The sequence below is a fragment of the Aquabacterium commune genome (genome assembly GCF_004362855.1).
Classification (GTDB): Bacteria; Pseudomonadota; Gammaproteobacteria; order Burkholderiales; family Burkholderiaceae_C; genus Aquabacterium; species Aquabacterium commune.
On the sequence record NZ_SNXW01000001.1, the window covers coordinates 235064 to 350406 of the forward strand.

The 115343-nt window shown below is 66.8% G+C and carries 93 protein-coding genes and 7 tRNA genes (2 of these 100 running past the window's edge); 43 read left to right on the forward strand and 57 right to left on the reverse strand.

From position 1 onward, the window contains the following. Both EV672_RS01085 and EV672_RS01090 read left to right on the forward strand, forming a co-directional pair. Window positions 1–570, forward strand: the 3' portion of a protein-coding gene (locus tag EV672_RS01085; RefSeq protein ID WP_133605740.1) for an AAA family ATPase. It extends 1380 nt beyond the left edge of the window; 570 of the gene's 1950 nt are visible here — the last part of the coding sequence; its start codon lies beyond the left edge, outside the window; its stop codon occupies window positions 568–570. A 175-nt stretch (window positions 571–745) separates the two neighbouring features. Continuing rightward, complete coding sequence (locus EV672_RS01090; protein ID WP_243738449.1) at window positions 746–1174, forward strand: VRR-NUC domain-containing protein; 429 nt, start codon at window positions 746–748, stop codon at window positions 1172–1174. Window positions 1175–1784: 610 nt separating this feature from the next. Here EV672_RS01090 and EV672_RS01095 read toward each other — a convergent pair. The 5 genes from EV672_RS01095 to EV672_RS01115 form a co-directional block, all read right to left on the reverse strand. Further along, window positions 1785–1860: transfer RNA gene (locus tag EV672_RS01095), tRNA-Thr, on the reverse strand. Between the two features lie 72 nt (window positions 1861–1932). Continuing rightward, entirely contained in the window at window positions 1933–2937 is a 1005-nt protein-coding gene (locus EV672_RS01100; protein WP_133605741.1) for a class 1 fructose-bisphosphatase, read from the reverse strand. 34 nt (window positions 2938–2971) lie between these two features. After that, window positions 2972–5644: an aminopeptidase N gene (gene pepN, locus EV672_RS01105; protein ID WP_133605742.1), complete on the reverse strand. Its 2673-nt coding sequence runs from the start codon at window positions 5642–5644 to the stop codon at window positions 2972–2974. 41 nt (window positions 5645–5685) lie between these two features. After that, window positions 5686–6790 (reverse strand): peptide chain release factor 2 gene (gene prfB / locus EV672_RS01110; RefSeq protein WP_133605743.1). Its coding sequence is split into 2 segments (ribosomal slippage): window positions 5686–6708 and window positions 6710–6790, totalling 1104 coding nucleotides; the frame shifts between segments, so codons are not numbered across the junction. A 125-nt stretch (window positions 6791–6915) separates the two neighbouring features. Further along, window positions 6916–7860, reverse strand: coding sequence for an alpha/beta fold hydrolase (locus tag EV672_RS01115; RefSeq protein ID WP_243738450.1), 945 nt, complete (start codon window positions 7858–7860; stop codon window positions 6916–6918). 154 nt (window positions 7861–8014) lie between these two features. On the opposite strand from EV672_RS01115, the gene EV672_RS01120 reads away from it, so the two are divergent. The 5 genes from EV672_RS01120 (at window position 8015) to EV672_RS01140 (ending at window position 13678) form a co-directional block, all read left to right on the forward strand. Then, window positions 8015–11230, forward strand: a complete 3216-nt coding sequence (locus EV672_RS01120) for a sensor domain-containing protein (protein WP_133605744.1) — start codon at window positions 8015–8017, stop codon at window positions 11228–11230. A 102-nt stretch (window positions 11231–11332) separates the two neighbouring features. Beyond that, window positions 11333–12205 (forward strand): acyl-CoA thioesterase, encoded by an 873-nt coding sequence (locus EV672_RS01125; protein WP_133605745.1) that lies wholly within the window; start codon window positions 11333–11335, stop codon window positions 12203–12205. Next, a complete protein-coding gene (locus EV672_RS01130) occupies window positions 12198–12812 on the forward strand; it encodes a chromate transporter (RefSeq protein ID WP_133605746.1) in 615 nt (204 codons plus the stop codon). Before EV672_RS01125 ends, EV672_RS01130 begins: the two co-directional genes overlap by 8 nt. Next, window positions 12809–13357: a chromate transporter gene (locus tag EV672_RS01135; protein WP_133605747.1), complete on the forward strand. Its 549-nt coding sequence runs from the start codon at window positions 12809–12811 to the stop codon at window positions 13355–13357. Before EV672_RS01130 ends, EV672_RS01135 begins: the two co-directional genes overlap by 4 nt. 15 nt (window positions 13358–13372) lie before the next feature. Then, window positions 13373–13678 carry a GNAT family N-acetyltransferase gene (locus EV672_RS01140; protein WP_133605748.1) on the forward strand — a complete coding sequence of 102 codons (306 nt, stop codon included), beginning with the start codon at window positions 13373–13375 and terminating at the stop codon, window positions 13676–13678. 54 nt (window positions 13679–13732) lie between these two features. Here the strand turns inward: EV672_RS01140 and EV672_RS01145 are convergent, their stop codons facing one another. The 5 genes from EV672_RS01145 to EV672_RS01165 form a co-directional block, all read right to left on the reverse strand. After that, window positions 13733–15388, reverse strand: a complete 1656-nt coding sequence (locus EV672_RS01145; protein WP_133605749.1) for an exosortase C-terminal domain/associated protein EpsI — start codon at window positions 15386–15388, stop codon at window positions 13733–13735. 68 nt (window positions 15389–15456) lie between these two features. After that, window positions 15457–16350 carry an EpsD family peptidyl-prolyl cis-trans isomerase gene (locus tag EV672_RS01150; RefSeq protein WP_166643402.1) on the reverse strand — a complete coding sequence of 298 codons (894 nt, stop codon included), beginning with the start codon at window positions 16348–16350 and terminating at the stop codon, window positions 15457–15459. A 134-nt stretch (window positions 16351–16484) separates the two neighbouring features. Continuing rightward, a complete protein-coding gene (locus EV672_RS01155; protein ID WP_133605751.1) occupies window positions 16485–17036 on the reverse strand; it encodes an FxDxF family PEP-CTERM protein in 552 nt (183 codons plus the stop codon). Between the two features lie 66 nt (window positions 17037–17102). Further along, window positions 17103–18428 carry a 3-deoxy-D-manno-octulosonic acid transferase gene (locus EV672_RS01160; protein ID WP_133605752.1) on the reverse strand — a complete coding sequence of 442 codons (1326 nt, stop codon included), beginning with the start codon at window positions 18426–18428 and terminating at the stop codon, window positions 17103–17105. Between the two features lie 73 nt (window positions 18429–18501). Beyond that, on the reverse strand, window positions 18502–19890 hold the full coding sequence (locus EV672_RS01165) for a phosphomannomutase/phosphoglucomutase (RefSeq protein ID WP_166643403.1): 1389 nt from the start codon (window positions 19888–19890) through the stop codon (window positions 18502–18504). Between the two features lie 132 nt (window positions 19891–20022). Between EV672_RS01165 and EV672_RS01170 the strand changes: the two genes are divergently transcribed. Next, window positions 20023–20982 carry a DMT family transporter gene (locus EV672_RS01170; protein ID WP_166643404.1) on the forward strand — a complete coding sequence of 320 codons (960 nt, stop codon included), beginning with the start codon at window positions 20023–20025 and terminating at the stop codon, window positions 20980–20982. A gap of 13 nt (window positions 20983–20995) precedes the next feature. After that, window positions 20996–21505 carry a MaoC family dehydratase gene (locus tag EV672_RS01175; RefSeq protein WP_133605755.1) on the forward strand — a complete coding sequence of 170 codons (510 nt, stop codon included), beginning with the start codon at window positions 20996–20998 and terminating at the stop codon, window positions 21503–21505. 48 nt (window positions 21506–21553) lie between these two features. On the opposite strand, the gene EV672_RS01180 is transcribed toward EV672_RS01175, so the two are convergent. The 23 genes from EV672_RS01180 to leuC form a co-directional block, all read right to left on the reverse strand. Next, window positions 21554–21630: transfer RNA gene (locus tag EV672_RS01180), tRNA-Asp, on the reverse strand. 50 nt (window positions 21631–21680) lie between these two features. Continuing rightward, window positions 21681–21756 (reverse strand) — tRNA-Glu (locus tag EV672_RS01185). A 101-nt stretch (window positions 21757–21857) separates the two neighbouring features. Next, a tRNA-Ala gene (locus EV672_RS01190) sits at window positions 21858–21933 on the reverse strand. Between the two features lie 102 nt (window positions 21934–22035). Continuing rightward, window positions 22036–22112 (reverse strand) — tRNA-Asp (locus EV672_RS01195). Between the two features lie 50 nt (window positions 22113–22162). Further along, window positions 22163–22238 (reverse strand) — tRNA-Glu (locus EV672_RS01200). A gap of 74 nt (window positions 22239–22312) precedes the next feature. Further along, window positions 22313–22388: transfer RNA gene (locus EV672_RS01205), tRNA-Ala, on the reverse strand. Between the two features lie 131 nt (window positions 22389–22519). After that, complete coding sequence (gene gltX / locus EV672_RS01210; protein ID WP_133605756.1) at window positions 22520–23992, reverse strand: glutamate--tRNA ligase; 1473 nt, start codon at window positions 23990–23992, stop codon at window positions 22520–22522. Between the two features lie 18 nt (window positions 23993–24010). Then, entirely contained in the window at window positions 24011–25294 is a 1284-nt protein-coding gene (locus EV672_RS01215) for an O-succinylhomoserine sulfhydrylase (RefSeq protein ID WP_133605757.1), read from the reverse strand. Between the two features lie 39 nt (window positions 25295–25333). Beyond that, window positions 25334–26860 carry an amidophosphoribosyltransferase gene (gene purF, locus EV672_RS01220; protein WP_133605758.1) on the reverse strand — a complete coding sequence of 509 codons (1527 nt, stop codon included), beginning with the start codon at window positions 26858–26860 and terminating at the stop codon, window positions 25334–25336. 81 nt (window positions 26861–26941) lie between these two features. Further along, window positions 26942–27553, reverse strand: a complete 612-nt coding sequence (locus tag EV672_RS01225; protein WP_133605759.1) for a CvpA family protein — start codon at window positions 27551–27553, stop codon at window positions 26942–26944. A 41-nt stretch (window positions 27554–27594) separates the two neighbouring features. Then, window positions 27595–28383, reverse strand: a complete 789-nt coding sequence (locus tag EV672_RS01230) for an SPOR domain-containing protein (protein WP_133605760.1) — start codon at window positions 28381–28383, stop codon at window positions 27595–27597. A gap of 83 nt (window positions 28384–28466) precedes the next feature. Continuing rightward, complete coding sequence (folC, locus tag EV672_RS01235; protein ID WP_133605761.1) at window positions 28467–29846, reverse strand: bifunctional tetrahydrofolate synthase/dihydrofolate synthase; 1380 nt, start codon at window positions 29844–29846, stop codon at window positions 28467–28469. Window positions 29847–29967: 121 nt separating this feature from the next. Further along, window positions 29968–30843, reverse strand: coding sequence for an acetyl-CoA carboxylase, carboxyltransferase subunit beta (accD, locus tag EV672_RS01240; RefSeq protein WP_133605762.1), 876 nt, complete (start codon window positions 30841–30843; stop codon window positions 29968–29970). A gap of 5 nt (window positions 30844–30848) precedes the next feature. After that, window positions 30849–31679, reverse strand: coding sequence for a tryptophan synthase subunit alpha (trpA, locus tag EV672_RS01245; protein WP_133605763.1), 831 nt, complete (start codon window positions 31677–31679; stop codon window positions 30849–30851). After that, window positions 31679–32923: a tryptophan synthase subunit beta gene (gene trpB, locus EV672_RS01250; RefSeq protein WP_133605764.1), complete on the reverse strand. Its 1245-nt coding sequence runs from the start codon at window positions 32921–32923 to the stop codon at window positions 31679–31681. Before trpB ends, trpA begins: the two co-directional genes overlap by 1 nt. Before the next feature lie 29 nt (window positions 32924–32952). Beyond that, entirely contained in the window at window positions 32953–33639 is a 687-nt protein-coding gene (locus EV672_RS01255) for a phosphoribosylanthranilate isomerase (protein WP_133605765.1), read from the reverse strand. 139 nt (window positions 33640–33778) lie between these two features. Beyond that, window positions 33779–34585 (reverse strand): tRNA pseudouridine(38-40) synthase TruA, encoded by an 807-nt coding sequence (truA, locus tag EV672_RS01260; protein WP_243738496.1) that lies wholly within the window; start codon window positions 34583–34585, stop codon window positions 33779–33781. 78 nt (window positions 34586–34663) lie between these two features. Then, the gene (locus EV672_RS01265) at window positions 34664–37393 is read right to left on the reverse strand and encodes a motility hub landmark protein FimV (RefSeq protein WP_133605767.1); all 2730 of its coding nucleotides are present in this window, start codon (window positions 37391–37393) and stop codon (window positions 34664–34666) included. A 423-nt stretch (window positions 37394–37816) separates the two neighbouring features. Further along, complete coding sequence (asd, locus tag EV672_RS01270; protein ID WP_133605768.1) at window positions 37817–38950, reverse strand: aspartate-semialdehyde dehydrogenase; 1134 nt, start codon at window positions 38948–38950, stop codon at window positions 37817–37819. Window positions 38951–38990: 40 nt separating this feature from the next. Further along, window positions 38991–40070: a 3-isopropylmalate dehydrogenase gene (gene leuB / locus EV672_RS01275; RefSeq protein WP_133606417.1), complete on the reverse strand. Its 1080-nt coding sequence runs from the start codon at window positions 40068–40070 to the stop codon at window positions 38991–38993. A 31-nt stretch (window positions 40071–40101) separates the two neighbouring features. Beyond that, window positions 40102–40749, reverse strand: coding sequence for a 3-isopropylmalate dehydratase small subunit (gene leuD / locus EV672_RS01280; RefSeq protein WP_133605769.1), 648 nt, complete (start codon window positions 40747–40749; stop codon window positions 40102–40104). Between the two features lie 7 nt (window positions 40750–40756). Next, window positions 40757–40885 carry an entericidin A/B family lipoprotein gene (locus EV672_RS01285; RefSeq protein WP_133605770.1) on the reverse strand — a complete coding sequence of 43 codons (129 nt, stop codon included), beginning with the start codon at window positions 40883–40885 and terminating at the stop codon, window positions 40757–40759. A 26-nt stretch (window positions 40886–40911) separates the two neighbouring features. Further along, window positions 40912–42321: a 3-isopropylmalate dehydratase large subunit gene (gene leuC / locus EV672_RS01290; protein WP_133605771.1), complete on the reverse strand. Its 1410-nt coding sequence runs from the start codon at window positions 42319–42321 to the stop codon at window positions 40912–40914. A 277-nt stretch (window positions 42322–42598) separates the two neighbouring features. Between leuC and EV672_RS01295 the strand changes: the two genes are divergently transcribed. From EV672_RS01295 to EV672_RS01310, 4 genes are read left to right on the forward strand one after another with little or no spacing between them, the layout of a single operon-like run. Next, the gene (locus EV672_RS01295; RefSeq protein ID WP_133605772.1) at window positions 42599–42778 is read left to right on the forward strand and encodes a hypothetical protein; all 180 of its coding nucleotides are present in this window, start codon (window positions 42599–42601) and stop codon (window positions 42776–42778) included. A gap of 8 nt (window positions 42779–42786) precedes the next feature. Next, window positions 42787–43554, forward strand: a complete 768-nt coding sequence (locus tag EV672_RS01300; RefSeq protein ID WP_133605773.1) for a hypothetical protein — start codon at window positions 42787–42789, stop codon at window positions 43552–43554. Between the two features lie 24 nt (window positions 43555–43578). Then, on the forward strand, window positions 43579–44460 hold the full coding sequence (locus tag EV672_RS01305) for a DUF6502 family protein (protein WP_243738451.1): 882 nt from the start codon (window positions 43579–43581) through the stop codon (window positions 44458–44460). Next, complete coding sequence (locus tag EV672_RS01310; protein ID WP_133605774.1) at window positions 44457–45710, forward strand: DUF5666 domain-containing protein; 1254 nt, start codon at window positions 44457–44459, stop codon at window positions 45708–45710. Before EV672_RS01305 ends, EV672_RS01310 begins: the two co-directional genes overlap by 4 nt. An 87-nt stretch (window positions 45711–45797) precedes the next feature. Here the strand turns inward: EV672_RS01310 and gltA are convergent, their stop codons facing one another. The 7 genes from gltA to EV672_RS01345 all read right to left on the reverse strand — a co-directional run bounded on the left by gltA (window position 45798) and on the right by EV672_RS01345 (window position 51884). Continuing rightward, the gene (gene gltA / locus EV672_RS01315; RefSeq protein ID WP_133605775.1) at window positions 45798–47108 is read right to left on the reverse strand and encodes a citrate synthase; all 1311 of its coding nucleotides are present in this window, start codon (window positions 47106–47108) and stop codon (window positions 45798–45800) included. A 163-nt stretch (window positions 47109–47271) separates the two neighbouring features. After that, the gene (locus EV672_RS01320; protein WP_133605776.1) at window positions 47272–47565 is read right to left on the reverse strand and encodes a succinate dehydrogenase assembly factor 2; all 294 of its coding nucleotides are present in this window, start codon (window positions 47563–47565) and stop codon (window positions 47272–47274) included. Between the two features lie 58 nt (window positions 47566–47623). Continuing rightward, on the reverse strand, window positions 47624–48325 hold the full coding sequence (locus EV672_RS01325) for a succinate dehydrogenase iron-sulfur subunit (protein ID WP_133605777.1): 702 nt from the start codon (window positions 48323–48325) through the stop codon (window positions 47624–47626). 29 nt (window positions 48326–48354) lie between these two features. Beyond that, entirely contained in the window at window positions 48355–50127 is a 1773-nt protein-coding gene (gene sdhA, locus EV672_RS01330) for a succinate dehydrogenase flavoprotein subunit (protein WP_133605778.1), read from the reverse strand. Window positions 50128–50130: 3 nt separating this feature from the next. Further along, the gene (gene sdhD, locus EV672_RS01335) at window positions 50131–50493 is read right to left on the reverse strand and encodes a succinate dehydrogenase, hydrophobic membrane anchor protein (protein WP_133605779.1); all 363 of its coding nucleotides are present in this window, start codon (window positions 50491–50493) and stop codon (window positions 50131–50133) included. A 34-nt stretch (window positions 50494–50527) separates the two neighbouring features. Then, window positions 50528–50947 carry a succinate dehydrogenase, cytochrome b556 subunit gene (sdhC, locus tag EV672_RS01340; protein WP_133605780.1) on the reverse strand — a complete coding sequence of 140 codons (420 nt, stop codon included), beginning with the start codon at window positions 50945–50947 and terminating at the stop codon, window positions 50528–50530. 148 nt (window positions 50948–51095) lie between these two features. Beyond that, the gene (locus EV672_RS01345) at window positions 51096–51884 is read right to left on the reverse strand and encodes a GntR family transcriptional regulator (RefSeq protein WP_133605781.1); all 789 of its coding nucleotides are present in this window, start codon (window positions 51882–51884) and stop codon (window positions 51096–51098) included. 287 nt (window positions 51885–52171) lie between these two features. Between EV672_RS01345 and EV672_RS01350 the strand changes: the two genes are divergently transcribed. Together EV672_RS01350 and EV672_RS01355 are read left to right on the forward strand one after the other, a co-directional pair. After that, on the forward strand, window positions 52172–53158 hold the full coding sequence (locus tag EV672_RS01350) for a malate dehydrogenase (RefSeq protein ID WP_133605782.1): 987 nt from the start codon (window positions 52172–52174) through the stop codon (window positions 53156–53158). A gap of 105 nt (window positions 53159–53263) precedes the next feature. Then, window positions 53264–54277 carry an HpcH/HpaI aldolase/citrate lyase family protein gene (locus tag EV672_RS01355; RefSeq protein WP_133605783.1) on the forward strand — a complete coding sequence of 338 codons (1014 nt, stop codon included), beginning with the start codon at window positions 53264–53266 and terminating at the stop codon, window positions 54275–54277. A 22-nt stretch (window positions 54278–54299) separates the two neighbouring features. Here EV672_RS01355 and EV672_RS01360 read toward each other — a convergent pair whose 3' ends face one another. Continuing rightward, the gene (locus EV672_RS01360; protein ID WP_133606421.1) at window positions 54300–56189 is read right to left on the reverse strand and encodes a B12-binding domain-containing radical SAM protein; all 1890 of its coding nucleotides are present in this window, start codon (window positions 56187–56189) and stop codon (window positions 54300–54302) included. 368 nt (window positions 56190–56557) lie between these two features. Here EV672_RS01360 and EV672_RS01365 point away from each other — a divergent pair, with 368 nt between their 5' ends. Then, window positions 56558–57244 carry a PEP-CTERM sorting domain-containing protein gene (locus EV672_RS01365; protein WP_133605784.1) on the forward strand — a complete coding sequence of 229 codons (687 nt, stop codon included), beginning with the start codon at window positions 56558–56560 and terminating at the stop codon, window positions 57242–57244. A 15-nt stretch (window positions 57245–57259) separates the two neighbouring features. Here the strand turns inward: EV672_RS01365 and prpR are convergent, their stop codons facing one another. Together prpR and EV672_RS01375 are read right to left on the reverse strand one after the other, a co-directional pair. Further along, window positions 57260–59266 (reverse strand): propionate catabolism operon regulatory protein PrpR, encoded by a 2007-nt coding sequence (gene prpR / locus EV672_RS01370; RefSeq protein WP_243738452.1) that lies wholly within the window; start codon window positions 59264–59266, stop codon window positions 57260–57262. 104 nt (window positions 59267–59370) lie between these two features. After that, window positions 59371–60894, reverse strand: coding sequence for a hypothetical protein (locus EV672_RS01375; protein WP_133605785.1), 1524 nt, complete (start codon window positions 60892–60894; stop codon window positions 59371–59373). Window positions 60895–61539: 645 nt separating this feature from the next. Here EV672_RS01375 and prpB point away from each other — a divergent pair. From prpB to EV672_RS01410, 7 genes are all read left to right on the forward strand, one after another. Next, window positions 61540–62424, forward strand: coding sequence for a methylisocitrate lyase (gene prpB / locus EV672_RS01380; protein WP_133605786.1), 885 nt, complete (start codon window positions 61540–61542; stop codon window positions 62422–62424). A gap of 33 nt (window positions 62425–62457) precedes the next feature. Beyond that, window positions 62458–63633, forward strand: coding sequence for a bifunctional 2-methylcitrate synthase/citrate synthase (gene prpC, locus EV672_RS01385; protein WP_133605787.1), 1176 nt, complete (start codon window positions 62458–62460; stop codon window positions 63631–63633). Next, window positions 63633–66251: a Fe/S-dependent 2-methylisocitrate dehydratase AcnD gene (gene acnD / locus EV672_RS01390; protein WP_133605788.1), complete on the forward strand. Its 2619-nt coding sequence runs from the start codon at window positions 63633–63635 to the stop codon at window positions 66249–66251. The genes prpC and acnD overlap by 1 nt, the downstream gene beginning before the upstream one ends. Before the next feature lie 18 nt (window positions 66252–66269). Further along, complete coding sequence (gene prpF, locus EV672_RS01395; protein ID WP_133605789.1) at window positions 66270–67481, forward strand: 2-methylaconitate cis-trans isomerase PrpF; 1212 nt, start codon at window positions 66270–66272, stop codon at window positions 67479–67481. A 58-nt stretch (window positions 67482–67539) separates the two neighbouring features. Beyond that, the gene (locus tag EV672_RS01400) at window positions 67540–68154 is read left to right on the forward strand and encodes a hypothetical protein (RefSeq protein WP_133605790.1); all 615 of its coding nucleotides are present in this window, start codon (window positions 67540–67542) and stop codon (window positions 68152–68154) included. Window positions 68155–68399: 245 nt separating this feature from the next. Beyond that, a complete protein-coding gene (gene acnB / locus EV672_RS01405) occupies window positions 68400–71012 on the forward strand; it encodes a bifunctional aconitate hydratase 2/2-methylisocitrate dehydratase (RefSeq protein WP_133605791.1) in 2613 nt (870 codons plus the stop codon). A 200-nt stretch (window positions 71013–71212) separates the two neighbouring features. Continuing rightward, window positions 71213–73591 (forward strand): penicillin-binding protein 1A, encoded by a 2379-nt coding sequence (locus EV672_RS01410; protein WP_243738453.1) that lies wholly within the window; start codon window positions 71213–71215, stop codon window positions 73589–73591. Window positions 73592–73600: 9 nt separating this feature from the next. Here EV672_RS01410 and EV672_RS01415 read toward each other — a convergent pair whose 3' ends face one another. From EV672_RS01415 to EV672_RS01425, 3 genes are all read right to left on the reverse strand, one after another. Continuing rightward, complete coding sequence (locus EV672_RS01415; protein WP_133605792.1) at window positions 73601–74173, reverse strand: M48 metallopeptidase family protein; 573 nt, start codon at window positions 74171–74173, stop codon at window positions 73601–73603. Continuing rightward, on the reverse strand, window positions 74151–75626 hold the full coding sequence (sbcB, locus tag EV672_RS01420; RefSeq protein ID WP_133605793.1) for an exodeoxyribonuclease I: 1476 nt from the start codon (window positions 75624–75626) through the stop codon (window positions 74151–74153). Before sbcB ends, EV672_RS01415 begins: the two co-directional genes overlap by 23 nt. 138 nt (window positions 75627–75764) lie before the next feature. Then, window positions 75765–76886 (reverse strand): beta-ketoacyl-ACP synthase III, encoded by a 1122-nt coding sequence (locus EV672_RS01425; RefSeq protein ID WP_133605794.1) that lies wholly within the window; start codon window positions 76884–76886, stop codon window positions 75765–75767. A 137-nt stretch (window positions 76887–77023) separates the two neighbouring features. Between EV672_RS01425 and EV672_RS01430 the strand changes: the two genes are divergently transcribed. Next, entirely contained in the window at window positions 77024–80500 is a 3477-nt protein-coding gene (locus tag EV672_RS01430) for a PAS domain-containing hybrid sensor histidine kinase/response regulator family protein (RefSeq protein WP_166643406.1), read from the forward strand. An 18-nt stretch (window positions 80501–80518) separates the two neighbouring features. On the opposite strand, the gene EV672_RS01435 is transcribed toward EV672_RS01430, so the two are convergent. Both EV672_RS01435 and EV672_RS01440 read right to left on the reverse strand, forming a co-directional pair. Next, window positions 80519–81196: an RluA family pseudouridine synthase gene (locus EV672_RS01435; RefSeq protein ID WP_243738454.1), complete on the reverse strand. Its 678-nt coding sequence runs from the start codon at window positions 81194–81196 to the stop codon at window positions 80519–80521. Window positions 81197–81199: 3 nt separating this feature from the next. Next, window positions 81200–82276, reverse strand: coding sequence for a bile acid:sodium symporter family protein (locus EV672_RS01440; RefSeq protein ID WP_279536163.1), 1077 nt, complete (start codon window positions 82274–82276; stop codon window positions 81200–81202). A gap of 128 nt (window positions 82277–82404) precedes the next feature. Between EV672_RS01440 and acnA the strand changes: the two genes are divergently transcribed. Continuing rightward, complete coding sequence (acnA, locus tag EV672_RS01445; RefSeq protein ID WP_133605796.1) at window positions 82405–85146, forward strand: aconitate hydratase AcnA; 2742 nt, start codon at window positions 82405–82407, stop codon at window positions 85144–85146. A 118-nt stretch (window positions 85147–85264) separates the two neighbouring features. Beyond that, complete coding sequence (locus EV672_RS01450; protein WP_166643407.1) at window positions 85265–86170, forward strand: esterase/lipase family protein; 906 nt, start codon at window positions 85265–85267, stop codon at window positions 86168–86170. Between the two features lie 18 nt (window positions 86171–86188). Here EV672_RS01450 and EV672_RS01455 read toward each other — a convergent pair whose 3' ends face one another. Genes EV672_RS01455 through exaC form a run of 3 tightly spaced genes read right to left on the reverse strand, consistent with a single transcriptional unit; the run spans window position 86189 to window position 88512 of the window. Next, window positions 86189–86554: an ArsC family reductase gene (locus tag EV672_RS01455; RefSeq protein WP_133605798.1), complete on the reverse strand. Its 366-nt coding sequence runs from the start codon at window positions 86552–86554 to the stop codon at window positions 86189–86191. An 18-nt stretch (window positions 86555–86572) separates the two neighbouring features. Further along, window positions 86573–86971, reverse strand: coding sequence for a DUF779 domain-containing protein (locus EV672_RS01460; RefSeq protein ID WP_133605799.1), 399 nt, complete (start codon window positions 86969–86971; stop codon window positions 86573–86575). Between the two features lie 20 nt (window positions 86972–86991). Continuing rightward, entirely contained in the window at window positions 86992–88512 is a 1521-nt protein-coding gene (gene exaC / locus EV672_RS01465; RefSeq protein ID WP_133605800.1) for an acetaldehyde dehydrogenase ExaC, read from the reverse strand. Window positions 88513–88886: 374 nt separating this feature from the next. Between exaC and EV672_RS01470 the strand changes: the two genes are divergently transcribed. The 3 genes from EV672_RS01470 to gph all read left to right on the forward strand — a co-directional run bounded on the left by EV672_RS01470 (window position 88887) and on the right by gph (window position 92465). Beyond that, on the forward strand, window positions 88887–90920 hold the full coding sequence (locus EV672_RS01470; protein WP_133605801.1) for a sigma-54-dependent Fis family transcriptional regulator: 2034 nt from the start codon (window positions 88887–88889) through the stop codon (window positions 90918–90920). 118 nt (window positions 90921–91038) lie between these two features. Beyond that, the gene (gene ubiG / locus EV672_RS01475; protein ID WP_133605802.1) at window positions 91039–91746 is read left to right on the forward strand and encodes a bifunctional 2-polyprenyl-6-hydroxyphenol methylase/3-demethylubiquinol 3-O-methyltransferase UbiG; all 708 of its coding nucleotides are present in this window, start codon (window positions 91039–91041) and stop codon (window positions 91744–91746) included. Continuing rightward, window positions 91722–92465 (forward strand): phosphoglycolate phosphatase, encoded by a 744-nt coding sequence (gph, locus tag EV672_RS01480; RefSeq protein WP_243738455.1) that lies wholly within the window; start codon window positions 91722–91724, stop codon window positions 92463–92465. The genes ubiG and gph overlap by 25 nt, the downstream gene beginning before the upstream one ends. 40 nt (window positions 92466–92505) lie before the next feature. Here gph and EV672_RS01485 read toward each other — a convergent pair whose 3' ends face one another. From EV672_RS01485 to EV672_RS01500, 4 genes are all read right to left on the reverse strand, one after another. Next, the gene (locus EV672_RS01485; RefSeq protein ID WP_243738456.1) at window positions 92506–93969 is read right to left on the reverse strand and encodes a mannose-1-phosphate guanylyltransferase/mannose-6-phosphate isomerase; all 1464 of its coding nucleotides are present in this window, start codon (window positions 93967–93969) and stop codon (window positions 92506–92508) included. Window positions 93970–93974: 5 nt separating this feature from the next. Further along, complete coding sequence (gene galE / locus EV672_RS01490; protein WP_133605803.1) at window positions 93975–95006, reverse strand: UDP-glucose 4-epimerase GalE; 1032 nt, start codon at window positions 95004–95006, stop codon at window positions 93975–93977. A 32-nt stretch (window positions 95007–95038) separates the two neighbouring features. Next, on the reverse strand, window positions 95039–96337 hold the full coding sequence (locus tag EV672_RS01495; RefSeq protein WP_133605804.1) for a porin family protein: 1299 nt from the start codon (window positions 96335–96337) through the stop codon (window positions 95039–95041). Between the two features lie 70 nt (window positions 96338–96407). Beyond that, on the reverse strand, window positions 96408–97802 hold the full coding sequence (locus tag EV672_RS01500) for an undecaprenyl-phosphate glucose phosphotransferase (RefSeq protein ID WP_133605805.1): 1395 nt from the start codon (window positions 97800–97802) through the stop codon (window positions 96408–96410). Between the two features lie 232 nt (window positions 97803–98034). Here EV672_RS01500 and EV672_RS01505 point away from each other — a divergent pair, with 232 nt between their 5' ends. The 14 genes from EV672_RS01505 (at window position 98035) to clsB (ending at window position 114286) form a co-directional block, all read left to right on the forward strand. Continuing rightward, on the forward strand, window positions 98035–98583 hold the full coding sequence (locus tag EV672_RS01505) for a hypothetical protein (protein ID WP_133605806.1): 549 nt from the start codon (window positions 98035–98037) through the stop codon (window positions 98581–98583). Between the two features lie 16 nt (window positions 98584–98599). Next, entirely contained in the window at window positions 98600–100174 is a 1575-nt protein-coding gene (gene ubiB / locus EV672_RS01510; protein ID WP_133605807.1) for a ubiquinone biosynthesis regulatory protein kinase UbiB, read from the forward strand. Between the two features lie 79 nt (window positions 100175–100253). Continuing rightward, window positions 100254–101711 (forward strand): high affinity choline transporter 1, encoded by a 1458-nt coding sequence (locus EV672_RS01515; protein ID WP_133605808.1) that lies wholly within the window; start codon window positions 100254–100256, stop codon window positions 101709–101711. 53 nt (window positions 101712–101764) lie between these two features. Beyond that, a complete protein-coding gene (locus tag EV672_RS01520) occupies window positions 101765–102139 on the forward strand; it encodes an FmdB family zinc ribbon protein (protein WP_133605809.1) in 375 nt (124 codons plus the stop codon). Between the two features lie 141 nt (window positions 102140–102280). Next, window positions 102281–102904 (forward strand): DUF502 domain-containing protein, encoded by a 624-nt coding sequence (locus tag EV672_RS01525; protein ID WP_133605810.1) that lies wholly within the window; start codon window positions 102281–102283, stop codon window positions 102902–102904. Window positions 102905–103012: 108 nt separating this feature from the next. Beyond that, window positions 103013–104818 (forward strand): aspartate--tRNA ligase, encoded by a 1806-nt coding sequence (gene aspS / locus EV672_RS01530; protein ID WP_133605811.1) that lies wholly within the window; start codon window positions 103013–103015, stop codon window positions 104816–104818. A gap of 218 nt (window positions 104819–105036) precedes the next feature. Continuing rightward, window positions 105037–105387 carry a hypothetical protein gene (locus EV672_RS01535; RefSeq protein WP_133605812.1) on the forward strand — a complete coding sequence of 117 codons (351 nt, stop codon included), beginning with the start codon at window positions 105037–105039 and terminating at the stop codon, window positions 105385–105387. A gap of 119 nt (window positions 105388–105506) precedes the next feature. Further along, a complete protein-coding gene (locus EV672_RS01540) occupies window positions 105507–106856 on the forward strand; it encodes a TolC family protein (RefSeq protein ID WP_133605813.1) in 1350 nt (449 codons plus the stop codon). 13 nt (window positions 106857–106869) lie between these two features. Beyond that, complete coding sequence (locus EV672_RS01545) at window positions 106870–108099, forward strand: efflux RND transporter periplasmic adaptor subunit (protein WP_133605814.1); 1230 nt, start codon at window positions 106870–106872, stop codon at window positions 108097–108099. A 4-nt stretch (window positions 108100–108103) separates the two neighbouring features. Further along, entirely contained in the window at window positions 108104–111193 is a 3090-nt protein-coding gene (locus tag EV672_RS01550) for an efflux RND transporter permease subunit (RefSeq protein WP_133605815.1), read from the forward strand. 21 nt (window positions 111194–111214) lie between these two features. Beyond that, on the forward strand, window positions 111215–111541 hold the full coding sequence (locus EV672_RS01555; protein WP_133605816.1) for a P-II family nitrogen regulator: 327 nt from the start codon (window positions 111215–111217) through the stop codon (window positions 111539–111541). Window positions 111542–111607: 66 nt separating this feature from the next. Then, complete coding sequence (gene nudB / locus EV672_RS01560) at window positions 111608–112093, forward strand: dihydroneopterin triphosphate diphosphatase (protein ID WP_133605817.1); 486 nt, start codon at window positions 111608–111610, stop codon at window positions 112091–112093. Window positions 112094–112113: 20 nt separating this feature from the next. Further along, the gene (locus tag EV672_RS01565; protein ID WP_133606435.1) at window positions 112114–112923 is read left to right on the forward strand and encodes an endonuclease/exonuclease/phosphatase family protein; all 810 of its coding nucleotides are present in this window, start codon (window positions 112114–112116) and stop codon (window positions 112921–112923) included. 1 nt (window position 112924) lies between these two features. After that, complete coding sequence (clsB, locus tag EV672_RS01570; RefSeq protein ID WP_133605818.1) at window positions 112925–114286, forward strand: cardiolipin synthase ClsB; 1362 nt, start codon at window positions 112925–112927, stop codon at window positions 114284–114286. Between the two features lie 320 nt (window positions 114287–114606). On the opposite strand, the gene EV672_RS01575 is transcribed toward clsB, so the two are convergent. Together EV672_RS01575 and EV672_RS01580 are read right to left on the reverse strand one after the other, a co-directional pair. Beyond that, the gene (locus EV672_RS01575) at window positions 114607–115215 is read right to left on the reverse strand and encodes a histidine phosphatase family protein (RefSeq protein ID WP_243738457.1); all 609 of its coding nucleotides are present in this window, start codon (window positions 115213–115215) and stop codon (window positions 114607–114609) included. 5 nt (window positions 115216–115220) lie between these two features. Next, a protein-coding gene (locus tag EV672_RS01580; protein WP_166643408.1) for an adenosylcobinamide-GDP ribazoletransferase crosses the window boundary here: on the reverse strand, window positions 115221–115343 show its final stretch. 771 nt of this gene lie beyond the right edge of the window; the window shows 123 of its 894 coding nt (coding positions 772–894); the start codon falls outside the window, past its right edge; its stop codon occupies window positions 115221–115223.

Consider the following 115343-nt stretch of genomic DNA (forward strand, 5'->3'; position numbering starts at 1 on the left):
CTCGTCATTGACGCCTGCAAGGCCCTGCAAGCCGCAGCCGGCGGGCTGGTCCTGCTGGTGCACCACACAGGCAAAGACCTGACCCGTGGGCTTCGTGGTCATTCATCCCTACACGCGGCACTGGATGCCGCCATCGAAGTGACCAGGGGCGACGCTGGCCGCGCCTGGAAGGTGGCCAAGTCCAAGGAGGGCGAGGACGAAGCCGCGCACCCCTTCCGCCTGGAGGTGGAAACCATCGGGGCCGATGACGAGGGCGACGCCATCACGTCATGCGTGGTGGTGCCTGATGAGACCGTGCAAGAGGTCAAGGCCGCCAAGCTGCCAGCCGGTGGCAATCAGCGCCTCATCCTTGACGCACTGCGCCCACTGTTCAAGGCGTCGCACGACTTCGGCAAAGGTGGGGGGCCTTCGGTGCGCCCATGCCTGGAGCTGGAGGCGGTGCTGCCCAAGCTACGCGACAGCCTGGCCGTGGAGCCCGACCGCAAGACCGAGCGCACCAGGCAGGCGATTACCGGGCTTGTCTCACGCGGGGTTTTGGGGCTTGGCGAGGGGTGGATATGGCTGACCTGAACCACCCCGCCGGGCTCCCCGAATTCCCCCGGCCCCCTATAGGGGCCTTCGGGGATTTTCGGGGTACTGGGAACACCCGGAAAACCCCGAACCACCCCGAAACGGGGATTTTCGGGGCAACGCCTCATCGCATGGCTTGCGCTTCTTGTGGTGCTGCCGCCCCGATGGACCCGGCATGGCAGGCCCTGTGCCCATCCTGCTGGTGGGCGCTGGTCAACAGGTGGAGGGCTTGAGCATGGAAGCCTTACCCGACCTGTTCGGCCTGGAGCCCATCAAACCACGGCACCACACGAAGCCCGAAGCCGCAGCACTGGCCGAGGTACTGCGAGCCCTGAGCACCCATCAATCTGTCGCCTGGGTGCGACGCATGAACAGCGGCGCCGCAAAGGTGGGGAACCGCTTCATTCGGTTTGGCTGGCCTGGATGCCCCGACCTGCTGGGGCAGATGAAAGACGGCCGCCTGCTGGGCGTAGAGGTCAAGCGCGCCAAAGGTGGCCGCGTGAGCGACGAGCAGCGCCACTTTCTGGCGCTCATCAAACAGGCCGGCGGTGTGGCATTCGTGGCCCGCAACTGCCAGGACGTGTTCAAGGAGCTGGGGCGATGAGCTGCGAGACCTGCACACAGCGGCTGGACATCACGCTGTGGGGCCTGTGGCTTCACACAGTGTGCAAGGCCGGTCTGTCCATAGGGCCAGGGTGCCCATCCTTCCGCCCTCAGCCCAAGGGCAACAACCAGCCGGCCACATCACCCAACGACATCACCAGCCCGAAGCACTACAGCATGAGCACACCAGGTTCCCAGGCATTCGCCCACATCGTCCAAGCGCTGGCCGGCACCGCGGGCAACAAGGATGCGCGTCAACCGCAGCAGATGGCACGGGGCCGGGCGCACCCCACCCCACCCCGCCCGGGGCAGGGGGGGCTTCAATCTCTGGAAACGCCCGCCCCCTTGACCAGCCGGTTTCTCACGCGCGGATTAAATCCGCCCCTTGAACTGGAAATCAAACGCCGAGAACCTGATGCCCGGGGAAGCTGGGCCGTTTGAATGGCAGGGAATCAGCAAATCAGCGTGAAGGCCCGAGGTCAGCGGCTGGAAGACGAGGCCCCGAGCGGCATTGGCAGAGACCGAGCAAAACAGTCTTACATCCGCCCTTACATCGAGCCCAGAAACAACAAAGCCCCAGACACTGTCTGAGGCTAAGTTGTTGATTTCATTGGTGCCGGAGAAAGGAATCGAACCCTCGACCTTCTCATTACGAATGAGCTGCTCTACCGACTGAGCTACACCGGCACGCGTGGTGTGATCTGCTCAACGCAGATCACACCACAGCCAAAAATTATAACGGGTTTTTTGCCACCGTTTTCACTTCGCTTCACGGTGGTAAGCCGTGACGCGCTCCACCTCGTTCTTCGAGCCCAGCACCACGCTGACGCGTTCGTGCAACTGGCCCGGTTGGATCTCCATGATGCGCTGCAAGCCGTTGGTCGAGGCACCACCCGCCTGCTCCACCAGGAAGCTCATGGGGTTGGCTTCGTACATCAGGCGCAGCTTGCCGGGCTTGTTGGGCTCGCGCTTGTCCCAGGGGTACATGAAAATGCCGCCGCGGGTCAGGATGCGGTGCACGTCGGCCACCATCGAGGCGATCCAGCGCATGTTGAAGTCCTTGCCGCGCGCACCGTCCTTGCCCTGCAGGCACTCGTCGATGTAGCGTTTCACGGGGGCATCCCAGTGGCGCATGTTCGACATGTTGATGGCGAACTCCTTGGTGTCTTCCGGGATCTTCACCTGATCGGCGGTCATCACCCACGAGCCCTGCTCGCGGTCCAGCGTGAACATCACCACGCCGCGGCCCACGGTCAGCACCAGCGTGGTTTGCGGGCCATACACGCAGTAGCCGGCGCAAACCTGGTCGGTGCCCGCCTGCAGGAAGCTGTCGTTCGTGACGTCGCCGCCCTTGTGCTTGAGCACCGAGAAGATGGTGCCGATGCTGACGTTGACGTCGATGTTGCTGGAGCCGTCCAGGGGGTCGAATAGCAGCAGGTATTCGCCCTGTGGGTAGTGCAGCGGCACGGCGTGCATGTCGTCCATTTCTTCGGAGGCCATGCCGGCCAGGTGACCGCCCCATTCGTTGGCCTCGATCAGCACCTCGTTGGCGATGATGTCGAGCTTCTTCTGGACTTCGCCCTGCACGTTCTCGCTGCCGGCGGTGCCCAGCACGTCACCGAGGGCGCCCTTGTTGACGCTGATGGCGATGGACTTGCAGGCACGCGCGACGACTTCGATGAGCAGGCGCAGTTGAGCAGGGATCTGCGCTTCGCCGCGCTGCTGCTCGATCAGGTACTGCGTGAGGCTGATGCGTTTGGACATGGTGGTGGTCTCGGGGTCTGAAAACGGGGAAGGCTCAATCCTGCAACGCGCGTGTGACGATCTCGCGGACATCGTCCGACAGCTCGGTGCGCGCCGCCACGCGGCTGAGGGCCTCGCGGGCTGCCGTGCGGTAGGGCTCGGCCAGGCGGCGCCAGTGGTCCATGGCGCGGGCCAGGCGGGCGGCCAGCTGCGGGTTGATGCCGTCGATCTCGATGACGCGGTCGGCCCAGAACACGTAGCCGGCGGCATCGGTGCGGTGGAAGGCGGCCGGGTTGCTCTGGCACAGCGCCATCAGCAGGCTGCGGGCCCGGTTGGGCGTGCGCAGGGTGAAGTCGGGGTGCAGCATCAGGGCCTTGGCACGGGCAAAGACCTTGCCGTCCTTTTCAGGCGCCAAGGCCTGCAGGCTGAACCACTTGTCGATGACCAGGGCTTCGCCACGGAACTGCTGGTGGAAGTGAGCGAGGGCCTGCTCGGCCTGCTCGGCATGCGCGTTCACCAGGGCGGACAGCGCGCCCAGGCGGTCGGTCATGTTGTTGGCGTCCTGGAAGCGCTGCAGGGCCTTGCCCGTCCAGACGGGGTTGTGGCGCACGCTGCCATCCAGCACCAGCATGCCCAGGGCCAGGTTGGCCAGGGCGCGGCGGCCGGTGCTCACCGGGTCGGGGGAGTAGCCGCCCAGCTCGTGGTGTTGCTCGTAGGCCCAGGCCCAATCCTCGTGCAGGGCGTGGGCAAACTGCAGGCGCATGCCTTCGCGGGCCGCGTGGATGCGTTGCGGGTCCACCAGGTCGAGCTGTTCGGCCACGTAGGCCTCGCTCGGCAGGGTCAACACCAGTTCTTTGAAGGCGGCGTCCAGCTCGGGGTGGCGCAGCACGCCGCGCAGGGCTTCGACGAAGCGGGCGTCCAGCTCGACGTGGCCGCTGCCCGCCACCGCGGCCAGCAAACGGCGCAGCGACAGCTTCTGGGCGGCTTCCCAGCGGTTGAAGGGGTCCTGGTCGTGGCTGAGCAGGGTGAACAGGGCGTCGTCGCTGAGTTCGGCCTCCAGCACCACGGGCGCAGAGAAGCCGCGCAGCAGCGAAGGCACGGGCTCGACCGGCACGTGCACGAAGGTGAAGGCCTGTTCGGGCTCGGACAGCACCAGCACGGTGTTGTGGCCCACCGACGCCAACTGTCCTTCGAAATGCAGGTTCAATTGCCGGCCATCCGGCGCCACCAAGCCCATGGCCACGGGGATCACGACAGGGGCCTTCACCGGCTGCCCGGGCGTGGCCACGCAGCTCTGCGACAAGGTCAGGGTGTAGATCTGGTTGGCGGCGTCATACACGCCATCGACCTTCACGCGGGGCGTGCCCGCCTGGGCGTACCAGCGCTTGAACGCGTCCAGGCGCTTGGCCAGCTCGCTGTCAGGGTTGGCATCGGCGATGGCCTGGGCGAAATCGTCGCAGGTCACGGCCTGGCCGTCGTGGCGTTCGAAGTACAGGGCCATGCCCTGGGCAAAGCCCTCATCGCCCACCAGGGTGTGCATCATGCGCACGACCTCGGCACCCTTCTCATAGACGGTGGCGGTGTAGAAATTGTCGATGGCCAGGTAGCTGTCGGGGCGCACAGGGTGGGCCATGGGGCCCGCGTCTTCGGGGAACTGCAGCTGGCGCAGGGTGCGCACGTCCTCGATGCGCTTGACGGCACGGGCGCTGGGGCTGCCGGCCATGTCCTGGCTGAACTGCTGGTCGCGGAAAACGGTCAGGCCTTCCTTGAGCGACAGCTGGAACCAGTCGCGGCAGGTGACGCGGTTGCCGGTCCAGTTGTGGAAGTACTCGTGGGCGACCACGCTTTCGACGTTGCCGAAATCCACGTCGGTGGCGGTGGCCGGGTTGGCCAGCACGAACTTGGTGTTGAAAATGTTCAACCCCTTGTTCTCCATGGCGCCCATGTTGAAGTCGCTCACGGCCACGACCATGAAGCGCTCCAGGTCCAGGCTCAGGCCGAAGCGGGCCTCGTCCCAGGCAATGGACGCGATCAGCGAGTTCATCGCGTGCTCGGTCTTGTCGAGGTCACCGGCGCGCACGTAGATCTGCAGCAGGTGGTCGCGGCCCGCGCGGGTGCGGATGCGCTGTTCGCGGCGCACCAGGTCGGCGGCCACCAGCGCAAACAGGTAGCAGGGCTTGGGATGCGGGTCTTCCCAGACGGCAAAGTGCTTGCCGCCGTCCAGCTTGCCCTCTTCCACCAGGTTGCCGTTGGACAGCAGCACAGGGTACTTGCGCTGGTCGGCTTTCAGGGTCACCTTGTAGGTGGCCATGACGTCGGGGCGGTCCAGGAAATAGGTGATGCGGCGAAAGCCCAGGGCCTCGCACTGCGTGAAGAAGCCACCGCTGCTGGTGTAAAGGCCCGACAGCTGCGTGTTCTTCTCGGGCGCGCAGGTGCTGCGGATTTCCAGATTGAAAGGCTGCTGCGGCAGGTTCTCCAGCACGAGCTGGCCGCCTTCGGTGCGGAAGGACACCGGCTCGCCATCGACCAGCACGCGCGTGAGGTTGATGTCTTCGCCGTCCAGGCGCAGGGGCGCGCCGGGCAGGGCCGGGTTGGGGGCCACGGTCATCTTGTTGATGACCAGGGTCTTGGCCGGGTCCAGATCGAAGGTCAGATCGACCGTCTTGATCCAGAACGCCGGCGCCGCATAGTCTTCGCGGCGAATCAGCGGAGCGCTGCCTTCACGCATGGGGTGTCCCTTTTGAGGTGAATCCGTGTGGCTGACGGGTGTCAGATGCCTTGCTTGAGGCTGGCTTCGATGAACTGGTCGAGGTCGCCGTCGAGCACCTTCTGGGTGGCCGAGACTTCGACGTTGGTGCGCAGGTCCTTGATGCGGCTGTTGTCCAGCACGTAAGAGCGGATCTGGTGGCCCCAGCCCACGTCGGTCTTGCTGTCTTCGAGCTTTTGCTGCTCTTCCTGGCGCTTGCGCAGTTCGTGGTCATAGAGGCGCGAGCGCAGTCGCTTCCAGGCCACGTCGCGGTTGCTGTGCTGCGAGCGGCCATCCTGGCACTGCACCACGATGCCCGTGGGGATGTGGGTCAGACGCACGGCCGAGTCGGTCTTGTTGATGTGCTGACCGCCCGCACCGGAGGCGCGGAAGGTGTCGGTGCGCACGTCGGACGGGTTGATGTCGATCTCGATGGAATCGTCGATCTCCGGGTACACGAACACCGAGGCGAAGGAGGTGTGGCGGCCGCCGGACGAGTCGAACGGCGATTTGCGCACCAGGCGGTGCACGCCGGTCTCGGTGCGCAGCAGGCCAAAGGCGTATTCACCTTCGACCTTGATGGTGGCGCTCTTGATGCCGGCGGTGTCGCCTTCGGTGATGTCTTCCACCGTTGCCGTGAAGCCCTTGCGCTCGGCGTAGCGCACGTACTGGCGCAGCAGCATGTTGGCCCAATCGCAGGCCTCGGTGCCGCCGGCGCCGGCCTGGATGTCCACGAAGGCGGGCAGCGGGTCGGCCGGCTTGTTGAACATGCGGCGGAATTCGAGGTCGCCCACGCGGGCGGCCTGCGTGGCCACATCGGCGGCAATGGCCTGGATGCCATCGAAGTCACCATCGGCCTTGGACATCTCGAACAGCTCGGCGTTGTCGGCCAGGCCCGTTTGCAGCTCGGTGATGGTCAGGACGACGTTTTCCAGCGCCTTCTTCTCTTTGCCCAGTTCCTGGGCGCGCTTGGGGTCGTTCCAGACGGCGGGGTCTTCGAGCTCGGCGTTGACTTCGCTCAGGCGGCGGGATTTTTCATCCCAGTCAAAGATACCTCCGGAGCTCAACGGTGCGCTGAGTCAGGTCAGAGATCTGTGCGCCGAGGGCGTTGATGTGTTCGATGTCCATGGGGTGCCTGCGAAAGTGTCGGGGTCGGTGTGTGAAGGGGCCGCGGTCATGCCACGGCCCGAATGGCGTCATTTTCTCATGAGGCCGGGGCGCTGCGTGACATGCAAGCCAGCGGCCAGGGGCGATCAGGTGGTGAGGAAGCCCGCCAGGTGGGCCGCCAGCGCCTCGGGTTGGTCATGGTGCAGCATGTGGGCGGCCTGGTCGATGGTTTCGAGGCGGAAATCCGGCACCAGGGCCACGCGCTGCAGGAACTCCTCGCGGCTGAATTTGCCGTCAAAGAACATGAAATACAGCGTTTGGGCGCCTTCGACGAACAAGACGGGGCAAGCGATGCGAGACAGGAAGGCGTTGACCTCCTCGACGCGGTAGAGGAAGGGCTGCGGGCGCTTGTGCGCCGGGTCGGCGTTGATGACCCAGCGGCCGTTTTCCTCGCGCGCCCAATGCTGGGCCAGCCATTGCGCGAACTCGGCGCGCAGCAGCGGGTTGGTGGTCTGCAGGCGCTTGGCGACGGCGTCCAGGCTGTCGTAATCCTTCAGGCGCACGGGCTTGTGGATTTCGTCGAGCCACTTGATGTAGCGCTGCGGCGCATCGCCCGGCTGGGTGGCCGGCATGCCGAAGCCTTCGAGGTTGACGAGCTTGCGGATGCGCTCGGAGCGCACGCCCGCGTAGAGCATGACGACGTTGCCGCCCATGCTGTGACCGAGCAGGTCCACCGGGCGACCCGGCGAGAGCTGATCGAGGATGGCGTCGAGGTCACCCAGGTAGTCGGCAAAAAAGTAGCTGTCGGTGGCGGGTGGCGTTTCGGTTTGGCCGAAGCCGCGCCAGTCCAGCGCAACGATGGGGCGCTCGGCCCAGCCGGGCTGCGCGCGCAAGGCGTCCACCATGAACTGGAAGGACGCGGCCGTGTCCATCCAGCCGTGCACCATCAGCAGCAGCGGCTGGGCGTCGGTGGCCCGGGCGAGGTCGCCCCACACCAGAAAGTGGTAGCGCAGGCCGCGCACGCTGTGGTGCTCGGAGCGGGCTGGGAAAACAGGGGCGTACATCGGCGCGGGAGAGGCAGTCTGTGACATGGGGCGGCCGTCAAAATCTCTGGATGTGGAAGCTGCGGGACAACCCGCCCACCCAAAAGGGTGGTTGCGAACGAGTCGTTTGGCATCATCGCCGATCTGACGGCGTTTTCACCTAAGCTGTCGGATTGGCGTCGAGCCACGCAGTCAACGTGACATGAGCGCAGTGCCCCACCCTCCCCCGCCAAGCCAGACCCCTGCGACCCACACTGCGACGGTCGCGGCTTTGCCGATGCCGGCCCTGGGGCGCTTCGGGCCTTTGGCGCTGTCGGTGGGCGCACTGGCGGCCATCAGCATGGGCCTGATCGCCTGGTCGCACCTGGGCTGGAACCGCTTGCAGCAGCAGGCCCACGCCTTCGACACCCACCTGTCGGCCGCTCGCTTCGAAGCACGGCAGGCGCAGTGGCTGCTGGGCACGGCCCCCGCGGCCGCCGGCCAGCCAGCCCCGTTGGTCACCCCTTTGATGCACGCGCACAACGCCCTGGCGGCATTGCAACCGCATGCGCCCGAGGCCGTGAAAGCGCCCTTGTCGCTGCTGCAGACCCAGGTGGTCGCGGCCTTGCGCCAGGCTGAAGCAGCCCCCCAGGACGCCGCCAGCATGGGCGAGGCCATCGCGGCGATGGACCAGGCCCTGAACGCCACCAGCGCCCAGTGGGAGCACACGCTGGAGCGCGCCACCCGCGACCAGCACCACCTCGACCGCCTCAACGTGGCGCTGGTCGGCTGCGTCACCCTGATGCTGCTGGTGCTGATGGGCCGCGCCCACCGGCAGCGCGAACTGGCCATCGACAAGGTCAAGGCCCGCGAAGCCCAGTTGAGCGCCTTCGCAGAAGCCCTGCCCGACCTGGCCTTCCGCATGGACGCAGAAGGGCGCTACCTCGACATCTACGGCAACAACCTGCCCCTGCTGGGCCGGCCGGCGCACGAGCTCATTGGCCGCCGCCTCGGTGACCTCTTTCCGCCGGACATGGCCCAGCGCTTCCTGGGCGTCCTGCGGCAAACGCTGGGCACGCGCAGCACCCAGACCATCACCTTCAACGTCACCATCAACCAGTCGCTGCGGCACTTCGACAGCCGCTGTGCGCCCGTGGGTGACACCGACCAGGTCGTCTGGATGATCTGGGACATCACCGGGCGCCGCCAGACCGAGCGCCGCCTGCGCCGCAAGACGCGGATGTACGACTTCCTCAGCCACGTCAACCAGGCCATCGTGCGCTCGGACGATCAGGGCACTCTGATGGCCCGCGTGTGCCGCGTGGCCGTGCAGCACGGCCAGTTCCGCAAGGCCTGGGTGGCGCTGTTCGACCCCGACACCGCCGGTGCGCTGAACTGTGTGGCCGAGGCCGGCGACGCGCGCCCGCTGCGCGACAGCCTGAGCTTTTCGCTGAACGTCATGTCACAGGCTGACAACGCCCTGGACGCGGCCCTGCGCCAAGGCCACACCTTCCGCACCCGCGACCTGCAATCCCTCAAGCCACAGGGCCCCGCACCCATGTGGCTGGACGAGGCCGTGGCCGCAGGCACGCCCGGCTGCGTGATCGTGCCGCTGCGGCGCGAGCAAGCCCTCATCGGCCACCTGATGCTGCTGGGCCGCCGCGTGGACGACACCGATGCCGACGAACTGGGCCTCTTCGAAGACCTCTCCAGCGACCTGTCGTTTGCCGTCACCAACCTGCACCGCGAGGCCCTGCGCGACCGGGCCGAGGAGCGCATCCGCCTGCACGCGGCCGCCCTCGAAAGCACCCGCGACGGCATGATGGTGCTCGACAGCGACAGGGTGCTGGTGTCCATCAACCCGGCCTTCACGGCCCTGACCGGCTACGACGAGCACGAAGTCATCGGCCGCTCACCCGAGTTCCTGCTGACCGACGCCCCGGACGAGTTCATCGCCCAGTTGCGCGAGCACCTGCTGAGCTACGGCAGCTGGCAGGGTGAGGTCTGGTTCCGCCACCGCAATGGCGACCCGTTCATGACCAAGCTGTCGGTGGCGGCCGTGCACAGCACCCAGGGCGAACCCAGCCACTTCGTGGGCGTGTTCACCGACATCACCCAGCTCAAGCAGACCGAAGAGCGCCTGGCCCGCATGGCCCACTACGACCCGCTGACCGAGCTGCCCAACCGCGTGCTCATCCGCCAGCGCCTGGCCCACGCCATCAACCTGGCGCAGCGCCACCACACCCTGGTCGGCGTCGTCTTCATCGACCTGGACAACTTCAAGACCGTCAACGACGGCCTGCTCAAGCAAGTCGCCCAGCGCCTGCGCCAGCGCGTGCGCCAGGAAGACACCCTGGGCCGCCTGGCCGGTGACGAGTTCGTGCTCGTGCTCGAACACCTGCGCCACCCGCAGCAGGCCGCGCACGTGGCCACGGCCATCCTGGAGACGCTCAACCAGCCCTTCACGCTGGACGGCGGCCAGCAGGTCTATGTGCGCGCCTCCATCGGCATCAGCATGTACCCCGACGACGGCCAGGACGAGTCCGAGCTCGTGCGCAATGCCGACGCGGCCATGTACGAGTCCAAACGGCGCGGGCGCAACAACTTCAGCTTCTACACCCAGGCCTTCACCACCGAAGCCACCCTGCGCCTGCAGATGGAAACCCTGCTGCGCCGCGCCGTCGAGCACAGCGAGTTCACCCTGCACTACCAGCCCATGGTGCGCCTGTCGGACCGCAAGGTGATCGCCCTCGAAGCGCTGGTGCGCCTGAACACGGCGGGGCAACACACGGCGGGCACGCTGGGCGGCTCGGTCACGCTCAGCCCCAACCAGTTCATCCCCGTGATGGAAGACACCGGCATGATCACCTCGCTGAGCGAGTGGGTCATCGAAGAGGCCTGCCGCCAAGGCCGCGCCTGGCTGGACGCCGGCCTGGATTTCGGCCGCGTGGCCATCAACCTGTCACCCAGCGAGATCCGCCGCGGCGGCGTGGTCGAGCGGCTGGCGGAAATCCTCGTGCGCACCGGCCTGCCGCCGCAGCACCTGGAAATCGAGATCACCGAAGGCGGCCTGATGGAGTCCGGCATGGGCGCCGAGCAGTTCCTGCAGCACCTCCACCAGCTCGGCGTCTTCCTGACCATCGACGACTTCGGCACCGGCTACTCCTCGCTGGCCTACCTCAAGCGCTTCCCCGTGCAACAGCTGAAAATCGACCGCAGCTTCGTGCAGGACCTGCCCAGCAACGACAACGACGGCCAGCTCGTCAGCACCATGATCTCGATGGCGCACGGCCTGCGCCTGCACGTCGTGGCCGAGGGCGTGGAAATGCCCGACCAGGAGGCCTTCCTGAGCAGCCTGGGCTGCGACGTGGCCCAGGGCTACCTGTACAGCCGGCCCGTGCCCGCCGCCCAGATTTCCCAGATGCTGACGCGCCACTGAGCCGGCCCTGCCCACAGCGGGGTCAAAACGACGTCAACGCGCAGCGCACACAAAAAAGCACGATCGTTCGATAATGCCTCACCCTCACACGACGTGCCTGCCATGAACCTGTTCGCCCCCACCTCCGCCGAGGCCGCTGGCCCGACCGCCACCCTGGCCGAGCTGCTGTCCCGCCGCGAACGCACCGACGCTGGCTCGCTGCACCGCGTGCGTTTCGACGTCAGCCCGGATTGGCAACAAGGCCGCACAACCTTCGGCGGGGTGCTGTCCGCCCTCGCCGTGCAGGCCATGCGCGACGTCTGCGGCAGCGACTGGCCCTTGCGCGCCCTGCAGACCAACTTCGTCGGCCCCGTCAGCCCGGGCCGTTTCGACATCGAGGTCGTGCTGCTGCGCCAGGGCAAGAACATCCGCCAGGTGCAAGCCCGCGTGCTGCAAGCCGATGAAGCCGGCGTCGAACAGGTCGGTGGCGTGCTGCTGGGCGTGTTCGGCGCGGCGCGCACCTCCACCCTGCCTCACCTGCGTCCGGACCACCACCCCGTGGCCAAAGACCCCGACAGCGCCTTCCTGTGGCCCTTCGTGCCGGGCATCACGCCGGCCTTCACGCAGCACCTGGAATTCCGCCAGGCCGAAGGCGGCATGCCGTTCACCGGCTCGGACGAATGGCACAGCCGCACCCACGTGCGCCTGCGCGCGCCCGGGGGCATCGACAACGAGCTGCAATCGGTGCTGCTGGCCGACGCCGGCCCGACTCCCGCCCTGGCCCAGCTCAACGGCTTCGCACCGGCCTCGTCGGTGTCCTGGGCGCTGGAGCTGCGCCCGGTCGAGCTGGGCACAGGCTCAGACACTGGCTTTTGGCGCATGGACAAAGACGCCCTGGCCACCGGCGACGGCTACGTCAACGAAAAGACCACACTGTGGACGCCCGACGGCCAGCTCGCCGCCTTGGGCTACCAGGTCGTGGCCGTGTATGGCTGACACGCCAGCACTGGCCCGCCCGGCCTCGTTGCGCGAGCTGTTCATCGCTTTCACTGTGCTGGCCTTGCAGGGCTTTGGCGGCGTGATCGCCGTGGCGCAGCGCGAGCTGTGCGAGCGCCGCCGCTGGCTGGACGCGCGCGAGTTCGTGGACATGCTCGCCTCGGCCCAAGTGCTGCCCGGCCCCAACGTCTGCAACCTGTCGCTGATGATCGGTGACCGTTTCTTCGGTTGGCGCGGTGCCCTCACCGCCCTGGCCGGCATGATCCTGGCGCCCATGGCCTTGATGCTGCTGCTCGCCTGGGGCCTGGGCGAGGCCAGCAGCCTGCCCCAGGCGCAAGGGCTGATCCGGGGCGCGCTGGGCGGCATCGCAGCGGTGGCGGCGGGCCAGATCATCGGCACGGTGCTCAAGCTGTCGGCACCGCTGCGTGAGCACGAACTGGGCTGGCCCGCCTGCTTGGGCCTGGCCGCACTGGCACTGGCCCTGGTCGTTCAATGGCACTGGCCGCTGGTGCAGGTGCTGCTGAGCCTGGGCGGTGCCGCCTGCCTGGTGAGCTACGCCCTGCTCAAACGACAGGCCGCGCGGCGAGCGCAAGAGACGCAGGCATGAGCGTGCCGGTCTGGTCCTGGTCGCCCGAGGTCTGGTGGACGCTGTTCGGGCATTTCCTTGCCTTGTCGCTGATGTCGATCGGCGGGGCCATCACCCTTGTGCCCGACATGCACCGCCGCCTGGTGCAAGACAGCGCCTTGCTCAGCGACGCCGACTTCACCGGCGCCATCGCCCTGGCCCAGGCCGCTCCCGGCCCCAACGTGCTCTTCGTGGCCCTGATGGGCTGGTACGCGGGCGGCCTGGGTGGCGCGGTGGTGAGCATGGTGGGCATCATGCTGCCCTCGACGACGCTGGCGCTGGCCGTCTCGCGCTGGGTTTCGGTGCGGCGCCACTGGCTCGGCGTGCGCGCCTTCCAGGCGGGCATGACGCCCGTCACCGTGGGTCTGCTGCTGGCCACGGGCTGGCACCTCATGCCGCCGCTGGACGGCCAACCACGGGCCTGGGGCCTGGCGGTGGCCGTGGCCTTGCTGGTCTGGCGCACGCGCATCCGCTTGATCTGGCTGGTGCTGGCCGGTGCGGTGCTGGGCGCGCTCGGGGTGGTCTGAGGCACACTGAAAGCCATGAGCCGCACTGCCACACCTGCCCAAGCCACGCCCTTGGCCATCCAGCACCACGCTGGCACCGGGCGCTTCGAAGCCATGGTCGAAGGCCTGCGCTGCGAGCTCGACTACCAGCTCGACGAACGCCTCATGCGCATCACCCATACCGGCGTGCCACGGGCCCTCGAAGGCAGGGGCATTGCCGCTGCGCTGGTCGCCCACGCCCTCGCATGGGCGCGTGCGCAAGGCCACCAGGTCCAGCCGCTGTGCAGCTATGTGCAGGTGTACATGCGGCGCCACCCCGAGTGGCAGGACCTGCTGGCCTGACGCTGGCGCTTGGGCTCAGCCGCTGGGCTCAGCCGCTGGGCTCAATCGCCAAGGTCAGCGCCCTGCTGCGTCTTCTGGTAGTGCCCCCAGCACGCGCAAACGCTGGGAAGGCGACAAGGCTGCAGCCAGATCGCGTGCGAAAACCTCCTGCCAGCGCCAGCCCGCATCGGCGTTGGCATTGATGGTGGAGAGGCGCACCAGCAGGCCATCGGCCAGGCCGCGGCGGCTCAGCCCCGCGATGAGCTGGCGCCACTTGAGGCTGGCCTCGTCACGCACAGGCTCATCACCAAACAAGCGCCAGTAAGTGATGGGCTCAGGGCGCTCTGGCAAAGCCGCCACCAGACGCACCACAGGCAGGCTGGATGAGGCTGTGGCACCGGTCAATGCCAAGCTGCCCGGCGTGACATCGCTGACCCGAAAGCCCCCGGCCCGGTAGCAAACCTCGGGGCGGTGCATCTGCAAACCCACCGATTGCTGGCGCCCATAGGCCACCGACAGCATCACCCGCTGGCCGCTGGGGTGCACATAAGTGCGTTCCAGCACCTGGTCGTACATCTGGAAGCGCCGCGCTGCTTCGAACGCAGGCCTCACCATGCCAGAAGCCACCGGGTCCAATCGCCAGGCACTGCGCGGCGCGCTGGCTGGTCCGTCGTCCTGGGTCGGTATCTCCAGCGGGAACAACGATTCCAGAGGCACCTGCGCACGCGCCTCGGCCTCAGTCGAGATGCCAGGTCGCAAGCACCAGCCGGCCCATGCGGCCACACCGAGGCAGGCAGCCAGGACCAGACCGCGCCTGGCCGAGGACACGCCCGTCGGCGTTGGCGTTGGCTTTGGCGTTGGCATCGGCGCAACCGCCGTCCCATGCCGGTCGGCCGAAGCACCGGCAGACACACGCCGATCAGGCCAGATCAGACCGAGCACAGCGTCTGCAATCGCCATCAACACCAGTGCGACCGCGAACAGTGCCAGACCGGCAAAATTGTGGACAAAGCCCTGACCTGCCGCGTCGCCGAAATGGTGGGTCACCACCACCAGGATCATCACCCGCACCACATTGGCCAGGAAAGACACCGGCACGGCCAGCACCGCGAGCAAGCCGTTGCGCCACCACGAGGTGTGCTGCGCGAGGTGGCTGTAGAGCAGGCCCATGGCCTCCAGGATGAACATGGAGTGCAGCCCGGCACAGGCCTCGGCCACCAGCAGTTGGTACTGCCCCACCGTGATGACGACGCCACTGCGCCCCACCGGATACCCCACGCCGGACAGCACGGTGGTTGCCACCATGGACACCGCCTCCTTGAGCGGCGCCGTCAGCGCCAGCACCAGCGAGAACGGCAGGGGCATGGCGAACAGGCAGAACAGCCAAGCGAACCAGGTGCGGCGCAAGCCCTGCCAGCCGCGAGCCGACCACATCACCAGCAAGGCCGACAACCACAAAGACAGCAACTCGATGCGGATGAACTCCTGCGAGCGCCCCAGCACATAGCCCAGCAAGCACAGCACCCAGGTCAGCCAGAAAATGGCGCCCAGGCGGACGGGCCGCCCTTCCGACGTGGCGTCTCGCTGGCGCCAGACCAACCAGCCCGCCACGCCCAGCAACAGCAACTCATGACCTTGACTGTAGGCGGTCCAGGTGCCGAACAACCAGTCCCACAGGCTGGGGATGGCCAGGGTCAACCAGGCCAGGGGCAAGAGCAAAGACAGTGACACAGGCAGAACTCCGTGTGTTCAGCGCGGCCCAGGCACCGCGCCAGGCACCGCGCCAGGTACAGGCACGCTCAGTGACTGGCCGACGGCTCAGGCGCGCTGGCGACGTCCGCGGCCGAAGCGGCAGAGGCGACTGCCGCAGCCTGAGCCATGAACCGGGTGATCTTGGCCTGCTCGCGCAAACGGGTCATGCCGTCGCGCACGGCTTCCTGCCGGCGTTGTCCAGCCAGCACCGCCTGGATGGCCGGCGTGGCCTGGCCCAGCAGCACTGGCGCGTCTTCCGTCTTGATCACCGTCAGCATGTAAACGCTGTCAGGTCTGCGCAAGGCGATGGAATGGCCAGGCTTGAGCTTGGCCAGACGGGGCAGCAACTCCAGCGGCAGCCCCTCGGCCCACTGCGCAAAGCGCCGGCTCTTGCGCGGCACCGTCTGTTGCGCAAGCCAAGCCTGCAGTTCTTCCACGCTGCCAGTTGATTCAACCTTGCGCAACCAGGCATCCACATCGCCGGCGGGAACCTGGGCCACGGTCTCCTCCAGCAAGTACTGGCGGCGCTGCGAGAACAACTCCGGGTGCTCGTCGTAGTAGCGCTCCACCGCACTGGTGTCTGGGAGGGATGCCTTTTCGGCCAGTTGATCCTGGTAGGCGCGCGCCAGCACCTCCCGACGGGCCAAGGCCAGGGCCTGCAAAGTCCTGGGACTGCTGTCCAGCCCAGCCTGCACAGCGGCCTGGGCGGCCAACTCCTGCTCGATCAGGCTGTCGAGCGCACGGGCCGAAGCCTGCTCACCAAACCTGGCCCCCAGCGCGGGCTGCAATTGCAGCAAGGCCTCCACCTGGTGGACCGAGACCTCCCCTTCGTTGACCTGGGCGGCCACCTGGGACTCACCTGCCGCAGGCGCTGCGTCCTTCTTGCTGCAACCGCCCAGCAAAGCCACCACAGCCACGAAACACACCCAAGTTTTGTCCAAACCCAACTCCTGTCATGGGGCTTGACCCGCCCGTGAAACCCAAAAAAAACGGACCCGAAGGTCCGTGATGGCACAAACGGGCATGACCCGCTTGTGGATGGCCCGACAGGCCACCGGCAGTGGCAACAGCCTGATCAGGCGGCCTTGCGGCTGCGGCGCAGCAGCAAGCCAACGCCAGCCAAGCCCATGGCGGTCAGTGCCAGGTCAGCGGGCTCGGGTGCCGGCGAAGCCACCGAAGCGGTCGTGCGGATGGTACCAGCGTAAGAAGCCGACCGATTGTCGCCAAGCGTCACAAAACCCGTCACTGCCAACTTGTAGCTGCCAGCGCTCAGGTTGGAGAAGCTGAAAGTGTTGGTGGTGCCGTTGAAGGGGATGCCGAGGTCCACACCGTAGTAGGAGCCGAAGCTGGTGTTGCCCAGGATCAACGAGGTCAGGACCACGTCCTTGTCAAAGGACAGCAAGGCGTTCAGCAGAGAGCCATCGGTCGTCGTGCCAGAGACCGTGCCGCTGCCACCGATGCTGAACGTGTAGTAGTCGGTGAAGCCCGGCGTGGACGCGTAAAACGTGTTGCCGAAGGTCTTGTCCGCTGCGCTCAGCGTGCCAAGGTTGGCCTCGAGTGCGGATGCCCCAAAGCATGCCAGGGACAGGACTGCACCGATAGAACCAACTCGAATCACGTTTTTCATGACAACCTCACTGCGTTTCCAATGTCTGAACGATACACAAATCAGTTGCAGATTGTTACCCCCCGATCACGGGGCATACACAAAACGGAGTATGTCAACCGACATGCGCTTCGACGCCCCCTGGTGCTGGCGTGCAAACGCCCTGGCTGCTGACTGCGCGGATGAAGCCCCTTCTGCCAGCCAAACCTGTGACGCATGCACAGCCTCCGGCCAGTCAGCCACTCGTCGCGATGCCCCTGCCGCCAAGCTCAGTTCTGCTGCTTCCGAGAAATTGTACGTCGAAGGCCCCAGGATCAGCGGGCATCCACAGGCCGCAGCTTCGATCAGGTTTTGCCCGCCCAGCGGCGCGAAGCTGCCGCCCAGCCAGGCCACGGTGGCCGCAGCGTAGTACGCCGGCATCTCGCCCATGCTGTCGCCCAACCACACGTCGGCACCCAGGGCGACCGCATCGGGCTGATGGTCAGGCCAGCTGCTGCGCCGCGACAGGCTCAGACCGCGCTGCGCCACGAGCGCCGCCACCTCGTCAAAGCGCTGCGGGTGACGCGGCACAATCAGCAAGCGGGGCCTGGGGATCGGAGATGCCTTCGGCGCGGCCAACCAGGCTTCGAGCAAACCGGCCTCCTCGCCCTCCCGCGTGCTGGCGGCCAGGCACAGGGGACGGGCATCGGCGCCCCGCCAGCGCCGCCCCAGCGTCAGCAGCTCGGGTGACGGCGTCATGTCGAACTTGAGGTTGCCACACACCTGCACCGGGTCCGCACCCATGGACCGCAGGCGGTCCGCGTCACATTGCGTTTGCGCCAGGGTCAGGCTCAGGGCCTGGGCCGCGGGGCGCAACAAGGCCGCGAAGCGTTGTCCTTGCCGCAGGCTTTTGGCACTCAGCCGCGCATTGGCCAGCACCATGGGCACCTGGGCCAGGCGGGCTTCGTGCAGCAAATTGGGCCAGACCTCGGTTTCCATCAGCACGCCCACGCTGGGCTGGAAATGGCGCAAGAAACGCCGCACGGCCCCCGGCGTGTCGCAAGGCAACCAGCTTTGTGCATCGCCCGGCTGCAGCAGCGCGCGACCGGCTTCGCGGCCCGTGGCGGTGGTGTGGGTCAGCAGCAGGCGCAGCCCTGGCCGCTGCGCGCGCAAAGCGGCGATCAGCGGCGCGGCGGCGCGGGCCTCGCCCAGCGACACCGCATGCACCCAGACCCGGCCGCCGTGTGGATGTCGGCTGCCCTCCAGGCCCGCGCTTCCTCGGTAAAAGCCCAGGCGCTCAGGCCAGTGTGCGCGGTAATCGGGCTCTTCGCGGCCACGCGACCACACCCGCCACAGGTAGAGGGGCGTGCCCAGTCGCAAGACGAGGGTGTAGGCCTGGCGCGCGAGCCAGGCCTTGACAGGAGAATCGGCCAAAGGGGGGTGATGCGGTTTCAAGCCCGCGATCGTAGCCTAGGCCGGACCTGCCAGTCGCGCGAACCGCGAACGCTCAGTGCGCCGAGGCGCCCACGTGCGCGTCCGGCTTGACCGCCAGGATGGCGGCCATGAAGTGCGCGCGGATGCGCTCCAGCGCTTCGGGCGTCTGGCCCTCGAAACGCAGCACCAGCACCGGCGTGGTGTTGGAGGCACGCACCAGGCCGAAGCCATCGGGGTAGTCGGCACGCAGGCCGTCGATGGTCGTCATCTCGGCGCCCTCGAAGGTGGCCGTCTGGCGCAGCTTGTCGATGACGGCGTGGTGCTCGCCCTCGGCGCAGGGCACGTTCAGCTCGGGCGTGCTGTGGCTGGTGGGCAGGGCGTTGAGCACGGCGCTGGGGTCGGCCACCTTGGACAGGATCTCCAGCAGGCGGGCCGCCGTGTAAGTGGCGTCGTCGAAGCCATACCAACGCTCGCCGAAGAAGATGTGACCGCTCATCTCACCGGCGAACGGCGAGGCCATCTCCTTGAGCTTGGCCTTCACCAGCGAGTGGCCGGTTTTGTACATCACCGGCACGCCGCCGGCTTCGCGGATGGCCACGGCCAGGCGTTGGCTGCACTTGACGTCGAAAATGATGGGGGCACCCGGCACGCGCGAGAGCACGTCCTTGGCGAACAGCATGATCTGGCGGTCCGGGAAGATGTTGTGGCCTTCCTTGGTGACCACGCCCAGGCGGTCGCCGTCGCCATCGAAGGCCAGGCCCAGGTCGGCGCCTTGCGCCTTCACGGCCGCGATCAGGTCGGCCAGGTTCTCGGGCTTGGACGGGTCGGGGTGGTGGTTGGGGAAGTCGCCATCGACCTCGGAGAACAACTCCGTGACCTCGCAGCCCAGCGCGCGCAGGATGCCCGGGGCCGAGGCGCCAGGGATGCCGTTGCCCGAATCCACCACGATCTTCAGCGGGCGGGCCAGCTTGCAGTCGCCGATGATGCGCTGGGTGTACTCGGCCAGCACGTTCAGTTCGGTCAGGCCACCGTTGCCGCTGGTGTAATCCTCGGCCTCGATGCGCTGGCGCAGGCCCTGGATGTCGTCGCCGTGAATGGCGCGACCGGCCAGCACCATCTTGAAGCCGTTGTAGTCCTTGGGGTTGTGGCTGCCCGTGACCTGGATGCCGCTGTGGCAGCCGACATCGCCGCGGGTGGCGGCCACGTAGTACAGCATGGGCGTGGTGACGGCGCCCAGGTCGATCACGTCGATGCCTGTGGCGCGCAGGCCGCGGATCAGGGCTGCGCTCAACGAAGGCCCGGAGATGCGGCCGTCGCGGCCGATGGCCACGGCCTTCTCGCCCAGCTTCAGCGCTTCGGTGCCGAAGGCCCGGCCCAGGTGCTCGGCCACGGCTTCGTTCAAGGTCTGCCCGACGATGCCCCGGATGTCGTAGGCCTTGAAGATGGAAGCGGTGACTTGCATGGTGGTCCTTTGCTGGATGGAGTGTTGTTCGCAGATTGTAGAGACGCCCAGATGACAGTTCGTGCCGCCCATGCCCCTCGGTCTGCGGGTGTGGATGCGGATGTGGGCGCCGCCAGCTATGATCGTTTTCACATGAATCCCAAAGACTTGCTGGCCATGATCGCGCTGGCCGCCATCTGGGGGGCGTCCTTCCTCTTCCTGCGGGTGGCGTCCCCGGCCCTGGGCCCCTTGGCGGTGGCCGCCGGTCGCGTGGGCCTGGCCGCGGCCTTGCTGCTCCCGCTGGCCTGGCAGGCCGGGCAAGGGCGCGCCATGCGCCTGGCCATGTGGCCGTTGGCGGCATCCTCGCTCTTGTCTTGCGTGCTGCCCTTCCTGGCACTGAGCCGCGCCGCGCAGACACTGCCCGCCGGGCTGATGTCCATCCTGAACGCCGCCACACCCATGTGGGGCGCGCTGGTGGGTTGGGCCTGGGCTGGCGAGAAACTGGGCCGCGCGCGCATGCTGGGCCTGCTGGTCGGCATGGTCGGCGTGACCTTGCTGAGCGCCGATGCGTCGTCCCTCATGCCCAAGGGGCAGTGGCACGAGACCTTGCTGGCTTGCGCCCTGCTGATGGCCGGCACGCTGATGTACGCCATGTCGGTGCACTTCAACCAGCGCTTCCTGCCTGGCATGAGCCCCATGGCCATCAGCGCCGGCACCATGGGCTGGGGCGGTGCCTGCTTGCTGGCACCCGCCTTGTGGACAGGGCCGATGCCGATGGCGCATGCCGGCCTCGGTCAAGGCGCAGTCCCAGCGCTGTGGGCCGATGTGCCTCTGGCCGCCTGGGTCTCGCTGGCTGGGCTCGGCGTTCTGTGCACCGCCCTGGCTTATGTGATGTTCTTCCGACTGATCCAGCGCATCGGGCCCAGCCGCGCGCTGACCGTCACTTTCCTCATCCCCGTGTTCGGCATGCTGTGGGGCGCCCTGTGGCTGGGCGAAGTCATCACGCCCACCATGCTGGTCAGCACGGGCATCATCGCCTGGGGCACCTGGCTCTCCAATCGCCGGCCTGCCTTGCCGGCCGCCCCCGCTTTGTCCGCCACCACCCACACCTGACCGCGGAGCTCCCATGCCATCCGAACCCCCAAACGCCGCCAAACCCGATGTCCGCTGGCATTGGGAAGATTTCCACGAGGGCCTGAGCCTGACCTTCGGCCCCAAACGCGTCGAGCGCGATGAGGTCATCCGCTTCGCCACCGATTTCGACCCCCAACCCTTCCACCTGAGCGAGGAGGCGGGCAAGGCCTCGCTGTTCGGCGGGCTGGCGGCCAGCGGCTGGCACACGGCCGGCATGGTGATGCGGCTGATGTGCGACGGCTTCCTGCTGGACTCCAGCAGCCTGGGCTCGCCGGGGCTGGACAGCCTGAAGTGGCTCAAACCGGTGATGGTGGGCGACGAGATCCGCGCGCGAATGACCATCCTGGGCACACGCCCGATGAAGAGCAAAGCGCACGTGGGCCTGGTGCAGTCGCGCTGGGAAGCCATCAACCAGCGCGACGAGGTCGTGATGGTGATCGAGAGCTGGGCGATGTTCGGCCGGCGCGAGGCGGCCACGGAAAGCCACGCTGCGGGGCTGTGAGGGCCAGCAAAAAAGCCCCGATGGCGGACCATCGGGGCTTTGCATTTTTGGCGGAGTGGACGGGACTCGAACCCGCGACCCCCGGCGTGACAGGCCGGTATTCTAACCAACTGAACTACCACTCCACGTGGCTGACGACTTTCACTGCTTTCGCAGCACAAGCGCCGTCAAAACTTGGCGTCCCCTAGGGGATTCGAACCCCTGTAATCACCGTGAAAGGGTGGTGTCCTAGGCCTCTAGACGAAGGGGACTTCGTGCTTCTGAACTTCAAACTTCTCAATTGCTTGAAACGTCGCCGTGCCTGCCTGCGCCCTGACAACCGCCACACGTTGCGGACATCCGCAAGGTGTTTTGGTGGAGGTAAGCGGGATCGAACCGCTGACCTCTTGCATGCCATGCAAGCGCTCTCCCAGCTGAGCTATACCCCCATCGTGTTCGCACATGCGCCTCACGAGGCGGGCGCCAGACTGGCACCGAAACCGTTTCAACGATGCCGCTGTGTCACCAGCAACATCTTCTTCCAAAGAACTTGGCGGAGTGGACGGGACTCGAACCCGCGACCCCCGGCGTGACAGGCCGGTATTCTAACCAACTGAACTACCACTCCGCGTGGCTGACGTCTGTGGCTGCTTGCGCAACCCAAGTGCCGTCAAAACTTGGCGTCCCCTAGGGGATTCGAACCCCTGTAATCACCGTGAAAGGGTGGTGTCCTAGGCCTCTAGACGAAGGGGACTCAATCCTTCATGCATCTTGTTCGACGCTTCACTTGGCCCAACCGCAACCGGTTCACCGCGCAACCTGGGTTGCTGGTGGAGGTAAGCGGGATCGAACCGCTGACCTCTTGCATGCCATGCAAGCGCTCTCCCAGCTGAGCTATACCCCCGTCAAACTGGCTTGCAGCTTTCACTGCCAACGTAGCTTTTCGGTTTGCCCGGCTGCTTTGTTCTCAAACAAAGCGTCGTTCAAGCGAGACCAAGAGTATATACCGGTTTTTGCGTGTCTGACAAGCAGATGTCAGGCGCGGCGCAAACGTTGCACAACGACATCACGCTCGAACAGGGCCAGGGCCGCGTCCACCGACGGTGTTTGCGAACGACCGCACACCAGCAGGCGCACCGGGATGGCCAGTTGCGGCATCTTCAAGCCATGCTCACCCAGCGTGTCTTTGAGGGCCTGGGCGATGCCGGCCTTGTCCCAGGTGGCGGTCGTCAGGCGCTCGGCCAGGGCGGCCACGGCGGGCTTGACGGCCTCGGTGAGCTGCGCAGCCAGTTCCTCGGCCGGCGGGGTGACATCGGCCACGTACATGGCCAGCCAATCGGCCAGCTCCACGGTGGTGGCGCAGCGGTCTTTGTAAAGCGCGCACAGGGCGATCAGCCTGGCATCGCCCTCCCCTGCCTGCAGCAAGGCGGGCAAGGTCACGCCACGGCGGGCGAACTGCTCGCGCACCAGGCCGGCCAGCAAGGCGTCATCGGCCGTCTTCATGTGTTGCTGGGCCACCCAGCGCAGCTTGGCCTCGTCGAACTGGCTGGCGCTCCTGCCCAGGTGGTCGAGGTTGAACCATTCGATGAACTGGGCGCGCGAGAAGATCTCGTCGTCGCCGTGACTCCAGCCCAGGCGGGCCAGGTAGTTGACGATGGCGTCGGCCAGGTAGCCTTCGTCGCGGTACTGCGTGACGGCCTTGGCGCCATGGCGCTTGGACATCTTGGAGACGTGCTTCTCGCCGTGCTCGTCCACCGTTTCGGTCATCACGGTGGGCAGGTGGGCGTAAACCGGCGGCTCCTGGCCCAGGGCGCGCAGGATGTTGATCTGGCGCGGGGTGTTGTTGACGTGGTCGTCGCCGCGGATGACGTGGGTGATGCCCATGTCCATGTCGTCCACCACGACGCAGAAGTTGTAGGTGGGCGTGCCGACGAAGCTGTCGCTGTCGGCCGCGGCCGGGCGGGCGATGACCAGGTCGTCGAGTTCGTCGTTGCTGATCTCGATGCGGCCCTTGACCTTGTCTTCCCACACGACGCTGCCGCCTTGCGGGTTCTTGAAACGCAGCACGGGCTTGACGCCAGCGGGCACGGGCGGCAGGGTCTTGCCCGCCTCGGGGCGCCAGGTGCCGTCGTAGCGGGGCTTTTCCTTCGCTGCCATCTGGCGCTCGCGCAGGGCGTCGAGTTCGGCCGAGCTCATGTAGCAGGGGTAGATCAGGCCCTTGTCCAGCATCTCCTGCACGACCTGCTTGTAGCGGTCCATGCGCTGCATCTGGTAGAACGGGCCTTCGTCGTGGTTCAGGCCCAGCCACTGCATGCCGTCCAGGATGACGTCAACCGCGGCCTGCGAGGAGCGTTCCTCGTCGGTGTCTTCGATGCGCAGGATGAACACGCCCTGGTTGGCGCGCGCAAAGGCCCAGGGATAAAGGGCCGAGCGGATGTTGCCCAGGTGGATGAAGCCGGTGGGCGACGGGGCGAAACGCGTGCGGACAGGGGTGCGGACGGACGTCATGGGTTCTTCAGGCGATCTTCAAGCGTTCAGGGTGTCGAGGCCGCGGGCCAGGTCGGCCGTGAGGTCGTCGATGTGCTCCAGGCCCACGGCCACGCGGACCATGCCCTGCGTGATGCCGGCGGCCAGGCGCTGGTCTTCGGTGAGGCGCCCGTGCGAGGTGCTCGACGGGTGCGTGATGAGGGTTTTGGTGTCACCGAGGTTGGAGGTGATGGAGCACAAGCGGGTGTGGTCGATCACATGGAAGGCGCCCTGGCGCAGGCGCATCGCGTCTTCGCTCAGGGTGGCCGGCCCGGGCACGGTGACAGGGCCTTGCGCAGGCTTCGTGGTGAAGGACACCACCGCGCCGCCGCAACCGTTTTGCTGCTTCATGGCCAAGGCGTGCTGCGGGTGGCTGGGCAGGCCGGGATAGAAGACCTGGTCCACCTGCGGCTGCGACTCCAGCCATTGCGCCAGCTTGAGCGCGTTGGCGCTTTGCGCGGCCATGCGGATGGACAGCGTCTCCAGGCCCTTGAGCACGACCCAGGCGTTGAAGGGCGACAAGGCCATGCCCGCACCGCGCAGCGTGGCCATCAGCGGGCCGTTGACGATCGCGTCCGGGCCGCAGACGGCACCGGCCAGCACACGGCCCTGCCCATCGAGGTACTTGGTGCCGGAGTGGATGATGAGGTCGGCGCCCATCTCCACGGGCTTTTGCAAGGCCGGTGTGCAGAAGCAGTTGTCCACGGCCAGCAAGGCGCCACCGGCGTGGGCGATCTCGGCCAGCGCGGCGATGTCACAGACCTCGGTCAAGGGGTTGCTGGGCGTTTCGGCGAACAGCAGCTTGGTGTTGGGCTGCATGGCGTCGCGCCACTGCTGCACATCGGTCTGCGACACGAAGGTGGTCTGCACGCCGAACTTGCCGAACTGGTTGGCCAGCAGCGAGATGGTCGAGCCGAACACGCTGTGCGAGCACACGACGTGGTCGCCCGACTTCAGCAGGCCCATCACCATCAGCAGGATGGCGCTCATGCCACTGGCGGTGGCAATCGCCGCCTCGGTGCCTTCGAGCGCCGCCAGCCGACGCTCGAACATCATCGTGGTCGGGTTGGTGAAGCGCGAATAAACGAAGGCTTCTTCTTCGTTGGCAAAGCGGGCGGCGGCCGTGGCGGCATCGGGGTGGTTGAAGCTGCTGGTCAGGAACAGCGCTTCGGAGTTCTCACCCCACTGCGTGGCGGGCAGGCCCTCGCGCACGGCCAGCGTCTCGATGCGGGCATCGGGCGGCAGGTCCTTGCGCGGCAGTTTTTTCTTGTCGGTGTCGGCCATGGCGGCCCTCCTGTCGGATCGAGAAACAGGCTTGGGGGCTCAGTCCGGCTTGTTCTGCAAGGCCAGGCGCGAGTTGGAAGCGGCTTCCTCGTCGGTCTGGGTCAGGCGCTGCGACTCGATGGCGGCGAAGTCGGCCGCGCTCACATCGCCCGTGATATAGACGCCGTCAAAGCACGAGGCCTCGAAGCCCTGGATGGCCGGATTGAGCTTGCGCACCACCTGCTTCATGGCGTCCACGTCCTGGTAGATCAGGGCATCGCAGCCAATGATCTTGCGGATGTCGTCGAGCGTGCGGCCGTGGGCGACCAGCTCGGCCTTGGTGGGCATGTCGATGCCATACACGTTGGGGAAACGCACCGGCGGCGCGGCGGAGGCCAGATAGACCTTGTTGGCACCCGCCTCGCGGGCCATCTGCACGATTTCCTTGGACGTGGTGCCGCGCACGATGGAGTCATCGACCAGCAGCACGTTGCGGCCCTTGAACTCCAGGCCGATGGCGTTGAGCTTCTGGCGCACGGACTTCTTGCGGGCACTCTGGCCCGGCATGATGAAGGTGCGACCGACGTAGCGGTTCTTCACGAAGCCTTCGCGGTACGGCTTGCCCAGGCGCTGCGCCAGCTGCATGGCCGAGGGGCGGCTGGACTCGGGGATGGGGATGACGACGTCGATCTCCGAGGGCGGCATGGTCGAGATGACGCGCTGGGCCAGGGTCTCGCCCATTTCCAGGCGGGCCTGATAGACCGACACGCCGTCCATGACCGAGTCCGGGCGGGCCAAATAGACATACTCGAACATGCAGGGGTTGAGCACCGGGTGATCGGCGCACTGCTCGGCATGGACCACGCCATCGAGGTCGATGAACAGGGCTTCGCCCGGAGCCACGTCGCGCACGAAGCGGTGGCTGGTGCCTTCCAGCGCCACCGACTCGCTGGCCACGATGACTTCGCGGCCCTCGGGCAGGTCGGCCTCGCCATAGCACAGGGGGCGGATGCCGAAGGGGTCGCGGAAAGCGACCAGGCCGTAGCCGGCGATCAGGCAGATCACGGCGTACGAGCCCTTGATGCGCTTGTGCACGGCGCGCACAGCCTTGAAGACGGCTGCGGGCGTCAACGGCAGCTCGCGACCGGCCAGCTCCAGCTCGTGGGCGACGACGTTGATCAGCACCTCGGTGTCGCTGTCGGTGTTGAGGTGGCGGCGGTCGATGTCGAACAGCTCTTTGCGCAGGTCGTGCGCATTGGTCAGGTTGCCGTTGTGCACCAGCACCAGGCCAAACGGCGCGTTCACGTAGAAGGGTTGGGCCTCTTCTTCGTTGAAGGCATTGCCGGCCGTCGGGTAACGCACCTGGCCCAGGCCCACATTGCCGGGCAAGGCGCGCATGTCACGGGTGCGGAACACGTCCTTGACCATGCCGCGGGCCTTGTGCATGAAGAACTTGCGGCCATGGTCGTCAGGACCTGCCGTGACGATGCCTGCCGCGTCCTGACCCCGGTGCTGCAGCAGCAGCAACGCGTCATAGATCAGCTGGTTGACGGGCGTCTTGGAAATCACCCCCACGATGCCGCACATGGTTCACCTCTCCGCGGACGGCGGTCCGCTCTCAAACATCAAAGAAAAAATCTGGCCGCACAGGGCTTGTCACGTGATGGCTCAAAAGGCCACAGGCTGGGGCTCTGGCCGGGGCCCAGGCAGGAATTGGAGCACCTGAACGGGCAGGATGGGACGAAGCCCCTCCAACAGCACCTGACTCCAGCCCATGCTGCGTGAAGAGCGCCACAACTCGGTCTGCGCCAGCGGCGTCATCTGAACCAGCGTGGCCACCACCAGGGCCACCAGCACACCACGCATCAGGCCAAACACGGCCCCGAGCATGCGGTCGGTGCCGCCCAGGCCCGAGGCCTTGAGGATTTGCGCCAGCCCCCAGGACAGCACGGCCCAGCCCAGCCAGGTCACCACGAACACCACGACCATGCCGGCCAGCACGTTCATGCGCGAGCCGGGCTCGCCCACGGGCAGGCGCAAGCCGGTGTCAGGGCCCAGGAACTGCGCGGCGAAATACGCCACGGCCCAGCCCAGCAGGGCCAGCAATTCGGTCAGCAGGCCGCGCCAGGCGCCCACCAGCACGGACACACCCAGGCCGACCGCCACGACAAGGTCGATCAAGGTCCAGGAAGCGGGCAAGGCTGGCAGCGCTTGCGAAGCAGCCTGCGCCACCTGTGCCACCTGTGCAGCCTGGTTGAGGGCGTCCACCGTGGGGGTCATCGGGGCGTCATCCGGGTGTCATGCCAGGCATCACCGCGCGCTCACAGCGTGAGCACGGCGCCAGGCAGGCCGGCTTTGCGCAGGGATGCCGCCGCCTTGTCGGCCTCGGCCTTGTCGGCATAGGGGCCCAGGCGCACGCGGATGCGCTTGCCCTGGGGGGTGTCCACCTGCTGTGCATAGGTTTTCAGGCCCAGGCGCTCGGCCTTCATGCGCGCCTCGTGGGCCGAGTTGGCGTCCGCGAAGGCGCCGAACTGCACCACGTAACGGGTGCCGGCTTTGTCCTTGTCGGACTTGTCTTTGTCGGATTTCTTATCAGTGGGCTTGTCTTTGGCCTTGTCGGCCGTGTTCGCTGCGGGCTTGTCAGCCGCCTTGGGTGTGGCCTTGGAAGCCGCCGCCACCGCAGGCTTGCTGGCCGCTGGCTTGGTCACGGGCACGGATGCCACCGCAGCCGCACGGGGCGACGCGTCGGTCACGAACTCTTCGCGATCGGCCTCGGGCTGTGCCCCCCGGGCTGCCGGAGCGACCGGCGCGGTGACCGCCGCGATCGTCGCACCCGGTGTCGGGCCGCTGGCAGCGGACTGCGGCGTCTGCTGGGCCTGTTGCGCTTGTGGGGCCTGCACGATCTGGATCTCACCCGACATGGGGCGCGGCTTGGTCTCGAACAACCAGGGGAAGCCCACGACGCCCGCGCCCACGAGCACCACCATGCCGATCAACCTGCGGCGCGCACGCACCCGCATCACCTCGACGTCCGACGACGACAGGGGCACGGCATCGGGCGTCACAGGAGACCCACGGCGGAAGCGCTCAAAGAAGGAAGGCAAAGGCATGCAGAGGTGTCAGGCGGGAAGCGGTCTGGCGAACGAGGCAAGGAACAGGGCAAAGAACGGGGCTGTGGGCAAAGCGGTGTGCGTCAGGGCGCCGGGAGCGCGGCCTCAGCCGCGGCCAGGTGCGGCGCGTTCAGCCTGGGCAGGCCTGCGTGCAGCACGCCACCCACCGTGAAGAACGACCCGAAAACCACGATTCTATCCGTCGGGTCGGCGCCAGCCAGGGCCGCGTGGAGGGCTGTCAGCGGGTCGGCATGGCGGTGAACCGTCGCCTTGGGCGCCGTCGCCGAAGGGTGCGCAGCGGTGTCTGCCTCGATGGCATCCTGCAACTGCTGGGCCGAGGCCGCACGCGGCGTGGGCAGGTCGCAGCAATGCCAGGTGTCCACCAGCGGGCGCAGCTTGTGCACCATGCCGGCCAGGTCCTTGTCGGCCATGGCGCCCCACACGGCATGGGTGCGCGGGAAAAAGCCCATCTGGTCGAGGTTGACGGCCAGCGTCGCCGCGGCATGCGGGTTGTGGGCCACGTCCAGGATCAGCGTGGGCTGCCCGGGGATGATCTGGAAGCGGCCCGGCAACTCCACCGTGGCCAGGCCGGTGCGCACCGCCTGGGCCGACACCGGCAGGCGGTTGCGCGTGGCCTCCAGCGCGGCCAGCACGCCCGAGGCGTTGAGCAGCTGGTTGGCACCGCGCAAGGCCGGATAGGCCATGCTGTTGAAACGCTTGTGGCGCCCCCCCCAGGACCACTGCTGCCGGTCGCCTGCGTAGTTGTGGTCACGCCCGAACAGCCACAGGTCGGCGCCGATGCTTTCGGCGTGTTGCTCCAGGCTGGCCGGCGGTTGCGGGTCCGAAACCACCGCAGGGCGCCCGGCGCGCATGATCCCGGCCTTCTCGAAGCCGATGGCCTCGCGGTCCGGGCCCAGGTAATCCATGTGGTCCAGGTCGATGCTGGTGACGATGGCGCAATCGGCATCGATGACGTTGATGGCGTCCAGGCGACCACCCAGGCCCACCTCCAGGATGACCGCGTCCAGCCCGGCGCAGGCCAGGGTGCGCATGATGGCCAGGGTCGTGAACTCGAAATAGGTCAGCGGGATGTCACCGCGCGCGGCCTCGATGGCCTCGAAGTGCGGCAACAGTTCGGCCGCCGTGATCAGTTGCCCACCGACGCGGCAGCGCTCTTCGAAATGCACCAGGTGGGGCGAGCCATACACCCCGGCCTTGAAGCCCGAGGCGAGCAAGATGCCCTCCAGCATGGCGCAGGTCGAGCCCTTGCCATTGGTCCCCGCCACGGTGAAAACCACCGGTGCGCCATCCACGGGCTCCTGGCCCAGGGGCGTGCCCAGCGTCACGCCGGTGCGCTGCCAGACCTGCCCGACACGGTCCAGGCCCATGTCGATGCCCACCGGGTGCAATCGCTCGCAATGGGCCAACCAGTCATCCAGGGTGCGTGGGGTCGAGGCAGTCATGGGCTTCAGTTGAGGGCGCAGGCGCGCACATGCAAGGCGGGAAACAGGACAGGAAGCAAAACGGGCTGCTCAGCGCAGCCCGCTCAGGAGGGGTGCAATCACGCAGATTGCGCGGGGTCGATCAGGCCGACACGGCGTCTGCCGGCTGGCGCAACATCACGGCCAGCTGACGGGCGATGGCGCGGCGCAGCTCGCGGCGGTCCATGATCATGTCCACGGCACCCTTTTGCAGCAGGAACTCGGAGCGCTGGAAACCCTCGGGCAGCACTTCGCGCACGGTGTTCTCGATCACGCGGGGGCCCGCGAAGCCGATCAGGGCCTTGGGTTCGGCGATCACCACGTCGCCCATGAAGGCGAACGAAGCCGACACACCGCCCATGGTCGGGTCGGTCAGCACACTGATGTAGGGCAGCTTGGCTTTGGCCAGCAGCGTCAGCGCCGCGTTGGTCTTGGCCATCTGCATCAGGCTCAGCAGGCCTTCCTGCATGCGGGCGCCACCGGTCGCGGTGAAGGAGATGAAAGGCGTCTTCTGCGCCACGGCGGTTTCCACGCCACGCACGAAACGCTCACCCACCACCGAACCCATGGAGCCGCCCATGAAGTCGAACTCGAAGCACGCGGCCACCACCGGGATGCTGTGCACCGAGCCGCCCATGACGATCAGGGCATCGGTCTCGCCGGTGGCTTCCATGGCCTGCTTGAGGCGCTCGGTGTACTTGCGGCTGTCCTTGAACTTCAGGGCATCGACCGGCAGCACTTCCTGGCCCAGCTCGTAACGGCCCTCGGCATCGAGGAAAGCGTCCAGGCGGGCGCGCGCACCGATGCGGTGGTGGTGACCGCACTTGGGGCAGACGTTGACGTTGGCCTCCAGGTCGTTCTTGTAGAGCACCGTCTCGCACGACGGGCACTTGACCCACAGACCTTCCGGCACCGAGCGGCGCTCAGACGGGTCGGTCGGCTGGATCTTCGGGGGCAGCAGTTTCTCAAGCCAAGACATCTCGGTCATCCTTTCAGGGAATCCAGTGCAGCGCGGATTTCGGCGATGAAGCCGCGGGCCGCTGCCACCACGGTTTCAGGAGATTGGGTTTCGAGCAGCTGGACCAGCCGCGAACCGATGACGACGGCATCCGACACCGCGGCCACGGCCTTGGCGGTTTCGGCATCGCGGATGCCAAAGCCCACGCCCACGGGCACGCTGACGTGCGCCTTGATGCGCGGCACCATGTCGGCCACGGCGGCGGTGTCCAGGTGGCCCGCGCCCGTCACGCCCTTGAGCGAGACGTAGTAAACGTAGCCCGCAGCGATGCGGCCCACCTCGGCCATGCGCTGTTCCGAAGACGTGGGCGCCAGCAGGAAAATGGGGGCCAGGCCCACCGACTTCAAGCGCGCCGCGAACTCTTCGCACTCCTCGGGCGGGTAGTCCACCACGAGCACGCCATCGACGCCGGCGGCTTTGGCATCGCGCACAAAGCTGCCCGGGCCGTGGCGCAGGTCGTGGTTCTCGATGGGGTTGGCGTAGCCCATCAGCACGATGGGCGTGGTGGCGTTTTTCGCGCGGAAGGCACGGACGTCGTCCAGCACGTGGTTGAGCGAGATGCCCTTGACCAGCGCACGCTCGGCGGCCTTCTGGATGACCGGGCCATCGGCCATCGGGTCAGAGAAAGGCACGCCCAGCTCGATCACGTCGGCGCCGGCTTCGGCCATGGCCAGCATGATGTCCACGGTCTTCTCGGGGAAGGGGTCGCCGCAGGTGATGAAGGGGATCAGGGCCTTGCCGCCTTGCGCCTTGAGCGCGGCGAAGGTCTGGTCCAGGCGGGTCGGTGCGTGGCTCATCACAGGCCTCCCTTCACCGATTGGCCGCGGCAGGACGGGCGGCAGTAGAACTCGGCGCCGGTCAGGTCGGCCACGGTGCCGATGTCCTTGTCGCCACGGCCCGACAGGTTCACCAGGATGTGCTGATCGGGGCGCATGGTGGTGGCCAGCTTCATGGCGTAAGCCGCGGCATGGCTGGACTCCAGCGCAGGGATGATGCCCTCGGTGCGGCACAGGCGGTGGAAGGCTTCGAGCGCTTCCTTGTCGGTGATGCCGACGTACTCGGCCCGGCCGATGTCCTTGAGGTAGGCATGCTCGGGGCCGACACCTGGGTAGTCCAGGCCGGCCGAAATCGAGTGCGTCTCGGTGATCTGACCGTTCTCGTCTTGCAGCAGGTAGGTGCGGTTGCCGTGCAGCACGCCGGGCACGCCCATCTGCAGCGACATCGAGTGCTTGCCGCTGGCCGCGCCCTCGCCTGCCGCCTCCACGCCGATCAGGCGCGTGCCTTCGTGCGGGATGTAGGGGTAGAAGATGCCCATGGCGTTGGAGCCCCCGCCCACGCAAGCCACCACCGCATCTGGCTGGCGACCGATGGCCACCGGCATCTGCTGCAGGCACTCCTCACCGATGACGGCCTGGAAGTCGCGGACCATGGCGGGGTACGGGTGCGGGCCCGCCACCGTGCCGATGATGTAGAAGGTGTTCTCGACGTTGGTGACCCAGTCGCGCATCGCTTCGTTGAGCGCGTCTTTCAGCGTCTTGCTGCCGCTTTCGACGGGCACGACCTTGGCGCCCAGCAGGTGTATGCGGTAAACGTTGGGCGACTGGCGCTTGACGTCTTCCGCGCCCATGTACACCACGCATTCCATGCCGTAGCGGGCGCAGATGGTGGCCGTGGCCACGCCGTGCTGACCGGCACCGGTTTCAGCGATCACGCGGGGCTTGCCCATGCGCTTGGCCAAAAGAGCCTGGCCAATGGTGTTGTTGATCTTGTGCGCGCCGGTGTGGTTGAGGTCTTCGCGCTTGAAGTGGATCTGGGCACCGCCCAACTCGCGGCTCAGGCGGTCGGCGTGGTAGATCGGGCTGGGGCGGCCGACGAAGTTGGCCAGTTCGCGGCGGAACTCGGCCTTGAAGTCGTCGTCGTGGCGGTAGTGCTCGTAAACGTCCTTGAGTTGGCTGAGTGCCAGGATCAGCGTCTCGGAGACGAAGGTGCCGCCGTAGGGGCCAAAGTGGCCGCGGGCATCGGGTTGGTCGTATGTGAACATGTCAATGCTTATTGTTTGCGCGTGCCGGCTCAAGCGGCAGGCGTCAGGAGGGGTTGGGCCAGAGAAGACACCTCGGCATCGGCGAGCCGCACGGCCCGGCAAAACGCGCGCAGCAGTGCGGCGTCCTTGAGGCCTTTGCCCGCTTCCACGCCCGAGCTGACGTCCACGGCCCAGGGCCGCACGCGCCGGACGCCTTCGCCCACGTTGCCGGCATGGAGGCCGCCCGACAGCACCAGTGGCAGGGGCAGCTGCCCCGGCTGGGGCAGGAGGGCCCAGTCGAACACCTGGCCACCGCCGCCGTAGCCTTCCACATGGGCATCGACCAGCAAGGCCTGCGCGCCGGCGAACTGCCGCGCGAAGTCTGCCAGGTCCAGCCCAGGGGCCATGCGCGCCGCGCGCAGGTAGGGGCGAGACGCCGCCGCGCACTCGGCCGCGGTCTCGTCGCCATGGAACTGCAGCAAGGCGTCGGGGACAGCGTCCAAAGCGCGCTGGCGCAGGTCGGCGTCCGCGTTCACCAGCAGCACGACCGGGGTGACGAAGGGGGGCAGCCTGCGCGCGAGCACGCCAGCGCGTTCGGCGCTGACATGGCGGGGGCTTTTGTCGTACAGCACGAAACCGATGGCATCGGCGCCGGCTTCGACCGCGGCATCCACGTCCGCCTCTCGGGTGAGGCCGCAGACCTTGATGCGCGTTCGGTGAACAAACTCAGAAGACATCCAGTGGCCGGGAGGTCCAGCATCCCGTGGCGGTGTCGATGGTGAGATTGTCTCAAAAAACCGGGGCTTTTCCCGGGGGTGGCCCAGGGCATCACAGGGTCATCTGCCACGATGCGGAAAAACCCCCGCTGGCGGGCACTCAAGTCGGCAACCAGTCCATGCCGGGCACGTGCTCGGGCAAGGCGTGCTCGGGGTCGTAACGCGGGCCCATGAAGTACAGGCCGTCCGGTGAAAACGTCGGGGCGGCCACCTTGCGGTCGCGGGCCTCGCGCACCTCACGCACCCAGTCGGGCGGCTGCACGCCCGTGCCGACCATGATCAGGCAACCCATGATGTTGCGGATCATGTGGTGCAGGAAGGCCTGGCCCTCGAAATCGAAGCGCCAGTAGGCGGTCGGTGCGTCGGCTGGGCCGCAACGGCGGATGCGGATCTCGCGCAGGTGCTTGACCGGCGTGGGCGACTGGCACATGGACGAGCGGAAAGAGCTGAAGTCGTGCTCTCCGACCAGGTGGGCGGCCGCGGCCTGCATGGCCGGCAGGTCGAGCGGTCGGAACATCCAGCCCACCCGTCCCGACTCCATGGCCGGGCGCACGGCCGATTCCAGCAGCACATAGGTGTAGCGCCGCCCGCGCGCGCTGTTGCGGGCATGGAAGTGCGGCGGCACCTCGGCGGCCCACTGCACGGCGATGTCGGACGGCAGGAAGGTGTTGGTGCCGCGCACCCAGGAAAACGGCGCGCGGTCGATGTCGGTGTCGAGGTGCACGACCTGGTTGATGCCATGCACCCCGGCGTCGGTGCGACCGGCGCACATCACCTTCAGCGGGCGCACGGCAAAAGCCGCCAGCGCGGCTTCCAGCGCGTCTTGCACCGTGCCGCCGCCAGGCTGGCTTTGCCAGCCCTTGTAGGCGCTGCCGACGTAGGAAACACCGAGGGCGATCCGTCGGATCGCCCTCGTGGGTGCACCTTGCGGCGCCTCGGGGAGGGCCGCGCCCTCCCCTGGTTCACTGCCCATGGCCATGCGTCATCAGGACAAGCTGTCGAGCATGTTCTGCGCCTTGCCGCGCAGGCCACCGTCTGTGGCGTTGTCGATGACTTCCTGCAGCAGCTCGCGGGCGCCGTCGGCATCACCGATCTGGCGGAACTCCTCGGCCAGCTCCAGCTTGCGCGCCATCGGGTCGCTGGACAGATCGGACAGGCCTTGCTGGCTGTCCATCGGCTCTGCGGCAGGCGGCGAACCGGCACCCAGGTCCAGGCTGATGTCGCTCAGGTCAAAGGCCGGCGCCTGGGCGGGCTCTGCCGGGGGCAACACGCTTTCCAAATCGAAGTCCAGGCCATTCGATGCGGGTTCGGGCGAGGCAGCGAGCTCGGGCATGTCCAGGCCCTGATCGAGCCCCTGGTCCAGGCTTTCCAGCGAAGGCAGGTCCATCGGCTCAGGCGCGCCAGACGTGAAAGCCGCAGGCGCGGTGGCCTGGGCCAGCGGCAGGTCTTCGCCGAACTCGGGCAGGCTCAACGAAGGCAGATCGCCCGCCTCGGTCGTGGGCGACACGGAGTCGGTCACGGCGTCCAGGGACGAAGGCGCAGAGATGTCCAGGTCCAGGTCCAGGGCCGACGAGGCCGCGGCAGGTGCCAGCTCGGACACCGGCGGCGCGATGGAATCCAGCGCGCTGGGTGCGGGCATCACCGAGTGCGGGATGGTGCTGGCGCCCAGCATGTCTGACGGCGACTCGACGCTCAGGGGCGTCGAAGACGGCTGACCGCCAGGCTGGTAAAGCGGGTTTTCAGGATCGATGCTCAGGCCGAGCTCCTGGGCCTTGGCCCAGTCTTCGCCCTGACCTTGGGTCAGGCCGTGCAGCTGCGCGGCCAACTGCTCGTAGCCCTTGGTGTCACGGCGCTTGGCATAGACCTCCAACAGCTTGCTGCGGATGGCCAGGCGGTCCGGCGTGCTGCGCAGAGCTTCCTTGAGGATTTCCTCGGCCTGCAAATCGCGGCCATAAGCCAGATAGACATCGGCCTCGGCGACCGGGTCCACGTCACCGATGGCATCGAGCTGGCTGAGCGAGTAGCTCATGGACGAGGGGCCGCCGGTGGCATCGCGGGTGTCAACGCGCTGACCACCGCTGGCACCGAAGAAGGAATCCGGCTGCAGGCGGCTTTCCAGGAAGGAGGTTTCGCCCGTGTCAGAGCGACGGCGCGAGCGCAGGAACATCGCCACACCGGCCAGCAAGGCCACGCCAGCGCCACCGGCGGCCAGCAGCATGGGGTTGAGCGACTCCAGGAAACCAGGCTCTTCGGCCTGCGGCTCGGGCGGCGGGGCCACCGGCGCGGTCACGGCAGGCGCGGGACGTGAAGGCTCGACCGCTGGCGCAGAGGCCTGGTCGGCGACGGCCGTGGCCGCACCTTCGGACGAGCTCGATGCCGCGCTGGCCATGGCTTCGGCCAGCACCGCAGAAGCGGGGGCCGATGGCGCCAGCGGGGCGGGGGCGGGGACAGGTGCCGGTGAGGGCACTGGCGCGGGGGGCGGTGCCACTGGCGCCGGAGCAGGTGCAGGCACGGGTGCCGCGGCCTTCGCAGGCGCCGACGCCGGGCTGGTCGCCGACTTCTCTTTCAGCTTGCGCAGCTCGTCGAGGTTCTTCGACAGCTCGGCCACGCGGGCGCTGCTGTCTTCCTTGGCGCGGGCCTTGGCCACGCGGTCTTCGACACCCGAGGCCGAGCCGGAGCTGATGCCACCCTTGCTCAGGGTGAGCTTGTCGGGTGTGGGCACTGCCGCTTGCTTGCGGTCCTGGACCTCGGCTTCGACCTTGCCCTTGGCTTGGCGCTCAGGCTGCTCGTTCGGCGCGGCCACCACGGTGCCGGCGAGGCGCTGGCGGTAGGCCGAGAAATCGGCGCTTTGCGCCACGATGACCTGGCGCGCCTCGGGCTGGCTGACCTTTTGTGCCTCCTCGGCCGAGGGCACGTTCAACACGGCACCCGCCTTCAGGCGGTTCATGTTGTTGCCCTGGAAGGCTTGCGGGTTGTTGCGGTAGAGGCCCACCAGCATCTGGTCGAGCGACACACCGGCGGCGGCATTGCGCTGCGCGATGAGCGACAGCGAATCGCCCGACTTCACGCGCACGCTGCGGCCGTCGGCATCACCCGAAGGGGCCGTCGAGGAAGGGGCAGGCGCAGGTGCCGGTGCAGCGGCAAGCGAAGGCTCGACCGACGACGCGGCAGCGGCCGATTTCACAGGCGCTTTCGGAGCACGCGACTTGGTCGCCGTGGTGCCAGGCGACGCGGCTTCGGCCACCACAGGCGCACGGGAGGCAGACTTGGCAGCACCCTTGGCAGCATCGGCCTGGGCGTCCATCACCGGCGCGGTCGGGGCGGGCGCAGCCTGGGCGGCCTGGCGCACAGACGGGGGATCGAACAACAGGGTGTACTCGCGCACCAGTCGTCCCGAAGACCAGTTCAGGTCCAGGATGACATCGACAAAGGGCTCTTGCACCGAGCGGTCGCTGGCGATGCGCAGGTAGGGCCGGCCGTCGGCGCGGCGCTGCAGCGTGATCTGGGTGGACGACAGCACGCCGTTGAAATCCACGCCCGCGGCGCGGTAGGTTTCAGGGGTGGCGACCTTGACCTGCAGCGTGGCGCTTTCTTCTGGCGTCAGGCTGGAGACGTCGATTTCGGCGCGCAGGGCCTCGCCCAGCGCGGATTGCACGTTCAATTTGCCCAGGCCCAATGCCCAGCCCGAAACCGGCAGGGCCGACAAGGCAGACATGGCGGCGGCAATGGCCACCCGATTCAGGACAAATCGCCCTGCGGACAACGAATGATCTTTCAAGGCGTCTCCCAGCTCATCATGGGTCGGTGTATGGGCTCAAAGCAGGCTGTGCGTGGGCGCCGATGCCCACGGCCATCTCTGCAGGTGATGTGCATAAAACACAATAGCATCAGGCAGATAGGGTGACAAGCTCATGCAATGGCTGATCTCGGGAGAGCCCAGGACGAAAACCCGCCCCAGGCATCCGGTATTGCGCAATTGTCGCCCGCTGGCAACATGGCTTTTTGCGGATATTGTTTCCAGACGTTGCAAAACGCCCCGGAATTGGCCCGATGTGGGCCACCAATTCACGGCATCCCGCCGGAATTGGTGGCACTGATTGGCCCAGGTTGCGCTTCCCGCACCGCGGGAGCGGAGGGATCAGCGGTCCAGCAGGATGCGCAGCATGCGGCGCAGGGGCTCGGCCGCGCCCCACAGGAGCTGGTCACCCACGGTGAAGGCGCCGACGTACTCGGGGCCCATGGCGAGCTTGCGGATGCGGCCCACGGGGATGGTCAGCGTGCCGGTCGTGGCCACGGGCGTCAGGTCACGGATGGTGGCCTCGCGGGTGTTGGGCACGACCTTCACCCACTCGTTGTCGGCGGCGATCATGGCCTCGATGTCGGCCAGGGGCACGTCCTTCTTGAGCTTGAAAGTCAGGGCCTGGGAGTGGCAGCGCATGGCACCGATGCGCACGCAGAAACCGTCCACCGGCACGGCGGGCGAACCAAAGCCGTCGCCTTGACCCAGGATCTTGTTCGTCTCGGCCATGCCCTTCCACTCTTCCTTGGATTGGCCATTGCCGAGGTCCTTGTCGATCCAGGGGATCAGCGAGCCACCCAGGGGCACGCCGAAGCTGGCGGTCTCGACCTCGGTCAGCGAGCGCTGCTTGGCGATGATCTTGCGGTCGATTTCCAGGATGGCGCTCTTGGGGTCGTCCAGCAGCGAACGCACTTCGGCATTCAGCGTGCCGAACTGGGTCAGCAATTCGCGCATGTGCTGGGCACCACCGCCGGAGGCCGCCTGGTAGGTCTGGGTGGACATCCACTCGACCAGTCCCGCCTTGTACAGCGCACCCACGCCGATCAGCATGCAGCTGACCGTGCAGTTGCCGCCCACCCAGTCCTTGCCACCGTTGGCCAGGCTGTTCTTGATCACCGGCATGTTGACCGGGTCCAGCACGATGACGGCGTTGTCCTTCATGCGCAGCGTGGAGGCGGCGTCGATCCAGTGGCCGCTCCAGCCCGTTTCGCGCAGCTTGCCATAGACCTCGGTGGTGTAGTCACCTCCCTGGGCCGTGACGATGATGTCGCAGCGCTTGAGCTCGTCGATGTCGTAGGCGCTCTTGAGGGCCTTTTCGTTCTTGGCCATCGAGGGTGCGGCACCGCCGGCGTTCGAGGTCGAGAAGAACAGCGGTTCAAAGTGGTCGAAGTCACCCTCGGCCTGCATGCGGTCCATCAGCACCGAGCCGACCATGCCGCGCCAGCCCACCAAACCAACCAGAGTCGTAGCCATGATGTGTTCCTTCAGTCAACGTGTTGGATGCGCGGGGCGATCAGCCCTGTGCCTGGAGCGCCGCCACGACGGCCTCGCCCATCTCGGTGGTGCCCACCTTCTTCGTGCCTTCGCTGAAGATGTCCGGCGTGCGCAGGCCCTGCTCCAGCACGGACTGCACGGCGCGCTCGATGCGGCTGGCGGCTTCTTCCTGGTTCAGGCTGAAGCGCAGCATCATCGCGGCGCTCAGGATGGTGGCCAGCGGGTTGGCCACGCCCTTGCCTGCGATGTCCGGTGCCGAGCCGTGGCTGGGCTCGTACAGGCCCTGGCCCTTGGCGTTCAACGAGGCCGAGGGCAGCATGCCGATGGAGCCGGTCAGCATGGCCGCAGCGTCGGACAGGATGTCACCGAACATGTTGCCGGTGAACAGCACGTCGAATTTCTTGGGCGCCTTGATCAGCTGCATCGCGGCGTTGTCCACGTACATGTGGTCCAGCTCGATGTCGGGGTACTGGGCGTGCACCTCGGTGACGACGTCCTTCCAGAACTGGAAAGTTTCCAGCACGTTGGCCTTGTCCACGCTGGTGACGCGCTTGCCGCGCTTGCGGGCCGCCTGGAACGCCACGTGGGCGATGCGCTCGATCTCGGGGCGCGAGTAGCGCATCGTGTCGAAGGCCTCGGGCGAGCCCTTGAACTCGCCATCCGGGGCCTCACGGCGGCCGCGCGGCTGACCGAAGTAGATGTCACCGGTCAGTTCGCGGATGATGAGGATGTCCAGGCCCGCCACCAGCTCGGGCTTGAGGCTCGAAGCGTGGGTCAGCTGCGGGTAGCAGATGGCCGGGCGGAAGTTGGCGAACAGGCCCATGTGCTTGCGCAGGCCCAGGATGGCTTGCTCGGGGCGCAGCGGGCGGTCGAGCTTGTCGTACTTCCAATCACCGACCGCGCCGAACAGCACGGCGTCAGAGGCCATGGCCAGGTTCAGCGTGGCTTCGGGCAGCGGGTGGCCGTGGGCGTCGAAGGCGGCACCGCCGACCTTGGCTTCGTCCAGCTGGAAAGGCAGGTCCAGGACCTTCAGCACCTTGACCGCTTCGTGGACGATCTCGGAGCCAATGCCGTCACCCGGCAACACAGCAATCTTCATGACCATGGTGGTTCTCAGTTCTTCTTGAAAATCAAACGATGCGGTTGTTCAGCCAGGGCTTCTGGGCCAGGCGCTCGGCTTCATAGGCCTTGATCTTCTCTGCATGGCGCAGGGTCAGGCCGATGTCGTCGAAACCGTTGAGCAGACAGTACTTGCGGAAGGGCTGGACGTCGAAGGGCAGCTCTTCGCCGTCGCCCTTGACGACCACCTGGCGCTCCAGGTCGATGGTCAGCGCGTAGCCGGGGAAGGCCGCGACTTCGTTGAACAGCTTGTCCACCTGGGCCTCGCTCAGGACGATGGGCAACACGCCGTTCTTGAAGCAGTTGTTGAAGAAGATGTCAGCGAAGCTGGGCGCGATGATGGCGCGAAAGCCGTACTGCTCGAGCGCCCAGGGTGCGTGCTCGCGGCTGGAGCCGCAACCGAAGTTCTGGCGCGCGATCAGCACCGATGCGCCCTGGTAGCGCGGCTGGTTCAGCACGAAGTCCGGGTTGGGCTTGCGCGAGGCCGGGTCCTGGCCGGGCTCGCCCGCGTCCAGGTAGCGCCATTCGTCGAACAGGTTGGGGCCGAAGCCCGTGCGCTTGATCGACTTCAGGTACTGCTTGGGGATGATGGCGTCGGTGTCGACGTTCTCACGGTCCATGGGCGCCACGAGGCCCTTGTGAATGCGGAAGGCTTGCATGGTGGGGTTACTTCTTCGCGGCGTTGGAGATGGCCTCGCCGGCCTTCTCAAGGTCCTGGCCCACGCCGTGCACGGTGTTGCAGCCGGCCAGAGAGAAAGCAGCGATCAGGGACAGCAGGGTGGTCAGACGGTTCATGGTCGAAAGCTCCGGATCTGAAGGGTTCAAGCCAGGCGGCGCACGTCAACGAAGTGGCCCTGCATGGCGGCCGCGGCGGCCATGGCAGGGCTGACCAGGTGGGTGCGGCCACCCGCGCCCTGACGGCCTTCGAAGTTGCGGTTGCTGGTGGAAGCGCAGCGCTCGCCGGGCTCCAGGCGGTCGGCGTTCATGGCCAGGCACATGGAGCAACCGGGCTCGCGCCACTCGAAACCTGCGGCCTTGAAGACCTGGTCCAGGCCTTCGCGCTCGGCCTGCTCTTTCACCAAGCCAGAGCCCGGCACAATCAGGGCCAGCTTGATGTTGGCGGCCACGCGGCCACCGATCTTGCGCACCACGGCAGCGGCTTCGCGCATGTCTTCGATGCGGCTGTTGGTGCACGAACCGATGAAGACCTTGTCCACGCGGATGTCGTTGAGGGCCTTGTTGGGCTCCAGTGCCATGTAGGTCAACGCGCGCTCCATGGCCGAACGCTTGACAACATCCTTTTCCTTGTCAGGATCAGGCACGCGATCTTCGATGGACAGCACCATCTCGGGCGAGGTGCCCCAGGTGACTTGCGGCGCGATCTGTGTGGCGTCCAGCTCGACCACGGTGTCGAACGTCGCGTCGGCATCGGAGTGCAGCGTGCGCCAGTAGGCAATCGCCTGTTCCAGTTCGACGCCGGTCGGGCTGAAGGGGCGGTTCTGCACGTAGGCGATGGTCGTGTCATCGACGGCCACCAGGCCCGCACGGGCACCGGCTTCGATGGCCATGTTGCACACGGTCATGCGGCCTTCCATGCTCAAGGCACGGATGGCGCTGCCTGCGAACTCGATGGTGTAGCCCGTGCCGCCAGCTGTGCCGATGCGACCGATGATGGCCAGCACGATGTCCTTGGCGCTCACGCCCTTGGCCACGGCGCCTTCCACCTTGACGAGCATGTTCTTGGCCTTCTTGGCCAACAGCGTCTGCGTGGCCAGCACGTGCTCGACCTCGGAGGTGCCGATGCCGTGGGCCAGCGCGCCGAAGGCACCGTGCGTGGAGGTGTGGCTGTCGCCGCAGACCACGGTCATGCCAGGCAGCGTGGCGCCTTGCTCAGGGCCGATCACATGGACGATGCCCTGGCGCTTGTCGCCCATCTTGAACTGGGTGATGCCGACGCGGTCGCAGTTCTGGTCCAGCGTGTCCACCTGCAGCTTGGAGATGGGGTCGGTGATGCCTTGCGAGCGGTCGGTCGTGGGCACGTTGTGGTCGCTCACCGCCAGGTTGGCCGACAGGCGCCACACCTTGCGGCCGGCAATGTCCAGCCCCTCGAACGCCTGCGGGCTGGTGACTTCGTGCACCAGGTGGCGGTCGATGTAGAGGGTGGCGGTGCCATCTTCCTCGGTGTGGACGACGTGCTCGTCCCAGATCTTGTCGTAGAGGGTGCGTCCCATGGTGCTCGTTCAAGAGGGGGCTGAAATGACCCAATGAGGGCAAAGATGAGATTTTACGGCAGCCGATCGGCGCATGCCGCATCAGGGCTGAGGTGCGGCCCGCCATGGTGCGCGCGCCAGCTGGGCCTCTTCCATAAAAAATCAAATCCATAAAACACGTTTTGTTACTTTTATTGTCTTTACGAGTGCATTTTGCACACGTACATTGGGTGTGTCCCGCCGGGATGCCAGCACAGCGGACACGCCGTCTGGCCCATCAACAGACAAGGAACACACCATGAACAAGATCGCACGCACCGCCTTCGCCGCCACCTTGGCCCTCGGCCTGATCGGCCTCGCCCAAGCCCGCGCCGAGCGCCCTGAGAAGGCAGAAAAGCCCGAGAAGGTGGAGAAAGTTGAAAAGATTGAGAAGGTTGAAAAAGTGGGCGCCGTGGCCTCGTCGCGCCTGACCGCCTGATCCGCATCATGACAATGGCCATGCGCAGCTTGTGGACCCGGCTCCTGCCTGGGTGCTGGCTGTGCCTGGCCGGCTTGGCCTCTGCCGAGGTCGTGCCAGACCTGCCCCCACCCGACAACATCGACCTGCAACTGGCCTTCGAAAACGCCACCGGGCGTTATGGTGAGGCCAAGTCCTCCGGCATCCGCCAGACCACCTTGAGCACCCGCTACCGCAAGGGCAACTGGCTGCTGGGCCTGGACGCGCCCTGGTTGCAAATCCAAGACCGGGCGCCAGATGCCGACCACCCGCGCGCAGAAGGCGTCGGTGACGTGGTGCTCAGGCTGACACGCACGCTGCGCGACCTCGACACCCGAGGCCCCGGCATCGACATCACCACGAAGGTCAAAACACGCACCGGGAACGCCGGGCTGGGCCTGGGCAGCGGCGCCACAGACGTGTCCCTGCAAATCGACGGCACCCAGCTGCTGAGCCGCAGCACCTTGCTGTTTGGCCACATCGGCAAGCGTGAAACCGGCGACCTGCCCGGGCGCAAACCTTTCAAAGACCCCTGGTACGCCGAAGCGGGCTTCCAGACGCGCTGGGCGAACCAGCACGACGCCGGGGTGTACCACAGCGTCCGCGGTCGCATCGGCGCCCTGGGCCCCTTGCGGGAGTGGACGGCGTTTGCCGGCACCCGGGTGGACGCCATGCGGTTCCAGGTTTACCTCTCTCACGGCGTGAGCCGTGCCAGCGCAGATTGGGCAGCTGGCATGATCGGCCGCTACCGTTTTTGACCTGCACGCCAAGCTGCACCTCTGATGACCGACGCGCCCTCCCCTCTGCCCAGCGACGATGCCCCCGACCGGGCGCCGGGCCTGACCGCTGCCGTGCGCGACATCGTCGCGCCCTTGGCGCAGTTGGCGATCGCCAAAGGCATGCGCTACCCCGAGCTCGACGAGCTGCTGAAAGGGGCCTTGGTCGAGGCGGCACGCCAGGCCCACGCCGACGTGCCCTTGAGCCGAGTGGTCAGCCGCATCAGCACCGCCACCGGCATCAACCGCCGGGAGGTCACCCGCCTGACTCACCAAGCGTCCACCGAGAGCAGCAAACCGCGCTCCGTCGTCAATGAGCTGTACGCGCGCTGGTCCACCGACCCCGGCTACCTCCAACACGGTCAACCCATGCGACTGCCCCGCCTGGGCGCAGACCCCAGCTTCGAAGGCCTCGCCACCTCGGTGAACAAGGACGTGCGCCCCCGCAGCCTGCTCGATGAGCTCTGCCGCCTGGGCATGGCCAAGGTGCACGAGGACGACACGGTCGAGTTGCTGCAAGACAAATTTGTGCCCAGCCAGGACGAGCGCCAGATGTTCGCTTTCCTGGGGGCCAACGTGGGCGACCACCTGCAAGCCGCAGTGCACAACGTGATGGGCCACGGCGTGCGCACGCTGGAGCAGGCCTTGTTCACCGATGCGCTCTCGGCCAGCTCGGTCGAAGTCATCCGACCGAAGGTCAGCGCGCAGTGGCAATCCGTGGTGCGCAGCCTGGCGCCCGAGGTGCAATCCCTCATGGACCACGACAAGGCCCAGCAGCATCCGCAGGACCACCGACTGCGTATCGGCATGTACATGTACGCGGCGCCCCTGGCCCGCACACCCGAAGCGGACGAAGCATCCGCCCCCCCGAAAAAGGAGACCCCATGACGTCCAAACCTCCACGCGCGGCCCCCGCTGTCTCAGGCCTGAAACAGCGCTTCACAGCCTGTGCGCTGGGCTGCCTGCTGGCCCTGTCGGCCTGCGGAGGCGGAGGTGGCGGGAGCCCCTCCGCATCGAACGGGGTGGGCGTGGGAGGCACCGGCTCGGCGGCTGGGCCGGTGACGGGGTTTGGCTCCATCATCGTCAACGACATCCGCTTCGATGACAGCACCGCCCTAATCTTCGATGACGACGACACCAGCAAGAATCGCAGCGACATCAAGCTGGGCATGCTGGTCGACGTGCGATCGGGCGTGTTCACCGACGATGCGACAACGGGCTTGCGCAACGCCACCGCCACCCAGATCATTTACGGCAGCAGCCTGAAGGGCGTGGTGACGGCCAAGGGCGCCTCCAGCATCACGGTGCTGGGTCAGGTTGTCAACGTCACCAGCACGACGGTGTTCGACGGCTTCGCTTCTGGCCTCGCCAGCGTGACGACCAGCAGCCCGAACAACCTGGTGGAAGTTCATGCCTTGTTCAACCCGAGCACCAGCCAATTCACGGCCACGCGCATCGAACGCAAGAGCGCACCTTTGAGTGAATGCAAGCTGACCGGGCTGGTGAACGCGCTGAGCACCAACGCACAAACCTTCTTCATCAATGGTTTCTCGGTGGCCTATGCCGGCGCCACCCGCGTCAGTGGCTTGGCGGAGGGACAGCGTGTCAAGGTGAGGCTGGCCTTCAATGCGGGCAACTGCACCAACAATGCCACACGCATCGACGGTGCCCAAACTGCCTTCGCAGACAACAGCAGCGCGGAAGTCGAAGGCTTCGTCAGCAACTTCATCAGCAGCGCTGGCGCCATCACCTTCAAGGTGAACGGCGTGCCCGTCAGCGCCACCACGGTGGCCACGGGCGTCGCTGATGGCATCCGGGTGGAGGCCGAGGGCGTGGTGCGCAACGGCGTGCTCGTGGCATCCAAGGTGGAACGCAAGGACTTGCCCAGCACCGACAGCGTGAGGCTGTTTGGTTCACCCAGTGGCCATGCCCCCTCGACAGCCACCACCGGGACATTCATCGTCCAGGGGCAGACGGTGTACTACGACACCGCGACGACCCGGTTCGACAACTTCTCGGACAGCAACACCTTCAACAACCCATCGGCATCTCTGGAAGTGCGCGGTGCGCCGGACAACTCGGGCACCGTGAGCCCGGGCACCGTGATCATCGCGTCTGAAATCAAGCTCAAGAACTGAAGCACCCTGCCCCATGAAAAAACCCCGCCAAGGCGGGGTTTTTTTGCGCCTCCGCCGAAGCGGTGACCGTCAGGCCGAGGCCTCGGCTCAACGCTGGGCGATGGGCTTGACGTCGCGCTTCTCGGCGCCAACGAACAGCTGACGCGGACGGCCGATCTTGTACTCGGGGTCGCCGATCATTTCGTCCAGCTGGGCGATCCAGCCCACCGTGCGGGCCAGCGCGAAGATCGCGGTGAACAGCTGCACGGGGATGCCGATGGCGCGCTGGACGATGCCGGAGTAGAAGTCCACGTTCGGGTACAGCTTGCGCGACACGAAGTAGTCGTCTTCCAGGGCGATCTTTTCCAGGGCCATGGCCAGCTTGAACAGCGGGTCGTTCTGCAGGCCCAGCTCGTTCAGCACCTCGTGGCAGGTCTCACGCATCAGCTTGGCGCGCGGGTCGTAGTTCTTGTACACGCGGTGACCGAAGCCCATCAGCTTGACGCCGGAGTTCTTGTCCTTGACCTGGGCGATGAAGTCGCCGATCTTCTCGACGCCACCGTTCTTCTGGATGTCTTCCAGCATGGTCAGGGCGGCTTCGTTGGCGCCACCGTGCGCCGGGCCCCACAGGCAGGCCACGCCAGCAGCGATGGCCGCGAACGGGTTCGTGCCCGATGAACCGCACAGGCGCACGGTCGAGGTCGAAGCGTTCTGCTCGTGGTCAGCGTGCAGGATGAAGATGCGGTCCATGGCGCGCACCAGCACGTCGTTGACCTTGTAGTCTTCGCACGGCGTGGCGAACATCATGCGCATGAAGTTCTCGGTGTACGACAGGTCGTTCTTCGGATAGATGAACGGCTGGCCGATCGAGTACTTGTAAGCCATGGCCACGAGCGTGGGCATCTTGGCGATCAGGCGGATCGCGGCAATCTTGCGGTGCTCGGGGTTGTTGATGTCGGTGCTGTCGTGATAGAAGGCCGACAGGGCGCCGACCAAGCCGGTCATGACGGCCATCGGGTGGGCGTCACGGCGGAAGCCACGCAGGAAGAACTGCATCTGCTCGTTGACCATCGTGTGGTTGGTCACGCGGGTGACGAACTCCGACTTTTCGGTCGCGTTCGGCAGTTCGCCGTTCAGCAGCAGGTAGCAGGTTTCCAGGAAGTCGCAGTTGGTGGCCAGCTGTTCGATGGGGTAGCCGCGGTACAGCAGCTCGCCCTTGTCACCGTCGATGTAGGTGATCTTGGAATTGCACGAAGCCGTCGACAGGAAGCCGGGGTCGTAAGTGAATTTGCCGGTCTGGCCGTACAGCTTGCGGATGTCGATCACGTCAGGGCCGACAGAGCCCTTGTAAATCGGCAATTCCATGCTGGGGCTGCCGTCAGAAAACGACAGGGTGGCTTTCACGTCGGACGGTGTCATGAGCACTCCTAGGGGTCGGTCTTGTGTGGGAAAAAAGTGTTTGATGCAGGGCCCCGGCCGGTCACCGGAGTCGCTGAAAACGCGACATTATCGGGTCAAGAACTTGCCCCGAGCGTCTGCGACAACCGCCCAATCGTGTGGATGTGGACGACGTCGCCCACAGTCACGCCTGGGACACCCTCATCAACAACAGCACCCGCCTGACTTCGGCGTTGTCCAGATCACCTTCGGGCTCCTTGCGGGCCAGCAGGAGATCCAGCAGGTCATTGTCAGACAGGTCCATGAGTTCAAGCAAGCCCTGTACCAGCGCGTTGGTCAACTGCCCGCCGTGCTGCTCGAAAAAACGGTCAATGAAGATGTCGTTCTCGAGCAAGCCACGGCGGCACCGCCAGCGCAAGCGCCTCAGCACGTCCTCGTCGGGCGTCTGGTCGGCTTCGGGCTGGGCGATGGCGGTCATGGCAAGGGGCAATGGTTGACGTTCGGTACAGGTCAGCAAGGGACAGCGGTGAAGCGCGTCAAACGGCGCGACGCACCATCAGTTCCTTGATCTTGCCAATGGCCTTCGTGGGGTTCAGGCCCTTCGGGCACACGTCCACGCAGTTCATGATGGTGTGGCAGCGGAACAGGCGGTACGGGTCTTCCAGGTTGTCCAGGCGGCCAGCGGTGTCCTGATCGCGGCTGTCAGCGATGAAGCGGTAGGCCTGCAGCAAGCCGGCGGGGCCGACGAACTTGTCGGGGTTCCACCAGAAGCTGGGGCAGCTGGTCGAGCAGCTGGCGCACAGGATGCACTCGTACAGGCCGTCGAGCTCTTCGCGCTCTTCCGGGCTCTGCAGCCGCTCCTTGTCGGGCGGCGGCGTGTCGTTGACCAGGTAAGGCTTGATCGAGTTGTACTGCTTGAAGAACTGCGTCATGTCCACGATCAGGTCGCGGACCACGGGCAGACCGGGCAGCGGCTTGAGGGTGATCACGCCAGGCAGCGTCAGCATGTTGGTCAGGCAGGCCAGACCGTTCTTGCCGTTGATGTTCATGGCGTCCGAACCGCACACGCCTTCGCGGCAGGAGCGACGGAAGGACAGGGTCGGGTCAACCGCCTTGAGCTTGATCAGGGCGTCCAGCAGCATGCGCTCGTGACCGTCGAGTTCGATCTCGATGGTCTGCATGTAAGGCTTGGCGTCCTTGTCCGGATCGTAGCGGTAGATGTTGAAAGTGCGCTTCATGGTGCGTTCCTAATTCGTTTGACCGTCGATCAGAAGGTGCGGACCTTCGGGGGAACCGATTCCACCGTCAGCGGCGTCAGGTTCACCGGCTTGTAGTCCAGGCGGTTGCCTTCGGAGTACCACAGCGAGTGCTTCATCCAGTTGGCGTCGTCGCGGTTCGGGAAGTCGTCGTGGGCGTGGGCGCCACGGCTTTCCGGACGGGCGGCAGCGGCCACCATCGTGGCCTGAGCGGCCTCGATCAGGTTGTCCACTTCCAGCGCTTCGATGCGGGCGGTGTTGAAGACCTTGGAGTTGTCCTTCAGACCAATCGACTTGACGCGCTCACGCACAGCAGCGATGCGCTGAACGCCTTCGTCCATGGACTTCTGGGTGCGGAACACGCCGGCATGCTTCTGCATGGTGGCACGGATCTCGTTGGCCACGTCTTGCGAGTACTCACCGCTCTTGGCCGAATCCAGACGGGCCAGGCGCGACAGGGTGTAGTCGGCGGCGTCCTTGGGCAGGGGCTTGTGGTTCTTCGTCTTGAGGTTGGTCTCGACGATGTGGTTGCCTGCGGCACGGCCGAACACCACCAGGTCCAGCAACGAGTTGGTGCCCAGGCGGTTGGCGCCGTGCACCGACACGCAGGAGCACTCACCCACGGCGTAGAGGCCGTTGACGATGTCGTTGTGCTTGCCGTTGTTCGGCACGACCACCTGGCCATAGACGTTCGTCGGGATGCCACCCATCTGGTAGTGGATGGTCGGCACCACGGGGATCGGCTCCTTGGTGATGTCAACGTTGGCGAAGTTGTGGCCAATCTCGAACACCGAAGGCAGGCGCTTCATGATGGTCTCGGCGCCCAAGTGGGTCATGTCCAGCAGGACGTAGTCCTTGTTGGGACCGCAGCCACGGCCTTCCTTGATTTCCTGGTCCATCGAGCGGGACACGAAGTCACGCGGGGCCAGGTCTTTCAGGGTCGGGGCATAACGCTCCATGAAGCGCTCGCCGTTGCTGTTGCGCAGGATCGCGCCTTCGCCACGGCAACCTTCGGTCAGCAGCACGCCCGCGCCGGCCACGCCGGTGGGGTGGAACTGCCAGAACTCCATGTCTTCCAGGGGGATGCCAGCGCGCGCTGCCATGCCCAAGCCATCACCGGTGTTGATGAAGGCGTTGGTGGAAGCCTGGTAGATGCGGCCGGCGCCACCGGTGGCGAACAGCACGGTCTTGGCGTGCAGCACGTGCACGTCGCCGGTTTCCATTTCCAGGGCGGTCACGCCCACGGCATCGCCATCGGCGTCACGGATCACATCGAGGGCCATCCACTCCACGAAGAACTGGGTGCGGGCCTTGACGTTTTGCTGGTACAGCGTGTGCAGCAGGGCGTGGCCGGTGCGGTCAGCCGCGGCGCAAGCGCGTTGCACGGGCTTTTCACCGTAGTTGGCGGTGTGGCCGCCGAAGGGACGCTGGTAAATGGTGCCGTCGGCGTTGCGGTCAAACGGCATGCCGAAGTGCTCGAGTTCGTACACGACCTTCGGTGCTTCGCGGCACATGAACTCGATGGCGTCCTGGTCGCCCAGCCAGTCGGAGCCCTTGACGGTGTCGAAAAAATGGTAGTGCCAGTTGTCCTCGCTCATGTTGCCCAGCGAAGCACCGATGCCGCCCTGGGCAGCGACCGTGTGCGAACGGGTCGGGAACACCTTGGACAGCACGGCCACGTTCAGGCCAGCCAGAGACAGTTGCAGCGACGCGCGCATGCCGGAGCCGCCGGCCCCGACGATCACGACGTCAAACTTGCGGGTAGGAAGAGAGGTAGCGGTCATTTTTTACAGTCTCCAGAGCACTTGGATGGCCCAGCCGGCACAGCCCACCAGCCACACGAGGGTGAACACCTGCAGCGACAGGCGGATGCCCACCGGCTTGATGTAGTCCATCCAGATGTCGCGCGCGCCAACCCAGGCGTGGTACAGCAGCGAAACGATGACAACAAAGGTCAGCGTTTTCATCCACTGCTGAGAGAAGATGCCCGACCAGCTGTAGTAGTCGAGGCTGCTGGCCGTCAGCACCTGCACCAGCAGGACGATGGTGAACAAGGCCATCAGGACGGCGGTGATGCGCTGGGCCAGCCAGTCGCGCAGACCATAGTGCGCGCCGGTGACGATGCGCTTGGTTCCGTAGTTTTGAGACATGGTTGTTTTCCTGGAACGGGGATGCAACGGGGGATCAGAACAGGCCGAACAGCTTGGCGCCCAGCACCACGGTCAGGCCGATGCTCAGCGCCAGCGTCACGATGGCGGTGGAGTGGCCCTGTTCTTTGCTGACGGTGTGGGTGGCGTCCATGATCAGGTGGCGCACGCCTGCGATGAAGTGGTGCAGGTAAGCCCAGATCAGGCCGAGGGCGAGCAGCTTGAAGAACCAGCCGAAGTCACCGCGGAAGACCGAGGTGAACTCATCGAACGAGACTTCGGACGAGACGCTGGTGTCGAACATCCAGATGATGAAAGGCATCAGCAGGAACATCACCACGCCGCTGATGCGGTGCAGGATCGACACGATGCCGGCCGGAGGCAGGCGGTACGAGACGATGTCCGTGACGTGGATGTTCCGATAGACGGGACGTGGGGTTTTCGCGTTATCAGCCATGTTGGTGAGGGCTCCTGCCGAGCGTCAAAAATCTGTCGAAAGAATCAGGGGATTTTAGGGCAATCCCCATGCCCTGGGTGTCGCCTGTCCTGTGGTCATCTGCGAGACAGGTCACAGCGCAGGCGAGAACACGTTCTCGGAAAATCCGTTAACTCAATTCATTGCGGTAGTAATGGCGGTCTGTGCGGTACAAACCGCGTCGCAACTCCACGGGCTGGTCGCCGTAGGTGAAGGCCAGTCGCTCCACGCTCAACAGGGGCGCGCCGGGCTCCACTTGCAGCAAATGCGCCACAGAGGGCTGCGCAGACACGGCGCGCAGCTGCTCTTCGGCGCGGATCATGCGCACGCCGAATTCGGTTTCGAACAGGCCGTACATGGGGCCGCGGTATTCGCTCAGGCGCTCGGCGGTCAGCCCCTTGAAGAGGTGGGCCGGCAACCAGATGTCGTCCAGCACCACGGGCTGGCCGGAAAAATGCAGCACGCGCCGGACTTCGACCACCTGCTCGCCCACGGGCAGTTGCAGCGAGGCTGCCACGTCGGGCGGTGCGACCAGGCGACGGCAGTCGAGGAATTCGCGGCGTGCGGCACCGGGGGTGTTGTCGGGCACGTCGGGGGCCAAACGCAGGAAGCGGTACTGGACCTGCTCTTCCGCGTGGGTGGCCACGAAGGTGCCCTTGCCCTGGCGGCGCACCAGCAGGTTCTCGGCAGCGAGTTCGTCCACGGCCTTGCGCACCGTGCCCTGGCTGACCTTGAAGCGTGCGGCCAGGTCGATTTCAGAGGGGATGGCCTCGCCCGGACGCCACTCGCCGCCCTGCAGGCTGCGCAGGATCAGCGTCTTGATCTGCTGGTAGAGGGGGCTGAACGACGGGGCCAACATGGCCGCGGTGGCTGCGCCCGTGACGCCGGCATGGAGCGGCGCGCCGCTGGAGGGCGGCATCTCTGGCGGCATGCCAGGCACAGCAGGGAGGGACGGAGGGGTCACCACGGCGTTTCAGTGAAAGGGGGCGATCGGGTGGATCGGCAGCGGCCCGAACCGTGCCAGGGTGGGGCTCGGCCGAACGGACGCCATTGCACCACAAGTGCGCAGCAAAGTCCACGCAAGGGCTGGAAGATGTCTTATATAAGACATAAGAGCGTTGACGTCACGGGCCTTTGTCCATAGACTGCCGCGCGACGCTACACTTGCGGTCTTACCCTTACCCCCTTCTCATTTTCGGAGTTGCCATGAGCAAAGCACCCGTTCGCGTCGCCGTCACCGGCGCCGCTGGCCAAATCGGTTACGCCCTCCTGTTCCGCATCGCCTCGGGCGAAATGCTGGGCAAGGACCAGCCTGTCATCCTGCAGCTGCTGGAGATCCCCGATGAGAAGGCCCAGAACGCCCTGAAGGGCGTGATCATGGAGCTGGAAGACTGCGCTTTCCCGCTGCTGGCCGGCATCGAAGCCCACTCTGACCCCCTGCAAGCTTTCAAGGACACCGACTACGCCCTGCTGGTTGGCGCCCGTCCCCGTGGCCCCGGCATGGAGCGCGCCGACCTGCTGGCCGCCAACGCCCAGATCTTCACGGCCCAAGGCAAGGCACTGAACGCCGTGGCTTCGCGCAACGTGAAGGTGCTGGTGGTGGGCAACCCCGCCAACACCAACGCCTACATCGCCATGAAGTCGGCCCCGGACCTGCCGGCCAAGAACTTCACCGCCATGCTGCGCCTGGACCACAACCGCGCTGCCTCGCAGCTGGCGGCCAAGACCGGCACCAAGGTGGGCGACATCCGCAAGCTGACCGTCTGGGGCAACCACTCGCCCACGATGTACGCCGACTACCGCTTCGCCACCACCAACGGCAAGTCGATCAAGGACCTGGTCAACGACCAAGTCTGGAACGCCGACACCTTCCTGCCGACCGTGGGCAAGCGTGGCGCCGCCATCATCGCCGCTCGCGGCCTGTCGTCGGCCGCTTCGGCTGCCAACGCCGCCATCGACCACATCCGTGACTGGGCCCTGGGCTCCAACGGCGAGTGGGTCACCATGGGCGTGCCTTCGAACGGCGAGTACGGCATCCCCGCCGGCATCGTGTTCGGCTTCCCAGTGATCACCAACAACGGCGAGTACAAGATCGTCGAAGGTCTGGAAATCGATGCCTTCTCGCAAGAGTGCATCAACAAGACCCTGGCCGAGCTGCAAGGCGAGCAAGACGGCGTCAAGCACCTGCTGTGATCCTGAAGTGATGCAAGGCGGCGCAAGCTGCCGCACAATGAAAACCGGCGGCCTTCGGGCTGGCCGGTTTTTTTCTTTTCGGCTTGTCTTTGTCAGGATGCCCAGATGTCCACGCTGACCACCATCCACCCTCGCCACGCGCTGTTTGGCGCCGAAGCCGCGACCCACCACCTGCCGGTGTGCGACCACTACGCGGGCGTCGAGGCGCGCATGCGCAAAAGCCTGGCCTTGCAGGCCGAGATGGCCGAGACCGCCGGCCGCGCCGTGTTCGACGTGACCCTGGACCTGGAGGATGGCGCGCCGGTGGGGGGCGAGCACGAGCACGCCTTGCTGGTGGCCGAGTTGCTCGACAGCCCGGCCAACGCCTGGGGCCGTGTGGGCGTGCGCGTGCACGACGTGGGCCACAAGCGCTTCGAGGACGACCTCGACACGCTGATCGGCCGGGTGGGCGCGAAGCTGGCCTACATCATGGTGCCCAAGCTGGCGGGCGTGGACGACACGCGCCGCGCCATCGACGCCATCAAGGCCGCGCGCGTCAAGCATGGCGTGAGCCACGTCATCCCGGTGCATGGTTTGATCGAGACGCTCAGCGGTTTGCGGGACGTCGCGCAGATCGCCGCCCTGCCCGGGCTGGAGTCGCTGTCTTTCGGGCTGATGGATTTTGTGTCAGCGCACCGCGGCGCGATCCCCGCATTGGCCATGGGCGCACAGGGCCAGTTCGCGCACCCGCTGGTGTTGCGCGCCAAGATGGAAATCGCCGAGGCCTGCCACGCGGCGGGCATCACGCCCTCGCACTGCGTGGTGACGGAGTTCAAGGACACCCGCGCGCTCTCCAAGGCGGCCGAGCGCGCCAGCCGCGAGCTGGGCTACACGCGCATGTGGAGCATCCACCCCGACCAGATCCCCGTGATCATCGACGCCTTCGCCCCGGTGACCGCCGAGGTGGACGATGCGGTGGAGATTTTGAGCGCCGCGCAGGCCGCGCACTGGGCGCCCACGTCCTACCACGGCGTGCTGCACGACCGCGCCAGCTACCGCCACTACTGGTTCGTGCTGGAGCGCGCCTGGCTGACCGGGCAGCCGTTGCCGGCGGAGATCCGACAGGCTTTCTTCGGCTGAGGCCAGTCAGGCCGCCCGGGCTTCAGCCGCGGGTCAGATCACTCAAGGCCCGCGCGACGAACTGCCGCGGCACCGTGGGGCGCGAGACGCGCACATCGAACCAGGCGCGCACGTCCTGGTCGAGCAGGTTGCCGTGCATGAAGTTGTAGATCGCCTTCTTCAGAGCCACGCCCAGGCGGTCGTGGTCCACGCCCGTCGGATCGATGAAGCCGACGTCGTTGCGCGCAAAGTTGCCTTCGGGCAGAGGCACGAGTTCGATGCCGTACTCGGACGGGTTCAGGCCCACGGGCGAGTGCACCGTGCAGGCGAAACGGTGGAAGAAGCCGGAGTGGATGCAGCCGGCCTCGAACAGCTGGCGCACGTACTCCAGCGCATCAACCGTGTCTTGCACCGTCTGCGTGGGGAAGCCATACATCAGGTAGGCGTGGACCATGATGCCGGCGTCCGCGAAGGCCTTGGTGACGCGCGCCACCTGGGCCACGGACACGCCCTTTTTCATGAGCTGCAGCAGGCGGTCTGAGGCGACTTCCAGCCCGCCTGAGATGGCGATGCAGCCGCTTTCGGCCAGCAGCTCGCACAGCTCGGGGGTGAAGGTTTTCTCGAAGCGCACATTGCCCCACCAGCTGATCTGCACGCCGCGCTTGAGCAGCTCTTCTGCCAGGGCGCGCAGCACCTTCGGCGGCGCGGCCTCATCGACGAAATGGAAACCGGTCTGGCCGGTCTCGGCGACGATGGCCTCGATGCGGTCCACCAGCACCTCGGCCGACGCGGCTTCGTAGCGGGAGATGTAGTCCAGGCTGACATCGCAGAAGCTGCATTTCTTCCAGTAGCAGCCGTGCGCCACGGTGAGCTTGTTCCAGCGCCCGTCGGACCAGAGCCGGTTCATGGGGTTGAGCATGTCCAGCAGGGACAGGTACTTGTCGAGCGGCAGGCCGTCCCAGGTCGGCGTGCCCACGTCGCTGAAGGGCACATCGGGCTCTTGCCATTGCATGAGCTTGACGGCGCCTGCGTCGTCGCGCACGAAGGTGCGCACCAGGCGCTCGCGGCTGCGGCGGCCGGCCACGTGTTCGAGCAGGGCCAGCAACGGGCGCTCGCCCGCGTCCAGCGAGACGAAATCAACGAAATCGAACACGCGGGGCTCGGCCAGCTCGCGCAGCTCGGTGTTGACGAAGCCGCCGCCCAGGGCGATGCGGATGCCCGGGTGCTGCGCCTTGATCGCCTGGGCGATGCGGAAGGCCGCATAGACCGCCCCTGGGAAGGGCACGGACAGCAGCACCAACCCAGGTTGATGGCGCTGGATGGCATCGAGTGCCAGTTCGCACAGCGTGGCGTCCACCAGGTTGTGCGGCGCAGCCAGGGCCTCGGCCAGCGGGTCGAAGCTGGGCTGGCTCATGGCCAGGGACTCGGCGTAACGGACGAACTCGAAGCGCGGGTCGATGGCGTCGCGCAGGACGTCGGCCAGGTCGTTGAGGTAGAGCGTGGCGATGTGGCGGGCGCGGTCTTGCAGGCCCAGTGCACCGAAGGCCCAGGCCAGTGGGTCGCCGCCATCGTCTTCGTCAAGGACGTAGTGGTCGAGTGCAGCGAAGCGCGGGCCCTCGGGCAGAAAGCCGCGGCCGGCGATGCGGTGGGCCAGCGTGGCGTCCCGGCCCTGCAAGAAGGCGATGGTGCGGTCGATGGTGGCGAGGTAGGCGTCGGCCTGCTCGGCGAACGAGCGCACCGCCGCGCTGCGGGCAGCCGCCGATGAGGCCGGCAAGGCATCGACCACCTCGCGCACCGACTGCAGGCCGGCTCGCGACAGCAGGCGCAACACCAGGGCCAGGGCGAGGTCCTCCTGCGCCGCGTCCACGCCCTGTTGGCGCAGGAAGCCGGTCAGGTAGGCGGTGGACGGGTACGGCGTGTTGAGCTGCGTCATCGGGGGGATGAACGACAGGACACGGGGCGTCGCGCGCGCATTGAGCGCATTGGAAGCATTGAGCGCGGCGGGCGCTGCAGGCTGGGTCATGCGAGGGCCAGGCGAGGGCCAGGCGGGACAGCAAGAGGAGGCGGCATTGTGCCAGCGCGGCCGCGGCGCGTCAGCCGAAGCTCGGACAGCCGCAGGGTTGCGCCCTCCGCATCGTGGCGTCACTTTTCACCCAGTGGCCGACCGTGCGGACATATTCACGCTTTGCCAGCCCGGTGGGGCTGGACCTCCTCCACATGAGGGGGCGCAGGCCCGCTGCGCGCTGGGCGCCATTCGCGTAACATCCCCCCACAAAGTTGTGCTTGTCACAGGAAGTACCCATGCAGTTCACCCGCCTTGCCTCCGCCGCCGCTCTGAGCGCCCTGCTCTGCCTGTCCGGCGCAGCAGCCCACGCAGCGTCCATCGTGGTCAACGGCTCCCTGACGGGCTCGACGGTCAACATGGGCACGCCCGATGGCTGGCGCATCCTGGAAGGCACGCCCGACACCCTGGACGGCGGCAACAACGTCGGCGTGGCGGGCGCCACCGACTTCGGCGTGGCCCCCACCGCATCGCCCGACGGCGGCACCTGGGTCGGCCTGGGCATCAACGGCAGTTATGTCGAGCGCTTCGGCCAGATCCTCCAAGGCTTGTCGGTCGGTCAGACCTACACCGTGAGCTGGTTCGCCGGCAACTTCGGCCTGAACCGCCCGGACGCCGCCTCGCCGGTGCAGTACCTGGGCAGCAATGCCATCGACGTGATGCTGGACGGCGTCTCGATCGGCCATGGCAGCACGCTGGGCCTGTCGTCGAACTGGCTGAGCGAGTCGCTGGTCTTCACGGCCACGTCGGCCAGCCCGCAGCTGTCTTTCCGCCTGGCCGACACGACCAAGGCCTACCTGTCGATCGACGGCATCGCCGTGGTCACGGGCGGCACGACGCCAGCCGTGCCCGAGCCCGGCACCTGGGCGCTGATGGGCGCAGGCCTGATCGGCCTGGCCCTCGCCAAGCGCCGCACGCTGGGCTGATTCAGCAAGCAGGCTTCAGCCCGCGCGCAGCTTGCGCCACAAGGTGGTGCGGCTGATGCCCAGGCGCTGACAGGCCAGGGCCTTGTCCTCGCCACACTCGGCCAGGGTGGCCAGGATGTGCTCGCGCTCGCTCAGGCGCTGGGCGGGCCTGAGTGCATGGGCACGGCCATCGCGGCCACCGATGTCTTGTCTGTCCTCCCCACCCGATGGGGACTGCACAGCGCCAGGCACGGCGCACAGCTCGGGCGCCAACTCGCGCAGCCACTGCGTCGCCTCAGCAGATGACAGCACCGCCGCGGGCGGTACGCACACCACCAGGCGCTCGATGAGGTTGTCCAGCTCGCGCACATTGCCAGGCCAGCTGTGGTGCGGGGCTTGTGCCATCAAGGCCTGCCAGACGGCGCCCCAACCCTTCCCCTCACCCGTCCCGAGGCGCTCGCGCACCTTGGCGAGCAAAGTGGCCGCGATGTCGGGGATGTCGGCCAGGCGCTCGCGCAGCGGCGGCACCTCGATGCGCAAGATGTTGAGCCGGTAATACAGATCGAGCCGAAAGCGCCCTTGCGCCACCTGCTCGGCCAAGTCGCGGTGGGTGGCCGCGATCACGCGCACCTGCACAGGCGTGGGCTCCACCGCGCCGACGCGCAGCACCTCGCGCTCCTGCAGCACGCGCAGCATGCGGGTCTGCAAGGCCAGCGGCATCTCGCCGATCTCATCGAGGAAGATGGTGCCTTTGTGGGCCGCCTCGAACAGGCCGATCTTGCCGCCGCGGCGCGCGCCGGTGAAGGCGCCCTCCTCGTGGCCGAACAGCTCGCTCTCCAGCAGGGTCTCGGACAGGGCCGCGCAGTTCACGGCCACGAAGGGCATGTCGCGGCGGTCACTGGCGCGGTGGATGCCCTGGGCGACGAGTTCCTTGCCGGTGCCGCTCTCGCCCAGCAACAACACGGTGGCCGAGCTGTGTGCACATTGCAGCGCAAGCGCCTGCACACGCTGCGTGGCCGCACTGCGCCCTGCGAGCTGCGAGAGGTCGTAGCGCGCCGAGGCGGCCTGCGAATGCGCTCGGGCGCGGATGTGCCGGTCAACGCGCTGGATGGCCACCGCGTCCTGGGCCGACAGCACCGCGCCGGTCAGCACGCCCTGCTCGACGATGGGGATGCGGTTGACGATGAGCTGGCGCCCACGCACGCGCTCGATCTTCTCCAGCTCGGGCAGGCCCAGGCGCAAGGTCGATTGCAGGCTGAGCTCGGGGCAGGCGGCACTCAAGCGACGGCCTTGCCACGCACCGGCATCGATGCCCAACCATTGCGCCATGGCCGGGTTGAGCGTCTCGATGCGCTCCTGCGTGTCCACGGCGATCACGCCATCGCTCAGCTGGGCCAGCAAGGTGTTGAGGCGCTCACGCTTGGCCTGCTGGATGCGGGCAGCGCGTGCCACCTCGACCGCATCGGCCAGGGCTTCGCGCACGGCGTCCATCGAGTACAGGAACAGCCCGGTCAGCCCCAACTGCTCGGCCACATCAACGGCCACCCCTGAGCCCACCACGACCTCGGTGCCGCCTTGCTGCAGTGCGCGCACGCAGGCACGTGCCTCGTCTTCGGTGCGGTAGCTGCGCTGCGCAATCGCGAAGTCGAACAGCTGCTCGAAGCGCTGCAGGTCGGGGGCCATGCCGTCGTACGTCACGAGACCGATGCGGTCAGACACCCGGCGCGCCTGCGCCAGGGCGTGCATGAGGTCGAAGCCACCCACCTTGACCAGCACCACGGGCACATCGAGGTGCTGACGAAGGTAGCCACCGTTGGAGCCTGCCGCCACGACCACATCGACCGGCTGGCGGGCCTGCAGCGCCTTGACCCGCGCCACCGCCTCCTCGAAGCCCACGTCCAGCACGTCCACCACCGCGCGGTCGGCCACCACGGGCGCCAGCTCCTGCAACATCTTGTTGATGCGGCGAAACCCCACGGCCACGATGCGAGGCATCGAGCGGGCGGGCGGGTGCATGTACGGCGGCGAGCGGCCAGAAGTCATCTGAGGTGCAATGGTGTTCCACCTCATTGTTTCATAAACGGAACGTTCGCCGCTAGACCTCGCGACGCGGACAGGCCGCGCGAAGTGCACAGAGGACAAGTCGCTCATTCTCCCGCCTGAACGACCACCGGGACCCTGAAAACAACTGTCAGCAGTCCGCTGGGTGATTGATGGCTTGCCAATACGGGCATGCATACCCGCGTACGGACCGCACGATCACCGGCCTGAACGAGCTCGGTCACAAGGTAGCAACCCTCGCCGGGGATCGGCTGGGGGCTGGTGGCAACGTAAGCGCCGACCTTGTACTTCCGCAAGACGTCAAAAAGATCGAGATGACTTGCGTAGCGATCAAGGAAACCCCTGTCCATGACCAAACCCTCGAGCTGGACTACGCTCGCACTGGTCGCGTAGCCGACTGCTCCAGCCCTGTCCCCCATGGCAAGCACATCAATCCCGTTTTCGAGTGCAACATCGGCCACAAATTTACCCACCGCCATCATTTCACTGTCCTGCTTGCGTGTTTTGAATTGATCTACCGCCTTCGAAAACACCATGCCGACCGAGATCAGGAAAGTGGCCACCAAAAGAATTCTCATGCCCGGGCCTGACTTCTTTGCAAAACCTGCCGCACCTTCGGACAAGCCAATGACCAGGATATGCAGCAAGAAATTATACTGATACCAAGGCCACACACCGTAATCGGACCTGAAAGCGTGCAACACATAAAACACAAAGATCAAGAAAAAGCTGACCGCGATGATGAGGCGCTTATTGGGTAGCAAATAAAAAAGTACGGGCGTAACAAGCACACTCCACATCAAAAACACTGGCGGCCTCGGCGAAAGCAAGAACGATGTAAAGGTTTGGGCGTGGAAGGAAAACACCGGGGCATTCTTGGCCAAGCCCGACACTGGCATCCAGAGCCCAAAGAAGAACTTGTTGGCAAGGCAATACAGCGCCACCAAGGTGGTCAGCAGCAGAAGCGAGCGCATCAAATGTTTTTTAAAGCCCCAAAGCAGAAGGCAGATCATCGGTAGCCAGTAAACCATGCTGTCGATGCGCGACAGAAAACAGCCGAACAAAGCAAACCCAATGACCGAGGAGGAGCGCCCTCCCCGGCCCACATGCAACATCAAAATGGTAGAGAAGAAAAACAGGGCCGGAACCTCCATGCCCATGTTCAAAAACAAATACACCACGCCCGAGCAAAAAACCAAGGCAAGAACTCCCTCGTCCGAAAGCCTTCGGTTTTCCCTCAGCACCAACACCACGGAGAACAAACAAATCGCTGCACTCAGCACATACACCACTCGCAAGGGTGACCATCCTGATACTTCAGCGCCGTACGCCGCAGCAATGACCAAGAACTGCCACAAAGGCTGGTAGCCGTTTGTCAGCACACCTTTGAAATAGCTTGTTCCATTCCCAGATATGAAATTTCTCGCAACAACCAGATAGTAATAAAAATCGTCCTCGTACAGACCTTCGATGTTTGAAAAGTGGAGCGTGAAAACAATGCCAAAAAGCAAGGCGCCGACGCCAACCCAAGACAGGAATCTACGAACTACAATATACGAATCCGGGATGCCTTCAACACTGGGCGGCAAAATCAAATAACGGTCATTCATTTCAACATCTCCCCTGTATTTTATAAATCAAACCGACAAAATCAAATCATCACTGCGCGCATTCAAGCGCATCGATCAGATGTCAGCGTGTTTGCAGCAACTCGCGATCAAGCGAGGTCTGGGCCCGCACTCGGGCATGCGCGAATCAACGGAACCCCCAGGAGGGGCGGTACCCCACCGGAGCCCAGCCACGCTCCAGCCAGCCAGAGATGCGCAAACGTCCGCGTAGTCAAACCCACGACCCCCCGCTTGGCGAGGCGAACATGGGCAAGATCATTCCCTGCTTTGTTTGTTTAATTGCTACTGACTTTAGGTCGTCGAGGCAAGCGACACAAGTGAGCAATCCTTCCTCAAGCCATTGTCTTTCTTCAGGAAGCTGAAATTACAGTTTTTTACACCTGGCGGGTTGCTCACCTATGAAACGGAGAAAACGTCAAGCGAATCACAAATGAAACGTAGTTTCACTTTCGAAACATCAAGATCCATTGAGTCACACGGCGACACGCCAGCCAACCCAGCATTCACACGTTGAATCAAGGACTTAAGCTCCGGCACATGCGCCCTCTCATCGCGAAATGCCGCATGGCATAGACGTTGCTGCGTCCGCCCCGTATCCTGTTGGATTGATCAAGTGAGAGAGCAACCATGAACACCCTGTCCCCCGGCGCACGCTTTCGCCAAGCCCTGAAGGAAGAATCCCCCCTTCAGATCATCGGCGCCATCAACGCCAACCACGCCCTGCTGGCCCAACGCGCCGGCTACAAGGCCATCTACCTGTCGGGTGGTGGCGTGGCGGCTGGCTCGCTGGGCCTGCCTGACCTGGGCATCAGCGGCCTGGAAGACGTGCTGATCGACGTGCGCCGCATCACCGACGTGTGCGACACGCCGCTGCTCGTGGACATCGACACCGGCTTCGGGCCGAGCGCCTTCAACATCGAGCGCACCGTCAAGAGCCTGATCAAGGCCGGCGCCGCCGCTTGCCACATCGAGGACCAGGTCGGCGCCAAGCGCTGCGGCCATCGTCCCGGCAAGGAAATCGTCACCACCGAAGAGATGGTGGACCGCGTCAAGGCCGCCGCCGACGCCAAGACCGACAAGGACTTCTTCCTGATCGCCCGCACCGACGCCATCCAGGTGCACGGTGTCGATGCCGCCATCGAGCGCGCCATGGCCTGCGTGGAAGCAGGCGCCGACGGCATCTTTGCCGAAGCCGCCTACGACTTGCCGACCTACGAGAAATTCGTCAAGGCCGTCAACGTGCCCGTGCTGGCCAACATCACCGAATTCGGCAAGACGCCGCTGTTCAGCGTGGACGAGTTGCGCCCCACCGGCGTGGGCATGGTGCTCTACCCCTTGAGCGCCTTCCGCGCCATGAACAAGGCCGCCGAAGCCGTGTACACCGCCATCCGCCGTGACGGCCACCAAAAGAGCGTCGTGGACACCATGCAGACGCGCGACGAGCTGTACGACCGCATCAATTACCACGCATTCGAAGGCAAGCTGGACGCCCTGTTCGCTGCCAAGAAATAAGCCACACACCTTCATCCCCAGGAGACCCCGACCATGAGCGCCACCCCCGAGACCCCCACTGGCTCTACCGCGCCCGGCTTCAAGCCCAAAAAGTCCGTCGCCCTGTCCGGCACGGCAGCTGGCAACACCGCCCTGTGCACCGTGGGCCGCACCGGCAACGACCTGGCCTACCGCGGCTACGACATCCTCGACCTGGCCACGACCAGCGAGTTCGAAGAAATCGCCTACCTGCTGGTGCACGGCAAGCTGCCCACGGTGGCGGAACTGGCTGGCTACAAGGCCAAGCTGAAGTCGCTGCGCGGCCTGCCCGCTGGCCTGAAGACCGCGCTGGAACAGCTGCCCCCGTCGGCCCACCCGATGGACGTGATGCGCACCGGCGTGTCCGTGCTGGGCTGCCTCTCGCCCGAGAAGGACGACCACAACCACCCCGGCGCCCGCGACATCGCCGACAAGCTGATGGCCTCGCTGGGCTCGATGCTGTTGTACTGGTACCACTACAGCCACAACGGCAAGCGCATCGACGTGGAGACCGACGACGACTCCATCGGCGGCCACTTCCTGCACCTGCTGCACGGCCAAAAGCCGCGTGACAGCTGGGTGCGCGCCATGCACACCTCGCTCATCCTGTACGCCGAGCACGAGTTCAACGCCTCGACCTTCACCTCCCGTGTGGTGGCCGGCACGGGCTCCGACATGTTCAGCGCCATCACCGGTGGCATCGGCGCCCTGCGTGGCCCGAAGCACGGTGGCGCCAACGAAGTCGCCTTCGAGATCCAGAAGCGCTACGACAACCCCGATGAGGCCGAGGCCGACATCCGCGCCCGCGTCGAGAAGAAGGAAGTCGTGATCGGCTTCGGTCACCCGGTCTATACCGTGAGCGACCCGCGCAACGTGGTCATCAAGAAGGTGGCCGAGGACCTCTCCAAGGAAGAGAACAACCTGAAGATGTACGCCATCGCCGAGCGCCTGGAATCGGTGATGTGGGAAGTCAAAAAGATGTTCCCCAACCTGGACTGGTTCAGCGCCGTGAGCTACCACATGATGGGCGTGCCCACCGCGATGTTCACACCGCTGTTCGTGATCGCCCGCACCAGCGGCTGGTCGGCCCACGTGATCGAGCAGCGCATCGACGGCAAGATCATCCGCCCCTCGGCCAACTACACCGGCCCTGAGGACCAGAAGTTCGTGCCGATCAAGGACCGCAAGTGATGAACACCTCGTTCCGCAAGAACCTGCCCGGCACCTCGCTGGATTACTTTGACGCGCAAGCCGCCGTCGAAGCCATCCAGCCTGGCGCCTGGGCCACCCTGCCCTACACCTCGCGCGTGCACGCCGAGAACATCGTGCGCAAGGCCGATCCAGCCATCGTGACGCGTTCGCTGACGCAGCTCATCGAGCGCAAGCGCGACCACGACTTCCCCTGGTTCCCTGCTCGCGTGGCCTGCCACGACATCCTGGGCCAAACCGCGCTGGTGGACTTGGCCGGCCTGCGTGACGCCATCGCCAAAGAAGGCGGCGACCCCGCCAAGGTGAACCCCGTGGTGCCCGTGCAGCTGATCGTGGACCACTCGCTGGCCGTGGAGTGCGGCGGTTTCGACCCCGACGCTTTCCAGAAGAACCGCGACATCGAAGAGCGCCGCAACGAAGACCGCTTCCACTTCATCAACTGGACGAAGAAGGCCTTCGCCAACGTGGACGTGATCCCTGCGGGCAACGGCATCATGCACCAGATCAACCTGGAGAAGATGTCGCCCGTGATCCACGCCGACCAGGGCGTGGCCTACCCCGACACCTGCGTCGGCACCGACTCGCACACCCCGCACGTGGACGCCCTGGGCGTGATCGCCATCGGCGTCGGCGGCCTGGAAGCCGAGAACGTGATGCTGGGCCGCGCTTCGTGGATGCGCCTGCCTGAAATCGTGGGCGTCAAGCTCACCGGCCAACGCCAGAGCGGCATCACCGCCACCGACGTGGTGCTGGCCCTGACCGAGTTCCTGCGCAAGAGCAAGGTCGTGGGTGCTTACCTGGAGTTCCACGGCGAAGGCGCCTCGAAGCTGACGATCGGCGACCGCGCCACCATCTCGAACATGGCCCCCGAATACGGCGCCACCGCCGCCATGTTCAGCATCGACGACCAGACGCTGGAGTACCTGACCCTGACCGGCCGCGATGCAGCCCAGGTCAAGCTGGTGGAAACGTACGCCAAGGTCGCCGGCCTGTGGTCGGATTCGCTGAAGAGCGCGGTCTATGAGCGCGAGCTGACGTTCGATTTGAGCACCGTGGTGCGCAACATGGCGGGCCCCTCGAACCCGCACGCCCGCGTGGCCACCACCGACCTGGCGGTCAAGGGCATCTCGGGCCAATGGGCCATGCCTGCTGCGTCGGAAGGCACCATGCCCGATGGCGCAGTGATCATCGCCGCCATCACCAGCTGCACCAACACCTCCAACCCGCGCAACGTGATCGCCGCCGCACTGCTGGCCCGCAATGCCAACAAGCTGGGCCTCACGCGCAAGCCTTGGGTGAAGTCCTCGCTGGCCCCCGGCTCGAAGGCCGTGGAGCTCTACCTGAACGAAGCGGGCCTGATGGGCGACCTGGAAAAGCTCGGCTTTGGCATCGTGGCCTTCGCCTGCACGACCTGCAATGGCATGTCGGGCGCGCTCGACCCGGTCATCCAGCAAGAGATCATGGGCCGCGATCTGTATGCCACCGCCGTGCTCTCGGGCAACCGCAACTTCGACGGCCGCATCCACCCCTACGCCAAGCAAGCCTTTCTGGCCTCGCCCCCGCTGGTGGTGGCCTACGCCATCGCCGGCACCATCCGTTTCGACATCGAAAACGACGTGCTGGCGGTGGTTGACGGCAAAGAGATCCGCCTCAAGGACATCTGGCCTTCGGACGACGAGATCGACGCCGTGGTCAAGGTGGCTGTGAAGCCTGAGCAGTACCGCGCCGTGTACGAACCCATGTTCGCCATCAAGGCCGACGATGGCGTCAAGGTGAGCCCGCAGTACGACTGGCGCCCGCAGTCCACCTACATCCGCCGCCCGCCTTACTGGGACACGGAAGGTGTGGGCGCGCTGGCCGCGAACCCTCGCACGCTCAAGGGCATGCGCCCGCTGGCCGTGCTGCCGGACAACATCACCACCGATCACCTGTCGCCTTCCAACGCGATCATGATGAACTCGGCCGCCGGTGAATACCTGCACAAGATGGGCTTGCCTGAGGAGGACTTCAACTCCTACGCCACCCACCGCGGTGACCACCTGACCGCCATGCGCGCCACCTTCGCCAACCCGACGTTGAAAAACGAAATGGTGCGCGACGCCGACGGGAAGGTGAAGGCCGGCTCGCTGGCCCGCATCGAGCCCGAAGGCAAGGTCGTGCGCATGTGGGAGGCCATGGAGGCCTACCAGGAGCGCAAGCAGCCGCTGATCATCGTGGCCGGCGCGGACTACGGCCAGGGCTCCTCGCGCGACTGGGCCGCCAAGGGCGTGCGCCTGGCCGGTGTGGAAGCCATCGCCGCCGAAGGCTTCGAGCGCATCCACCGCACCAACCTGATCGGCATGGGCGTGCTGCCCCTGGAGTTCAAGCCCGGCACCACCCGCCTGACGCTGAACATCGACGGCACCGAAACCTACGACGTCGAAGGCGACCTGAAGCCCCGCACCGACCTGACCCTGGTCATCACCCGCAAGAGCGGTGAGGTCGTCAAGGTGCCCATGACCTGCCGACTGGACACGGCCGAAGAGGTCTCGGTGTACGAAGCCGGTGGCGTGCTGCAACGCTTCGCGCAAGATTTCCTTGCAGCGAACAAGGCGGCCTGACCCCTAGGAGACAACGACATGGCTCACGCCCCCCAAGTGAAGATCCCCGCCACCTACATCCGTGGCGGCACCAGCAAAGGCGTGTTCTTCCGCCTGCAGGACCTGCCGGCCTCGTGCCAGCAACCCGGCGCCGCGCGCGACAAGCTGTTCATGCGCGTCATCGGCAGCCCCGACCCCTACGCCGCCCACATCGACGGCATGGGCGGGGCCACGTCGAGCACGAGCAAGTGCGTGATCCTGTCGAAGTCCAGCGTGCCCGACCACGACGTGGACTACCTCTACGGCCAGGTCTCCATCGACAAGGCCTTTGTCGATTGGTCGGGCAACTGCGGCAACCTCTCCACCGCGGCAGGCGCCTTCGCCATCCACGCAGGTCTGGTGGACCCTGCGCGCATTCCCGAGAATGGCGTGGCCGTGGTCCGCGTCTGGCAGGCCAACATCCAGAAAACCATCATCGCCCACGTGCCCGTGACCAACGGTCAGGTGCAGGAAACCGGTGACTTCGAACTCGACGGCGTGACCTTCCCCGCCGCCGAGATCGTGCTGGAGTTCATGGACCCGTCCGACGATGGCGACGAAGGCGGCTCGATGTTCCCCACCGGCAACCTGGTGGATGACCTGGAGGTGCCCGAGTCCGTGGTCAAAGGTGGGACGCTCAAGGCCACGATGATCACGGCTGGCATCCCCACCGTGTTCGTCAACGCCGCCGACATCGGCTACAGAGGCACCGAACTGCGCGAGCAAATCAACGGTGACGCCGACGCCCTCAAGCGTTTCGAAGCCATCCGCGTGGCCGGCGCCCTGCGCATGGGCCTGATCAAAACGCCTGAGGAAGCGGCCACCCGCCAGCACACCCCGAAGATCGCCTTCGTCGCGCCGCCCACGACCTACACCGCCTCCAGCGGCAAGACCATCGACGCCGGTGACGTGGACCTGCTGGTGCGCGCCCTGTCCATGGGCAAGCTGCACCACGCCATGATGGGCACCTGCGCCGTGGCCATCGGCACGGCGGCGGCCATCCCCGGCACGCTGGTGAACCTGGCGGCCGGCGGCGGCGAGCGCGAAGCCGCGCCTGAATCTGTCTGTTTTGGCCACCCCTCGGGCACCCTGCGCGTGGGCGCCCAGGCCAGCCAGGTCAACGGTCAGTGGACGGTCACCAAGGCCATCATGAGCCGCAGCGCCCGCATCCTCATGGAAGGCTGGGTGCGCGTGCCCGGTGACGCGTTCTGACAAACCGCACTGACACTTGTCACACACTGGCGCGCCCGATCGGTGGCAAGATCGGCAGATGAGCAACGCTGCGGGTGCCACGCACCCCACGCACGTCCTGACCCACGACCCGTTCCGCCCCGAGGTTTGCAGCAACATGAAGTCATCCGCCGTCATCCGTCGCCACCAACGCATCCGCACCTGGGCCCTGTCGGCCGGCATGGTGCTGGGCATGGTGGCCGCCACCTTCGGCCCGCAACTGGCGCACGCCGCTGTACCGGCCAAGGCCTCCAAGGCCGTGATCAAAGGCGCCGCTGCTGAGAAGCCCTTGGTGCTGGCCGCGGCCGATGACGTGCAGATGCAGGCGGCGGACCGCGTGCTGCTCGGTCGCTACGAGTGCGAGTTCGGCCGCCGCATCACGGTGGACCGCAACGACACCCACCCCGGCTACGTCAACCTCGCTCTGGACCGCCAGGCCTGGGTGATGAAGCCCGTGCAATCGGCCACCGGCGCCATCCGCCTCGAAGACGTGCGCGGCCAGGCCCTGCTGGTGCAGATCCTCACCAAGTCCATGGTGCTGGACACCAAATCGGGCAAGCGCCTGGTGGACGCCTGCGTGCACGAGGTGCAGCGCAAGGCCGAAGCCGACCTGGCCAGCCAGCCCCCGCGCCCGTCCATTTTCGACGCGCGCTGAGGCGCCAAGCGCTCCTTGTGCCGTGATGCGCGGCACCTCCCGCAAGCCCGCCACCGTGCGGGCTTTTTTCATGGCTTGCGCGCACCACAAGCCCCACAAGAAGCCCTTCAAAACATGGTCAAAACGCCATTCCTGAGCGACAATGGCCATCTGTCCAAGTCTTCTATAAGACTTGAGCGTCGGCAGCGTGACCCGCGCCCACGCGGACAACCCGTTCCTGTCCCCATCCTCACCAGGTGAACACCATGTTGCAAGCCTACCGCCAACACGTTGCCGAGCGCGCCGCGCTGGGCATTCCCCCGCTGCCCCTGACCGCGCCTCAAGTCGCCGAACTGATCGAGCTGATCAAGAACCCGCCGGCTGGCGAAGATGCGTTCCTGCTCGACCTGCTGACCCACCGCGTGCCCCCTGGCGTGGACGATGCCGCCAAGGTCAAGGCCTCCTTCCTGTCGGCCGTGGCCCACGGCGACGTCGTGGCCAAGCTGATCTCCAAGGCCAAGGCCACCGAGCTGCTGGGCACCATGGTCGGCGGCTACAACGTCAAGCCCCTGATCGACCTCCTGTCCGACGCCGAAGTCGGCGGTGTCGCCGCTGAAGCGCTGAAGAAGACCCTGCTGATGTTCGACGCGTTCCACGACGTGTCCGAGTTGTGCAAGTCGGGCAACGCCAACGCCAAGGCGGTGATGCAGTCCTGGGCCGACGCCGAGTGGTTCACCACCCGTCCGAAGGTGGCCGAGAAGATCACCGTGACCGTGTTCAAGGTGCCTGGCGAGACCAACACCGACGACCTGTCGCCCGCTCCGGACGCCTGGAGCCGCCCCGACATCCCGATGCACTATCTGGCGATGTTGAAGAACACCCGTCAGGACTTTGGTGCTCCTGGTGGGGCGGCCTTCAAGCCCGAAGAAGACGGCAAGCGCGGCCCGATGCAGTTCATCGAAGACCTCAAGAAGAAGGGCAACCTGGTTGCCTACGTGGGCGACGTGGTCGGCACCGGCTCTTCGCGCAAGTCGGCCACCAACAGCGTGATCTGGGCCACCGGCGAGGACATCCCCTTCGTGCCCAACAAGCGCTTTGGCGGCGTGACCCTGGGCGGCAAGATCGCCCCCATCTTCTTCAACACGCAAGAAGACTCCGGCTCGCTGCCCATCGAAGTCGATGTGACCGCGTTCGAAATGGGTGATGTCATCGACATCTTCCCGTACGAAGGCAAGATCGAGAAGAACGGCGCCGTGGCTGCGAAGTTCGAGCTGAAGTCGCAAGTCCTGCTGGACGAAGTCCAGGCTGGCGGCCGCATCAACCTGATCATCGGCCGCTCGCTGACCGGCAAGGCCCGCGAGTTCCTGGGCCTGCCCGCCTCCACCAGCTTCCGCCTGCCCGTGGCCCCGAAGGATTCTGGCAAGGGCTTCACCCTGGCCCAGAAGATGGTCGGCCGTGCGGTCGGTTTGCCCGAAGGCCAAGGCGTGCGCCCCGGCACCTACTGCGAGCCGAAGATGACCACCGTGGGTTCGCAAGACACCACCGGCCCGATGACCCGCGACGAGCTGAAGGACCTGGCTTGCCTGGGCTTCTCGGCCGACCTGGTCATGCAATCGTTCTGCCACACCGCCGCTTACCCCAAGCCCGTGGACGTGAAGATGCACCGCGAGCTGCCCGCCTTCATCAGCAACCGCGGCGGCGTGGCCCTGCGTCCGGGCGACGGCGTGATCCACTCGTGGCTGAACCGCCTGCTGCTGCCCGACACCGTCGGCACCGGTGGCGACTCGCACACCCGTTTCCCCATCGGCATCTCCTTCCCCGCTGGTTCCGGCCTGGTCGCCTTCGGCGCTGCCACCGGCGTGATGCCCCTGGACATGCCCGAGTCGGTGCTGGTGCGCTTCAAGGGCGAGATGCAGCCTGGCGTCACCCTGCGTGACCTGGTGCACGCCATCCCCCTGTACGCCATCAAGGCTGGTCTGCTGACCGTGGCCAAGGCCGGCAAGAAGAACATCTTCTCGGGCCGCGTGCTGGAAATCGAAGGCCTGCCGAACCTGAAGGTCGAGCAAGCGTTCGAGCTGTCTGATGCTTCCGCCGAGCGCTCTGCCGCCGGCTGCACCATCAAGCTGAACAAGGAACCGGTTGCCGAGTACCTGAAGTCGAACATCGTTCTGATGAAGAACATGATCGCCGACGGTTACGCCGACGCCCGCACCCTGCAGCGCCGCATCGAAGCCCAGGAAGCCTGGCTGGCCAACCAGACCCTGCTGGAAGCCGACGCCGACGCCGAGTACGCCGCCATCATCGAGATCGACCTGGCCGACATCAAGGAGCCGATCGTCTGCTGCCCGAACGACCCGGACGACGCCAAGTTCCTGTCCGAAGTCGCCGGCACCAAGATCGACGAAGCCTTCATCGGTTCGTGCATGACCAACATCGGTCACTTCCGCGCCGCCGGCAAGCTGCTGGAAGGCAAGAAGGACATCCCGGTGCGCCTGTGGGTCGCCCCGCCGACCAAGATGGACGCCGCCGAGCTGACCAAGGAAGGCTTCTACAACACCTTCGGCACCGCCGGCGCTCGCACCGAGATGCCCGGCTGCTCGCTGTGCATGGGCAACCAGGCGCAGATCAAGGAAGGCTCGACCTGCATCTCGACCTCGACGCGCAACTTCCCGAACCGCCTGGGCAAGAACACCAACGTGTTCCTGGGCTCGGCCGAGTTGACCGCCGTGGCCTCCAAGCTGGGCAAGCTGCCGACGCCGGCAGAGTACCTGGCCGAGATCGGCGTGGTCTCCAAGGACGCCGACAAGATCTACAAGTACCTGAACTTCAACCAGATCGACGAGTACGTGGAAGCCGCCAAGGACGTGAAGGCCGCCTGATCACGGCCTGACACCCTCTGACCGTGCCCTGGCCAACGCCGGGGCCGTCGCAGGGTCTCACATCCAGCCCGCCCGGGAAACCGCGGCGGGCTTTTTCATGGCCGCCCAGACATGCTTCGACACAGGCGGTGCCCGCCCGCGCGGGATAATCCGGCGGTTGCTGCTTTCGCAGACGCCGACCTGGCGCCCGCACCCACCGCATGCCTGTCCTGGCCCTGCCCCGCGCCCGCCCTCGCCCCCGCCGCCGCCCCTTGCGCGCCATGAACCCACAACGCGGCCTTGTGCTCGCCCTCGTCCTGGGGCTGCTTGCACTCATGGCCGCGGGCGTGCTGAGCCTGCTCGTCACGGCGGTGGTGCTCTCCCCCCAACTGCCCGACACCCGCGGCCTGGCGCACTACCAGCCCAAGCAGCCTTTGCGCGTGTACACGGCAGATGGCATAGAGATCGGCGGCTTTGGCAGCGAAAAGCGCCAATTCCTACCCTTCGAGAAAATCCCGAAGCTGATGCGGGACAGCCTGCTGGCGGTGGAAGACAGCCGCTTTTACGAGCACCACGGCATCGACCCCATCGGTGTGCTGCGCGCGGTGGTCGCCAACGTGACGGGCGGGCGCACGCAGGGGGCCTCCACCATCACGCAGCAGGTGGCGCGCACCTTTTTCCTGACCCGGGAGAAGACGCTGAGCCGCAAGCTCAAGGAGGCGCTGCTGTCGCTGAAGATCGAGCGCGAGCTGAGCAAAGACCAGATCCTCACGCTCTACATGAACCAGATCTACCTGGGTGCCCGCTCCTATGGCTTTGCCGAGGCCGCGCAGACCTACTTCGGCAAACCGCTGAGCGCGCTGTCGGCCGCCGAGTGCGCGATGCTGGCCGGCCTGCCCCAGAACCCGGCCAACGTGAACCCGATCAAGAACCCCACGCGGGCGCGGGCACGCCAGCTGGTGGCGCTGTCGCGCATGCACACCGAGGGCGTGCTCAACGACGAACAGTACGCCGCAGCCAAGGCCGAGAAGCTGAGCGTGCGCAACCCGGCCGAGGCCGAGGTGCACGCCGAGCACGTGGCCGAGATGGCCCGCGCCCAGGTCTTTGCGCAGTATGGCGACAAGGCCTACACCAGCGGCATGAAGGTGGTGACCACCTTGCGCGCCGCCGAGCAGCAAGCTGCCTGGAAGGCCTTGCGCAAGGCCCTGATCGACCGCGAGGTGGGCCAAGCCTGGCGCGGCCCCGAAGGCCAGGAGGACCTCGAACGCGATTTGGAGGACACCGACCCGGCCGTCTCGCAGGTGCTCAACGACTACAACGACGACGAGATGCTGCACGCCGCCGTGGTGACCCAGGTCAGCGCCAAGCGCGTGACGGTGGTGCTGGCCGGCGGCGAGGTCATCCCTGTCAGCGGCAAGGGGCTGCGCCAGGTGCAGGCCGCGCTGGCGCCCAAAGCCAGCGACAAGCTCAGGCTGCGCCGCGGCTCGGTGGTGCGCGCGGCCCAGCAAGGCGGTGACTGGGTGATCACGCAGTGGCCCGAGGCCGAAGGCGCCGTGGTCGCGCTGGATCCGCGCGACGGGCAGGTCCGCGCCATGGTGGGCGGCTTCGACTTCCAGCGCAACCAGTTCAACCACGCCACGCAGGGCTGGCGCCAGCCGGGCTCCAGCTACAAGCCCTTCCTGTACGCCGCCGCGCTGGAAAACGGCGTGATGCCCGAAACCCTGGTCAACGACGCGCCCCTGAGCGTGGGCGACTGGAGCCCCTCGAACGCCGACGGCCAATTCGAGGGCCCCATGCCGCTGCACACCGCGCTGGCCAAATCGAAAAACATGGTCAGCATCCGCCTGGTGCAACTGCTGGGGCCGCAGGCCGCGCGCGCCTGGACCGGCCGTTTCGGCTTCGACGTGGACAAGCAGCCCGACAACCTGACCCTCGCCCTCGGCGCCGGGGCCACCACGCCTTTGCAACTGGCCAGTGCCTATGCGGTGATCGCCAATGGCGGGATGAAGGTGTCGCCGGTGGTGATCCGCCGCATCACGAACGGCGATGGCAAGGTGGTGTTCGAAGCGCCAACCAAGGTGCTGGACGAGGGCGACCGCGTGGTCCCGGCCCGCAACGCCTTCCTCACGGGCACGCTGCTCAACGAGGTGGCGCGCAGCGGCACGGCAGCGCGTGCTCAGGCCCAACTCAAGCGCCCCGACCTGTACGGCAAGACGGGCACCACCAACGACGTCGTGGACGCCTGGTTCGCCGGCTTCCAGCCGCACGTCGCCGCGGTGGTCTGGCTGGGCTACGACACGCCGCGCAGCCTGGGCAGCCACGCCTCGGGCGCCTCGCTGGCCCTGCCGGTGTGGATCCAGTACATGGCCACGGCCCTCAGCCGCGAGCCCGTGCTGGCGCTGCCTGTGCCCGAGGGCGTGGTGCGGCAGGACAGCGGCTGGCGCTACCGCGAATGGGCCGACGGCGGCTTCCTGCGCGAGCTGGGAATGGACGACACCCCCATCGGGCCGGACCTGATCCCCCAACCGCCCGAGGGTGGCGCCTCGCTGGGCACGCAACTGGAGGACCGCCTCAAGGCCTTCATCGACAAGCTGTTCTGACGCGCCAGCTCAGGCTTCGGCCACCCCCGGCATCAACCCCAGGTCACGGGCGGTGAGCCACAGCCTCAGGTCGAACTCGTGCTGGTGGTAATCGGGCGACATGTGGCGGCACAGCTGGTAGAAGGCCTTGTCGTGCTCGCGCTCTTTCAGGTGCGCCAGCTCGTGCACCACGATCATGTTCAAGAACTCGGGCGGGGCCTCGCGGAAGAGGCTGGCGATGCGGATCTCGCGCTTGGCCTTGAGCTGCCCGCCCTGCACGCGCGAGACGCGGGTGTGCGTGCCCAACGCATGCTGGATGACCTTGAGCTTGCTGTCGTAGGCCACCTTGCTGATGGGCGCGGCACCCCGCATGCAGCGGGCCTTCAGCTCGGTGACATAGTCGTAGAGCGCCTTGTCGGTGCGCACCTCGTGCAGCGTGGGGTAACGCTGGCTCAGGGTCTCACCCAGGCGCCCTGCGTCGATCAGGCCCTGCACTTGCTGCAGCAGGTGCGCCGGGTAGCCACCCAGGTAGCGCAGCGGCTGGCTCGGTGGCTGTCTCAGCGCTTGCGCCAGCGGCTGTTCAGGGTGCGATCTGCTCGGCATAGTCGTAGAGCGCCCCCAGGATGTCCTGGCCACGCTCGTCGTCTTCGGACAGTTGCTCGCTGAGCTGGTCGATGCGCTCGAAGAACGCCGACATCGACAAACCACCGCCTGCGCCTTCCAGCAAGCGTGCGCTGCGCAGGGCGTGCCAGCGGCCTTGTTCTTCCTCGTTCAGGGTGTCGGGGAAGTTGCGTGCGCGGTAGCGGAAGACGATCTCTTCCAGGCGCTCATCGGCGAAGCCCGGCGAGCGGCCGGGCGACGTGCGCTGGGCGAGTTCGTCGGGCGACAAGGCCTTGAGGCGCTGCAGGATGCGGCGGTCCTCGTTGCCGACGAAGCCGCCGTAGAGGTCTTCGTCCACGTCGGGTGCGGCGCCCTCGCGGAGTTCGGGGCGGCTGTACACCTCGGCCCAGATGCCATCCATGCGCTGGCCCAGCGAGGCGGCGATCTCGGCGTGGCGCGCAGCCACGTCCAGGTCCACGCCCCACTTCTGCTGCAAGGCGGGCGTGAGGATCTTCAAGTTGCCGATGACGATGGGCGATTTGTTGATGTGCAGGCTCTTGAGCGGCAGGCGGGTGACGCCCTCGGGCAGGTCGGCCGTCTTGCTGAACAGGCGCTGGCGGATGGTCGCCACATTCAGGTCGATCAGCTCGGAGGGGTCATGGGCCAGGTCCCACAGCAGCACTTCGTTCTTGTTGCTGGGATGCTGGGCCAGCGGCCAGACCAGGGCCATGCAACCGCGCTCGTGGCCGTACATGCCGGAGATGTGCAGGAAGGGCTTCCAGGCGCTGCGCGGTTTGTCCAGGCCGGCTTCGGCCAGCACGGCGTCCTTCTTGCGCAGCTTCAGGCAGAAGTCCCAGAGCTTGGGCTGGGCCTGCTGGAGGATGCGGGCCAGGGCCACGGTGGCGCGCACGTCGGACAGCGCATCGTGCGCAGCCTCGTGGCTCAGGCCGTTGGCCGCGGTGAGGTGCTCCAGCTTGAACGATGGGCGGCCATCGTCGTGCTTGGGCCAGGTGATGCCCTCGGGGCGCAAGGCCCAGGTGGTGCGCACCACGTCGAGCAAGTCCCAGCGGCCGCAGCCGTTTTGCCACTCGCGGGCGTAGGGGTCGATCAGGTTGCGCCAGAACAGGTGGCGCGTGACCTCGTCGTCAAAGCGGATGGTGTTGTAGCCCACGCCGATGGTGTTGGGCTGGGCCAGCGCCTGCTCGATGGCATCGGCGAACAGGTGCTCGGGCACGCCGCGCTCCAGGCAGGTCTGCGGCAGGATGCCGGTGAGCAGGCAGGCTTCGGGGTCGGGCAGGGAATCGGGCGCAGGCTGGCAGTACTGCATCAGCGGCTCGCCGATCTCCTTGAGCTGGGCGTCGGTGCGCACGCCGGCGAACTGCGAGGGGCGGTCACGCCGGGGCACGCGCCCGAAGGTTTCGTAGTCGTGCCAGTAAAAGGTGAAGTCGTTGCTCATGGTGCACCGGACAAAGCAAACGGCCCGCTGGATGCCAGACGGGCCGTGAAGAACAGGGGGAGAGGCCGCTCCGCTGGCACGATTGTGCCCGCAAGCCGACCGGCTGGGGCTCCCACCGATGGGGGAGCGCCAGCGGCATCAACGCTTGCGCAAGGCCACCGACCCCACGGAGTAACCCGCGCCGAAGGAACAGATCACGCCCACGTCGCCCGACGTCAAATCGGCGCGGTGGCGGTGGAAGGCGATGATGGAACCCGCTGACGAGGTGTTGGCGAACTCGTTGAGGATGAGCGGCGCGATGTCGGCAGTGGGCTCGCCATCGGTGAGCTTCTTGATGACCAGCTGGTTCATGGCCAGGTTGGCCTGGTGCAGCCAGAAGCGGCGCACCGCCGTGGGCGCAATGCCCAGGCCAGCGAGCTGGCGCTCGATGTGGGCGGCCACCATGGGCACCACTTCCTTGAACACCTTGCGGCCTTCCTGGCGGAAGGTCTTGTCACGGGCCTTGGGGTCGCTGTCTTCGCTGCGGTTGAGGTAGCCGAAGTTGTTGCGGATGTTGTTGGAGAACTGCGTGGCCAGTTGCGTGCCCAGCACTTCCCACTGGTCGGCTGACGTGGCGGTGTCGGCACGCTCGACGATGGTGGCCGTGGCCACGTCACCGAAGATGAAGTGGCAGTCGCGGTCCTTCCACTCCTGGTGGCCCGAGGTGATTTCGGGGTTGACCACCAGCACGCACTTGGCGGAGCCGCCACGCACGGCGTTGACGGCCTGGTCCAGCGCGAAGGTCGCGGCCGAGCAGGCCACGTTCATGTCGAAGCCGTAGCCGCCTGCGCCCAGCGCCTGCTGGATCTCGACGGCCATGGCCGGGTAGGCGCGCTGCATGTTCGAGGCCGAGCAGATCACGGCGTCGATGTCGGCAGGGGTCTTGCCCGCGGCGGCGATGGCCTTGCGGCCAGCGTCCACGGCGATTTCGGCCATCAGCGAGAGCTGGTCGTCCGGGCGCTCCTGCAGGCGCGGGTACATGCGGGTGATGTCGAGGATGCCTTCCTTTTCCATCACGTAACGCTGCTGGATGCCCGAGGCCTTCTCGATGAACTCGCTGCTGGAGTGCGTCAGGGGCTGGCGCGTGCCGGCTTCGATGTCTGCGGCGTGTTCGGCATTCCAGGCGTCCACGTAGGCGTTGAACGAAGCCACCAACTCGTCGTTGGTGATGGTGTGCGGGGGCTGGTACAAACCCGTGCCGCTGATGACAACTGCGCTCATGGCATCGCAAGTTCAAGACGAAAACCCGGATTCTGCCACCAATCCCCTGCTGCACTCCCGGGTCTGCCCTGGGGTCAACACCGCTGCAGCGCAGCATGTCTGTGCGACGATACCGACACCTGCATGGAGAAGACCGCATGAGTGACGATGTGCTGGCAGTGCCCACCGACCTGAATGGGCTGCGCAAACGTGCCTTGCGCGCGGCCTTGATCTGGGCGATGGTGGCCGTCACTGCGACAGCGGCCTTCACCTGCGTGCGGCTCAACAACTTCTACCGGGACGCCCACGCGCGCGGGCAGCAACGCCTGGAGATCCTGCGCGACAACGTCGAGGCCCACTTCCACACCATCGCCGGTTTGTCACATGCCCTGGCGGCCCAGCCGGACATGGCGCAGTTCCTGCTGCACACGTCCGTGCCTGCCATTGCGGGCACCCAGGCACAGCAGCGCCTGCGACTGCAATCCGAGCTGCTGTCGCGCGACACCGTGCAGCGCATGAGCACGCGACTGGAAGAACTGGCGCACTGGTTCCACCTCCGCCAGGCCTACATCCAGAACACCGAAGGCACGTCCGTGGCCGACAGCGACCTCAGCCCCGAGGCCTCGACGCTGGGTGCCAATTTCGCGCAACGTGAGTATTTCCAGCAAGCCATGTCCGAAGGGCTGGGCTTCCAGTTCGTGATGGGGCGGATCAGCCAGAAGCCGGGCTTCAACTTCTCGGCCCGCATCAGCGACAACGGGCACCCGCTGGGCGTGCTCATCCTCAAGACCGACCCAACGGCGATGCAGCGCCTGTTCCAGGACACGGTGGGGCGGGTGATCAGCATCGTGGACCGCAACGGCGTGGTCGTGGCAGGCAACCGCCCGTCCGACCTGCTGCAATCCGTGCCCGATGCCCGTCCCTCGAACCTCACCGCATCGGAAATCCTGGCGGTGTACCTGCAGACGCCGCAACCCCTGCCCTGGCAAAAGATCTCGGTGGGCTTGGTGGGTGACGCCTGGCCTGGCACGGTCATCGACGGCAAGCGCCACCTGGCGCAAAGCCTGGCGCTGGAGGGCTACCCCTATCGCCTCTGGGTCTGGACCCCGTTGACCCAGGAAGCCGACATGATCGCCTCCGGCGTCATCGCAGCCCTGGCCATGACCGGCCTGGGCTGGGCGGTGCTGTGGGCCTGGTGGCGCCGCAACGAACGCAGGCACGCGGTCGAGCATGCCCGCCACGAAGCCCTGGAGATGACCCGCGCGCTGCCCCTGGGCCTGTTCCGCTGGCGCGTCAGCCCCGATGGCAGCGGCCATTTCAGCCACGTGGGGCCTGGCGTCGAACGCATTTTTGGCGATGCCTGGCCCGCGCTGCAAGCGAACGCGCAGGACCTGTGGCGCCTGGCCAGCCCGGATGCGTCGGGCCCGCCGCCGCACGCCGTCGAATTCGAATGGCGCCACGGTGGCCAGTCGCGCTGGCTGAGCGTGAACAGCGCGGTCGCGCAAACGGCCGACGGCGACGCCGTCCATGACGGCTACTGGCTTGACGTGACCGCCCGCAAGCGCGCCGAAAGCCGCTTCGACCTCGCCTTCGAGCACGCCCCGACGCCCTTCCTGTTCGTGCACCGGCACAAGGGCATCGTGCGGGCCAACCCGGCGGCCGTGGCGCTGTTTGGCGACCAGGGCGGGCGAGGCATCCTTGGCCTCAAGCCCTGGCAGCCGCCGCTGAGCGACCCGCACCCCGAGGGCAAAGCCGCCGTGGAAGCCCAGGTGCAGACGATGATGGACCGCTGCCGCGAGGGCCGCAACGCGATGCGTTTCGATTGGCGCCACACCCGCGTCCTCGGCACCGGGGCGCTGGAGCCCTTCGATGTCGAGGTGCGCCTCATCAGCCTGGCCGAGGAAGACCCGGACCTGTACTTCTTCATGATCGAGGACGTCACGCAGCGCCGGCAAACCGCCGCGGCCTTGCAAGCAGCCACCGAAGCCGCCGAGGCCAACACGCGGGCCAAATCGGCCTTCCTGGCCAACATGAGCCACGAAATCCGCACGCCCATGAACGCCATCATCGGCATGACCCACCTGGCGCTGGAGGAACACCCGCCGGAGAAGGTTCGCGGCTATGTGGCCAAAGCCCACCAGGCGGCCAGCAGCCTGCTGCAGATCCTCAACGACGTGCTGGACCTGTCCAAGATCGAAGCTGGCCACCTGGTGCTGGAAAGCGTGGATTTCGCACTGCAGCAGGTGCTCGACCAGGTCAACGACGTGCTGGGTTTGCCTGCCGACCGCAAGGGCCTGGAGCTCTTGTTCAGCGCACCGCCCGACCTGCCCAGCCACCTGCAGGGCGATCCGACCCGGCTGCGCCAGGTGTTCGTCAACCTGGGCTCCAACGCCGTGAAATTCAGCGAGTCCGGCAGCGTGACCCTCGGGCTGGAGATGCAATCACAAAGCGGCCAGGACGTGGTGCTGCACGGCTGGGTGAGAGACAGCGGCCCTGGCCTGGCCAAGGACGACATCGAAAGGCTGTTCCGGCCGTTCACGCAACTCGACGCCTCGACCACACGGCGCCACGGTGGCACGGGCCTGGGCCTGACCATCTCGCGGCAACTCGTGGAGCACATGGGCGGGCGCATGTGGGTGGAGAGCGAGCCCGGCCACGGGGCCACCTTCCACTTCACGGCCCGCCTGCAACTGCCCGCCCAGCCACGCCCGATGGCGCCAAGGCGCGAGGACTGGCGTGGCAAGCGCTTGCTCATCGTTGACGACCACAGCGATGCCCGCGAGGTGCTGGCGGCCATGGCCACCGGCCTGGGCCTGCACGCCGATGTCGCCGCCGATGCCAACGAAGCGCTGCGCCTGCTCGATGCGACCGCTGCGCCCTACGACTGGCTCTTGCTGGACTGGCTCATGCCCGGTGTGGATGGCGTCAAGCTGGCGCGGCAGATCCTGGCGCGCCCCAGCGAACAGCAACCCTGCATCCTGTTGGTGACGGCGTTCAACCAGCAAGAGGCCATGGCGGCCGCGAGCGATGTGGCGCTGGCGGGCATCCTGACCAAGCCCGTGAGCCCCTCGACGCTGTTCGACGCCCTCAGCCGCAGCGCGGTGGTGACGCTCGCCGAACCCGATGCCGGCATCGCCCCGCCCACCGCGCCCTCCTCCCTGGGTGCCATCGGTCCAGCGACCAGCACATCCGCACGCCCCATGCCGCCGGCCCGCCCGACGCCCTTGGCGGGCACCCGCATCCTGTTGGTGGAAGACCAGCCGCTCAACCAGGAGCTGGCACTCGAACTGCTGGAGCGCGCCGGCGCCACGGTCACCCTGGCAGGCGATGGCCAGGCCGCGCTCGACACGCTGGCCACCACCACCACCCCCTTCGACTGCGTGCTGATGGACTGCCAGATGCCGCGCATGGACGGCTACACCGCCACCGCTCACATCCGCCGCGACGCGCGCTGGCAGCACCTGCCCATCATCGCCATGACGGCCAGCGCCCTGGTCACGGACCGCGAGCAAGCCCTCTTGGCCGGCATGAACGACCACGTGCCCAAACCGCTGGACGTGCAGCAGATGTTCAGCGTCATCGAGCGCTGGGTGAAGGCGGGTCGCCAGGCAGCGGCACGAGGTGCGCCCCACTGACAGGCGCCGAGGGGCTGCTCAGAACGGCACATCGCTGCACCAGCGCATGGGTTCTCCGCTCAAGGGGTGCGGCAGGCCCAGCTCGGCTGCGTGCAAGAGCATGCGAGCAGGCGCATCGGTGCCGTGCGCCATCTGCGCCGCCGCGTAGAGCTCGTCGCCCACGATGGGGTGACCCAGCGCCAGCAGGTGCACGCGCAGCTGGTGAGAGCGCCCCGTGACCGGCTCCAGCGACACCCGCGTGCGCTGCGTGGTCACATCTCGTGAGACGACGGTGAAGCGCGTCAGCGAAGGCTTGCCACGCTCGAAACACACCGTCTGCCGAGGCCGGTAAGGCCAGTCGGTGATGAGCGGCAGGTTGATCTCGCCAGCGTCGTCGGCCACCACGCCATGCACGATGGCCTCGTAGCGCTTGTGCGCCAGGCGCTGCTCGAAAGCCAGGCTGAGGGCGCGCTGCATGGCCGCGCCCCGGCCCATCACCAGCAGACCGGAGGTGGCCATGTCCAGGCGGTGAACAATGAGCGCATCGGCAAAGCGCTGCTGCACGCGCAGGGCCAGGCAGTCCTGGCGGTCGTCGCCCCGCCCCGGCACCGACAGCAGCCCGGCCGGCTTGTGGAGCACCACCAGGGCATCGTCGGCGTGCACCACCTCCAGCCCGGTGTCTGGCGGCGGGTGGTAGGCGATGCGCTCGGCAGGCAAGGCTCACACCACCTTGCGCGCAGGCGCACCGCCGTCGCGGGCCGCATAGCGGCGCGCCATGACCGCGCACACGAACAGTTGCAGCTGGTGATAAAGCATGATCGGCAAGATCAGCACGCCCATGGCCGCACTGCCCCCGAACAGCAGCTGGGCCATGGGCATGCCCGACACCAGCGTCTTCTTGGAGCCGCAGAACACCGCGACGATCTCGTCTTCCACCGACAGGCCCATCGCGCGGGCCATGCGCTTCGTCACCCACAGCATAGGGAACAGGAACAGCGCCGCACCGGCCATGGCTTCGGCCAGCAGCAGCGGCCCGTGGCGCGTCCACAGCCCATCGGCCACCGAATCGCTGAAGGCCGACCACACCAGCAGCACGATCACGCCGCGGTCGAACACCGTGGTGATGGGCTTGATGCGTGCGAACCAGGCCGACAACCAGGGCCGCAGCAAGTGCCCGACCACGAAAGGCAGCAGCAGCATCTGTGCGACCTTGAGCATGGTCTGGCCCACGTCCAGCGCCTGGCCTGCCGCCTGCAACTCGGCACCGATCACCAGGCTGACCAGCAAGGGCGTGATGAACACACCCAGCAGCGTGGACAAGGTCGCGTTGACCACCGCCGCGGCCACGTGCCCGCGCGCCAGCGCCGTCATGGCCACCGAGGACGAGACCGTGGACGGCAGCACCGCCAGGTAGAAAAAGCCCATCAGCAGGTCGTGCGGCACGTTCTTGCCCAGCACCCCGGCCCACAGCGCCCACCACAGCGGGAACAGCACGTAGGTGCACAGCTGCACCAGCAGGTGCAAGCGCCACTGCGCCGCGCCTTTCTTGAGGCTGTCGGTGGACAGGCCCATGCCGTGCAGGAAAAACAGCAGGAAGACGCCAATGTCGGTCACGCGACCGAGGTGCAACACGCCCTCGCTGCGCCCCCAATCGGGCTGCACGCTGGCCAGCGCCACCGCGGCCACCATGGCGATGAGGAACCAATCGGCGGCGCCACCGGCGCGGCGGCGTGGCGAACGCAGGGGGCGGGCGGCAGAGGTGGCGGAAGTGGCATGCGGCATCTGGGAGGGGCTCACGGGCAAGGCACAGGCAAGACGGTGGCACAAGCGACACCTCGCCGGCCGAGGCGATATTGTCTCCGCTGGCGCACGCTGCCCGCTTGCTGCCAGAATGGCAACCACGCAGACACCCACGGAGTTCCAGCATGGCCCACCCTTTTGCCAAGACCGTCCAATCTTTCGAGACCGCCTCTGGCAAGTCCCTGAAGTTCTACTCCCTGCCCGCGCTGGCGAAGGTGCACCCGGCGGTCAAGCGCCTGCCGGTGTCCATCCGCATCGTGCTGGAGTCGGTCCTGCGCAATTGTGACGGCCAGAAGGTCACGCCTGAGCACGTGGCCCAGTTGGCCAACTGGAAGCCCACTGCCGAGCGCACGGACGAGATCCCCTTCGTGGTCTCGCGCGTGGTGCTGCAGGACTTCACCGGCGTGCCCCTGCTGGCCGACCTGGCCGCCATGCGCAACGTGGCGCAGTCGCTGGGCAAGGACGCCAAGCGCATCGAGCCCCTGGTGCCCGTGGACCTGGTTGTCGATCACTCCGTGATGATCGACCACTATGGCGACAAGAAGGCGCTCGACCTGAACATGAAGCTGGAGTTCCAGCGCAACGCCGAGCGCTACGAGTTCATGAAGTGGGGCATGCAGGCCTTCGACACCTTCGGCGTCGTGCCCCCGGGCTTCGGCATCGTCCACCAGGTCAACCTGGAGTACCTGGCGCGCGGCATCCACAAAGCGAAGGATGCCAACGGTGACACCATCGCCTACCCCGACACCCTGGTCGGCACCGACAGCCACACCACCATGATCAACGGCATCGGCGTGGTCGGCTGGGGCGTGGGCGGCATCGAGGCCGAAGCCGGCATGCTGGGCCAGCCCGTCTATTTCCTGACGCCCGATGTGGTCGGCTTCGAGCTGACCGGCAAGCTGCGCGAAGGCGTCACCGCCACCGACCTGGTGCTGACCATCACCGAGCGCCTGCGCAAGGAAAAGGTCGTGGGCAAGTTCGTCGAATTCTTCGGCGAAGGCACCGCCGCGCTGACGCTGCCCGACCGCGCAACAATAGCCAACATGGCGCCCGAGTACGGCGCGACCATGGGCTTCTTCCCGGTGGACGAGCGCACCCTCGACTACTTCGAAGGCACCGGCCGCAAGAAGTCCGAGATCGAAGCGTTCGAGGCCTACTTCAAGGCCCAGAAGCTGTTCGGCACGCCCAAGCGCGGTGACATCGACTACTCCAGCGTCGTCACGCTGGACCTGGGCACCGTGGCCCCCTCGCTGGCCGGCCCCAAGCGCCCGCAAGACCGCATCGAGATCGGCCAGCTCAGCAGCACCTTCACCGAGCTGTTCGCCAAGCCCACGTCCGAGAACGGCTTCAACCAGCCCGCCGAGAAGCTTGGCCAGACCTACCCCACGTCCAACGGCGTGGACCTGCACAACGGCGATGTGCTGATCGCGGCCATCACCTCCTGCACCAACACCTCCAATCCCGGCGTGTTGCTGGCCGCGGGCCTGCTGGCCAAGAAGGCCGTCAAAGCGGGCCTGAAGGTGCAGCCGCACATCAAGACCTCTCTGGCCCCCGGCTCGCGCATGGTCACCGAGTACCTGGACAAGGCCGGCCTGCTGCCCTACCTGGAAAAACTGGGCTTCAACGTGGCGGCCTATGGCTGCACCACCTGCATCGGCAATGCCGGCGACCTGACGCCCGAGATCAACCAGACCATCACCGACAACGACCTGGTCTGCGCCGCCGTGCTCTCCGGCAACCGCAACTTCGAAGCGCGCATCCACCCCAACCTCAAGGCCAACTTCCTGGCCAGCCCCCCACTGGTGGTGGCCTATGCCATCGCTGGCAACGTCACGCGCGACCTCATGACCGAGCCGGTCGGCCTGGGCAAGGGCGGCAAGCCTGTCTATCTGGGCGACATCTGGCCGAGCAGCGAAGAAATCGCCAAGCTGATGAAGCACGCCATGAACGGCAAGGCCTTCCGCAAGAACTACGAGCAGGTGGCCAGCAAGCCGGGCAAGCTCTGGGAGAAGACCCAGGGCGTGAGCGGCCAGGTGTATGACTGGCCGAAGAGCAGCTACATCGCCCGCCCGCCGTTCTTTGACGGCTTCGAGCCCACGCCGAAGGATGCGGGCCTGGGCGTGGGCCTGAGCGGCCAGCAGGCGCGCATCATGGCGCTGTTCGGCGACTCCATCACCACCGACCACATCTCGCCGGCCGGCGCCATCAAGGAAGCCTCGCCCGCCGGCCAATACCTGGTCTCGCTGGGCGTGAAGAAGGCCGACTTCAACAGCTACGGTTCACGCCGCGGCAACCACGAAGTGATGATGCGCGGGACCTTTGCCAACGTGCGCATCAAGAACCTGATGCTGCCCGCGCTGGCCGACGGCAGCCGCGAAGAAGGCGGCTGGACGCTGTTCCAGAACCCGGGCGCTGCGCAAGGCGAGAAGCAGTACATCTACGACGCGGCCATGAGGTACATCGCCGAAGGCACGCCCACCGTCATCTTCGGTGGCGAGGAGTACGGCACCGGCTCCAGCCGCGACTGGGCGGCCAAGGGCACCCAACTGCTGGGCATCAAAGCCGTCATCGCCCGCAGCTTCGAGCGCATCCACCGCTCCAACCTGGTCGGCATGGGCGTGCTGCCGCTGCAGTTCAAGGGCAACGATTCGTGGCAGTCGCTGGGCCTGAAGGGCGATGAGCAGATCGCCATCGACCTGGGCGCCGAGATCAAGCCCCAGGCCGACGTGAAGCTGCGGATCACCCGCGCCGATGGTCAAACCGAGACGGTGGTGGTCAAGCTGCGCATCGACACCCCGATCGAGGTGAGCTACTACCAGCACGGCGGCATCCTGCCCTTCGTGCTGCGCCAGTTGCTGGCGGCCTGAGCGCTGCAGCGCGCTGGCGGGGATTGACCCGCGGTGTGCCCCTGACCGGGCCAGGCACGGATTGAAAACACGCCCCCGAGTTGTTATGGTTCATAACATTCCAACTCAGGAGAGCTCCATGCGCCTGCTCCGCAAGATCCTGCTGGCTGCCACCAGCGCCCTCGTCGCCGTGATGGGCTCGCACGCCCACGCCGCCACCGCGTCCACCGAAGCGGCCACGCGCCACCCCATCGTGCTGGTGCACGGTTTCATGGGCTTCAAGGACATCTTCGGGGTCGATTACTTCTACCAAGTGCCCGCGCTGCTGCGCAAGAACGGCGCCAAGGTCTATGTGGCAGCCGTCTCGGAGGTCAACAGCAGCTCGCTGCGTGGCGAGCAATTGCTGCAACAGATGAAGCAGTGGTCCGCCAAGGACGGCGTGACCAAGTTCAACCTGATCGGGCACAGCCAGGGCGGCCCGACCATCCGCTACGTGGCCGGGGTGGCACCGCAGATGGTGGCCAGCGTGACCTCGATCGCCGGCCCGACCATCGTCACCGATGCGCAAGCCGCCGAGAGCAACATCAACAAGCTGATCACCAACTACGCCTCGATGATCGAGTTCGCTGGCAGCTTCGTGGCCTGGATTTCGGGCAACGGCTCGCTGCCGCAAGACGCCTCCGCGCTGACGCTGAAGGCGGAGCTGGACGACTTCGCCAAGCGCTTCCCGGCCGGCCTGCCCGCCACGTACTGCGGCGAAGGCGCGCCCGTGGTGGCAGGCATCCGCTACTACTCGGCCACCGGCCAGGGCGTGAAAACCAACGCCTGGGACATCTCCGACCTGGCCATGCAGCAAACCGCGGAGCCCGGCGACGGCGCCATCATCGCGTGCGCTGCCCACCTGGGCAAGGTCATCCGCGACGACTACCCCTGGAACCACATCGACGAGATGAACCACATCTTCGGCCTGATCGGCAAGGGCGCGCCCGACCCGGCCCAGTTCTACCTGACGCACGCCACGCGCCTGCGCCTGGCCGGGGTCTGAAGCCTGGCAGCGACAGGCTCAGGCCTTCAAACGGGCCGCGACCTTCGCCGCCTTGGCCTCGTCGAAGCCCACGCTCAGCACCTCGCCGTCCAGCTCGATGACCGGGCGCTTGATGACGCTGGCGTGCTGCAGCATCAGGGCCTTGGCGCTGGCCGCATCGACCACGCCTGCCTTGACGGTCTCGTCGAGCTGGCGCCAGGTCGTGCCCTGGCGGTTGACCAGCACTTCCCAGCCGACCTGGGCGATCCAGGCGTCCAGCCGGTCGGCAGGCACGCCCTGCTTCTTGTAATCGTGGAAGGCGAAAGCAGCACCCTGCTCATCGAGCCAGGTGCGGGCTTTCTTGACGGTGTTGCAGTTGGGGATGCCGTGGACCAGCAAAGACATGTTCGGAGCTCCAATGCATCAGGTCGATGCGTGAAGCCCGAACTGTGGCACAGCCTGGTGGGCCAGCGCCGCCGTCTCCTCGTCGGTGAACAGGCGCGATCGCGTCACGAAACACAGACCCAGCGAGCTCTCCAGTGAGAAGGAATCGCCATGGCCCTTCACCACGTCCACAGTCAGCTGCGCGTGCTGCCAGTAGGCGAACTGCGAGGGGCTCATGTGGAAGCCCACGCCACCGATCTCGCCCAGCCGGATGTCCGTCGGGCTCAGCAGCATCTCGCCTTCGACCAGGCACATCGGTGAGCTGCCATCGCAGCAGCCGCTCGACTGGTAGAACATCAAGCTGCCGTGCGCGGCCTGCAGCCGCTCGATGACGGCCAAGGCCTCGGGCGTGGCGGTGACGCGCACGACGGTGGCCATGGCCTGGCGCGGTTCGGTGTTCAGAAGAAGCCCAGCTTGTTGGGGTCGTAGCTGACCAGCAGGTTCTTCGTCTGCTGGTAGTGGTCCAGCATGACCTTGTGGGTCTCGCGGCCGATGCCCGATTCCTTGTAGCCACCGAAGGCCGCGTGCGCCGGGTAGGCGTGGTAGCAGTTGGTCCACACGCGACCGGCCTGGATGTGGCGGCCGAACTGGTAGGCGCGGTTGCCGTTGCGCGTCCACACGCCAGCGCCCAGGCCATACACCGTGTCGTTGGCGATCTGCAGGGCCTCGGCCTCGTCCTTGAAAGTGGTCACGGCCAGCACCGGCCCGAAGATTTCTTCCTGGAAGACGCGCATCTTGTTGTGGCCCTTGAACAGCGTGGGCTGCACGTAGTAGCCACCGGCCAGGTCACCGCCGAGCTTGGCGGCCTCGCCACCGATCAGCACCTGCGCGCCCTCTTCCTTGCCCACGGCCATGTAGGACATGATCTTGTCCATCTGCAGGGCCGAGGCTTGCGCGCCCATCATCGAGTCGGTGTCCAGCGGATCGCCCTGCTTGATCGCGGCCACGCGCTTGAGCACGCGCTCCATGAACTTGTCGTAGATGGATTCCTGGATCAGCGCGCGCGATGGGCAGGTGCACACCTCGCCCTGGTTGAAGGCGAACAGCACCATGCCTTCGATGGCCTTGTCGAGGAAGGCGTCGTCGGCGTCCATCACATCGGCGAAGAAGATGTTGGGGCTCTTGCCACCCAGCTCCAGCGTGGCGGGGATCAGGTTGGTCGCGGCGGCTTGCGCGATGACACGGCCGGTGGCGGTGGAGCCCGTGAAGGCGATCTTGGCGATGCGCCTGCTCTGCGCCAGCGGCATGCCAGCTTCACGCCCGTAACCGTTGACGATGTTGAGCACACCCGGGGGCAGCAGGTCGGCGATCAGCTCGGCCAGCACCAGGATGCTGATGGGGGTCGATTCAGCGGGCTTGAGCACCACGCAGTTGCCAGCGCCCAAGGCAGGCGCCAGCTTCCAGGCCGCCATCAGGATGGGGAAGTTCCAGGGGATGATCTGGCCGACCACGCCCAGGGGCTCGTGGAAGTGGTACGCGATGGTGTTGCCGTCGATTTCCGACAGCGAGCCCTCTTGCGCACGCAGGCAACCGGCGAAGTAGCGGAAGTGGTCCACCGTCAACGGGATGTCGGCGTTCAGCGTTTCGCGGATGGCCTTGCCGTTGTCCACGGTTTCGGCGTAGGCCAGCTTTTCCAGGTTCTGCTCGATGCGGTCGGCGATCTTCAGCAGGATGTTGGCGCGCTCGCCGGCCGAGGTGGCCGCCCACTTGTCCTTGGCGGCGTGGGCCGCGTCCAGCGCGCGTTCGATGTCGGCCGCGCCAGAACGTGCCGCTTGCGTGAAGACCTTGCCGTTGATCGGTGAGATCACATCGAAATACTGACCCTCCACCGGCGCCACGAACTGGCCGTTGATGAAGTTGTCGTACTTCGGCTTGAAGGTAACGGGGGCTCCTGCGGCGCCGGGTGCGGCATAGATCATGGCGTGTCTCCTGTGTCGGTCGGTGGGTGCGTCGGTCGCTTGAAATAGGTGCGGTGACAGGGCTGGTGGAGGCAGCCTGTCTTGGGCTTGTGGCCCACCGCCTCCATGACAGCGCAGGGCGCGTGCCAGTCAGGGTTGGCCCGAGGTTCGCACCGCGGCGGGTGCGTCGGCATGCAGGGAAACACAACGCGCGACAAATGGCACGGTGGGTGTCACCCTGTGACATGGCACACACCCGCGCCCCGGCACACTGCGCCAAAATGACACAGGGTGTACCCGCGTGTGGCAGCTGGCGGGCGGCGGGATACTGCGCCAGCCCTGGCATCGCCCCTGCAGCCAAGGCATCCCACCCCGCAGCCCTCCCCCCCAACGCCATGTCCCTGAGCGCCACCCCCACAGCCTCCCCGGTCGATCTCGGGCTGGCACGCCGCTGGCTGATCGAAGGCGGCGAGGTGCCCAGCGGCCTGGTTGACGAGTCGCTCAGCCGCTCCTGGGAGCGCAGCCGCCACGCCGGCCTCAGCCCGGTTGACGGCCTCACCGAGCCGCCGCTGTGCGCCGATGGCGAGCTGCGCCAGGCCCTGTCGGCCGAACACGATTTCCTGGCCCAGGCCCGCCCGGTCATGGATTTCGTTTTTGGGCAGATGCGCGACTCCGGCAGCCTCGTCGTGCTGTCCGATGCCCGCGGCCTGCTGCTGCACAGCCTGGGCGATGCCGATTTCCTCAGCCGCGCCGAGCTCGTCTCGCTGCGACCCGGTGCGCTGTGGCACGAGGCCGACCGCGGCACCAACGCCATCGGCACGGCCCTGGCCGAACGCCGCGCCACCGTCATCCACGGCGCCGAGCACTACCTGGAGCGCAACAGCTTCCTGACCTGCTCGGCCGCGCCCGTGTTCGGCCCGGCCGGCCAGTTGCGCGGCGTGCTGGACATCTCCGGCGACCACCGCAGCCGCCACCCGCACACCTTCGCGCTGGTGCGCTCGGCCGCCCGCATGATCGAGGACCGGCTCTTCCACGCACGCCACACCCACGAACGCATCGTGCGCCTGCACACCCTGGTCGAGGGCCTGGGCGGCGTGGGCGAGGGCCTGCTGGCCCTGTCGGAGGATGGCTGGGTGGTCGGCGCCAACACCCTCGCGCAACAATGGCTGCAGCTGGAATCGGCCGGCATCGGCGCGTGCACGCTGGAGCAACTCACCGGCGCCCGCCTGGCCCTGTGGCCGCCCGGCAAGGTGATGCGCCTGGCGCGGGCGGACCGCCCCTCGCTTTACGCCCGGCTGGACGTGCGCCACGCGGTCTCTGTCGGTGGCTTCGGCACGCACACAGGCACGCCAGCCAGCGCGCCCATCTCACCCTCATCCTCGGCAGCTCCAACGGCATCCCCCGACGCCCGCCAGGCCGAAGCCCCTGCGCCCGCCCACGCCGGCCCCGCGCTGGACCCGCGCGTGCAGGAAGCCCTGTCGCGCGCCCGCCGCGTGCAACTGCAAGGCATCGCGGTGCTGGTGCAAGGCGAATCCGGTTCCGGCAAGGAAGTGCTCGCACGCAGCCTGCACGACGAAGGCCCCCGCGCGCACCGGCCCTTCGTGGCCGTGAACTGCGCCGCCCTGCCCGAAGGCCTGATCGAAGCCGAGCTGTTCGGCTACGTTGGCGGCGCCTTCACCGGTGCGCGCCGGGAAGGCTCGCCAGGTCGCATCCGCGACGCCGATGGCGGCACCCTCTTCCTCGATGAAATCGGCGACATGCCGCTGAGCCTGCAGGCCCGCCTGCTGCGCGTGCTGCAGGACCGCGCCGTGGTGCCCGTGGGCGGCAGCAAGCCCGTGCCGGTGGACTTCCAGCTCGTCAGCGCCACCCACCACCAGCTCAAGGACGCCATCGCGGCCGGCCAGTTCCGCGAAGACCTCTACTGGCGCCTCAACGGCCTGACCGTCACCCTGCCGCCCCTGCGCGAGCGTCAGGACTTCCACGCCGTGGTGCACCAGATGCTCACCCGCATCGCCCACGACATGGGCCTGCCCCGCGCCCCCGAACTGCACCCCGGCCTGCGCCAGGCCCTGGCGGCCCACCGCTGGCCCGGCAACCTGCGGCAACTCCACGGCGTGCTGCGCACCGCCTGCGCCCTGCTCGAAGCCGATGCCCACAGCCTCGACTGGCGCCACCTGCCGGAAGACGTGGCCGACGCGCTGCGCGAGCCTGCGCACCCAACCGCCAAGGCATCGGCCCCATCTGACGCCAACACCGACGCCGACGCCCGCATCCCCGAAGCCAACCTGCGGCGCTTGTCAGGCCAGGCCATCCGCCAAGTGGTGGCCGACACCGGCGGCAACATGTCGGAAGCCGCCCGTCGCCTGGGCATCAGCCGCAACACCCTCTACCGCCGCCTCAAGGACATGGGCAGCGGCGCCGAGCCCTGACCCTTGACCCACTCGGCACGCACAACGCCGGCCGCGCACGCCGCCCGGCGCAAGAAATCGCCTGCGACCCGGGGGTGACGCCGTCGCAAAGCCCACGGCATTGGTTAGCATCTCGGTCATGACCAACGCCGACCCCCAAGAACTCGCCAAATTCTCCGAGCTGGCCCACAAGTGGTGGGACCCGGAGAGCGAATTCCGCCCCCTGCACCAGATCAACCCCCTGCGCCTGGACTGGATCGACCAGTTCGCCGCCATCCGTGGCAAGCAGGTGGTGGACGTGGGCTGCGGTGGCGGCATCCTGGCCGAATCCATGGCCCGCCGTGGCGCCACCGTGTTGGGCGTGGACCTGGCCGACAAGCCCTTGAAAGTCGCGCAACTGCACGCCATGGAAGGCGGCGTCGCCAACCTCGACTACCGCAGCGTCTCGGCCGAAGACCTCGCTGCCGAGCAAGCCGGCGGCTTCGACGTCGTCACCTGCATGGAAATGCTGGAGCACGTGCCCGACCCCTCCTCCATCGTGCGCGCCTGCACGGCCATGGCCAAGCCGGGCGGCTGGGTGTTCTTCTCCACGCTCAACCGCAACCCCAAGTCCTACCTGTTTGCCATCGTCGGCGCCGAGTACATCCTCAAGCTGCTGCCCAAAGGCACGCACGAGTTCTCGCGCTTCATCCGCCCGGCCGAGCTGGCCCGCTGGGCGCGCGAAGCCGGCCTGGACCTGCAGCAGTTCAAGGGCCTGGAATACAACCCGCTGACACGGCGCTATTGGCTCTCGGGCGACACCAGCGTGAACTACATGATCGCGTGCCGCAAGCCGCTGGTGTCGTGATGACGGGCGCGCCCTTGGCCGGCCCCGGCAACATCGCAGGCCTCACGGGCCGCATCGACTGGCCGAAACCCGCCACTGCCGTGCTGTTCGACTTGGACGGCACCTTGGCCGACACCGCCGGTGACCTGGGCGGCGCGCTCAACCGCCTGCGCACCGACCGCGGCCTGGCCCCCCTGCCGCTGGACATGCTGCGCCCCTATGCCTCGGCGGGCGCGCGCGGCCTCATCGGCCTGGGCCTGGACGTCCACCCCGGCGATGCCGAGTTCGAGTCGCTGCGCACCGCCTTCCTGGCCGCGTACGACCAGTGCCTGTCAGAAACCACCGTGTTGTTCGATGGCGTGGCCGAGTTGCTCGACACGCTCGAAGCGCAGGGCCTGAAGTGGGGCATCGTCACCAACAAACCGCACCGCTTCACCCTGCCGGTCCTGCGCGGCCTGGGCCTGGAGGCGCGCTCCGGCGCGAACATCAGCGGCGACTCCACCGCCCACGCCAAGCCCCACCCCCTGCCCTTGCTGACGGCTTGCGAGGAACTGGGCGTGGACCCGGCCACGGTGCTCTACGTGGGCGATGACCTGCGCGACATCCAGGCCGCACAGGCCGCGAAGATGCCGAGCGCCGCTGCCGGCTGGGGCTACATCGGCCACAACGGCGACATCGCCTCCTGGGGCGCCGACGTCATCGCCGCTCAGCCCCTGGACTTGCTGCACTGCCTGCGCTGAAGCCGGTCAGGCCGCACCCTCAGGCCTTCAGGCCGAGACTTCACGCAGATCGGCCGTAGTTGTCCTGGAAGCGCACGATGTCGTCTTCGCCCAGGTAACTCCCCGACTGCACCTCGATGATCTCCAGCGGGATCGCACCCGGGTTGATCAGGCGGTGCACCGTGCCCAGCGGGATGTAGGTGGACTGGTTCTCCGACAGCAGCACGACCTTGTCGCCCACGGTGACCTCGGCCGTGCCACTCACCACGATCCAGTGCTCGGCGCGGTGGTGGTGCATCTGCAGGCTCAAGGACGCCTTGGGCTTGACCATGATGCGCTTGACCTGGAAGCGTGGGCCCATGTCGATCGAGTCGTACCAGCCCCAGGGGCGGTGCACACGGCGGTGCAGCGTGCCTTCGGAGCGCGACGCGCTGGCCAGCTTGTTGACGATCTTCTTGACGTCCTGGCTGCGGCTGCGATCGGCCACCAGCACGGCGTCGGGCGTCTCCACCACGACCACGTTGTCCAGGCCCACGGCCGCGACCAGGCGGCTGGTGGCGTGCACCAGGGTGTTGTGGCTGTCTTCGATCATGGCGTCGCCTTGGCGAACGTTGCCGTCGGCATCCTGCGCGCTGACCTGCCAGACGGCATCCCAGGCGCCGAGGTCAGACCAACCCGCGTCCAGCGGCACCATGCGCACGTGGAAGCCGCAGCCGGGCTGGGCTGGGCACTGCTCCATGACGGCGTAGTCCACCGACTCGGACGGCACGGCCTGGAAAGCCTCCTTGCCCGGACGCACGAACTGCGCATCGGTGGTGCGCACCTCGAAGGAAGCCCGGGTCGTGTCGGCGATGTCCTGGCGGAAATACGCCAGCGCGGCCAACCAGCGCGAGGCGCGCATGACGAACATGCCGCTGTTCCAGAAATAGCCGCCATCGGCCACATAACCCTGCGCCGTTTCGAGGTTGGGCTTCTCGACGAAGGCCGCGACGTTGCGCACGCCCTCGGCGTCGGCCGCCGCGGTGCGGATGTAGCCAAAACCGGTTTCCGGGCGGTCCGGCGTGATGCCCAGGATGACGATGTCGCCCGACGCCGCAGCGCACACAGCCTTGCGCAGCGCGTCGGTGTAGGCCGCCGCGTCGGTCACGGTCTGGTCGGCCGGCGTCACCACGAGGATGGGGTCGCTGCCATCGGCCGTGGCCTGCAGCGCGGCCAGGGTCACGGCCGGCGCGGTGTTGCGGCCTGCCGGCTCCAGCAGCAGAGAGGAAGGTTCGCCCTTCAGTTCGCGCAGTTGGTCCAGCACCAGGAAGCGGTGCTCTTCGTTGCCAACCACGCAGGGCTTGGCCACGGCGATGCCATCGCACGCCAAATCCTGCAAGCGCAGGTGGGCTTGCTGGAACAAGCTCTGGTTGCCCTGCAGGATGAGGAACTGCTTGGGGTAGAGCGCGCGCGACAGCGGCCACAGGCGCGTGCCGGAGCCACCGGCCATGATCACGGGCAAGACAGACAGAGCGGAATGGGTCATGGTCATCAACCTTCGAAACCTTGGGGGTTGGTGGACTGCCAACGCCAGGAGTCCACGCACATCTCTTTCAAACCACGGCGCGCCTTCCAGCCCATCAGCGACTCGGCCAGCGCCGGATCGGCATAACAAGCGGCCACGTCGCCAGGACGGCGCGGCGCGAACACGACCGGGATCTCGCGGTCAGCGGCATCGCCATAGGCCTGGGCCAGCTCCAGCACGCTGTAGCCCTGGCCCGTGCCGAGGTTGACCGTCAGCGACGCGTTCATGTCAGCAAGGTAGCGCAAGGCGGCCACATGGCCTTCTGCCAGGTCCAGCACGTGGATGTAGTCGCGCACGCCGGTGCCGTCGGGCGTGTCGTAATCGTTGCCGAACACATTGAGGTGCGGGCGCTTGCCCACGGCCACCTGGGCCACATAAGGCATCAGGTTGTTGGGAATGCCGCGCGGATCTTCGCCGATCAGGCCGCTGAGGTGGGCACCGACCGGGTTGAAGTAGCGCAGATAAGCGATCTTCCAGCGCGCGTCGCAGCGCTCCAGCCCGCGCAGCAGTTCCTCGCCGATCAGCTTGGTCTGACCGTAGGGGTTGGTGGCGCTCAGGGGCGAGTCTTCGGTGATGGGCAGGCGCTCGGGCTGGCCATAGACCGTGGCCGACGAGCTGAACACCAGGTTGAAGACGCCATGGCGCTGCATGGCCTGGCAGACCGACAGCAGGCCACCGAGGTTGTTGTCGAAGTAGTCCAGCGGACGCTCGACCGACTCACCCACGGCCTTCAACGCCGCGAAGTGCACCATGGCCTGGACGCCGCCAAAGCGCTCACGGGCCAGCTCGAAGCAGCGGTCCATGACAGCGGCATCGCGCACATCGCCCTGCACGAACACCGGCTCACGGCCGCTGAGGGTGGTCAGGCGGTCCAGCACGCGGGGCGAGCTGTTGACCAGGCTGTCCACGCCGATCACGTCGTAGCCCGCCTCCTGGGCGGTGAGCCACATGTGGGAAGCGATGTAGCCGGTGGCACCGGTCAGCAAAATGCAAGGCATGGAGCACTCCGCGGTTGCCCGCTCAATGACGGTCAGGGGTCGATGGTGAAGTTGGCGCCGCAGTCCACGGAATGGCCGTCGTAGCGGGGACGGCTGACATCGGCAGATTGCTTGTAGAACTGCAGCGCACAGTTCACACCCAGCCAGCGGTAGGCCGCGTAATTCGTGGACCAGGACAAGGATTGCAAGCTGCTGCTGGAACTGGAGGACGACGCGTTGTTGCCAAGCAGTTGATCCACCACCGCAACGTTGGTGGTCGAACGGTCCCGCGCGCTGTTCTGCTCGAACCGCGTGAAGCCGTAAGACAGTCCCGTCGAAATCTTGCCGGTGATGGCGGCCGACGCCGACAGGTTCAGCGAGGTGGTGATCGTGTCCAGCGCCACGTTTTGCACCGAGCGAAGGCTGTTGCCGAACAGCGAGAGTGCCTGCACGTCCTGGAAGCGGTCAGCGTTGGTGGCGCGCGTCAGGTTCAGGCCGTAAGAAATGCGCCCACGCGGCGTGTAGCCCCAGCCCAACGAGCCCGTCACAGTGTTGATGCGGCGGCTGCCCGTGAGGCCCTGCTCGCTCTCGCGAGCGCTCAGCAAGGCATTGAGGCTGCTCAGGCCCGTCACCCGCCAGTTCACGGTGAAGTCGAGGTTCTTGTCCTTGGCCTCGCCGATCGTGCTGTTGTTGGGGTAGCGGGTGCGCACCCAGCGCGGGCCGAAGCCAAAATTCAACAGATCGGTGGCGTTGTAGATCAGCCGCAGGCCCTGCGAGTTCTGCTGTGAGTTCTGGAACTGGAACACGTCTTCCGAAAAACTGATCCGGTTGTTGTCGAACGTGCCCTGCACAGCCCAGGTGCCGCCGTTGCCGTACTGGATGGAGCCATTCACCCCGCGGACGTTTCGGATGTTGCGCAAAGCGCGGTTGTTCAGCGGATTGTCCTGGGGCGCGACCAGGCTGGTGGTGCTGTTGGCGTTCAGCGAAGTCTGCCAGTTGGAGGCAAACTGAGACGTGACGCCCAACCTCAGGTCCTTGGCATCGTTGTCCAGCCGGTTGAACTCGTCGTAGCGCACGCGCGCGAATCGGGCCGACGCACTGTAAACCTGGCGCCCGTAGGCCTTGTTGAAGTTGCCCTGCACCGCCGTGGTGCTGACTGTGTCGCTGCGGGCGTTGGTCGAGCGCAGCAGGTTGCTGTCACGGCGCAGGTTCTGCGACAGGGTCAGGGACAGCGGGGTGTCTTCGGCGTGCCCCACCGAAGGCATGGCCACCAGCACACTGCAAGCGGCCAGTGCCGCCCTGGCCACGGCACGCGGCACCATGGCGTTCGAAGATGTGGACAGGCTCTTCACTCTCACCTCGACTGTTTGTAGGGGGAAGGACACAAGCTCATGAAGCACCCAAGGAGCGCCCAGTGAATGCTCAGTAAGCGTTGCGGTCGAACAGCATCAAGCGGATGGTGCGGATGATGATCTGCAGGTCCAGGCCCAGGGACCAGTTGCGCAGGTATTCCAGGTCGAACTCCACCCGCGCCTGCATCTTCTCGATGGTTTCCGTCTCACCGCGGTAACCATTGACCTGGGCCCAGCCCGTGATGCCCGGACGCACCTTGTGGCGCACCATGTAGGACTTGATGATGCGCCGGTATTCCTCGTTGTGGGCCACGGCGTGCGGGCGCGGCCCGACGATGCTCATGCGGCCCTGCAGCACGTTGATGAACTGCGGCAACTCGTCCAGCGAGGTCTTGCGGATGAAGGCCCCAAAGGGCGTGATGCGCGAGTCGCCCTTGGTCGCCTGCTTGACCACCGCGCCGTTGTCCTGGGTGCGCATCGATCGGAACTTGTAAACGATGATTTCCTCGCCATCGAGGCCATTGCGCTTCTGGCGGAAGATGACCGGCCCGGGCGACGACAGCTTCACGCCGATGGCCACGCCCACCAGCAAGGGCAGGATCAGCACCAGGATGATGCTGGCCAGGATGATGTCAGAGACGCGCTTGACCAGCTCGTTGGTGCCGGTGAAGGGCGTTTCGCAGATGCCGACCACGGGCACGCCGTTCATGTCCTGCAGGCGGCCCTGGATGATGCTGATGCCGAACACATCGGGCACGAAGTACAACGAAGCGGTCGTGCCCTGCACGGCTTCGAGCAGCTCGACGATGCGCGGTTGCGAGCCCAGCGGCAACGTGATGTACACCTCGTGGATGCCGTGTGCATAGACATAGTTGGCGACGTCGCGCAGGCCCCCTAGGCGCATGCTGACAGCCTCGGGCAGCACACGGCTGTCGGTGCGATCGTCGAAGTAGCCGACGAACTCGACGCTCTGGTCGCGGTTGCTTTGCAGGGCGCGGGCCACCTTGCCGCCCAGCGGACCGGCCCCCACCACGATGGCGCGGCGGCGGGCGCCCGGTTGCGCCGCCTGGTGCTTGAGCACGGCCTTGCCGATCAGCACGGCCACCCACTGCACCACGGGCGTGACCGCCGCCCAGGTCAGCATCACGTCGAAGTCAAAAAAGAGCAGGCTGTTGGTGGCGTACCCGCACAGCCACAGGATGGCCAGCATGGACACCCAGGAGCCGACGATGTCGATCAGGGCTTCCAGCTTGGAGACCTCGAAGCGGTTGCGCCCCGGGAAGGTCAAGGCGAACACCAACAGGCACAAAGCCATGGCCGCACGCCCCATGGGCTCGTCGCCATAGGCCATCGACCCCGTCAGCGTGGCCACCGTGATGAATGGCTCCAGGAATGCCGCCACGAACGAGGTGACCGACTGCGGGGCGTTGAAGAAGGTGCGGTTGTAGTTGCGGTTGTTGAACATGGATACCAGGAGCGCTGCCAGAATCAGGAACAAAGCACGACGCCGCACCATGCTGGGCCGCCGGCTTGCCCTCCCGAAAAGAGGCCATGAGCCGGCCAGCACGCGCCTGGCACACCGCCAGACACAGTCCCGAACGAACATTGTGGATCAAAAAAGATGACAGATTGACCGGGAATCGCCCGCGCACCCCCAGGGATCCAGGGTGGTGTCGGGGGGCCCCTACAATCGCGTCATGCCCTCATCCCTGACTTCCTGGCTGGCCCCGGCTGCGCTGGCCCGCCTTGTGCTGCTGCTCAACCACGTGGTCGCCAGCGAGCCCCAGGCTGGCCTGCGCCTGCGCCCTCACGCTGGCCGCACCATCGACCTGCGCTTCAGCGGCAACCCGCTGGCCCAGCTGCCACCCATGCTGGCAGGCCTGCTGCCCGCTGGCCTCACGCCGCCACCCGTGCGCCTGCGCGTGACGCCGGCCGGGCTGTTCGACATCGCCGAGGAAGCGCCAGGCTCCGCCAACCCAGCCCAACCCGAGGCCGGCGGCCTGACCCTGACCGTGCGTCTGGACGACCCGCTGGCCATGCTGCGCCAGGGTTTGCGCGGCCAGCGTCCCGAGGTCCAGATCGAGGGTGACGCGGCCCTGGCCGAGGTGGCTTCCTGGCTGATGAAGAACCTGCGCTGGGACGTGGAAGACGACGTCGCCCGCTGGCTGGGCCACACCCCGGCCGAGCTGCTGCGCCAACTGGGCGAACAGGTCCGCCAGGCCCTGCAACGCTTCAAGCCGCGCTGAAGCGGCACAAGCCCCCATGCGCGCTGTGCTCCGCTCGTTCTTGCGCCCCCTCTTCATCGGCGGGATCGTCCTGCGCCACGGCCTGGACGGCCTCTTGCTGGACAGCCTGCGCCGCCCCGCCCTGACGAAACTGGCCCGTGTGCTGACCTTGGGCCGGCGCTTCAACGGCAGCCGCGGCCAGCGCCTGCGCGAAGCGCTGGAGCAGCTTGGCCCCATCTTCGTCAAGTTCGGCCAGATGCTGTCCACGCGGCGCGACCTGTTGCCGCCCGACGTGGCCGACGAGCTCGCCCGCCTGCAGGACGACGTGCCGCCGTTTTCCAGCGCGGAATCCGCCCGGCTGGTGGAAAAGGCCCTGGGCCGCCCGCTGAGCGCCGTGTTCAAACAGTTCGACGCCGACCCCATCGCCAGCGCCTCCATCGCCCAGGTGCACTTCGCCGTGCTGCACGATGGCCGCGAGGTGGCCGTCAAGGTGCTGCGCCCGGGCATGCTCGACGTCATCGACGACGACCTGGCCATCATGCGCACACTGGCCGGATGGGTGGAGCGCCTGTGGGCCGACGGCAAGCGCCTGAAGCCGCGCGAGGTGGTCGCCGAATTCGACAAATACCTGCACGACGAGCTGGACCTCGTGCGCGAGGCCGCCAATGCCGCCCAGCTGCGCCGCAACATGGCCGGCCTGGACCTGGTGCTCGTGCCCGAGATGATCTGGGACTTCTGCACCCCCACCGTGATGGTGATGGAGCGCATGAAGGGCGTGCCCATCAGCCAGCTGCAGCGACTGCGCGATGCCGGCGTGGACATCCGCAAGCTGGCGCGCGACGGTGTCACCATTTTCTTCACCCAGGTCTTCCGCGACGGCTTTTTCCACGCCGACATGCACCCGGGCAACATCCAGGTCAGCCTGGACCCACTGAGCTTCGGGCGCTACATCGCGCTCGATTTCGGCATCATCGGCACGCTCACCGAGGTTGACAAGGACTACCTGGCGCAAAACTTCATCGCCTTCTTTCACCGCGACTACAAGCGCGTGGCCGAGCTGCACATCGAAAGCGGCTGGGTCCCGGCCAACACCCGCGTGGACGAGCTCGAAGGCGCCATCCGCACCGTGTGCGAGCCCTACTTCGACCGCCCGCTGAAAGAAATCTCGCTGGGCCAGGTGCTGCTGCGCCTGTTCCAGATCTCGCGGCGCTTCAACGTCGAGATCCAGCCCCAGCTGGTGCTGCTGCAGAAAACCTTGCTCAATGTGGAAGGCCTGGGGCGCCAGCTCGACCCCGAGCTCGACCTCTGGAGCACGGCCAAGCCCTTCCTGGAGCGCTGGATGCACGAGCAGATCGGCTGGCGCGGCATGCTCGGCCGGCTCAAGCGCGAAGCGCCCCGCTACGCCAAGCTCCTGCCCGAGCTGCCCCGCCTGCTGCACCACCAGCTCGCACACGGCGACCGCGCCTTGCGCCAGGACCTGCAAGCCATCTTGAAAGAGCAGCGCCGCACCAACCGCACGCTGTCTGCGGCGCTGTGGCTGGGCCTGGGCTTCGCGCTCGGTCTGCTGGTGGCCCGCCTCTTGCTGACCCTGCACTCGCAGGGGGCGCTGTGACGCCACACGCCAGCGCCGCGGCCTGAGCCCGGTCTAAACTGCGCGCCCTGAGAAGTCCCCTCCGCCCTGCCCACGCACCATGAACACGACGCTGCTCGCTTTTGTGATCCTGTACCTGGTGGGCACCATGGGCATCGGCATCTACGCCGGCACGCGTGTCAAAAGCACGGCCGATTTTGCGGTCGCCGGGCGCAGCCTGCCGCTGGCCATGGTCATCACCACGACGTTTGCGACCTGGTTCGGTGCGGAAACGGTCATGGGCATCCCGGCCAAGTTCGTCGATGCCGAGCATGGCGGCCTGCGCGCCGTGATCGAAGACCCCTTCGGCGCCTCGATGTGCCTGGTGCTGGTCGGCGCCTTCTTCGCCACGCGGCTTTACAGGATGAGCCTGCTGACCATCGGCGACTTCTACCGTCACCGCTTCGGCAAGGGCGTGGAAATCTTCTGCTCCATCGCCATCATCCTGAGCTACCTGGGCTGGGTGGCCGCCCAGATCACGGCCTTGGGCCTGGTGTTTGCGGTGCTGTCGGGCGGGGCCATCGCACCCCCGGTGGGCATGGCCATCGGCACGACGCTGGTGCTGATCTACGTGCTGATCGGCGGCATGCTGGCCGTGGCCTGGACGGACTTCGTGCAGATGATCGTGCTGGTGGTGGGCCTGAGCCTGATCGCCGTGATGGCCAGCGAGCAAGCCGGCGGTGCCAGCAAGGTGATGGCGCTGGCACACAGCAACGATTGGTTCCGCATCCTGCCCGAGCACACCCCCAACGGCTGGTTGTTTTTCATCGGCTCGGCCATCACCATGATGTTCGGCTCCATCCCGCAGCAGGACGTGTTCCAGCGCGTGATGTCGGCCAAGGACAGCGACACGGCGCGCAAGGGCGCCATCATCGGCGGCTTCGGCTACCTGGCCTTTGCCTTCGTGCCCATGTTCATCGTGGCCTCCTCGCTGATCATCATGCCGGATGAGACCAAGGCGCTGCTGGCCCATGACCCGCAGAAGGTGCTGCCCACGCTCATCCTCAGCAAGATGCCGCTGGTGGCGCAGATCTTCTTCTTCGGCGCCCTGGTGTCGGCCATCAAGTCCACCTCGTCGGCGACGCTGCTGGCGCCGTCCACCAGCTTCGTCGAGAACATCCTCAAGAACATCAAGCCGGGCATGAGCGACCAACAGGTGCTGCTGTCGCTGCGCATCACCATCTTCGTGTTCACCGCGCTGGTGCTGACCTATGCCATCCTGATGCAGGGCACGGCGATCTACGACCTGGTGTCCTCGGCTTACCAGATCACCCTGGTGGCCGCCTTCGTGCCGCTGACGCTGGGCCTGTTCTGGTCGCGCGCCACGACGCAGGGCGCGCTGCTGTCCATCGCCTCGGGCGTGGGCGTGTGGCTGGCCTTCCTGCTGGTGCCAGGCTGGGGTGAGGCCTTTCCGGGGCAGCTCGCCGGGGTGCTGGCGGCGCTGGCCGGGATGTTGCTGGGCTCTCTGGCACCGCAGCTCGTGGCCGACCACCGCAGCCACGTGGCGCACATGGCTTGAACGCGGGCAGCGGGTCCCCATCTAAAATGCGCTGTTCTTCGAGGTTTTGAGCCATGCCCATCTACGCTTACCGCTGCAGTGCCTGCGGCCACGCCAAAGACGCCTTGCAAAAGATGTCCGACGCCCCTTTGACCACCTGCCCCGCCTGCGGCGCTGAAGCCTTCAGCAAACAAGTGACGGCCGCGGGCTTCCAGCTCAAGGGCTCCGGCTGGTACGTGACCGATTTCCGCGGTGGTTCGGGCGGCGCCAGCGCGCCTGCTGCAGCACCTGAGGGTTCGGCACCTGAGGCCGCAGCGGCCGGCACCACGGCGACCGACACGGCCAAGGCAGCCACCCCTGCACCGGCTGCGGCCTCCACCGACAGCGGCAGTGGCAGCGGCAGCTCGGGCACATCCTCCGGCGGCGGCGCGTCATCCACCTGTCACTGAGTCGCCTGCCGGCTGCCGTATAGTCCATTCAGTGCCCCACCTCGGTGAGGCACGCCGCGCGGAAACGGGCCTGGCACTTGCCGGGCCTCGCCGCTTTCGGGCGTCAACCGCCTCCTTCTGCCCCCTCACACGCCCCTCTTCGTGAAGAAATACATCTTTACCGGCCTGCTCGTCTGGCTGCCCCTGGCCATCACGATCTGGGTGCTGATGAACGTCGTCGGCGCCCTCGACGGCGTCTTCACCTGGCTGCTGCACGCCGTGATGGCCGTGCTGCCCACCGAGCTGCACCAGCCCCTGCTGGGCCTGCGTGACGTCCCGGGCTTGAGCGTGCTCATCCTGGTCACGGCCCTGTGGGTCACGGGCGTGGCGGCAACGAACATCGCGGGCCAGTGGCTGGTGAACCAGTCGAACAGGCTCATCTCCCACATCCCCATCGTCAAGAGCATCTACACCTCGGTCAAGCAGGTGTCGGACACGCTGTTCTCCAGCAGCGGCCAGGCCTTCCGCCAGGCGGTGCTGGTCGAGTACCCGCGCCAGGGTTCCTGGACGATCGCCTTCGTCACGGGCAAGCCCACAGGCGAAGTCGGCGCCCTGCTGCCCGAGGACATGCTGACGCTGTACGTGCCGACCACGCCCAACCCGACCTCGGGCTTCATGCTGATCGTGCCGCGCAGCGACGTGCGCGAGCTGCACATGTCGGTGGACGAGGCCCTGAAATACATCATCTCGATGGGCGTGGTGGCGCCGCCGCCGACCCAATCCTGAACGACAATCGAGGGTTTGGGGCCCGCACCGCGGCTTGCCCCAACCGAGACATTGGCCACATGGCCGCCGCGTGCACCCTGCGCACGCCCTTTGCCGGAGAACACAACAATGCGCACCACTTACTGTGGTCTGGTCAGCGAAGCGCTGATGGGCCAGACCGTGACGCTGATGGGCTGGGCCCACCGTCGCCGCGACCACGGCGGCGTGATCTTCATCGACCTGCGTGACCGCGAAGGCCTGGTGCAGGTCGTGTTCGACCCCGACCGCGCCGACTCCTTCAAGGTCGCTGAAGACGTGCGTGGCGAGTTCTGCCTGAAGATCACCGGCCTGGTGCGCCCCCGCCCCGCCGGCACCGAGAACGCCGGCCTGACCAGCGGCAAGATCGAGATCCTGGCGCACAGCCTGGAAGTGCTGAACGCCTCGGTGACGCCCCCGTTCCAGATCGACGACGACAACCTGTCGGAGACGACCCGCCTGACGCACCGCGTGCTGGACCTGCGCCGCCCCTACATGCAGAAGAACCTGATGCTGCGCTACCGCGTGGCGATGGAAGCGCGCAAGTTCCTGGACGAGCACGGCTTCGTTGACATCGAAACCCCGATGCTGACCAAGTCCACGCCCGAAGGCGCGCGCGACTACCTCGTGCCCTCGCGCGTGCACGACGGCCAGTTCTTCGCGCTGCCGCAGTCGCCCCAGCTGTTCAAGCAGCTGCTGATGGTGGCCGGCTTCGACCGCTACTACCAGATCACCAAGTGCTTCCGTGACGAAGACCTGCGCGCCGACCGTCAGCCCGAATTCACCCAGATCGACATCGAGACGAGCTTCCTGACCGAGCAGGAAATCCGCGACATGTTCGAAGGCATGATCCGCCATGTCTTCATGAAGGCGCTGAACGTGGACCTGGGCGCCTACCCGGTCATGAAGTACGCCGACGCCATGCACCGCTTCGGCTCGGACAAGCCCGACCTGCGCGTCAAGCTCGAATTCACCGAGCTGACCGACGTGATGGGCGACGTGGACTTCAAGGTCTTCTCGACGCCCGCCACGACCAAGGGCGGCCGCGTGGTGGCCTTGAACATCCCGGGCGGTGCCGCCATCAGCCGCGGCGAAATCGACGCCTACACCGAGTTCGTCAAGATCTACGGCGCCAAGGGCCTGGCCTGGATCAAGGTCAACGAAGTCGCGAAGGGCCGCGAGGGCCTGCAATCGCCCATCGTCAAGAACCTGCATGACGCGGCCATCGCCAAGATCCTGGAGCGCACGGCGGCCAAGGACGGCGACCTGATCTTCTTCGGCGCGGACAAGGAGAAGGTCGTCAACGACGCCATCGGCGCCCTGCGCCTGAAGGTCGGCCACTCCGACTTCGGCAAGAAGAACGGCCTGTTCGAAGACCGCTGGGCCCCGCTGTGGGTGGTGGACTTCCCGATGTTCGAGTACGACGACGAGTCGGAGCGCTGGAACGCCGTGCACCACCCCTTCACCGCGCCGAAGGACGGCCACGAGGACTACATGGACACGGACCCGGGCAAGTGCATTGCCAAGGCCTACGACATGGTGCTCAACGGCTGGGAACTGGGTGGCGGCTCCATCCGCATCCACCGCGCCGACGTGCAGTCCAAGGTGTTCAGCGCCCTGAACATCAGCAAGGAAGACGCCCAGGTGAAGTTCGGCTTCCTGCTGGACGCCCTGCAGTACGGCGCGCCCCCTCACGGTGGCCTGGCCTTCGGCCTGGACCGCCTGGTGACGCTGATGACCAAGGCCGAGTCCATCCGCGACGTGATCGCCTTCCCCAAGACCCAGCGCGCCCAGTGCCTGCTGACGGGCGCCCCGTCGAACGTGGACGAAAAGCAGCTGCGCGAGCTGCACATCCGCCTGCGCAACGCCGCGGCCGCAGGTGGCGCCACGGCAGCCTGATCGGCGAGATGCGCCACCACACGCTCCCCGGAGCACGCCACAAAGCCACCTCCGGGTGGCTTTTTTTCAGGGGTCAGATTGTTCCGGTGCCCTGCATGGACGTGAAGAATGCGCCACAATGCGATGGCTGATGGCGTGATCGAGCGCAAGCTCGTTTACCCTGGACCTCCTGCCCACACCGTGGTCGAGGTCACGGCCCACCCCACACACCCTGCTGCATGCGCCCCGCCCTGCTCTGGCTGAGAACCCTGATCATCCTGACCACCGTCATGCTGACGATGGGCAAGGGTGCGTGGGCGCTGGAGATCACACCGGCCGCCGGGTCTGATGCGCCCGATCGCTGGGTGTGCGTGCTGGAAGATTCCCAGCAAGACCGGGGCAGCGATGCCGAGCAAGACCGGCACACCTTCTCCGGTGGCGACGACGATCGCGGTGAGTTGCTGATCCTGCACAAGCCCTGGGTCCCTTCGACCCACCCTGAAGTGCACCCCGCCATCCTCACGGACCTGGGTCCGGCCCAACCTTGGCTGAGCCTGCCCTTGCGCCCACCCAGGCTGATCGCCGGCTGACCGCCGGCCCCACCCCCTCGGGGTGGTTCAGCGCGCACCTCGCTGTTCTGGCAAGTGCGCCCCCCTATTTCCAGCAACTCCGCTCGCCGGCTGCCATCTGGCGCCGGCGGCACCCACCCATGTCGAAACACACCCTCCCTCCCTCACGCCTGGCTGGGCTGGCCTGGCTCTGCCTGGCAGGCCTGACCCTGCCAATCCACGCTCAGGTGACGCCCGCCCCGGCGAACACCCAGGCCGCCGCGCCACCGGCATCGGCCAGCGCTGCAGCGACGGCCGCCGAGACCGTCCGCGTGCTCTCGCTGGACGAGCTGATCGCCACCGTGGTCGCCAACAACACCGAATTGCTGTCGGCCCAGCAAGCGCGGGTGACCGCCACGGCAGGCATCCAGACCGCAACGGCCTATGCCAACCCGCGGCTGGAGTGGCAAAGCGGCCGCAACCAGGCCCGCATGCCGGGTGCCGTGCCGGGTGCGGTGCAAGGCTGGGGGGTGTCGCAGATGATCGAGAACCCTTCGGCGCGTGACGCCCGCCGGGGCGCTGCCGAGGCGGCCGCACGCGGTACCGAACACGCGATCACGCTGACGCGCAATGCCGTGGTCAGCGAAACCCGCCTGCGCGCCAGCGAGTACCTGCTGCGCCGCGCCGAAGCCGGCGTCACCAGCGAAGACCTGGCCCTGCTGGAGCAGGTGCGCGAGCGCGTGCGCTTGCGCGTGGCCAGCGGCGAGGCACCGCGCTACGAAGTCATCAAGGCCGATGCCGAAATCGTGCACGCCCGCGAGCGCCAGCAGACGGCCGCCTTGCAGGCCGAGCAGGTGCTGCTGACCCTCAACCGCATGGCCAGCGGCCGCCTGCCGGCGCGTTGGAGCCTGGCGGGCTCGCTGCAGGAGGACAACCCCCTGCCCTCCCTGGCCGAGCTGATGGCGCAAGCCGAGACCGACAACCCCGAGCTGCGTGCCTTGCAAGCCGAGGTCGAGCGTGCGGAGGCGCAAATGCGCGGCGCGCGCGCCAGCCGCTGGCCGGGCGTGGAGCTGCGCGTGGGCCAGACGCGCGAGCCCGACCTGCGCCACTCCAGCGTCGGTGTGAGCGTGCAGATCCCGCTGCTGGACCGCCGCGACGGCGCCATCGGCGAAGCCGGCTCCGAACTGCGCCGCCTGCAAGGGCGCCTGGACGGCCGCCGCGCCGAGCTGCGCCAGCAGCTGCAGCATGCCTGGCAGGCCCTGGCCATTGCGCGGCTGCGCGTGCAGGCCCTGAGCGAAGGTGTGGTGCTCGACGCCGAGGCCGCGCTGAAAGTCGCGCAGGCCGCCTACCGCTTCGGCGAGCGCGGCATCCTGGACGTGCTGGACGCACAACGGGTGCTGCGCTCTGCGCGCCTGAACCTGCTGGAAGCCCGCTTCCAGTCCCAGGCCGCCCGCATCGAACTGGAAACCCTGGCAGGCCGCTTCGCCGCCTCGCCCACCACCCCGCAGTGAGCCAAGACACGCCATGAAGACACCCACGAACTCCCTCCCGCTGGCCCTGTCGGCCAAATCCGCTTTCACCCTCAGCCTCACTGTCTCCGCCATCCTGGCCTTGAGCCTGGCGATGTCCGCCTGTGGCGATGCGAAGAAAGACGGCACGGCCGCCGCAGCTGCCGCATCCGGCGCCTCCGCAGCCTCTGACGCCTCGGCGGCAGAGGCGATGGACGTCACCATCAAGCCCGACATGGCGGCCAATTTCAAGGTCGCCAAGGTGGCCCGCGAACCGATTGCCATGGTGCAAGAGGTGAGTGGCCGCATCGAGGCCAACGAGCGCCAGGTGACCCGCATCGGCGCGGGCGTCACCGGTCGCGTCACGCAGGTGCTGGCCGAGGTCGGCGACCGCGTGCGCCCCGGCCAGGTGCTGGCCCATGTGGCCAGCCCGGAGCTCGCCACCGCGCAGCTGTCCTACCTGCGCGCCCACGCCTCGACCCAACTGGCCGAGCGCGCCGTGGAGCGCGCCCGCCAGCTCATCCAGGCCGATGTGATCGGCTCGGCCGAACTGCAGCGCCGCGAGTCCGAGCTGTCCATCGCGCGGGCCGAACTGCGCGCCGCCGGCGACCAGCTCACGCTGGTGGGCATCCCGCGCGATGCCATCGCCAAGCTGCGCGACTCGGGCAGCCTGTCGCCGCACGCGCTGGTGGTGGCCACGCAAGCCGGTGTGGTGGTCGAGCGCAAGGTCAGCCAGGGCCAGGTGGCCCAGCCGGGCGACCCGCTGTTCACCGTGGCCGACCTGGGCAATGTCTGGGTCGTGGGCGCCCTGCCCGAGCAAGCCGCCCGCAATGCGCGCATCGGCCAGCAGATCGAGATCAGCGTGCCGGCCATCGGCAAGCAGCTCTCGGGCCGCGTCATCCAGATCGCCGACACCGTCTCGCCCGAAACCCGCACCGTGCCCTTGCGCACGCAGGTGGACAACGCCGCACACGAGCTCAAGCCTCAGATGCTGGCCACCATGCGCATCGCCGGCACGCCGGTGGATGCGCTGGCCGTGCCGACCTTGGCCGTGGTGCGTGACAACGACCGCGACCACGTCTTTGTGCAGGTCTCGCCCACACGCTTTCGCCTCACGCCCGTCGAGCTGGGGGCGGCCAGCGAAGGCCGCCGTCCGGTCCTCAAGGGCCTGGCCGAGGGCACGCCGGTCGTCGTCGAAGGCGCCTTCCACCTGAACAACGAGCGCAAGCGCGCCGAACTGGAGTAAGGCCATGATTGCATCCATGATCCGGGCTGCGCTCGGACAACGGCTCATCGTGGTCGTGCTCGCGCTGGTCGTGTGCGCCTTCGGTGTGCGCGCCGCCCTGCACCTCTCGGTGGACGCCTTCCCTGACGTGACGAACGTGCAGGTGCAGATCGCCACCGAAGCGCCCGGCCGCTCGCCGGAAGAAATCGAGCGTTTCGTCACCGTGCCGCTGGAAATCGCCATGACGGGCCTGCCCGGTGTGGTCGAGATGCGCTCGCTCAACAAGAGTGGCCTGTCCATCATCACGCTGGTGTTCACCGATGCGACCGACGTGTACTTCGCGCGCCAGCTCGTCACCGAGCGGCTCATCGAGGTCACGCCGCGCATGCCGGCCGGCATCACGCCGGTGCTGGGCCCCGTCTCCACGGGCCTGGGCGAGGTCTATCAGTACACGCTGGAAAAGCCCGATGACGGCAAACGCGCGCTGACCCCGACGGAGCTGGCCGAGCGCCGCACCGTGCAGGACTGGGTGGTGCGCCCGCTGTTGCGCTCGATCCCCGGCGTGGCCGAGATCAACTCGCAAGGCGGCTACGTCAAGCAGTACCAGGCGCTGGTGGACCCCAGCCGGCTGCGCCACTACGGCCTGTCGGTGCAGCAGGTGGTGCAGGCGATTGCCTCGAACAACGCCAACACCAGCGGCGGCATCCTGCCCCAGGTCACCGAGCAGTACCTGATCCGTGGCGTGGGCCTGATCCGCACGCTCGACGACATCGGCAACATCGTCGTCAAGGAAGACGCCGGCGTGCCGGTGTTCGTCAAGGACGTGGCCCAGGTCGAAGTGGGCAGCGAGGTGCGCCAGGGCGCCATCATCAAGGGTGGCTACACCGAAGGCGTCTCGGGCATCGTGCTGATGATGCGGGCCGGCAACGCCAAGGAAATCGTGACCCGCGTGAAAGAGCGCGTGGCCGAGATCAACGGCAAGGGCATGCTGCCCGATGGCCTGCAGATCGTGCCTTACTACGACCGCACCGACCTGGTGGACTCGGCCCTGTGGACGGTGGGCAAGGTGCTGATCGAGGGCATCTTCCTGGTGGTGGTGGTGCTGTTCATCTTCCTGGGTGACGTGCGCTCCAGCCTGATCGTGGTGGCGACGCTGATCATCACGCCGCTGACCACCTTCATCATGATGAACCACTACGGCATCTCGGCCAACCTGATGTCGCTGGGGGGCCTGGCCATCGCCATCGGCCTGATGGTGGACGCGACCGTGGTGGTGGTGGAGAACGTCTATCACAAGCTCGGTCAGGCGGGCGACAGCATGGGCGCTCGCGTGCGCACGGTGCTGGCCGCCACCACCGAGGTGGCCACGCCCACCATCTTCGGCATCGCCATCATCATCCTGGTGTTCCTGCCGCTGATGACGCTGCAAGGCATCGAGGGCAAGATGTTCGCGCCGCTGGCACTCACCATCGCCATCGCGCTGGCCGTGTCGCTGGCGGTGTCGCTGTTCCTGTCGCCGGTGCTGTGCTCCTACTTCCTCAAGGGTGGCTCGGACCACGACACCAAGCTCATCGCCTTCCTCAAGCGCCACTACCTGAAGATGCTCGACGGCGCCACGCGCTCGTACCGCATCACCATGACGGCCTCGGTGGCGCTGCTGCTGGGCTCGCTGGCGCTGTTCCCGCTGCTGGGCAAGTCCTTCATGCCGACGATGAAGGAAGGGGCGCTCACGCCGCAGATCAACCGCGTGCCCAGCATCTCGCTGGACGAGTCGATCCGCATGGAAATGGCGGCGATGAAGACCATCTCGGAAGTGCCCGGGGTGAGCATGGTGGTGTCCAAGCTGGGCCGTGGCGAGTCGCCGGCCGACCCGGCGGGCCCCAACGAGTCCGACCCCATCGTGCTGCTGGACCCCAAGTCCGGCCGCAGCCAGGACGAGGTGGACGAGGACATCCGCCAGCGCCTGTCCACCATCCCCGGTGTGCAGATCGTGCTGTCGCAGCCGATCTCGGAGCGCGTTGACGAGATGGTGACGGGCGTGCGCTCGCAGGTCGCCATCAAGGTCTTCGGCGACGAACTCGGCGAGCTCAAGCGCGTGTCCGAGCAGATCGCGCGCCTGCTCAAGGGCGTGGAGGGCAGCCGCGACATCCGCATCGAGCGGCTGTCGGGCCAGCAGGCACTGACGGTGGACATCGACCGCCAGGCCATCGCCCGCCACGGCCTGAACGTGGCCGACGTGCAGGCGCTGATCGAAACCGCGATCGGTGGCAAGGACGTGACCACGCTCTACGAGGGCGAGCGCCGCTACAGCGTGGTGGTGCGCTTCCCGCCGCAGGTGCGCCAGTCGGCCGAGGCCATTGGCAACACCTTGCTGTCGGCACCGGGTGGCGGGCAGGTGCCGCTGTCTTCGGTGGCCACGATCAAGCTGGTGGACGGCCCCGCACAGATCAGCCGTGAAAGCGGCAAGCGCCGTGTGGTGGTGGGCGCCAACGTGGAAGGCCGTGACCTGGCCGGCTTCGTGGCCGAGGTGCAGCAACGCATCGACCAGGAGGTCAAGGTGCCCGATGGCTATTACTTCGAGTACGGCGGGCAGTTCGAGAACATGGAGCGCGCCATGGCGACGCTGTCGGTGATCGTGCCGCTGACCATCGTGGCCATCTTCTTCCTGCTGTTCCTGCTGTTCAACTCGGTCAAGCTGGCCAGCCTGATCATCCTGGTGCTGCCCTTCGCCTCGGTGGGCGGCATCATCGGGCTGTTCCTGACGGGCGAGTACCTGAGCGTGCCGGCCTCGGTGGGCTTCATCGCGCTGTGGGGCATCGCGGTGCTCAATGGCGTGGTGCTGGTGACCTGCATCCGCCGCCTGCGCGAAGACGGCATGGCCGTGCTGGAGGCCGTGCGCGAAGGCTGCGTGCAGCGTTTCCGCCCGGTGATGATGACCGCCACCGTCGCCCTGCTGGGCCTCGTGCCCTTCCTGTTCGCCACCGGCCCGGGCTCCGAGGTGCAGCGTCCGCTGGCCATCGTGGTGATCGGCGGCCTGATTTCCTCGACCCTGCTGACCCTGGTGGTGCTGCCCACGCTGTACCGTTGGTTCGACGAGAAGCCCACCGAGGCTTGACCCCGGAAGAAGGAGTAACCCATGAAAGAAATCCGAGCCATCGTGCGGCCCAGCCGCCTGGACCGCCTGCGCGACACGCTGCGTGCCATCCCCAACTTCCCCGGCGTGACGATCTTCAAGGCGGAGGGCTTCACGGCCCCCGCCGCGATCGACAAGCGCACCGTGAAGGAGGAACTCACCGACTTCACCGGCAAGCTGATGGTGTGCGTGCTGGCCGACGACGACATGGTCGAGCCCATCCGCGAGGCCATCATCGACGCCTGCAGCACCGGCGTGATCGGCGACGGCCTGGTGTGGACGGTGGACATCGCCACCATCCACCGCATCCGGGATCACTCCACGCTGTGAAGTGACGCTGAGCGCCGCCCCTTCTCCGGGCGGCGCAGGGACACGCAGGCATGCCACACTGCTGGCATGTCTGCCCCCGAACACAAGATCCCGCAATCCGTGCTCGTGGTGATCCACGCGCCCAACCTGGACGTGCTGCTCATCGAGCGCGCCAAGCAGCCTGGCTTCTGGCAGAGCGTGACCGGCTCCAAGGACACGCTGGACGAAGACTGGGCCCTCACCGCCATCCGCGAGGTGGCCGAGGAAACCGGCATCGCCGTCGGCGCCCCCGACGTGCCGCACAGCGCCCTGCAGGACTGGGCCCTGGAAAACATCTACGAGATCTACCCCGTCTGGCGCCACCGCTACGCCCCCGGCGTGACGCACAACACCGAGCGCGTCTTCGGCCTGACGGTGCCCCGCGACACCCCCATCACCCTGGCCCCGCGCGAGCACACCCAGCACGTCTGGTTGCCCTGGCAGGCCGCGGCCGACCGCTGCTTTTCGCCGTCCAACGCCGAGGCCATCCTGCAGTTGCCACAGCGTCTCGGCCAGCGCCTGGCGCGCACCTGAGGCGGGGGAACCGAGCCGTGCTGAACCCGCTCCAGTCCTCCCTGCTGCCGCCCTCGACGGTGGGCTCGTCCTGCCTGCGCGTGGCGACCTACAACATCCACAAGGGCGTGCGCGGCATGGGGCCGGCCAAGCGCCTGGAGATCCACAACCTCGGCCTGGCCGTCGAGGCCCTGGACGCCGACATCGTCTGCCTGCAGGAGGTGCGCCACTTCCACGAGGCCGAGGCGCGGCGCTTCTCGCGCACCCAGTTCGGCCACCTGGGCTGGCCGTCGTCGCCGCAGGCCGATTACCTCGCACCCGAGGGCTACGAGGTGGCCTACCGCACCAACGCCGTGACGCGCGGCGGCGAGCATGGCAACGCCCTGCTGGCGCGCTGGCCGCTGGGCGATGTGGGCCACCACGATGTGTCCGACCACCGCTTCGAGCAGCGCGGGCTGCTGCACGTGCCCGTGCACTGGCAGGACGTCACCGTGCACGTGGTGGTGGTGCACCTGGGCCTGATCCACGCCAGCCGGGCGCGCCAGGCCGAGCGCCTGGCCGCGCTGGTGCGCAACGAGATCCCGGCCGGTGCGCCCGTGGTGGTGGCCGGCGACTTCAACGACTGGAACGAGAAGCTCGACGGCATCCTGCAGGACGCCGGCTTGCAGCGCGCCCTGGGCCCCGACGACAGCCGCGTGGCCACCTTCCCCTCGCTGGTGCCCGTGCTCTCGCTGGACCGCGTTTACACCCGCGGGCTGCGCTGCGTGTCGGTGATGGTGCCGCGGGGCTCGGCCTGGGCGCGCCTGTCGGACCACCTGCCGCTGGTGGTCGAGCTGGAGCGGGTGGGCTGAGATGCCGGGCAAAGATGCTGGCGAGGCGGCAGATCGCGCAGCGGATCACACAGCAGAAACCGCCACCGCCGACTTCCACGCCCTGGCCGGCCTGGCCTGGTACGCGCAGCGCAAGCCGGTGTTCACCGGCGGCAACCGGGTGCGGCTGCTGCAAGGCGGGCGCGACCTCTTCCCGGCCCTGACCGAGCGCATCGACGCGGCCCAGGACAGCGTCTGGCTGGCGCTCTACATCGTCTCGCCGCTGGGCCAGAGCGGCGGCGTGCTGCAGGCGCTGATGCGGGCGGCGCGCCGCGGCGTGCAGGTGCACCTGGTGGTGGATGGCCTGGGCTCGCGCGAGGCGCCAGAGGCCCTGTGGAAAGACATGGCCGCGGCCGGCGTGCAACTGGCCGTGTACCGCCCGGTGAAGGGATGGTCGGCCATCTTCGATGCGGGCCAGTGGCGGCGCATGCACCTCAAGCTCTGTGTGGTGGATGGCGCCCACGCCTTCATCGGCGGCATCAACCTCATCGACGACCACTACGACCTGCACCACGGCTGGTCGGACCAGCCGCGGCTGGACTACGCCCTGCAGGCCCAAGGCCCCGTGGTGACGCCCGTGCTGCACACGGTGAAAGCGGTGTGGACGCGCGCGCAGTTCGGCCGCGACTGGCGCGACGACCTGACCCAGTGGGCACAGGACCCGAACCGCCTCAAGCGCCTGCAGGAGCTGCTGCGCCAGGCCCGCTTGCGGCTGTCGCCGCAGGAGCAATCGGACATCGCCCAGGCGGTGAACCTCAGCCTGCCCATGCGCAGCGCCTTCGTGATGCGCGACAACCTGCGCCAGCGCCGCACCATCGAGCAGGCGTCGCTGCAGGCCATCCTGCAGGCGCGCCAGCGCATCGACATCGTCACGCCCTACTTCTACCCGCACCGCGCCATCCGCCTGGCGCTGCGCTCGGCGGCCTCGCGCGGGGTGGAGGTGCGCCTGCTGCTGCAGGGCAAGCTGGACTACCGCATCGCCGGCCTGGCCGCGCAGGTGCTGTACCACGAGCTGCAGTGGCACGGCGTGCGCATCTTCGAGTACCAGCCGGCCTTCCTGCACGCCAAGGTGCTGTGTGTCGATGACGAGTGGGCGACGGTGGGCTCGTCCAACCTGGACCCGCTCTCGCTGGTGCTGAACCTGGAGGGCAACCTCATCGTCAAGGACCGCGGCTTCGTGCGCACGCTGTCGGCGTCGCTGAACGAGGACTTCGCCCTCAGCCGCGAGGTGCCGCCGCCGCCCAACGGCCACCGCCCAGGCTGGTGGGCGCGCGTGCGCCGCGGCTTCGTGGCCTGGGTGGCGAAAACCTACCTGCGCCTGGCGGGCGTGACGGGGCGCTACTGAGGCTGTTTGCCGGGCATACCGAGCTTTTTGCCGCAGCGGCGCACCCATCTGGTGCGCATGCCGAGCTCAGAGCTCGGCGCGTGCACCTGTTTGGTTCTCCGTCCGAGCTCAGAGCTCGGTGCGCGGAGCTTGGCTGCTCGGCGCGCGGAGCTCCAAGCTCGGTGCACGCACCAAAAAGGTTCGCTCATGGAGCTCAGGGCTCGGCTGGCGGAGTTCGGAGCTCGGCGTGTGGCGCTCAGAGCTCGGCGCATGCACCTCGGAGGTGCGTTGACGGAGTTCAGAGCTCGGACGCTGCAGCCCGCCACTCGGTAGGCGCACGGTCACAGCCCGCGCCAGCGGCTGCCGTACCGGGGCGCCGAGGGCCATTGCCCGGCGCTGGGGATGGCCGCGGCACCGTGCAGGCGCCACCACTGGCGCGCCAGCATCCAACCCGCGTGGGCCACGACCGTGGCGCCAGGCACCGGGGGCGCCCAGGCGGCGGCGCGCGCCAGCACCTGGCGCAAAGACTCGCCACCGCCGGGGGCGTGGTCGGCGAAATCGGCCACCCAGGCATCGACCTCGTGGCGCGGGATGTCGGCCCAGGCACGGCCGTCCCAATGGCCAAAGCTGGCCTCCAGCAAGGCGGCATCGACCACCACGCGCCAGCCCAGGCGGCGCAGGTGGCGGGCCACGTCGCGGCAGCGGCGCAGCGGCGAGCAGCAGACCACGCGGGGCGTCGGCTGAGCGGATGCGGTCATGCCCTGTGCCGCCTCGCGCAGCGCCTCGCGGTGGATGCGCCGCGCCAGGCGGCGGGCCTTGCGCGGGTCCACGGCCACGTCGGTGCGGCCGATGCAGCGACCAGCCACGCCGCGCGGGCGGGGATGGCGCCAGGCGCATACCTCGGCGTGCACCTCGGCGCACGTGTCGCCCGGCCGGGACGCTGGCGTCAACGCCCTCATGCCACCGGGTGAACCACGCTCAACCACGCCAGCAAGGCCATGAGCTCGCAGAGCTGCTGGCTGGCGCCCAGGGCGTCGCCGGTGAAGCCGCCCAGGCGGCGCTGGAACCAGCGGTGGCA

Coding starts and splice junctions, on each gene's coding strand:
- EV672_RS01090 (WP_243738449.1), top strand. CDS start 746: ATGGCAGGCCCTGTGCCCATCCTGCTGGTGGGCGCTGGTCAACAGGTG.
- EV672_RS01100 (WP_133605741.1), bottom strand. CDS start 2,937: ATGTCCAAACGCATCAGCCTCACGCAGTACCTGATCGAGCAGCAGCGC.
- pepN (WP_133605742.1), bottom strand. CDS start 5,644: ATGCGTGAAGGCAGCGCTCCGCTGATTCGCCGCGAAGACTATGCGGCG.
- EV672_RS01115 (WP_243738450.1), bottom strand. CDS start 7,860: ATGTCACAGACTGCCTCTCCCGCGCCGATGTACGCCCCTGTTTTCCCA.
- EV672_RS01120 (WP_133605744.1), top strand. CDS start 8,015: ATGAGCGCAGTGCCCCACCCTCCCCCGCCAAGCCAGACCCCTGCGACC.
- EV672_RS01125 (WP_133605745.1), top strand. CDS start 11,333: ATGAACCTGTTCGCCCCCACCTCCGCCGAGGCCGCTGGCCCGACCGCC.
- EV672_RS01130 (WP_133605746.1), top strand. CDS start 12,198: ATGGCTGACACGCCAGCACTGGCCCGCCCGGCCTCGTTGCGCGAGCTG.
- EV672_RS01135 (WP_133605747.1), top strand. CDS start 12,809: ATGAGCGTGCCGGTCTGGTCCTGGTCGCCCGAGGTCTGGTGGACGCTG.
- EV672_RS01140 (WP_133605748.1), top strand. CDS start 13,373: ATGAGCCGCACTGCCACACCTGCCCAAGCCACGCCCTTGGCCATCCAG.
- EV672_RS01155 (WP_133605751.1), bottom strand. CDS start 17,036: ATGAAAAACGTGATTCGAGTTGGTTCTATCGGTGCAGTCCTGTCCCTG.
- EV672_RS01165 (WP_166643403.1), bottom strand. CDS start 19,890: ATGCAAGTCACCGCTTCCATCTTCAAGGCCTACGACATCCGGGGCATC.
- EV672_RS01170 (WP_166643404.1), top strand. CDS start 20,023: ATGAATCCCAAAGACTTGCTGGCCATGATCGCGCTGGCCGCCATCTGG.
- EV672_RS01175 (WP_133605755.1), top strand. CDS start 20,996: ATGCCATCCGAACCCCCAAACGCCGCCAAACCCGATGTCCGCTGGCAT.
- gltX (WP_133605756.1), bottom strand. CDS start 23,992: ATGACGTCCGTCCGCACCCCTGTCCGCACGCGTTTCGCCCCGTCGCCC.
- EV672_RS01215 (WP_133605757.1), bottom strand. CDS start 25,294: ATGGCCGACACCGACAAGAAAAAACTGCCGCGCAAGGACCTGCCGCCC.
- purF (WP_133605758.1), bottom strand. CDS start 26,860: ATGTGCGGCATCGTGGGGGTGATTTCCAAGACGCCCGTCAACCAGCTG.
- EV672_RS01225 (WP_133605759.1), bottom strand. CDS start 27,553: ATGACCCCCACGGTGGACGCCCTCAACCAGGCTGCACAGGTGGCACAG.
- EV672_RS01230 (WP_133605760.1), bottom strand. CDS start 28,383: ATGCCTTTGCCTTCCTTCTTTGAGCGCTTCCGCCGTGGGTCTCCTGTG.
- folC (WP_133605761.1), bottom strand. CDS start 29,846: ATGACTGCCTCGACCCCACGCACCCTGGATGACTGGTTGGCCCATTGC.
- accD (WP_133605762.1), bottom strand. CDS start 30,843: ATGTCTTGGCTTGAGAAACTGCTGCCCCCGAAGATCCAGCCGACCGAC.
- trpA (WP_133605763.1), bottom strand. CDS start 31,679: ATGAGCCACGCACCGACCCGCCTGGACCAGACCTTCGCCGCGCTCAAG.
- trpB (WP_133605764.1), bottom strand. CDS start 32,923: ATGTTCACATACGACCAACCCGATGCCCGCGGCCACTTTGGCCCCTAC.
- EV672_RS01255 (WP_133605765.1), bottom strand. CDS start 33,639: ATGTCTTCTGAGTTTGTTCACCGAACGCGCATCAAGGTCTGCGGCCTC.
- EV672_RS01265 (WP_133605767.1), bottom strand. CDS start 37,393: ATGTCTGCCTTGTCGGCCCTGCCGGTTTCGGGCTGGGCATTGGGCCTG.
- asd (WP_133605768.1), bottom strand. CDS start 38,950: ATGGCTACGACTCTGGTTGGTTTGGTGGGCTGGCGCGGCATGGTCGGC.
- leuB (WP_133606417.1), bottom strand. CDS start 40,070: ATGAAGATTGCTGTGTTGCCGGGTGACGGCATTGGCTCCGAGATCGTC.
- leuD (WP_133605769.1), bottom strand. CDS start 40,749: ATGCAAGCCTTCCGCATTCACAAGGGCCTCGTGGCGCCCATGGACCGT.
- EV672_RS01285 (WP_133605770.1), bottom strand. CDS start 40,885: ATGAACCGTCTGACCACCCTGCTGTCCCTGATCGCTGCTTTCTCTCTG.
- leuC (WP_133605771.1), bottom strand. CDS start 42,321: ATGGGACGCACCCTCTACGACAAGATCTGGGACGAGCACGTCGTCCAC.
- EV672_RS01295 (WP_133605772.1), top strand. CDS start 42,599: ATGAACAAGATCGCACGCACCGCCTTCGCCGCCACCTTGGCCCTCGGC.
- EV672_RS01300 (WP_133605773.1), top strand. CDS start 42,787: ATGACAATGGCCATGCGCAGCTTGTGGACCCGGCTCCTGCCTGGGTGC.
- EV672_RS01305 (WP_243738451.1), top strand. CDS start 43,579: ATGACCGACGCGCCCTCCCCTCTGCCCAGCGACGATGCCCCCGACCGG.
- EV672_RS01310 (WP_133605774.1), top strand. CDS start 44,457: ATGACGTCCAAACCTCCACGCGCGGCCCCCGCTGTCTCAGGCCTGAAA.
- gltA (WP_133605775.1), bottom strand. CDS start 47,108: ATGACACCGTCCGACGTGAAAGCCACCCTGTCGTTTTCTGACGGCAGC.
- EV672_RS01320 (WP_133605776.1), bottom strand. CDS start 47,565: ATGACCGCCATCGCCCAGCCCGAAGCCGACCAGACGCCCGACGAGGAC.
- EV672_RS01325 (WP_133605777.1), bottom strand. CDS start 48,325: ATGAAGCGCACTTTCAACATCTACCGCTACGATCCGGACAAGGACGCC.
- sdhA (WP_133605778.1), bottom strand. CDS start 50,127: ATGACCGCTACCTCTCTTCCTACCCGCAAGTTTGACGTCGTGATCGTC.
- sdhD (WP_133605779.1), bottom strand. CDS start 50,493: ATGTCTCAAAACTACGGAACCAAGCGCATCGTCACCGGCGCGCACTAT.
- sdhC (WP_133605780.1), bottom strand. CDS start 50,947: ATGGCTGATAACGCGAAAACCCCACGTCCCGTCTATCGGAACATCCAC.
- EV672_RS01345 (WP_133605781.1), bottom strand. CDS start 51,884: ATGCCGCCCTCCAGCGGCGCGCCGCTCCATGCCGGCGTCACGGGCGCA.
- EV672_RS01350 (WP_133605782.1), top strand. CDS start 52,172: ATGAGCAAAGCACCCGTTCGCGTCGCCGTCACCGGCGCCGCTGGCCAA.
- EV672_RS01355 (WP_133605783.1), top strand. CDS start 53,264: ATGTCCACGCTGACCACCATCCACCCTCGCCACGCGCTGTTTGGCGCC.
- EV672_RS01360 (WP_133606421.1), bottom strand. CDS start 56,189: ATGACGCAGCTCAACACGCCGTACCCGTCCACCGCCTACCTGACCGGC.
- EV672_RS01365 (WP_133605784.1), top strand. CDS start 56,558: ATGCAGTTCACCCGCCTTGCCTCCGCCGCCGCTCTGAGCGCCCTGCTC.
- prpR (WP_243738452.1), bottom strand. CDS start 59,266: ATGACTTCTGGCCGCTCGCCGCCGTACATGCACCCGCCCGCCCGCTCG.
- EV672_RS01375 (WP_133605785.1), bottom strand. CDS start 60,894: ATGAATGACCGTTATTTGATTTTGCCGCCCAGTGTTGAAGGCATCCCG.
- prpB (WP_133605786.1), top strand. CDS start 61,540: ATGAACACCCTGTCCCCCGGCGCACGCTTTCGCCAAGCCCTGAAGGAA.
- prpC (WP_133605787.1), top strand. CDS start 62,458: ATGAGCGCCACCCCCGAGACCCCCACTGGCTCTACCGCGCCCGGCTTC.
- acnD (WP_133605788.1), top strand. CDS start 63,633: ATGAACACCTCGTTCCGCAAGAACCTGCCCGGCACCTCGCTGGATTAC.
- prpF (WP_133605789.1), top strand. CDS start 66,270: ATGGCTCACGCCCCCCAAGTGAAGATCCCCGCCACCTACATCCGTGGC.
- EV672_RS01400 (WP_133605790.1), top strand. CDS start 67,540: ATGAGCAACGCTGCGGGTGCCACGCACCCCACGCACGTCCTGACCCAC.
- acnB (WP_133605791.1), top strand. CDS start 68,400: ATGTTGCAAGCCTACCGCCAACACGTTGCCGAGCGCGCCGCGCTGGGC.
- EV672_RS01410 (WP_243738453.1), top strand. CDS start 71,213: ATGCCTGTCCTGGCCCTGCCCCGCGCCCGCCCTCGCCCCCGCCGCCGC.
- EV672_RS01415 (WP_133605792.1), bottom strand. CDS start 74,173: ATGCCGAGCAGATCGCACCCTGAACAGCCGCTGGCGCAAGCGCTGAGA.
- sbcB (WP_133605793.1), bottom strand. CDS start 75,626: ATGAGCAACGACTTCACCTTTTACTGGCACGACTACGAAACCTTCGGG.
- EV672_RS01425 (WP_133605794.1), bottom strand. CDS start 76,886: ATGAGCGCAGTTGTCATCAGCGGCACGGGTTTGTACCAGCCCCCGCAC.
- EV672_RS01430 (WP_166643406.1), top strand. CDS start 77,024: ATGAGTGACGATGTGCTGGCAGTGCCCACCGACCTGAATGGGCTGCGC.
- acnA (WP_133605796.1), top strand. CDS start 82,405: ATGGCCCACCCTTTTGCCAAGACCGTCCAATCTTTCGAGACCGCCTCT.
- EV672_RS01450 (WP_166643407.1), top strand. CDS start 85,265: ATGCGCCTGCTCCGCAAGATCCTGCTGGCTGCCACCAGCGCCCTCGTC.
- EV672_RS01455 (WP_133605798.1), bottom strand. CDS start 86,554: ATGTCTTTGCTGGTCCACGGCATCCCCAACTGCAACACCGTCAAGAAA.
- EV672_RS01460 (WP_133605799.1), bottom strand. CDS start 86,971: ATGGCCACCGTCGTGCGCGTCACCGCCACGCCCGAGGCCTTGGCCGTC.
- exaC (WP_133605800.1), bottom strand. CDS start 88,512: ATGATCTATGCCGCACCCGGCGCCGCAGGAGCCCCCGTTACCTTCAAG.
- EV672_RS01470 (WP_133605801.1), top strand. CDS start 88,887: ATGTCCCTGAGCGCCACCCCCACAGCCTCCCCGGTCGATCTCGGGCTG.
- ubiG (WP_133605802.1), top strand. CDS start 91,039: ATGACCAACGCCGACCCCCAAGAACTCGCCAAATTCTCCGAGCTGGCC.
- EV672_RS01485 (WP_243738456.1), bottom strand. CDS start 93,969: ATGACCCATTCCGCTCTGTCTGTCTTGCCCGTGATCATGGCCGGTGGC.
- galE (WP_133605803.1), bottom strand. CDS start 95,006: ATGCCTTGCATTTTGCTGACCGGTGCCACCGGCTACATCGCTTCCCAC.
- EV672_RS01500 (WP_133605805.1), bottom strand. CDS start 97,802: ATGTTCAACAACCGCAACTACAACCGCACCTTCTTCAACGCCCCGCAG.
- EV672_RS01505 (WP_133605806.1), top strand. CDS start 98,035: ATGCCCTCATCCCTGACTTCCTGGCTGGCCCCGGCTGCGCTGGCCCGC.
- ubiB (WP_133605807.1), top strand. CDS start 98,600: ATGCGCGCTGTGCTCCGCTCGTTCTTGCGCCCCCTCTTCATCGGCGGG.
- EV672_RS01515 (WP_133605808.1), top strand. CDS start 100,254: ATGAACACGACGCTGCTCGCTTTTGTGATCCTGTACCTGGTGGGCACC.
- EV672_RS01520 (WP_133605809.1), top strand. CDS start 101,765: ATGCCCATCTACGCTTACCGCTGCAGTGCCTGCGGCCACGCCAAAGAC.
- aspS (WP_133605811.1), top strand. CDS start 103,013: ATGCGCACCACTTACTGTGGTCTGGTCAGCGAAGCGCTGATGGGCCAG.
- EV672_RS01535 (WP_133605812.1), top strand. CDS start 105,037: ATGCGCCCCGCCCTGCTCTGGCTGAGAACCCTGATCATCCTGACCACC.
- EV672_RS01540 (WP_133605813.1), top strand. CDS start 105,507: ATGTCGAAACACACCCTCCCTCCCTCACGCCTGGCTGGGCTGGCCTGG.
- EV672_RS01545 (WP_133605814.1), top strand. CDS start 106,870: ATGAAGACACCCACGAACTCCCTCCCGCTGGCCCTGTCGGCCAAATCC.
- EV672_RS01550 (WP_133605815.1), top strand. CDS start 108,104: ATGATTGCATCCATGATCCGGGCTGCGCTCGGACAACGGCTCATCGTG.
- EV672_RS01555 (WP_133605816.1), top strand. CDS start 111,215: ATGAAAGAAATCCGAGCCATCGTGCGGCCCAGCCGCCTGGACCGCCTG.
- nudB (WP_133605817.1), top strand. CDS start 111,608: ATGTCTGCCCCCGAACACAAGATCCCGCAATCCGTGCTCGTGGTGATC.
- clsB (WP_133605818.1), top strand. CDS start 112,925: ATGCCGGGCAAAGATGCTGGCGAGGCGGCAGATCGCGCAGCGGATCAC.